This window comes from Cyclobacterium qasimii M12-11B (assembly GCF_000427295.1).
GTDB lineage: Bacteria > Bacteroidota > Bacteroidia > Cytophagales > Cyclobacteriaceae > Cyclobacterium > Cyclobacterium qasimii.
The window spans coordinates 57672-161621 of sequence record NZ_ATNM01000123.1 but is presented as its reverse complement, the minus strand read 5'-3'; the positions used below and the strand labels follow the sequence as shown (position 1 = coordinate 161621).

Here is a 103950-nt window from a genome sequence, read left to right as displayed (position 1 = left end):
GATTACGGATGTCAGGAAATTAATGGGGATAGTGACCCAAGAGTCAATTCTTTTTAATGATTCCGTATTCAATAATATAGCTTTTGGAATGGAAGGCGTATCCTTGGAGAAGGTTCAGGAGGCAGCTAAAATTGCCAATGCCCATGATTTCATCATGGACCTTGAGCAGGCTTACGAGACAAATATTGGCGAAAGAGGCGGTAAGTTATCTGGAGGGCAAAGACAACGTTTAAGTATCGCCAGAGCCGTATTGAAAAATCCTGAAATCTTAATTTTAGACGAAGCGACTTCTGCGCTTGATTCAGCTTCGGAGCGATTGGTTCAGGATGCATTGTCTAATTTAATGAAAAACAGAACTTCTTTGGTCATCGCTCATCGATTGAGCACCATCCAGCATGCGGATGAAATATTGGTGATAGAGAGTGGTAGTATAGTGGAAAGGGGTAGTCATGAAGAATTGATCCAAAAAGGTGGATTGTATAATAAACTTTCCCAAATGCAGTCTGTTTAGTATATTGTGTAAAGAAACCCTTTTAGAACGCGTTATGAAAAAAATCAACAGTGTATTTCAGCTTTTAACAGCTTTGTTTTTCGGTATAGGTTTGGTTTATTTCCTCACTTATGAGAAAATGTGGGGTGGTACCCCGATGACTGGAGAGGTAGTCTCCTGGTTATTGGCTGGTTTAGTGATCTATCTTATTACCTGGGGAACAAATTGGGGATATACCAGCAGTCTTAATAGTCGGATTAAGAAAATTGAATTGGAAAAGAAGGACCTAAAAGCTTTGGTATTTGACCTTGAAAGAGGAGAGAAAATCGGTCAAATAGAAAAGAAACCTGAGGGAATTAAAGATGATATAGAGCCTTCATCTATCAAACCAAGGGAGAATTTCAAATAGGCGATTTGCTTTATGGCTTGGAATGAATTTTTCATTTTCATTATAAATTTTCAAGAATGGTAGCCAAAACTTTTGGTAGTGCAGTCTCAGGAGTAGATGCCAAGTTGATCACCATTGAAGTAAATGTAGGTCAGGGGACAAGCTTTTTTATGGTGGGTCTTCCTGATAGTGCTGTTAAAGAAAGTCAACAAAGGGTAGAATCATCACTTAAATATTATGGCTACAGGATGCCTCGGCAAAAAGTAGTGATAAATTTGGCTCCAGCCGATATAAAAAAAGAAGGGTCGTCTTATGATCTTCCTATTGCCATTGGAATCATGCAAGCCTCGGAGCAAGTTGTCTTTCCAGAATTGGAGAAATACCTGATCATGGGGGAGCTGGCACTAGATGGTAAGTTAAGGAGAATCAAAGGAGTGCTACCTATCGCCATTGAGGCAAGGAAGAAAGGCTTCAAAGGTTTTATCCTACCTAAGGAAAATGCAAAGGAAGCTTCTATTGTAAATAATATTGATGTCATACCTGTGGAAACACTTCAGGAGGCCATTCACTTCCTTGAAGGAAAAGAAGTGATTGAGCCAATGGTGACGGATACAAGAACGCTCTTCTATGACTCCATAGAGGAGAGTGCCTTTGATTTTGCAGATGTACAAGGTCAGGAAAACATTAAAAGAGCCATGGAAATAGCTGCCGCTGGTGGCCATAATGTGATCATGATAGGTCCTCCAGGAGCAGGCAAAACCATGCTCGCCAAAAGATTACCTTCTATTTTGCCTCCAATGAGTCTTCAGGAAGCATTAGAAACGACCAAAATTCATTCAGTCGCAGGTAAATTGGGCGCCAGCTCTTCATTGATCGCACAACGTCCTTTTAGGTCTCCTCATCATACCATCAGCGATGTGGCCTTGGTAGGAGGGGGAGGGAATCCACAGCCAGGTGAGATTTCTCTATCACACAATGGGGTACTGTTTTTGGATGAGCTCCCTGAGTTTAAGCGAACAGTTCTCGAAGTAATGCGACAGCCACTTGAAGAAAGAAAAGTGACGATATCCAGGGCAAGGGTTACAGTAGATTTTCCGGCAAATTTCATGTTGATCGCCAGTATGAATCCCTGTCCCTGTGGTTATTATAATCATCCAGATAAAGAGTGCGTTTGCGGTCCTGGAGTAGTTCAAAAGTACCTCAATAGAGTGAGTGGGCCCTTATTGGACAGAATCGACCTTCATGTGGAGGTGACTCCCGTGAATTTTGACGAGATGACCTCAGACAGAAAATCGGAATCCAGTAAGTCCATCCGGCAAAGAGTGACGAGTGCCAGGGAGTTTCAGCAAGCAAGGTTTGCTGATAGTCCAGAGGTTCACTGCAATGCGATGATGCCGTCCCACATGGTGAAGGAGGTGGTTAAAATTAATCAAGCTGGCAAAACCTTACTTAAAACAGCGATGGATAGGCTGGGGCTTTCGGCAAGGGCCTATGACCGAATATTAAAAGTTTCTAGGACCATAGCAGACCTTTCTTTATCTGATGAAATAAAAGTGGAACACCTGGCAGAAGCCATTCAATACCGGAGTCTTGATAGAGATGGATGGGCAGGTTAATCCCAAAAGGTTTTGGTTACCCGAGCATTCATAAAGAAATCAAGTAGGTTTTGCTTATATTTGCCTGATCATCTGAGGAATAATCTAAAAGGTGGTGTTGAGAAGTGTCAAAATAATTGAGTTGATTTTATGTGGACTAAGGAAACGAAAATTCAAGCAGAGATGCAGATGGCAAATTCCACTTCGGTATTTGCTCCAGGATTAACGATTAAAGGAGATATTGAAGCTTTAAGTGATATCAGAATAGAAGGTGATGTTTGTGGTGATGTATCGACACCAAAAAAGATAATTATAGGCATTTCAGGTAAAGTGGAAGGAGATATAAAAGCTTCAGAAATTTGTGTGATGGGGGAAGTTTTAGGTGATCTATTTATTGAAGGTTTAGCAAGGTTTACTACTGAAGCCAAAATGCGTGGTAAAGTTTACTCCGAAAAAATAGAAATAGAGTCAGGTGCAGACATGGAAGTGCTCCTGTCTAAATATAAGAAGTATTTGAGTCAATTAAAGGAAAAGCAAGCTTCCATTCACGCTTCAAATCCCCTTATTTCTCAAAGACTATTTGATAAATCCTTAGCTAAAATGGAAGAATAGTATCACTTAAAAGGTAGCGTTAAACGCCTGATCAAGGTCTGCTATTAAGTCTTCACAGTTTTCAATCCCGACAGACATTCTTATCAGTTGATCCGGAATGCTTGCGTCGTTTCCTTGAACTTTAGACCTTCTTTCTATCAAGCTTTCTACGCCTCCCAGACTTGTAGCATCACTAAAATACTTTAATTTTCCAATCAGACGGTCAGCGTCGTCGGCGTTTCCCTCAATAAGGAAAGACAACATGGCTCCAAAATCTGACATTTGATTTTTGGCTGTCTCAAAGCCTTCGTGACTAGGAAGGCCCGGGTAAAATACTTTTTCTACTTCCTCTTTACCGTTCAAAAATTCAGCGATCTCCTTAGCATTAGAGCTGTGTGCCCTCATGCGATAGGGTAACGTCTTAATGCTTCTTGTCAATAAGTAGCAGTCCATTGGAGAAGGGACGGCCCCAGCCAATTTCTGGATATTTTTTATGCTTTCCCAAAAAGCATTTTTCTCTTTAGTTATCAATATCCCTCCTAGAATGTCACTGTGGCCACTGATATATTTGGTGCTGCTGTGCATGACTATATCTGCTCCAAGAGCAAGCCCTTGTTGGAAAATAGGAGTGGCAAAGGTGCTGTCACATGCTACAATAAGTTGATGTTTTTTGGCAATTGAGGCCAGAGACTTAATGTCCGAGATCTTCAGCAAAGGGTTTGAAGGAGTCTCGATCCATAGAAGTTTAGTGTTTGGTTTTATTACTTCTTTGACTTTTTCCGGCTGGGTTAGGTCAATGAAGTCTACCTCTATTTTTCCGGCGTATACAGTTTTAAGTAGCATTTTCATCCCATGATACATGTCATCAGGTGCGATGATGTGTGATCCGGCAGGAAGGGCTTGAAAAACAGCGTTTCCTGCTGCATTTCCTGAAGAAAATGCAGCAGCATCTGCTCCCCCTTCGAGTGATGATAAAACTGTTTCCAGAGATTTCCTGTTGGGGTTTTCCAGTCGTGTGTACAACATGGTGCCTTCCTGATGCTCAAAAGTGGTAGACAAAGTAATGGGTTGGATAACTGGTTTTAATAAGTCAGTAACTACATTCCCACCATGTACGGCAATAGTTTCAATTTTCATATTGGCTCTTGTATTGCGTTTTTTACCTTATTTACTACTTGATACAGCTGGCTTATTAACTCATCGGATTCTATCTACCGAGCGAATCAGCATCTCATCTTTTCTGATAAACCTATTGGCAACCAAATTCAATATTAGACCAAATACTATGCTGTAAAAACCTATTAAAAAGGTACCTCCTACAGCAGGGTTAAAGGTTTCATTGGCTTTATAGCTAGTATAGACCGCTGTACCTAATGTTAGCCCCATCAAAAGGGCATTGATCATATTAAGGAGCAATTGTTTTTTCCTGTTTTTATATTGTAACAGACTGAAAATGGCGATTGCGGCCGTCAATAGGGCCAATATTCCGATATAAATATTTCCGGTCTCAGAAATGATGTTTTCCTCTGGGATATCTTTGACAGTGGTATACCAGGCTGTCATTTCCATAGATTGGGTCTGCATTGGGTCTACTTGTAACCATATTGGTGACAAGGTGGAGGTAACCATTGCAATGGCTACCAATAGCAGAAATACACTTTGAACTCTTTGAATCATATTTTAATCTTTTGACAAAGAAAATGGGTTATTTGAATTTTCGCAAGGAATATTCAAAATCGAACCTGAAATTAGGGTATATTTTTATCTTTGCAGTTGAAATGAATGAATCCCTCCGCTATTTTGTAGAACTTTCTTATGATGGTAGTAACTATCATGGCTGGCAAAAACAAACAAATGCTATTTCTGTTCAAGAAGAATTGGAAAAAGCTTTGTCCACCCTTTTTCGTCAACCTATTGGTATAATGGGGAGTGGTCGTACGGATGCCGGTGTGCATGCTTTGCAACAATTTGCCCATTTTGATTTAGACATAGAATTCACAAGTGAATACTTTCTCAAAAGAATCAATGGGCTATTGCCCCCAGATATTGCTATTTTCGATGTTTTCCAGGTAAATGAAAAGGCCCATGCTAGATTCAATGCAACCTTTCGAAGATACGAGTACCACATTACTTTTAGAAAAGACCCCTTTATGACAGGAAAAGCCTGGCATTGTTATTATGACCTGGATCTTGAAGCCATGTCTAAGGCTGCTTCATTACTCCTTGGCAAACAGGATTTTGAGTGCTTTAGTAGGAGGAAAACGAATGTAAAAACATTCATTTGTGAAATTAATAATGCTTATTGGGAACAAACAAGTAACGGTTTGGTCTTTCATATACAGGCCAACCGATTCTTAAGGGGAATGGTGAGGGCGATAGTAGGGACTTTGGTTAAAGTAGGCAGAGGACACCTTGATAGTGCTGGGGTCACAGACATAATAGTCAATAAAGACCGGAATCTAGCAGGAACTTCTGCACCTCCTCAAGGATTGTTTCTGAGTAAGGTGAATTATACAGACCAAATTAATAAGTAAACTTTTAGCATATTGGGACTTGACAAAGAAAATGTAAAAAGTGGTGATATAATTGACACCAAAGTTTTAAGGAAGCTTTACAGTTTTGTGACGCCTTATAAACAAAGGTTCTATATCTTGGTGTCACTTACTTTTCTATTAGCAATATTGGCTCCCACACGGCCTTTGTTGATTCAGATGGCCATTGATGATTACGTTACACTCGGTGACGCTCCTGGGCTGTTAAAGATGATGTACTTGCTAATAGGATTATTGGTGATACATGCGGTGGTTCAATTTGGTCATACGTATCTCTCAGGGTGGATAGGTCAGGTTATCATCCGGGACATTAGGGTGAAGTTATACAAGCATTTGTTGAAAATGCGTCTAAAATATTTCGATAATACACCAATAGGTAGGTTGGTGACCAGGAATATTTCTGATGTGGAAACCCTTTCAGATGTTTTCAGTCAGGGACTGGCTGAGATTATTGGCGATCTGTTGCAATTGGTCGCTATTTTAGCTGTGATGTTCTGGGTAGATTGGAAACTTACATTGGTGAGTTTATGTACTTTGCCTCTGCTCATTATTTCCACGTATATTTTCAAAGAAAAAGTAAAAGTTTCCTTTAATGATGTAAGAAACGCTGTTTCGAACCTCAATTCTTTCTTGCAAGAGCACATTACAGGGATGAATATTATTCAAGTGTTCAATAGGGAACAAAGGGAATACGAAAAATTTCAGTCCATCAATAAGGAACATAGAAAGGCGCATCTAAAGTCCGTTATGTATTATTCCATTTATTACCCGGTTTCTGAAATAATTCAGGCAATGGGTATCGGTTTGGTAGTTTGGTATGGCGCCACTGGTGTTTTTGATATGGAAATCAAAGTTGGGGTACTTATATCATTTATAATGTACTTGCAGTTGTTCTTTAGGCCCATAAGGATGATCGCAGATAGATTTAACACCCTTCAAATGGGGGTGGTCAGCTCATCTAGGATTTTCAGTATTCTTGAGAATAATGATCAAATTTCCGATGAAGGAAATATTTCTCCTGAGAAAGTGAAAGGGGATATTGTATTTGATAAAGTTTGGTTTGCCTACAATGATGAAGAGTGGGTGTTGAAGGACATTTGTTTTGATGTCAAACATGGAACGACTGTAGCGCTGGTAGGTGCTACAGGAGCGGGTAAATCATCTGTCATTAACCTTATCAGTAGGTTTTATGATATCAATAAAGGATCAATTACCATTGATGGAAGTCCAGTAAAGGATTATGATTTGGCGACCTTGCGCAAGCATGTTGGCGTTGTATTGCAGGATGTGTTTTTGTTTTCAGATACTATTTTCCAAAACATAACACTGGGAAATCCAGACATTACAAAGGAACAAGTGCTGTATGCGGCAGAACTCGTAGGGGCAAGAAAATTTATAGAGCGACTCCCAGGTGGATTGGAGTATGATGTGAAGGAAAGAGGAGGGACATTGTCTGTAGGTCAACGGCAATTGATCTCTTTTGTCAGAGCCATGGTGTATAATCCAGAGATTATTATCCTGGATGAAGCAACTTCATCAGTGGATACAGAAACGGAAGAACTGATTCAGGGAGCAATAGAGAAAATGATGCATGGAAGAACTTCAATTATCATTGCCCATAGATTGTCGACCATTCAAAAAGCGGATAAAATCATCGTTTTGAATAGAGGAGAGATAGTTGAGCAGGGTACACATGAAGTTTTGCTAAAGAAAGAAGGCTACTATTCTCAGTTACATCAAATGCAATTGAAATCCGTTGTAGTGGACTGATTATGAAAGTGTAAAGGTTGTTTTTTACCTTAAATTCGTAAAAAAGAGCTTTGGTAATGAGTGGTCATCAGTGGTAAGGACGAGTGAAAAGATAAGGTTTTAATACTAGGTTTTTCACAAGCTTAACTTTGCCTTGTTACCTAGCTTAAATACTAACTGGTCTGATGCTCATAAGATTTGATCAATTGTTTCAAATCCTTTTGTATAATACAGGCTAAACTGTAACTTAATTCCTTAAATCAGCGTTTGTAAGACATCATTAAAACCAGATTACACAATAGCATTTGTACTTGCTTGTCCCGGTTTTTTTTTAGGAAATCAGGCCATGATAAATAGTTTGGCATTGCAAATTTAGGCTTAAAGTAATTCAAAATTAGTTACAGGACATGAAATACGCATTATCATTACTTTTAATATTGTTTTCATTTGCTTCCTATGCCCAGCAGCATCAATTAGGAATCAGAATTGGAGATCCTTACGGGATTACGTACAAAACACCTGTAAAAGACAAGTTTTCATTTGAGGCTATTTTGGGTAGAGGAAGTCAGAATAGCAGTCAATATTATAGGAGGACTTTTGAAAACAATCGACCTGTTAGCTCTGCCCGTTATTTTGGACATCAGGTATCTGGTGCATTTTCTCTTCATGCCCGCGGGATATATGAGGAGTCATTTAGCGATGATTTTAATATCTCTGAAGGGGATCTTACTGTGTATGCCGGTTTAGGCTTACAGTTTCGATCTGTTAATATAGATTACTTTTATACCACACCAAATGCAACACCCAATACACCTGAAGCAATAGAAAGTCGTACAAATATGGATTTCGGTCCTGAAGTTTTGCTGGGGACGGCATATTATTTTGAGGATTTACCAATTAGTGTTTTTTTAGAAGTGGGGTTTATGACTGAAATTGTAGATAGGCTTCATTTAAAAGCCCAAGGTGCCATAGGTGCCAGGTATTTATTTGGAAATTAATGATGAAGGCGAAAATTATTTTACCGTTTTTAGGTGCCTCAGTACTTGCTCTTATTTCTGTTTATTTTTATTTGGGAGGCTTCAAGCCCATTGAGTTAAAGCTGGACAATTGTTCGGATTTGAACTTAGTAGGAGTGGATTATAGGGGCATTCCTCAAGATGATACAATAGGAGAATATTTTCGAGAAGTGGAGGCTGCACGAAAAAACAAACCTTTGCATACTATTTACTATATAGAACCTGAAGGAAAAAGAGATTCCTTACATGTTTTTATTGGTTATGAGTCAGAGGTGATGGATCAAAATGGAACTACTCCGTGGACACGGCAATCGGTAGAATGTCAACAAGTGATTGTTGCCACTTTGAAAATGAATCGTTTTGTTATGCCTGGGCCGGATAAGACGAAGAAGGCTATTCAAGCGTTTGCTCAAGAAAATGATTTAACCCTTAATGGTATCTTCATTGATAAAATAATATCGAGTAATCATGTGGAGGTTTGGGCTCCTGTTGGTTCTTAAATCCTCCTTCCAGGATGGGTTTTCCTTACCATTATTGAGGCGTGATTTATAGGCTTATGCTTATGTTTATTGGTTTATAATGCATGTAATAAGCATGAAGTGAAAGGCTTGATCAGAATGACATGTTCATAGATCTTTAGTTAATGATAAACATGAAAAAGTAACAGTTGAATATATGCTAAATTGATTTTTCTATAGAATAAAAGATTTGGTATGGTTTTGGTTTCCATAAAAAAAATGGAGCAATTAAATTAGAAATTATGAATAGATACAATCGTTTATTAAGCATGAAGTCAGTTTTGGTTTTCGCTGCAGCCTTTGTTATGTTGGGCTGTGAAGGACCTGTAGGGCCTACGGGAGCAACAGGTGCAGATGGAACTTATATCGTGGGTGAAGTTTTTGAAATAGAGGGGAATTTTAACCAAGCTGGAAATTTTGGAATAAGTGGCGAATACGGATTTGACATACTGGAATCTGATAAAGTGCTGATTTATAGATTGGCAGATTATGATCAGGATGGAAATGATATATGGAGACTAATACCTCAGGTAGTATTTCACACCAATGGTATTTTTACTTATGACTATGATTTCACTTTTTACGATTATTCCATATTCTTGACTGGAGACTTTGATCTTAACTCTTTAGAATCAGGCTATACTGCCGATCAGATTTTCAGGGTTTTAATATTGCCAGCCGATCGGATAGACTTGAGAATGGATTATTCAGATCACGAAGCAGTTTTGGAAATGATGGGAGTAGATGAAAAAGATATCCAACGAAAGCGCTTGAATTAAAACCAGTTGAAACATACTGTTAACATACTTAAACAGTTTACTTCCCAGTAGGCTGTTTTTTTATGTTTTGTTGTAATTAGGGATTTTACACATTATCTTTCATAAAATGCATGGTGTAATTTATAAGAAAAATAAAATTTTATGAGAAAAATTGTATACCTATTTGCAATGGTAGCCATAATGGTGTTGCCAGCATGTGAAGGTCCTGCAGGACCAGAAGGACCTCCTGGAGTTGCAGGAGTTGATGGAGAGGACGGGGAAACTGGCCTTTCATTATTAAATTTAGTTGTAGAGGCGGAGGTCGACTTCACTGAAGAGAATAATTTTGCAGCTGGATTTGACTTTGAAATTGGAGACGCTGATAACTTACTTGTATTCATGCTATGGAATGTTATCGAAGACAAACCACTTTGGAGACCACTTCCAAACACTGTTTTTTTAGAAGATGGTATTACTTTAAGCTATAACTATCAATATACGGCCGATTTTTTCAGTGTATTTATGACTGGAAATACTGATTTAACTCAGATTTCAGAAGATTGGACTTTAAATCACTATTTAAGAATCGTGTATTTGCCTGGAGATTTTCTACAAAGCAATGCTAAAATAGACCTTAATGATTATGAAGCAGTTACAAATGCTTTAGGCGTAAGTGAAGCGGATGTTTTAAAATTGGATTAAGAATAACAAACAATTATTGTTTTATAGATTTTAAGGCCATTTCTGTGTTTTCAGAAATGGCCTTCATTGTTTAAGTCGTGTTTTTCTTTTTTGTGGTAAGTTGGATTATATTTGCGGTATGCAAATAAAGAATGATTTACTTTTACGAGTCATCAAGGGAGAGAAAGTAGAAAGAACTCCAGTATGGCTGATGCGTCAGGCAGGACGTATATTACCAGAATACAGAGCTGTTCGAGAGAGTGTAAGTGGTTTTATTGAGTTGGCTCAAACGCCTGAATTGGCTGCCGAGGTTACCATCCAGCCAGTGGACCTTTTGGGGGTGGATGCAGCGATTATTTTCTCAGATATTTTGGTTGTTCCTGAAGCCATGGGATTACCGTATGAAATGATCGAGAAGAAGGGGCCATGGTTTCCTGACACCATTGGATCGGCCAAAGATTTAAAACGTTTGCAAATAGCAGATCCAGCTGAATCTTTAAATTACGTATTGGAAGCCATTAGATTGGCCAAAAAAGGATTAAATGGCAGAGTGCCATTAATAGGTTTTGCAGGTGCTCCCTGGACTATTTTCGCCTATATGGTAGAAGGATCTGGAAGTAAGACCTTCTCCAAAGCAAGGGCAATGTTGTACCAAAATCCAGTTTTGGCACATCAACTTTTAGAAATGATTACTCAAACCACAATCAAATACCTGAAGGCTCAGGTGCAAGCAGGAGCGAACGTGATTCAGGTATTCGACAGTTGGGCAGGTGTTTTGCCTCCTTATCAATACCGTGAGTTTTCCATGAAATACATCAGGCGTATTTGTGAAGCCATTACAGAGGCTCCGGTTACCGTGTTTGCAAAAGGCGCTTATTTTGCCATGGAAGACATAAAGGACCTTCCATGTGAAGTGGTAGGCCTTGATTGGAATATGGACATCGCCACTGTTAGTAAGCAGTTGAATGGAGAGAAGGTTTTGCAGGGAAATCTTGATCCGGCGGCTTTATATGCAGCGGATGATGTCTTGGTTGCACAGACGAAGAAGATGCTTGATCAGTTCCAGGGGGATAGACATATAGCCAATTTGGGGCATGGTGTATATCCTGATATTTCTCCAGATAAAGTGAAGCTTTTTATACAAACAGTAAAAGACTATTCAAGGACAAAAAATAAGGCATAAAGTGTAAAAGCAGCATTTTTTTATAAAATTGAGGTTCGCCGGATTTAATTCCTTGGCGGACCTTTTTTTATATTTGATAACCTAACTGGCTGATTATAAATCCGTCAAAATGTTTGTTAATTTCATATATGCTGAATATATTTGCTTTATTGTATTTTAAATACAGTAAAACGATTTATAGTTTTTAGATAGGTGATTCACAGTTCATTATAATGGAGAGATTTTTACAAAAAAGCGATGAGCCTGAATTTTTATCAAATAGACTCAGCGGTTATATTACTCCTGAGGGAAAAATCTTCCTAAGTGATAATTTTAATTTGATGGTTAAGAGGGGTTTTGACATGATCTTTTCTTTACTGTTTATCGCTTTTATAATGCCCTGGTTGTTTCCATTAATAGCCATACTAATTAGGCTTGACTCGAAAGGTCCTATAATTTATAGGCAATTGAGGCATGGTAGAGGGAATAAGACCTTTAGGTGTTATAAATTCAGGACAATGATTAAAAATCTAGAATCCGACACCAAACAAGCTTCGAGAAATGACAAGCGGGTTACAAGGGTTGGGAAATTTTTAAGGAAATCTAGTTTAGATGAAATACCTCAGTTTTTCAATGTATTGTTAGGAAACATGTCGGTTATAGGGCCAAGGCCACACGCTGTACCAATGAATTATATGTTTTCTACCGACATTAATAATTACATGTTTAGGCATGCTGTAAAACCAGGTATTTCTGGATTGGCTCAAATAAGAGGTTTTAGAGGAGAAATTTTGAGCTTTTATGATATTTATGGCAGGATTAAGTTAGATCACTTTTATGTCAAAAATTGGTCTTTGGCTTTAGATTTCAAAATACTGTTCTGGACCGCAGGTGCAATTTTTAGTAAGAATGGAGCTGGCTACTAGTCTCCAGCTTTCTCAATTTTGATTTTATCCCAAAATAACTTTTAATAGGCATCAAAAATATTTTTTGATGGATGACGTATATATATTCTTCATTATGATCATATTAAATTCAATGGTTTTTTCAAACCAATTAATCGTTATGGGCGAGTTAAATACTTTTAGAGCTATAAAAATGAATTTTAAATACAAAAAAAGGACTTTTAATTAATTTTTTTCTCTCAAAACCTTGCATTGTGAAAAATGCTGTATATATTTGTAAAAATGTATTTCAGATATACATAAATGTTTTTTAGATAGGTAATAAGGTTTTGGAGAGGATTCGTAAAGATTGTTAGAGATGGAAAATGTTTTAGTAGACCAAAAATTTGGTCGAACCCTAGAAGAGAAAAATTTTGTTAATGAGCAGCAGGCGAGAGAAATCAATATTCTCTATGGTCAAAATGGTGATTCCAGTAAAAAATTACTGAAAAGGATTTTTGACTTAGCGTTTTCTTTTTTCACGCTAGTATTTGTAGTGTCCTGGTTGTTCCCAATCATTGCTATCCTTATTAAATTGGATTCCAAAGGCAGTGTGTTTTTTAAGCAATTAAGACACGGTAAAGACAATCAATTGTTCTATTGTTATAAATTTAGAACAATGGTCAAAAACGACGATGCAGATATCAAGCAGGCTACCGTTAATGATTCAAGGATTACTCGAGTAGGTAAATTCTTAAGAAAGTCTAGCTTAGATGAGTTGCCTCAGATTTTCAACGTGATTTTGGGTGATATGTCAATTGTAGGTCCAAGACCTCAGGCTGTACCTATGAATATAGAATTTGCAAAAGAAATTGATAACTTCATGGCTCGTCATCAGGTAAAACCTGGTATCACAGGTCTTGCTCAAAGCAAAGGTTTTAGAGGTGAGATCTCTAGTTATCATGAATTACACTCCAGGTTCAGATTGGACTACTTTTATGTGGGTAAATGGTGTCTTATATTTGATATAAAGATTATCATTGACACGGCAGTTTCATTGATGACCAAGAGTGATAAAGCCTATTAGGTTCTTTTTAAATTTAGTGATAGGATCCGACAGCTTCAGTCCTAAACTGTATTTTATCAATTGAGTTAGCCGTTTTAAATTTTAATTTTGAGTTTTTTTTACTAATAAAATTTCTCCGAAATCATTGAAGAAGAGGTTTTAACCTCAAACAGACAAAATGCATTTTAATGGGTTTTATCTGTTTATAAATTGATTGTATCTTAAAATACATCGATGTTGATGAACTGAAAAGGTAAGAAATTCAGTGTTTTTTTAAAGCGTCAGGTAGGTGTTTGGTTCAATGCAACCAAATTTTATTCAATTAAATTTATTCATCTCAGTTCTTATTGTTCTGATAATTAAGTAACTTGCGGGGTGTTTAAAGAAATATTGAACAATAATAATTTTTACTTTTTTCCCAAATTGATCATTCAGCAGGTTAAATCGATTAAACAGTTTTATTTAAAATGAAAAACAATAAATTATTCTATAGTTTGGCTATTATTTTGCTCTTTTCAGGATTGTTTGGATGTGCGAAAAGAAACCTGGTATATTTTAGTGATATAGAGTCAGGTAGCAGTTATACTACGGATATTAGTCAAGTAGAAGAACCAGTTATCCAATCAGGGGATTTAATCAAAATCGTTGTTAGTACACAAAGTCCAGAATCCAATTTACTTTTTAATTCGGGGGTGATTTCTAATGATTCTCAGAATAAAATGATGACCCAGCAATTACCTGTAAATGAAGGATACCTTGTGGATAAAAGTGGACAAATCAATTTTCCTGTTGTAGGTAAAATTGATATTGCAGGCTTCACCAGAGAAGAGGCCAATAATAAAATGACTGAGATACTTGAAGAGTATGTCAAGGATCCAATTATCAATATTCAATATTTGAATTTTAAAATCACCGTAATTGGGGAAGTTACTAATCCAAATACTTTTACGCTCTCAACTGACAGAATCAGTGTCCTGGAGGCTTTGGGGCTTGCAGGAGACATGACTCAATATGGCAAAAGAGAGAATGTATTATTGATTCGAGACCAAAATGGCACCAGGAAAGCTGTAAGATTGAACTTAAATGACAAGGCAATTTTGAATTCACCCTATTTCATGTTGCAACAAAACGATGTTTTGTATGTAGAGCCTGATAAAATCAAGTCTGTTCAGGCCAGTACTAATCAGCGATCGCTGACAGTTTTGAGTATTTTAGTATCATTCGGCGTTTCATTGATGTTCAATTTGCGTTATATTTTTAACGAGTAGAAAGAGTGAACAAAGCTTGAATGAGCTTTTTTAATAGAATAATTAAATTAGTTAACCTGGTTATAAACCATTGGTTCAAATAATGAACCTTATGAAAAAATCTGATATTTTATCTGACCTATTACTGGATGGATTTATAGACCAAGACGCAAGACCTATGGATTTTAAATTAATAATTTTAAGCTATGTGAAATTTTGGTGGTTATTTGTGCTATCCATTATTTTATTTCTGGGTTTGGCTTTCGCTTACATATTTTTTTCCACCCCATTGTACAGTGTTTCCAGCTCAATCCTTATTAAGGTAGATGGAGGCTCTGATTTTGCTCAAAACACTGTTTATAGCGAGTTGGAAGCATATGAATCCAATAAACTTGTGGAAAATGAGATGGAGATTCTTGGCTCTTACAGTTTGATGAGAGATGCAATAGAGGAATTGCCATTAGACTATTTCTATTATACAGAGGATAAGTATTCCCGGATGAAGGAATTGTATGGCGAAGATGTGCCTGTATCTGTAAAAACATTACTAAAGAAGCCAAATGTTGGCCAATATCCTGAGGAGGTTAGAGTTACCGTTAAATTATTTGACGATTACCTTATTTTGCTTCAGAAAAATGACAATGAAAAGGTATACAAGTACGGAGAACTTATTGACAACTGGTATGGCGAGATCAAAATTGATAAAGCTGAATCATATGTAGGCGAAATGCCGGAACTACTTCATATTTATTTTAAAAATAAAGACCAGGTAGCAGGAATGTATAGAGGGAGGATTCAAGTAAATCTTTCACAAAGGTTTGCCTCTGTGTTCAATATTTCATTGGTTGATGCAGTGCCGAAAAAAGGAGAAGAGATCCTTAATAAGTTAATAGAAGAGTATAACCTTGCGGCAGTAAAAGAAAAGAACGTTACTGCTAGTAATACGATTGATTTCATTAATTCCCAGTTAGACACCTTAATGAGGGATTTGAATAATACCGAGAGAAAGGTTGAGGAATATAGGAGATTGAATAATATCTCAGATATGGGAACAGAAAATTCCCTTATGGTTCAAACCAGTAAGGACATTGAAACCCAGATTTCTGAAATTAAGACGCAGACAGAGGTGTTGGATTATCTTGAAGATTACTTGCAAGATCCAGCAAGTACGGGTATTGAAGTAGCTTCTAACCTATCAATCATCGATGAAACGCTAACAGGTCTGGTAGATGAATTCAACCGTCTTCAGAACGAAAGACAGCGTTTATTAAGAACTGTTCAGCCTAACAACCCAGTGGTGGCAACGATCATCGGACAGCTAGAGTCTTTAAAAGACAATATAGGAACCAATATAGCCAATATTAAAAATGGGCTGAAAATTGAAAGTCAAAACCTGAAAAGTGATCTGGCACAAATAAATGCTAGAATTTCTAATGTTCCCGAAATTGAGAGAGGACTCCTCGAGCTAACGAGAGAACAAAACAGAAAGCAAGAACAATATAACTATTTGCAATCCAAAAAGGAAGAATCCAATCTATCTCTGGCCACTACAACGGTGTCTAACGCTAGAGTTATAGACAAAGCAGCTTCAAGTGGTTCCCCAGTGAAACCCAACAAAATGGTGATTATTGGAATGGCAATGATTGTAGGTTTTATCTGTCCATTCGGGTTTATTTATATAAAGAATACACTTAATAGTAAAATTATACATAAGTCTCAAGTACAGGATATCACGCAAATACCGATTTTGTCAGAAATAAGTAACTACCCAAATGGAGGTGAATTATTAGCTATTTCTGAAAAAAGAAGGACACCGATAGCGGAGCAATTTCGTCTTTTAAGAACCAATTTAAAGTTTGTTTCGGAAGGAAAAGATGATAGGGTTCTTATGGTTACTTCAAGTATTAGTGGAGAAGGTAAAACCTTCTTTAGCCTTAACCTTGGGGCTAGCCTAAGTATAGCCAAGAAGAAAGTGGTGGTTTTGGAGTTTGACCTCCGTAAGCCTGCCCTTCTTAAGAGTGTAAAGATGAAAACCAGTCTGGGGATAGCAGATTTCTTGTCTAGTGATGATGTGAAAATTGATGACATTATCCTTGACTTCAAAAAGGTAGACGGGCTGTATTTAATAGGCTGTGGTAATATTCCCGAAGATCCAGCAGAGTTGACCTTAGGAGATAAGGTTAAGGTGCTTATTGATGAGTTAAAAGAGCGATTTGATTACGTAATCATTGATACAGCCCCTGTAGGTACGGTTACAGATGCTTTTAATCTAGCACCGTATTGTGATCGGACATTGTTTTTGATTCGATACAATTATACCAAAAAGGAAAACCTATTGTTTATGGAGGATATTGATATCAAAAATAAGCTCAAAAATACGTCGTTGGTAATGAATGACGCAAAACAAACAAATGGGTATTACGGTTATTCTTATGGTTACTATGGCACAGACAAAAAGTCTTCTAAAAGCACTGCTTAATCATTTTTAGCCTGTTATTTATATTTTTCCAAAACAAATGAATAAATTGTTTTCGCCCATTTATCAGTATTTTAAGAAGCACCTTATTAAAGGTAACGCAAGAACAGTTCTTGCGAAAAAGAATATTGTTGGTTCAATTTTTATCAAAGGGGGTAGCATTGCGGTTAGTTTGGTAATGGTCCCTTTGACCATCGACTATATAAATCCGACACGCTATGGTATATGGTTGGCATTAAGCTCTATAGTAGGCTGGTTTAGCTTTTTCAATGTTGGAATGACGCATGGTTTGAGAAACAAATTTGCTGAAGCCAGAACCAGAGGTGACAATGAGGCTGCAAGAATGTACATCAGTACGACATATGCTGTCCTGACAATTGTCTTTTCAGCGGTGTGGCTTGTCTTTTTGTTTGTTAACCCATTTTTAGATTGGGTAAATATTTTAAATGCATCCTCCGAGATGAGAATGGAATTGTCCATTCTTGCGATCATCGTATTTACGTATTTTTGTCTTCAGTTTGTGTTGAAAATAATCCACACATTAGTTACTGCAGACCAACAGCCGGCTAAAGCATCACTTATTAATTTTGTAGGCCAAATTATTTCTCTATTGGTCATTGTGGTTTTGGTTAAAACCACTGATGGTTCGCTCATCAATCTTGGTTTGGCCCTATGTGTTGCGCCTGTAGCTGTATTGATAATAGCTAATATTTACTTTTTCGGAACAAGCTATAAAGATTTAAAACCCTCCATTTCACATGTTAACTTTTCCCAATCCAAAAACCTGTTTAGTTTGGGCTTGGTGTTCTTTGTTATTCAAATAGCAAGTTTGGTTCAATACCAAACCTCAAATATTATTATTGCACAAAGCTTTGGGCCCTATCAGGTAACTACTTATAACGTAGTTTATAAATACTTTAACGTATTGGGAATGGGGTTTGGAATATTTTTGACGCCCTTTTGGTCGGCTTCTACAGATGCCTTTTTTAAAAAATGATATAGGTTGGATAAAAAAGGCTACAAAAAAATACCTTCAGATAGGACTTTTATTTGTGCTAGCAGGTGTCGTAATGCTATTTATTTCGGATACCGTTTATAAGTATTGGCTTAAAGGACAAGTGGACATTGATTTCACTTTGTCAATCTGGGGCCTGGTGTTTTTCTCGTCCTTTATGTTTGCTAGTATTTTTGTGAACTTCCTAAATGGCATTAGTGCACTGAAAATTCAATTTTGGGCAAGTTTAATAAGTCCAGTCATTTTTGTTGCATCTGCGTATTTATTAATAGATTATTATGGCATGGGGGTACATGCACTCTTTATTTCTTCCTTAATTGCCAGCTTTAATGGAATAATTATTGCCCCACTTCAATATTATTTCATCATTTACAAGAAAAAGAAAGGGATATGGATCAGGTAGACGGTAATAAGGCTATTGAAAATTCGGATCAATTGTTTAACGGTGAGAAAAAGAAACGGGTAGTTCATTTGCAATATGGCTCTAGTCCTTCTGGGAATTATGTATTGCGGTACCATGAAGCTTTTTTGGAACGTGGCCTTGACTCTTGTGTACTTTCATTGACCTCTAATGTTAAAGGTGATCCGAAAATTCAGAAGATAGGTAAAAAAGGGGTCCTTATTAGAAAAGTGAATCAAAGAATCCAAGATTTTTATACCAGGAAAATGGATAAAAATGCCGGTGGTTTTGCGCTATCACTTTTTGGAAGTGATGTGACGACTCATGAATGGATTCAAAATGCAGACTTCATTTATGTACACTGGATTTTAGGTGGGTTTTTAAGCATAGACGGTTTAGAAAAAATCGCTAAACTAAACAAGCCAATGATATTGGTCATGCATGACATGTGGACCATTACCGGGGGCTGTTTTCATAGCTTTGATTGTCAAAAATTTTTAAGTCACTGTGGAAATTGTCCAATGTTTCCAGAGGATAAAGAAAAGGACCTCTCCTATAAACAGTTTGAAGAAAAGTTTAAATTTTATCATGGTTACAATAATTTATTTTTCGTAGCACCGAGTAAATGGTTATTTAACCTTGCCAATGAAGGAACATTGCTTAAGGATAAGCCTGTATTTCGAATTCCTAATCCATTAGACACCAGTTTATTTAAGCCATTTGATAAAAAAGTAGCCAAGAAAATTCTGAATATTGATAAATATCAACATGTTATTTCTTTTGGTGCCAATAAAATTACCAGCCCTTATAAAGGGTGGAAATACCTTATGGAAGCACTCAAAGATTTGAAAGAGAATTATCAGGACCTTGATGTTTGTCTTCTAATTTTCGGTAGTGGTCCAAATAAAGAGATTCAGGAATCTATTCCGTTCCCTTGTAAATTTATGGGTTTCATCACGGATGATTATACCACCAACTTGGTTTACAATGCATCGGATGTTTTTGTCGCCCCATCACTTGCCGACAACCTTCCGACCACCATTCTTGAAAGCCTTGCATGCGGGACGGCTGTTGTCGGTTTCGATGTAGGAGGGATCCCTGATATGATCGATCACCTTAAAAATGGGTATTTGGCGAAATACAAAGATGAAAAAGACCTTTCTAAAGGTTTGAATTATTGTCTATCAAATAAATTGGAAGGGTACTTGCTACCTGAATTTCAAAAAAGTGAAATTATAAACCAGCACCTGGCCTTAATGAAAGAAGCCACCAAGGATTGATTTGTGGGAAAAGTAGAGAAATATAATGCTTCATTAAAGCAGTTTTTACATTATGACAGGTATGAACTGATAGCTATAAATGTGTTTTGGCTAGGTTTTATTGCCTACATAGCTAGTTCTACGATCCTTTCTACGAAAGAGATGCCTTTTATGCTATTTCAGCCCCTGCAATTATTGGGACTTGTAGCCATATTTGCTTCATCGGCCTATTTGCTAAAGCCTAAATTTGAATCTGAATACCTTAAAATATTCTTCTTCCTATTTGCTTTATGGGCACTTGTGATTTTATTCAGAGGTTTCTCCTTCAATAAGGATGTGTTAAAGTTGATCTTTCTAAACCCTTGGTTTGGAGGGATGTTCTATTTGGTTCCGCTCGTATTATTGTTTAGAAAGAGCTTTTTGCTCTATAAAAAGCTCTTTTCAGCTATAATTTTGCTCAGTGTTATTTTTCTTCTGTTCAGTATAATGTTTCAAGGTATATTGACAGAAGTAATACCTGATGATCTTAATAGGAGTGTTGTAGAGTATTTTACAAAATCTTTGGGAATAACCGCGTTGTTTATTCTTTTTACCCATATGTATCACTCCAAAACAAAAAATCTATTTGCTTTTGTTGTGACGGTGGTTATTTTAATATTGGGTGTGATCCGAGCCAGAAGAGGCCTTTTACTAATGGCTGGGTTAGGCTTGGTAATTGCAGCTTATATTTACTTTATAAGTGCAAAATCAAAGTTATTGTCTGGAGCAATCCTTTTAGGCGTGATTTTTATCGCGGTAATTGGTGGTGTATATGTCTTTTTGAATGTGGAAATTGAAGCACTGTATTATCTTCAAGACCGTGGTGTTACCGATACTCGTTCAGGTATAGAGGCCTATTTTTACAAAGACATGCAAGGCCTTGACTGGATTGTAGGAAGAGGAATGAGGGGAGAGTATTATTGTCCAACGATGGAATCTGGTAACTATAGAGGGACAGTGGAAACGGATTACCTTAATATGATACTGAAAGGAGGGGTTGTAAACCTTGTACTGTTGTTAGTGATTTTGGTGCCTGCCGTATTCTTAGGATTTTTCAATTCTAAAAATTATTTAACTAAAGCATTTGCTTTATGGATATTATTTTGGCTTATAAATACACATCCATCTACTGTTCAGGTTTTTACTATGAATTATTTTTTGGTGTGGTTTGGAGTAGGGGTCTGTTATTCCCCTTTTATTCGAAGTATTCCTGAGGAAACAATGAAATCTTATTTTAAGCCTTCAGAATAATCCCAAGGTGTTAAGACAAAAAGTAACGTTTTTACGATGAAAAAGATAGCGATAGTTACCAAACCTAATTATTCAAGTCCTCGAATTTTGGCCAACTGCCTTCACAGTTTTTTTTCCCAAGCTGAAGGGGTTCAGTCAGAGGTTTTTCATGAATTATTCGTGTTTAAAAGATTATTGAGTTATGCTAAAGTAGCGAAGAATTACAATTATTTTTCTTGGAAAAGTTATCAATTGATTCATTATATTCAGGATCAGTTGTTTCTGAGGAAATTGAAAAAATACGATGCCGTAGTCGTTGTTGAATGTAGCCCAAAGGCCTTTTTGAATAATTCTTTTGACTTTGTGAAATTGAAAGGAATATTAAAGGATATACCGCTTATTTTTCATGAGGTATATTATTTGGGGAATGGCCCAACCATGGTCACCTATTTGGCTGAAGGTGGACACCACCAAGAGGATATATTTGATTGGCATTTGTCCGTATCTGAAGTTACAGAAATTAGGAGTAAACCTAAAGCGCCCTGGAGTCAAATAGGACTCTATTTGAAAAGTACTGGTTTGGTACCTGTACCCAAAAAAGAGCACCTTGCGGTGATTGATTTTTATAGGGAAGGATATGAGGAAGAGCGAAATGTTCAAATAAAGGCACTTGAAGCGGTAGGAATTCCTTATATTGAGTTATCAGGATCTTATACCTTCGATGAAATTAGGGATGTTTATAAAAAAGCGACTTTTTATTTTCTTCAATTTCCAGAGTCTTTTGGTCTACCTATTGCTGAGTGTATGAGTTGTGGGGCTTACGTTTTTACTCCTGACACCTCTTGGGCCATGGCTTGGAGGTTGGATGATGAAGTACAGATACATGGTCCTGGAAAGCTTGCAGATTGTTTTGTGGTTTATGATGGCCAAAAGGGTTTAGAGGAAAAGTTGATCCAATACAAATCTGAATATGACCTTCAAGAATCACCGAAAAAGGTTTTTCAGATTTTTATGGACAATTATTCCGACTATTACGAAGGCAATAAGCCCGAGTTGGATAACTTCCTAAACAAATTACAAAGCGGTGAGCTTTAAACATTGAAAACACATTTATTATTTTTAATCAGTTGATCATTTTATGCCTTTTCCTAAAGTATTAATTCTTAACCAACCATTTAATAATGTTTCCGGCGGTGGGATAACATTGTCAAATCTATTCAAAGGTTGGAAAAAGGATCACCTGGCTGTTGTTTGCTTAGGTAATCTTTTTAATGAAAAAACGCAATTGGATATTTGTGATAAATACTATCAATTGGGACATAAAGAGCATGTCTGGAAGTTTCCACTGAGTTTAATGAAAAGGAAATACCCTTCAGGCACTATAAAAATTGATAAGAAGAAGGAAAATATTGAAACCATTAAGAAATCGCCTCTTCGTGTTACCCTGCTTAATGAATACATTAATCCAGCATTAAACTGGATGGGTGTTTTGAACTGGGCTTCGACGATACAGCTCTCCCCTGAGCTTAAAGTTTGGCTTGATGAATACAATCCTGATGTCATCTATGCTCAGGCACAAAGAAGAGAAGCGGTAATCTTTTGTACACTCGTTCAACGTTACCTTAAGAAACCAATGGTGTTTCACATGATGGATGATTGGTTGGAAGTATTGCCAGGATCGGGTCTTATAGGAGGATACTGGCATAAAGTGGTAGATAGAGAATTTAGGGAAATGTTGGCTACTTGTGCCAGGCATTTTAGTATAAGTGAGCCGATGGCAGTGGCTTATAAAGAGCGGTATGGCTTTACTTTCTCCACCTATCATAATCCCATTGAACTTTCATTTTGGAGTAAAAGTCAACGCCGAACATATGATTTAGGAGATAAAATTCAAATCCTGTACGCAGGGCGAATGGGGCTAGGCATAGAAAGTTCTCTAGAAACGATGGCCAAATGTTTGGATGAATTGAACAAAGAGTTGACCACTCCTATAGAATTGGTGCTTCAGGTAGGTAAGAAGCCAGATTGGATTGAAAAATACAATTGCATTGTTCACAGAGGGTTTGTCCCCTATGAAGATTTGCCAAGTCGTTTTGCCGAGGCGGATATGTTATTTCTTCCTTATGACTTCACGCCATCTGCCAATGCATTCATAAAATATTCTATGCCTACAAAAGCATCTGAATACATGATTTGTGGTACGCCCATCCTGGTATTTGCACCTGAGGATACCGCTTTGGTAACTTATGCGCAGGATCACCATTGGGCACAGGTTGTGACAAAAAATGAAGTTAAGGCATTGAAAAATGGTTTAATGGAATTGATCAACAATAAAGACTTGCGGAAGAAAATATCGGAGTCAGCCATAAAATTGGCGGAAGAGAGACATGATGCCAGCAAAGTGAGAAAGCAATTTAAAGATGAGCTGTCTGAATTAGTAGCACTAGACAATAAAGTAAAAACATCCTAAAATGGCAGCAATTTTTTTATATCCAAAAATAGATAAGGTAATAGGATCTCCCAATCCCTATGTTTTCAATTTCCAGGAAGCATTGTCTAAGAAGCATTTGGTAGTTAATGCCAAGGCACCTAATCGTGGAATCCTTAGTTTCTTTACGCATTTTTTCAAAGCTGATTTGTTCATTCTTAATTGGCCAGAAACGATACCAGAGAAAAAGTTTGGAGGCATTCAGAAAGCACTTTTTAGTGTGTTTTTGGGGATGACGAAATTGTTTTCAAAAAAGATTTTATGGGTTTTGCACAACAAAGGTTCTCATCACAAGGGTGAAAATGCAGTCACTCGAGACATGTTCAATAAACTGATGAGCCATTCAGATTATATTATTACCCATTCTCATGCAGGGAAGGATTTTGTTGCAGTGGCTTATCCGAATTTTTTAGCGAAAGTTCATGTAATTCCCCATCCATTTACAGAGAAGTTGGGGGATTACCGTGAAGGAGAGAAGAAATATGATTTTCTTATTTGGGGAAGTATTTTCCCGTATAAGGGAATAGATAATTTTTTGTCTTACCTACAAAAAACACCTGAGCTCAAAGATGCAAAAGTACTAATAATCGGAAGATGTACGGATCAGGAATATAAAAGTAAAATTCTTTCTATATTGCCTGAAAGTGCTGATTATAAGGATGAATTGCTAAGTCTGGAGGAGATCGCTGTTTATTCTGATCAATCTCGATTCACTTTATTTACTTATAAGTCACAAACCGTAATAAGCTCGGGTTCTTTGGTGGATAGCATCCGAATGGGTGCCGTTGTTTTGGGTCCAGATCACGGCGCATTTAAAGACATGGAGGACCTGGCTTTTATGCATACGTACAAAGATTTTAATGAAATACCCAAGATAATATCCGAATTTGACCCAGCTGATGCACGAATAGAAGCGGATAGAAATACTTTTATGAAGCAAAACACCTGGCATAATTTTGTAGAGAAAATAGAAAAAATCACAGGTATCTAAACATTATTTAATTTATTCTTTAAAGCAATGAAACAAGTAATTCAAAATTTTAAGACTGGAGAGCTTTATGTGGACGAGGTTCCTGTACCAGCAATTTCTGAGGGTATGGTATTGGTTGAAAACGAATATTCACTGATTAGTGCTGGTACTGAAAGAAGTACAGTAAAAGTAGCCCAGGCAAGTCTAATAGGAAAAGCCAAACAAAGACCTGACTTGGTTGCTCAGGTGATTCAAAATATCAGGAAAGAAGGTTTTAAAGCCACAATGGAAAAGGTTAAGACCAAACTTGATTCATTAAAGGCTTTAGGGTATAGTACTTCTGGAAAGGTTATCGCATCTATGGATAATAATGGCACTTTTAAACCCGGTGATAGGGTTGCCTGTGCTGGTGCTGATTATGCTTCCCATTCAGAAGTGATTTCTGTGCCTCAAAATCTAGTTACAAAAATACCAGATAATGTTAGCTCTGATGAAGCTGCATTTACCACTTTGGGTGCAATCGCTCTTCAAGGGGTGAGGCAAGCAGATCCAAAATTGGGTGAAAAAGTTTGTGTTATAGGCTTAGGACTTCTTGGGCAAATAACTGTTCAACTTTTGAAAGCCAATGGCTGTGCTGTCTTTGGAATAGACATGTCTGAGAAGCTTATCGCCCTTGCAAAAGAGTCTGGTGCTGGGCAATCCATGCATAGAAATGACTCAAATTTGATTGCTGCTTGCCAGAACTTTACTAATGGTAGAGGATTTGATTCAATTATCATTACTGCTGCAACACCCACAAATGATCCTATCGTACTATCTACTGAAATTGCCCGTAAGAAAGGTACAATTATCGTAGTAGGTGCAGTGAAGATGGACATTCCTCGTGAGCCTTATTTCTACAAAAATGAGTTGGAACTAAAAATCTCATGTTCCTATGGACCAGGTAGGTATGATGTCGATTATGAGGAATTAGGGAAAGATTATCCTTTTGCCTATGTCCGCTGGACGGAGCAAAGGAATATGGAAGCCTTTTTAGACCTTATTGCTGCCAAGGCTATTAACATCAAACCTTTGATTACTCACTTGTTCGATATTGATGAAGCTGAAAAGGCTTACGATATCGTCATGGGTAAGGTTCAAGAGCCACACATCGGGATACTCCTTAAATACCAGGAATCAGCTACCAAATTCCAATCTATAACGAAGGTTAATAACGAGCCTTTAAATGAGATAAATGCAGGATTTATTGGTGCTGGGAGTTTCGCTCAAAGTTACCTGATACCAAATGTGAAATCGTGGGGTGGTTCTTTAGATGGAGTAGTTACCTCCAAAGGAATAACCGCTAAAAGTGTTTCAGATAAATTCAAATTCAATTTCTGCTCCTCAGACGCAAAGGATATTTTCAATAAAAAGGAAATTAATACCGTCTTTATAGCTACTCCCCATGTGTCTCATGCACCGTATGTGATAGACAGCCTTAAAGCGGGTAAAAATGTTTTTGTAGAAAAACCTTTGGCTATGAATATGGAACAGCTGAAGGAAGTCGTTCATGCCAAAAAGAATGCCGATAAGTCATTGATGGTAGGATTTAACAGACGCTTTGCTCCAATTTCTGAAGAGTTGAAGAAAGAATTTGCAAATACAGGAGAGCCTCTTGTCATTAATATAAGAGTGAACGCTGGATTTATCCCTAAGGATCATTGGTCCCAGATACCAGAAATTGGAGGAGGACGTATTGTAGGAGAAATTTGCCACTTTATTGACTTAATGCAATATTTCACTGATTCAGATCCTGTTAAAGTGTATGCAGAATCGATCAATACTTCGAATGAGCAAATAACTTCTGCCGATAATATGGCTGTAACCATCAAATTCAGTGATGGCTCTGTAGGTAATCTTACTTACGTAGGCAATGGTGATAAGTCTCTTCCAAAAGAGAATATTGAAGTGTTCTCTGGAGGAAAAGTAGGAATCATTCAGGATTTCAGAGCAGGAACCTTACACAAAGAGAACAAGCCAATCAAGCTGAAATCTAGTGGAAAAGGGCATTTAGAAGAGGTTCATCACTTTTTGAACAATGTGAAAGAAGGTAAAGAAAGTCCAATTTCTTTTGAATCGATTTGCTTGACTACCTTGACTACTTTTAAAATTCTAGACAGTCTTTCTACAGGTTTGCCTCAGGAAATTAAACTTGAAGAGGTGTATTCTTGAAGTAATAATATAATCGAAATAGAATAGCCATGCTTTTATAAAGCTTATGGTGGGTATTCATTTCAGACTTAAATTCATTTCAAAAAGTCAAAGGATGTGTCACCTATATGGGGGCACATCCATAGATTTTTGAGGTTTTAATTAAAAATAAAAGATATTCGCTCGAATTTTGAGTTGGGGTTTGTCGTCGTATTTACTGACTTTTCTCAGGAAGTGTTTTCATTACAGAATTGAGTGGGAATAGCTTATTTCGGGTTAAATTTTCTAAATTAGGTCAAACCGTGAGTTGCTAAGTGTGGGGGTGAGGTTACAAATGCCTTTAATTTAGTGCGCTTATAAGTAACATAATTGTAAAACGGTTGAATTTTTTTAGAAGAAAATAATAACTAGATCAATGGAATTTATTGTTTATACCAACACAGAATGGGACGGACCGCCTCGATCGAGACACCAATTGGCCCATGCACTTGCAAAAAGATTTAAGGTTACCTTTGTGTCATCAAATACCATAGGGATCCCTGGATTGAAAAGCACCCAGGTAAATGATAACTTCGAATTGCTTACGCCTTCTTTCCCAGCAAGTTTTAGGCTAAGGTATAGGATGCCTGTCTTGAATGAGGCCTATCAGGTGTGGTTATTCACAAAACTTAAAAACAATTTAAGGGCAGGGATGTGATTTTTATTTGCACCGAATTCGGTGGACACCTTGTTGGTAAATATTTTGAGAAATTTATTTACATGGCCAATGATGATTTTATAAACAACGTCAAAGTGCCAGGATGGATGAAAGCATACGCGACTTTTACCCAGACACGGTTGATTAAGACTTCTACCTTTTCATTGGCTACTGCAAAGAAATTAGTGGATAACTTTAGTAAGATTAATCCTAAATCTTATGAGTTGCCTCTTGGAGCTCCTGAATTCCCAAAAGTGGATGCATCCCATTTAACACTGAATAAGCGGGATGGCAAGATAAAAGTGGTTTTACTCGGCTTTATTGATAAGAAAAAGACACCTCTGGCACTGATTAATAAAATATTGGAGATCGAAAATGTGGAATTGCATTTGATTGGGCCAATTAAAGATGATTTCTTGGATCATTTGCCTTTGTCAAACAAAGTGGTTGCCCACGGGATAATGACTGGAGATCCTTTGAGTCTCAAATTATTAGAAATGGATGTGGCCATTGCTCCTTATTATATGGATGATCCAAATACTGGGAGAACACCAAATAAAATGTGGCAATACCTGGCAACAGGTAGACCTGCAGTAATAACAAATCTACCGAATGTGAGGCATTGGGAATTCCCTGAAGGAACGGTATATAAAGCCAATAATGACAATGAGTTTGTGTCTTTTGTGAAAAAGGCATTTGAAGACAACAATGAAGGGTTGATCAAAGAACGGATCGCAATTGCTGCAAATAATTCTTGGAGCAAAAGGGTGGATCAACTATTAGGGTATATAGAGAAGTATTATTAATAATTTGTATAAAGCAGCGCTTAAGGTGTTGTGGATGTCCCTGGATTATTACTAAGCTGAGTGTTTTGCCATTTTATGGAATCAATTGTTTGCCAACGGCAATTGGGATGGCCATATTTTACTCATTATACCTCTTTTATGCTTTTGATGTTGAGGGTTTTTCCAAACCTTTTTATTCATTTGTCTCCATTGACTTGATTGAGATGGATTCATTATTAAGGTTGATTTGTACTTCATACCATTACTCAGACAGTAGCACTGTTTTTAGGAAATTGCCAATTGAAATAAATATATAAATGCCATCAAACAAAGTAAAAATGAGTCAAGCAACCGATTTTTTTAGTTCCTTTGAGCAATTGGCCGCTTTTTGTTCGCAGGAGGAATACAAGGGATATGATCCCTATGACAGCTTAAATAGTAAACTGTTTCAGTCCATCCCCTTGCTATCAAAATCTCGTATTGCTAAACTGGCCTGGACCCAGTTTTTCAAGCGAGCACCTATGAACCTTAGGCCTCTTGTTGGGGTTCCTAAAGAATTTAATCCCAAGGCATTGGGCTTGTTTTTGACTAGCTATTGTAACCTATACGGAATTGATCCACAGTCTGAATATCTGGAGAAGATCAATTTCTTCGGTGATAAAATATTGGGACTCCAAACCAAAGGGTGGAGTGGAAGTTGTTGGGGATACAATTTTGACTGGCAAGCTAGGGCGTTTTTTCAACCCAAGTATACGCCTACAGTTGTTGCCACCACATTCATAGCTTGCGCCTTACTTGATGCTTATGCTATCACCAAGCGAGAGGAGTTTTACATTGCTGCAAGAAGTGCTTGTGACTTTGTCTTAAAGGACCTTTACCGTACTTATGATGACAAGGGTGATTTTTCTTTTTCTTATTCTCCCTTAGATAAAAGTGTTGTGTTTAATGCTTCACTTTTGGGAGCCCGCTTATTGGGCAGGGTTTATTCTATCTCAAAGGAGGAAGAGTTGTTTGACGAGGCCAAGAAAGCAGTCAATTTTGCCTGTGGATACCAGAAGGAGAATGGCGCCTGGAGTTATGGCACCTTACCTTTTCATCATTGGATTGATAATTTTCATACAGGCTATAACCTTGAGTGTTTATCAGACTATGCTCGCTATACGGGTGACCATTCCTTTGATGATTATATGAATAAGGGATTTGATTATTATATCAAGACTTTTTTCACTTCAGAAGGCATTTCAAAGTATTATAACAATAGTACTTTTCCAGTTGATATTCATGCTCCAACCCAGTTATTAATTACGCTCGATAAGTTGGGGAAATTTGATACTCACAAAGAAATGGCTGTGAAAGTGATGGAGTGGACCATAGAAAACATGCAGTCCCCAAAAGGGTATTTTTATTATCAAATCAATAAACATTTCACATCTAAAATACCTTATATGCGTTGGGCTCAAGCATGGATGTTTTTATCATTTACTGTCTTATTTAAAAAGGAGACTGGATTTTATAAAAACGCCAATCCTAAGAAGGGATCCTGACGTGCTTATCGATAGTTGGTTTTAGGGGGTGATATCGATGATAATAAATAAAAGAATAACTTGTTAAGTATACATAAAGAGCAACCTGATGAAAGAGGTAAAAAGAATTAGTATTTGTAATGTACCTGTAGACTCCTTGACTATGGAAGAAACAGTAGCATTAATAGATCAAAGCATAAAGAGAAATGAGAATTTACACCATGTGGTAGTAAATGCAGCAAAACTAGTAAATGCACAAAAAGACGCGGAGTTAAAGGCTTCTATAGTTGAGTGTGATATAATTAATGCCGATGGACAATCTATCGTCTGGGCAGCACGTTTCCTTGGAGAGGACTTACCTGAAAGAGTGGCAGGGATTGACCTTATGGATAATCTGGTTGGTTTAGCTGCCAGGGAAAAGTATAAAATATTTTTTCTTGGAGCAAAAGAAGATGTGGTAAACAAGGTTGTACAAATTTATTCAGAAAAATACAATCCTAATATTATAGCAGGGTATAGAAATGGTTATTTCGGAAAAGAGGAAGAGCTAGGGATCGCCGAACAAATAAAAGCATCAAAAGCTGATATTCTATTTGTTGCCATGAGTTCACCTAAAAAGGAGATCTTCCTGAATAAGTACAAAGGAGTAATGGATGTTCCCTTTATAATGGGAGTGGGAGGTAGCTTCGATGTGGTGTCCGGTAAAGTGAAGAGAGCACCTGTTTGGATGCAGAACATTTGTCTCGAGTGGTTTTATAGAACGATGCAGGAGCCTGGTAGAATGTGGAAGCGTTACCTTACGACAAATATTGCATTTGTGAAGTTGCTATTTACTGAAAGGTTTTTCCCTAGTAATAGAAGAAAAACCTAATTTAACCTAACATTTAAAATTTTGGAAAAGAAGGGAAAACCAAGGTTACTATTGGTTAACAATTATAGCATGGAGAATGCCTATACGCTTTGGGAACAGGGCAAAAGTGGTAGTCACCATGTGTGGGGTAAAGTGGAGCTGGAAGCTAGAGGTAAGGTAGAAGTTAAAATTTTTCAACACGAAAAATACCCTTTTGTTAACCGCATAGGTAATTTGTTTAAAGTTAAACACCTGGACCAACAGTTGAGATTATTGAATTATGGCAAGCATTTTGACATCTTGTATGCTCCTTATTCTTGGTCAAATACAAGGCTCTTAATAATGTTAAAAATGCTGGGTCTATATAGAAAACCCATTTTAGTGACCATTCATCAACCTTTTATGAAAATGAATTCTTCAAATTCATTTTTAAGGTGGATTAGTAAGCTGTTTTTATTTCAATACGACGGTATTGTTTTTCTAAGTGAGGAACTGAAAGAGCACACTATAAAGGCACTAAAGGTCACAAAAAAGAGAGACTTGGATAAAATTGATACGGCACAATGGGGGCCGGATACCAGGTTTTATGATAAAATAATAAGTAACAAAGAAGATTCTTTGTCTTATTTTATAAGTGCGGGACATACTGCCAGAGATTATGTAACATTAATTGAGGCATTTAGAAAAATGGACCACCAACTTAAAATATTTTGTACACCGAGGTCAAAACCAGATGTAAAGGACTTGCCAGCAAATGTTACCATTAATGCATCCTTTATACCCTATGAGGAATTACTTAAGTTTTACAAGGAATCTATTGCTATATTAATTCCTCTTAAGTATCCTGATAGCCAGGAGGGTTGCCAAGGTATGACAAGCTTACAAGATGTGGTAGCTTTAGGAAAGCCTACGGTAATTACAGAAAACCCAATGATTAATATTGATGCTGCTAAAGAGGGTTTTGGAATTACAGTTGGTAAAGGAGATGTAAATGGTTGGGTGGATGCCGTTGAGTTATTAGCCAAAGACAAACAATTGTTTCGCCAAATGAGTGACCAAGCAAGTCGAATATACCTGGAAAAGTTTAATTCAGAATTATTTGGGGAAAAATTAGAAAAGGCTGTGTTTAAAATCCGTTTAAGATAGCTATATTGAGTTAATCTTTTGATTTTTTAAATCTATTTATCATTTTATACTATTAAATATATATTTAAAATATGAAATTATTTGGTCTCACCAATGTATCAATGGAGGACAAATCAGATTATAGATTTGAGGAGTTGAATGAATCGAAGTTCATTAAGAAAGTAATTGATGAATTAAGAGGTGTTTTGCTTCAAAGGTTTGATGAATTCGAATTCTTCATTTATTCTAACCACCGGGTGAATAAGAAGGATCCTGATTCTGGTACCGATATTATGCCACCCAGTGGAGACTATAAGTCAAACAAGAAGAAAATTTTGCTATATTTTTCAGATGAAAGGGCCTTAGACCCTAGTGTTTTTTCTGATAAATACTTCGCTATTTTTAAATCTTATATTGGCATGAAAGCCGTAGCAAGCAATGTTTTCCCGATGGCTTTGGGTTATGTAAATGCAGTTCCTGAATTCCCAAACAAACCAATCAATAAAAGAAAATACAATGTTTTTTTAGGGGTAACCTTAACATGAACAGAATTAATTTTTACCGTGTATTTTCAAAATGGGGTTTTATTTTGCCCTCTGAAAACCTTTTAACACACGATTATTATCGCAAATTTTTGTTGAAACTTGGAAGTGATTTCAGCTCATTTTTCTCGAAATCCATTGTCATCTTTAACAACGGTTTTAAGGCAGGTTTCTCTCCCGAAAAATATGGGGAAGTACTTTCAGACTCTAAAATAGTATTGTGTCCAAAGGGCTATTTTATGACGGAATGTTTCAGGCATTTTGAAGCCATGAGAGCAGGATGTGTCATTATTTCGGAACCATTACCAGATACCCCTTTTTATGCTAATTCTCCCTTGATTCAGATTGAAGACTGGGAAGAAGGGTGTGAAGTTGCCCGGGAGCTATTAAAGGATGAAAAAAAGCTTGAAGAAATACATCAAAAAACACTTTTATGGTGGGAAGAAAAATGCTCCGAAAGGGCTACTGCCCAATATATTGTGACCAAGATTGAAGAATTGGAGCTTACTTAATTTGAATTATATTCATGGAGAAAAAGATCAAAATACTTTTAATCAACTCCTATTCCTTTGATAAAATCTACGACAACTGGAAAAAGGGGACCAATCCGAGCCATTATCTTATGGGGAAGATTGAATTGGAAAAATCAGGTGATTTTATTGTGGATATCCACACACACCAGAAGCACGAGTGGCTTGACAAAATTGGTAAATTCCTTAAAATTTCATTCCTGGATCAACAGGTAAGATCACTGGCCATTTTGAAAAATTATGACTTGGTGTACATGCCTTATCCTGTCTCTACCAATAGGTTATTGACACTATTGAGTATGATTGGGGTAGTTAAAATTCCTCTTGTTGGCTTGGCGCATCAAAATTTCATTTATTATAAAAATAAGGATTCTATTCTAAATAAATTAGGGATAAAGCAGCTCCGACAATTTGATGCTTTTGCATTTTTCTCAAAGAATTTGATGAAAAAAACCCAAAGGGATTTGAATTATAATCAGGAAGAAAAAGACAATAAGTGTTTTTCAGTTAGTTGGGGGGCAGATGTAGCCTTTTATGAAGGCTTGAAAGCGGATGAGAATAGTGAAGAGTTACCTTATGCTGTTTGCGCAGGTACTGCCGACCGAGATTATGATATACTTATAAAGGCTTTCGAAGGGTTGCCGTATAATTTAAAAATTTACTGCACCCCTAAAACGATTCCTGCATCGGTAAATTTACCCTCAAATGTGTCTGTGGATACTACATGGGTTCCCTATGATCAGCTTTTGAAGGCCTATGTGAATTCCGCATTTATAATCATCCCATTAAAGGAGGAGATTAGAGAGAAAGGCAACACTTATGGATTGACTGTTTTATTAGATGCAATGGCTGTCGGTAAACCGGTATTGATGACGCAACATTCCTTTTTAGATATCGATATTGAGGAAGAAAAAATAGGACTTTGGGTAAATGACAATACGGCTGATGGGTGGAATAAAAAACTGAAGCAAATGATAAGTGGGGATATAAACCTTGACGAAATGGGTAAAACATCCAAAAGACTCCATTTGGAAAAATACAATATTCAAAATTTCGCTAATCAAATGGCAGAGGTATTTAAGACAGTTCTGAAAAGAAAATAATTTTTACCTGGTGGTTTGACTTAATACAGAGTTGGTATTATTACATACCCTTAATCTCTATGTACAGCTTATTTCTTGCTACTTTATTTCCATTTAATTGAGTATTCACATCTTTTGCCTATAATTACGCGGTTTTTTTATCTTGCCTATAAATGAAAAAAGGTCTCTGAATTAATTTCAGAGACCTTTTTAATGGAAATCGCTTTATTAAGGATTGACGATTAGCCTTTGTTTATTGATGATGGTTTGCTCATTGGTAACACTTACTAGGTAGACACCTTGAGAAAGATTGTCAAGTGGGATGTTAAACTGGTTGTTTGAAGTTTGGATCCCGCCTAGATCGAAATGGCTAACCAACTGACCGTTCATGTTGTGGATAAGTACTCTTCCTTGTCCAATCTCCGCATTAAGCTCTAAAGTTGCTCTTCCTTTAGCAGGGTTAGGGAATATACGGATCTCATCAGAAGTAACTGTTTCTGTGTAGACATCCATTTCTTTGTAACCCCTTTTGTACATCTCTTTGTAGCCTCTGTTAAATGAAGCAGTTCTTAAATTTGCTGCGATATCTCCTCCTTTGGCATCACTTCCTACGATGGCGATTCCAGAGATGCTTGCATTATTTGCGATTGCATTTAATTCCAAGGTTAAAACACCATTAGTTACTTCGATATTTTCGAAGGATAGTAAAGTAGGTGCGTTGTTGTTTTCAACATAAAGGTCGAATTTACTTTTTAGTACATTCCCTTGAATAGCGATGTCGTAAACCCTTCTTCCAGCCCTGGCAGCAGCTCCATCATGTCCATACCAAAGTTCGTGGTGCATGGTGAAAACGGTGTAGGTTCCATTAGGCACTGGAATACTGTACTTCATGTTTTTCCCACTTCTTTCTGTTTGGAATAACTCATCGACAGCTATCTTATTGTTTTCATAGCTGTTGGTGCCATTGTTGTAATATTGATCAGTGCTGTTTTCCGCCAGGTAGTTGATTCCGTTCAATGTAGCACTTGAAGTACTGCCAGTATTCAAAAAGTAAAGATGTTCTGAACCAGGTGTTTGAGGCGCTTCATTTAATTCCTGAATAATTGAAAGTCCAGAGATAGAAGCATTGTTTGCACTGGCGATCAAGTCTAAGTCTATAACACCATCTTTCACTTCAACACCCTCGAAAGTAAGAACCGTCTGTTGGTTGTTGTTGTAAGTATAGATGTCAAAATTATCCATGACCACATTTTCTTCTAGTAGGATATCGAATACCCTTCTACCTGCTCTTGCTTCTGAGCCACCTTTTCCATAATACAACTCATTGTGGTAGGTTTTTACAGTATAAGTCCCATTCTCAACAGGTATAGAGAAATTTATAGTAGAAGAATACCTTTCTCCCTGAAATATTTTATCGTTACTAGCATTTGTATTGGTAGCAGTGTTGGCGTTTGAAGACGTGATGTAGTCGCTTCCTGATACGTGAACATTGTTCTGGAAGTTGATACTTTCCTTATAACCAGTGTTAAGGTACATAACAACACCTTCTGTTTGATTATTTGGCTCTACAGGATCTTTAACGACTACCGGTTCTTCAATAACTACTGGAGTTTCAGCTACCATTGGCACTATTGCAATTCCAGAGATGAGGCTGTTGTTTGAAGATGCATTGAGTTCAAGGCTAAGAACTCCATCTTTAATCTCAATGGTATTAAAAGTTAGCGTAGTCTCTTGGTTTTTGTTTTCAACATAGATGTCAAAATCTTTCTTAACAACATTTCCTTCAATCAAGATATCAAATACCCTTAGTCCAGCACGTTCGTATTTTCCATTGTTTCCAAAATACATTTCGTTATGGTAGGTTTTGATTGTATAGGTTCCATTTTCTAATGGAATTTCAAAGTTTAAGATTTTATTAAACATCTCAGTTTGAAATAAAACCTCATCACTACCAGACTCTTTTGTAGCGACATTTACTCCGGATGATTTGATGTATTCCTTGTTGATCGCTTCGAATTGTTGGCCTTCATGATCCACCGTGCCATTGTAGCCAATGTGGTAATAAGTTCCTTCTAATGCTTCACTAGGGGTGTTTTCAACAGGCGTTTTTTCGATAACTTCTATAGGTTTGCTACTAGCAGTAAATCCTATTTCTTCAGAAGTACTTACGTTTCCATTTTTATCTGTTACTGAAGCCCAAACATAAGTTTCTCCTGCTTCGATTTCATCGATGACAGCCAAATAAGGTTTTACTTCGCAAGAACCTACCAATTTTAAACCACAGTAGAAGTCTACTTTAGCTATGTTGTTGTCCAGGTTGGTGACTTCACTGGTCATTGTAATTTTGTCTCCTTCGATAATTCGGCTAAGATCTTCTTGAACTGACAATTCGATACTTGGTGTTTTGATGATTTCAGGTGCTTGCTCGCTTCCTTTTGCAACACGGATTAGCACTATAGATCCATAAGCAGGTATGGTAACTTGTCCTGAGAATTTCTCTAATTTGGCATTTACATACTCGCCAGACAAAGCAATTGTTTTGCTGCTTTTAGTAGGGTTATATTCAAATAGTATTTCTTCTTCAGGGTTAATAAATGAAGCTTCTACTTCTACAAATTCCAAATCATCCATCCAATAGGTGAAGTTGGACTCAGTCGTAGTGATCAAAAGTGATACTTCATTCACATCTGCATATGGAGTAACAAGTACTTCAAAGCCATTAAGGCTGGTGTTTACTTCAAATGTAGTCATAGCAGATAATTTCTCCCATGGGGTGCCAGTATATCTTAAATAAGTTGAAATGTTACCGACCTTATTTGATAAGGCATTGAATTTCAATAAATAAGTTTTGTCTTTCTTCATTTGACCTAAATTGATCTTCACTGCATTAGATCCTGAACCGCTAACTTTAAGCGAGCCACCATTTGTTTTGCTGTTGGTTTCCCATTCTTGTTTGCAATCGCTGCAGTATACACCACTTACATTTTTGTCGAAAGAAGAATTGGCGTAAAGGCTAGTTCCGATTGTCTTAGTAATGGTATAAGTAGAGATGTCTACTGAATTACTAACTGAGTTTTTATCTTTACCGAATTTATCACTCCACTGTTCAAGATTGTCTATGGCTGCTTCTTTTTTGCCATTGTTTACGTATTCGTTTTCAATACTGAACTCATCTCCAAGAGGTCTGAAAAAATGGTTTTTATCAAAATCACCAAATGAATTAATGTCATTTTTGTATGTTTTGATAGAGTATGAGTTTTGATCAGATGTTTGTGCGAAAAACTGGTTGCTGGAGATACTAATGTCTCTGGTGTCTTCTCCGATAACACTGTTTCCCATAGTAATAGAAGAATGTGAGTTGAAGAACGTATTGTTCGATACTGTAATATTGTTTGAGTTAGACATTTTCAAACCACTGTTTTCAGTATTACCAATTGTATTACCACTGATAATTATATTGTTCGAGTTGTCATCCAAAAAGATACCTTCAGCCAATGGTTTGTAGTTAACCCCCTTGTCAGGAATACCACCTTTACTTCCGATACTGTTTACAACGATGTTACCTTCAATTTTTCTACCTCTATAACTTTGGTATTGTACACCGCCAAAAGTATAAATTCCGCCGCCATCACCTTTGATCTGACAGAATGTATCTACAAAGTTATTTTTAACAACTGTATAATTACCATTAAATTGAATGCCGTTAAAGCCTGAATTGACAATTGCATTGTTTTGAACCAACACGTTTTCTCCATAAGCGAAGATTGCAATTCCTGACGCATCTTCATTTTGTGTTCTACCAGCTACCAGAGCCGTGTTTTTGATTTCGTTGTCTCTAATAATAGCGTTATCATTGCCATATCTAAGGTACAAACTGTTATTATAGATGTTGCTGATGTTTGTTCTTTCGATTATCAAGTCAATCACACTTAAAGCAAGAATGCCATTCTCGCCTGAAAAGGTGACTTCAGAATCACTTATTCTTATATTTCTGCCTCCTTCTATTTTGATGGCATCCTGATTAGCTCCTTTAAACTGAATGTTTTCTACTGTGATGTTTTCGTCTCTGTAGTCTTTGATCAATAAGTTCTCCAAGGTGCTGACCTCTACTTTCATGGAAGAAGGATTGCTATTGCCGAAATAGACGTTTATTTTTTAGTGGAAGGATTGAAATACCATTCTCCAAAAGTATCAAGTGTTTTAATGTGGTTTTGAATAAAAAATCCATACTCCTTTTCAGCAGTATAAGCACTTGTAGATCCATTGTAACGAATTTGATTTCCACTATGTGAAGAGATTTGGTGGGTGTCAATAATCCATTGATTCTTTTTAATGACAACCTCTCCGCCAGTCCAGCTAGAAGAGCCACTCAAGTCGCTACTGGAAATCAGGTAATTACCACTTGTCTCTTCGATGTTTAAGTAACCTTCATTTGCAATATCACTGTTAGGATATCTTCCCATCTCATGAATCTCTCCATTGATCAAAAGGACCTTAACAGTATTGGTGTTAAGGGAAGAAGTACTTTCATAAACACCGTTTCCTATAGACTTCCAACCATCCACGGTTTTCAAAGAAGTAATTACTGGTTTTGATCCAGAACCGTATGCTCCGATTTTAATAGGAGAGGTGGTAGACCCTGAAGCTTGAATGTGTAAGGTGCCATAAAAAATTTCACCTCTATTAAAAAATACAGCATCACCAGCCTTTAAGTAATGGAATAGTGAATTGATTTTATCAATTGATTTCCATGGTGTGGCAGGATTTTGTGCCTCTGCCAATGAACGTGAGTCATTTCCAGATTCTTGAGAAACATAGTAATTTGTAGCATAGCCTTGCGTAATAGATAATGCTAAGGAAATCAGAAAGGAAATGGAGAAAAATAACGCTTTCATTTTATTCTATTTTAAAGTTTATATTCTTTTCAATTTTCGAACCCACCTTATTCTTCAGGTGTTTGTTAATTTTGTCCTACTTTTTTTGATTTATGAAGTCTTAAAACGGCATTTCGATTAAAAGAATCTTGTTTTTTGATTTTCATATATATCAAAATGAAATTCTAAATATGAATCTCATTTCAATAATAAACGGTATAAAATTCTTAAATACAAACTTTACACCTTTTCGAAAAACTTCTGGAGCAAAGGATATATTGAATAATTTCAATAGGTGAAATGAATATTGCTTTTGGAATTCTAAATTTTGTCGATGATCTAAAAAATGGAAGCGGAAATTTTTTTTAGTTATTTTTCACTTCTTTAAATTATTTTCAATAATGGATGTGAATTAGAGAAAATCCTCCTAAATCCTAAAGTGAGAATGAAGGAATTAAAAAATGTAAGTGGAAAGTAATGAGCATTTAATAAAAGTTTCGACCTGTTGGAGTAAGCAATAGAGGCGTAAGTCCTTTAAAAAGAGGGTGTAAGTAATGGGTGGGAATTCAAGAAGGTAATTGAGTATCTGCCTTACAGTGCAATAGCCTTTCGGTATTTGGGTTGGCATGAAATGCGTAGATCGAAAGGATTATTCCGTTGATGGCCTTATACGGTACTTGTTGGTAAACGGAACAAATGTTTTTGCATTTTGTCCAGCCTGAAAAAAATAGTCAAAAAAAAAGGCCTTGAATTTTTCAAGGCCTTTTAAGTAATAAAGCGTTTTTTAAGGTGTTACCGCGAGTCTCATTCTCTCCAGCACTTTGCTTTCTGATGAAAGGGTTACAATATAAACACCTTGCTTAAGCTGGTGGACAGGTATTTCATATTTGCCTTCCGTATTTATAAGTATATCAGAATCAAAGTAATCAATTAATTGACCATTGAGGTTATGAATGCTAACATAGAACCTACCCAGATCTTGTCCGATTTCTAGTGTAGTAGAGGTGACAGCTGGATTAGGATACAGTTTGGTCTCGTAGGATTCAGTGGTAATGCCGCTTTCCCGCAGCTCACTTAGTGTGGAAATTTCTTCAGTTTCGCTTACGATCTGTCTCAAATTCAAGTTGCCTAGATTTTCCTTGGCACTTGGGAATATTGCAATCCCTGATAGCAAAGCATTGTTTTTGATGCCATTGACGTTAAGGTTTAAAACACCATCCGATACATTGATGTTTTCAAACCGAAGTGCAACTGGTCGGTTCGAATTTTCTATGTAGAGGTCAACATTACCTTTTACTTTAACGCTTTCTATATAGATGTCAAATACCCTATTGTTTGGACCTGTACTATTTGAAACCTCTCCGAAATAATTCTCATTGTGATAGGTGACCACCGTATAAGTTCCGTTTGAAACCGGGAATTTATAGTCTAACGCCTTCCCGTAGCGATTAGATTGGTAAAGTTGGTCTGAACTAGATGCAGGTACATTGTATGAGGAGGATTTTGAAGGTATCTGAGTAACACTGTTTTCGGAAATAAAATCAATCCCTTTGTATTGGGTGTCCGACTCACTACCTACATTAATGAAGTAAGAATCATCCTTAAGGTCATCATTAAATTCACTCATTGGGATGATCGCTAGCCCAGACAATAGCACGTTGTTTACAGAGGCTTTCATTTCAATCTTAAGTATTCCATTCGTTACTACGATTTCTTCAAAAACCAGAACCGTTTCCTGGTTGCCACTTCTTGCATAAAGGTCAAGATCATTTTTGACCAATTGGTTTTGCATGAAGATGTCAAATACCCTCAAGCCTGCTCTGCCATCAGGGTGAGTGACGCCAAAGTAATTTTCTATGTGGTAAGTCTTAACTCTATAAATGCCATTTTCTACTGGTATAGTATAGATTAGATCTTCCGAAAATCTATTGGACTGGAAAATAGGTTCTTTATTAGCAGCTTCGTTCTCGTATATTCCTGAAGAAGAGAAGAGTTTGTCAGTGTAGTCGGAGATGAATAAATCCCCGTTGTATTCCTCATCATTAAGACTACCTACATTAATGAATCTAGCGCCTTCAGTGGATTGGACTGGTGCTTGAATGCCTTTTTCTACAATTGAGATTCCTGAAATAATTGCATTGTTAGCGGAAGCAATTAGATTAAGGTTCAGAATTCCATCCTTTACCTCAATGTTATCGTGCGTTAAAACTACTTTTTGATTTTTATTTAAAGCATATAAATCCAAGTCTTTGTATTTGATTTCATTTTCTACTATGATATCAAAAACTCTTTTACCATTAGATCCAGTGACTCCGTTAAGACCAAAATGTACTTCTTGGTGAAAGGTTTGTATTGTGTAGATTCCGTTAGGTACGGGGATTCGATATTCAAGGTCTTCATTAAATGAGATTGATTCAAAGATGGTCCCAGCCGAACTATTGTCAATTTCTAATGAATTGGATCTGCCCGTTAATACCTTTGCTTCACTTAATGTTACATATGTATTTCCTTCATAAGTTTTGGCATCACTTGACCCAATATTAATGTGTAAAGAAAAAGCGTCTCCTGTAGGGTAATCAATTACAGGGTCAGGGGCTATACTGTTGATCTTAATACCAATTGCGGACGAAGTAGCAGTGGTATTGTTACTGTTGTCGAGGATAAGGGCTTTTACTTGATGGTCTCCCGCTTCTCCATTTCCCCAAGTTAGCTTAAATGGTTGCGTTGTAGCATTTCCAATAATTTGATCACCATTATAGAAAACCACCTTGCTAATATTATCTACATTAGGGGTGACTTCAGCTAGCAACTCTATTTTTTCACCTACTTGATAAGTATTATTGCCACTAGGAGATGTTATTTCTACCACTTGTTCAATAGTTGGTTCAGGTGGTGCTGCAGGTGGTGGTGTTGCTGTAGATGTTCTTACTAGAAGAGCTGAAGAATAGGGTGCGATATCAAAATTTCCAGAATAAGACTTGCCCGTTGCATCTTCATAAACGCCATTTAATGCAATCGATTTTTTAGATTTTGAAGCATTGTATTCAAAAAGGAATACGTCATCTGGATTGGTGATATTCACATTAGCCTCTCTAATTTCCAAATCGTCAATCCAGTATTCCCAGTTTCCAATATCAGAAATAAACATTATTACTGGGGATGCTACATTATCATAGGGTTGAAGAAGGATCGAATATTCTTTTACACCAGTACCTAATTCTATCGCTGTACTTGGAGATATGATTTCCCAAGGAGTTCCAGCATATCTAAGTGCCACTCTTAACGAACCTGTTTTATTACTTTTAGCCTTAAATTTGGCTATATAGCTTTTATTCTTGTCTACACTTCCTATTCGAGCCAAAGCGGATGAGGGGCCAGGACTCTTGACTTTTATGGACCCACTTAAAATACCATTGGAATCCCAGGATTGTGTACAATCATTACAATTGAAATCATCTATTCCTTTTAGGAAGGATAAATTATCGTAGAGTAAGCCGCCTAAAAATCCCAGGAGGGAGAATGGTTCAAACTCATCTTGTTGATAGGTGACAGAAGTTAAGTCTTTGTTAAAAGATGATTTCCAAGCATTCAGGTCTTTGGTTTCATCGTGCCTTTTACTGTTTTTGTAGTAAGAAAGGTAAATACTATGGTTGTCTCCTAGTGGCCTTGTAAAGTAGTTGCTTTCAAAAGTACCAAAACTTGATATATCATCTTTATAAGAGTCGATACGGTAAGCATATTGATCAGCGTGTTTTGAAAAGAATACATTGTTTGAAAAATTCAGATTTCTAGCATCTGTACCTCTCTCACTGTTGCCAATCAGGGCCTGGGTGTAAGAATTATAAAAAGTATTGCCCTTAACTGTAACATTAAAGTTATTTGAAGCCTTGATTCCTGAGTATTCTGTGTTGGCGATGGTATTGTTGATTACCGATACTCCATTTACATTGTCATCAAGAAAGATACCACTGCCCTGCGGGTGGTGGTTTTGAGAGGAATGATAAGGCGTACCATTATTTGTAGAGAGACCATCTATTATTATATTGTTTTCAATGACCCTGTTACTGAAATTGGTAACGTCTTGTCCGCCAAAAGTGTAGATTCCACCACAATCATTTTTCAAAAGGCAAAACTGCTGTATTAAATTGTTTTTGATAGTAATGTCGTTGCCAATAAAGTGAATACCATTAAAACCTACTTGTTTGACAGTATTATTCTCTATTCGGACATTGTTACCAGATACTAATATTCCATTGCCATTATTGTCCTCGTTATTGCCTCCTCCTTGAAAAGGGAAACTGTTTTCTACAATATTGTCAGTAATAACAGCATTGTCGTTCCCGTATCTTAGATTCAATCCCGTATTCATGGAATAGTTAATTCTACAGTTCTTTATTACTAAGTCTTTTATGTTTAAGGAAGTAATGCCATTTTCTCCTGAAAATTCTATTTCTGAGTTGTTAAGGACAATGTCCTTTCCTTCACCAATATAGATTGCATCCTTGTTTGCTCCTTTAAAATGAAGGCTTTGTATCAAAATATGATCTACATTGTATGATTTTACAAGTAAATTTTCTAATGTGCTTACTAAAACCTGATGGTTATTTGGATTTGAGTTTCCAAAATACACATTAATCTTCCTGCTATTGTTGTAGAACCACTCACCAAATTTATCTAGGGTAGAAAGGTGGTTTTGTATGAAAAAACCAAATTCTTTAGTAGGACTGTAAGCGCCAGTTCCATTATAATTTACCGTTCCTCCTGAATTTGATTTAATGAGGTGTCTGTCTATAATCCATTGGTTTTTTCTGATTACAACTTCACCATTACTGTAATCTGCGGCACCTGACATCTCATTGCTGCTAACAGAGGAGTTTCCGGAAAAAGAGGAAACTGATAAATACCCACCGTTTGAGGCATCACTGTTTGGGTACCTTCCCTTTTCATAGATTTGTTCGTCTACTGAAACTATGTTTGATTCGTAACTAGAAAAAGTGTTTGTACTCTCGTACCTACCATTACCTATAGATTTCCATCCTGTTACTTTTTCGAAGGAGGTAATTACAGGCTTAGCTCCTGACCCATAAGCGTCTAACTTAATGGGGCTACCGGCAGAACCTCCTGTATTTACTTTGATCGTACCATAGAAAACCTCACCTCTTTTAAAATAAATACCGTCACCAGGCTTTAAACTAGAGAAGATGGCATTTAATTTGTTAATAGTTTTCCATGGAGTGTCGGGGTTTTGCGCTTCTGTTGAACTTCTGGAGTCATTTCCGGTTTGATTTGAAAAATAATAGTTTGTAGCATTGGCCATTATGCTCAGGAGGAAAAGGCCGAAACACAGAATTAGCTTTGGTAAAGTGTTATTCATTAGTACTCGTATTTAGTTGGTGGTTGGTTAATATATAAGCAACTTAGGTTTGAAAACACATGTAAATATTCACCCTAAATCCTAAGATCCGGGCAGATTGTTCAAATGGAGTATAATAGTTGGCCTCCTCCACACATGAATCCTCTCTTCTAACTTGATTATTCTCGCACTTTCATTGCCTTCGCTTGGGTAATTAATTGTTTGCGATGGCATGATTGTGCAATGAAATTTCGTACCAAAAATTTACTTTTGGTTTAATGTCTAAATAAAATAATCGTAAATACTGTTTTTAGTGAAGTAATTCCGCTTAAAATTAATTTCACATCTATATTAAAGCATGTAATACTAATAAAAATGCATTTAGTATGCAATTAATAATGTTTGATTATTTTAGATATTTTTTTATTACTGATAAGTTGGGCAATTTTATTTTCAAGTATGTGGGGGTAGTTCCCACAAAGTGTTTATTTCCTCAACAAGTTTATGAAATTATTGGTTAAAGAATAAACATTTGATAGAAATTTATACTACAAATTTTTATTTTGTAGAAATAAGATGTTAGTTTAATAGATCTGGTGTTAAACAAATATATTCAGTGAATAAATTGAGAATTATTTACTGAGATGGTTAAATAAATATTATTAATAGTTGATATTTAATTAGAATAGAAATAAGCAATCGGTTCTGGTGATACATATGTACTCTATGAAAAGGAAAATGCTCCTTTTTTAGCTATTGACTCCTATGATTTTGTGAGAATTGAAATGATTGAACATTTATGTCCTAGACATTAAATAATTTCTTAATGTTAGGTCAATTAACTGTTAATCAGTATTTTGGGTGGGTTTCTCCTGTCTCCAGGACTGGGGTGTATTGTTTTAACTCTTTCAGGATTTTTTGAGATTCCAGACGCTAATATCGTGATAAGAAAATTCTTAATTTAAAAAGTCAAGATTAAATACTTAAGGTATTTAATCTTGACTTTTGGCTTCTGGTCCAATGAAAGGAACTACAAAGTAAGCTATATTATTTTTAAGTATCCTTAAACAACTCGGTTTGTCTTACATTTTGTTCTGTCTAAAGAGTCTTTAGGTAAATTGAAACCTAATTATCTAATTCTGAATTATTATTTTCTGTTGTAGTATTTGAAAGTGTTTCTATTTTAAGCTTTTGTTTATTTTCATTTCTAAGATACAAAGTACGTGTAGGGAACGCTATAGAAATACCCATGGACTGGAATTTGTCAAATATTTCAAAGTTGACCTGTTGTTGAATGTCCATGTAAACATTGTAGGCAGCGTCTTCTACATAATAAACCACTTCAAAATTAAGACTTGAATCGCCAAACTCTTTGAAATGAGCCCTGTCAAAGGTTACGGGTTTTTGTTGGCTAACAATTTCTTTAAGGATTTGTGGTATCCTTTTTAGATCTTCTGTTGATGTTTCATAACTAACCCCTACTGCAAAGAGAATTCTTCGTCTTTGCATTTTTTTGTAATTGTGTATTCGTGAACTTGTTAAGTCACTGTTGGCGACGACAAGTTGTTCACCTGAAAGTGTTTTGATTCGAGTAGTTTTAATACCTATTTTTTCAACTACTCCATTTTTATCGTCAATAACAATGAAATCACCAATCTCTATTGGTCGGTCGAAAAAGATTACAAAATAATTGAATAAATCACCTAGAATATTCTGTGCTGCCAGGGCTACAGCGATACCACCAATACCCATACCTGTTACAATGGCTGTAACGTCGTACCCTAAATTGTCGAATAAGAATAAAAAACCAATTCCCCAAATCAACATGTTGATAATGAGTATTATTCCTCCTATTTGTTTGACTTTTTCTTCCCCATTCTCTTGCTCTTTAACCCAGGTTTTTAATAACAATATCAATACTTGAGAAATAAGCCTTATAATAAAGTAGGCAAGAACAACGGTATGCGTATTAGAAATAATATTCCTAAAATTGTCCGAAATTGTGAGGGTTTTTATCCCGAAAAATACGATGGAAATATAGAGGGCAGGAATAACAAACTTTTCAATCGCTTCAACTAAGTAATCATCGAAATGGGTATCCGTTCTTTTAGTCAGCTTCTTGATTTTTGTTAATAGCGTTTTTTTAAATACCCTGACAATCAAAATACCAATAACAATAAAGCCTATTGCTATTAAATAATCCTTTGTCGTGTTGTTCCAGAATTCTTGTGTCAGGTATTTGTCTAACATGTGGATGGTGGTTTGGTTGTTTATGGAATTTTAAAGCATTATAACCGTATTTTCCGTAGGAATGGTTCAAAAAAAAGCGCTTTAAATATGGCTGACTAATCTATGAATAGTGATCTCAGCCCCATCAAAATAAAAGGAGTCACAATTATAGTGACTCCTTTTTCAATTTTACAATGATTTTCCTGAATTATACAGGACTTACGGCTTCTGTTTTTTTAGAGTTTTTCTGCCAAAAGAAGAAGATTGTAAAGAGAACGATTAGTATTATGGGGAAGAAAGCCATGTTTTGGAGCGTGGCTTGACCGGCCGCCAATTCTAGTGCATCTCCTGATAAACCTTCAGCGCTTTTTGTCGCTCTGGCTGAATCAATCCATCCACCGATTACTCCTTGGAAAATCGCAGAAGAAAACATTCCGATACCACCAATGATGGACAATCCCAATGCGCCACTTAGTGGGACCCTTTGGGCTACCGCACCTACCATAACAGGCCAGAAATAAGCCACTCCAAGGGCAAATATTACCGCTACGAAATAAGCAGCAGGGCCAGTTACTATACTGAACAAGTAAATGCCTATTGTTGCTAATATTGCTCCTAATAATAAAACACCAGTTTGACCAAGTTTAGCTACAACAGGTCCTGCAAAGAACCTTGCTACCGCCATTACTCCAGTCGTCAATGCCAATATGATCATGGCATTAGCACCACTGTTGGCCAAAATGATATTTACCCACTGTTGTGGTCCAAATTCTGAAATGGCGGTAAGTGCCATACAAACGAATAGGAACAAGAAAACTGGGCTAAATAAAGCCTTAAAGTTATTGAGTAGTGAAGTTGAACCTTCCACTTTCGCTTTTGGAAAAGCTTTTCCAAAGAATAAATAAGCATAAATAACTGTAGGTACCATGGTAATCCACATTTGGGCTTCCCATCCTAAGTTCAATCCCGTCATAAAGGTTGAAATTAGGGCACCTATCATAATACCACCTGGGAACCACATGTGGAACCTGTTCAGCATTTTATTCATTTTCACACCAGAATACATGTCGGCAATCATAGGATTACATGCAGCTTCCGTACAGCCGTTTCCAAAGCCTATGAATAGCGTGGAAATCAATAAGGTGGTATAACCACCAGCATAAATGGTTAATAGAATACCAAGAGTATGGGCTACAAATGCCACTCTCATTATGTTTTTTGGTCCAAAAGAGTGGTAAACAATACCACCAATAATCATTGAAATAGGAAAACCCAAAAACCACATTGAATTAATAAATCCTAATTGAGTTGCGGATAGTCCGAATTCTTCACCAAGCTCAGGCAGGATACCAGCTCGGATACTGAAAGTGAAAGCTGTGGTGATCAGCGCAAAGCAACTCCCGTTAAAGAGTGCGCTTTTGTTAATGTTTTCGTTCATTGAATTTGGGTTTAGAAGTTTATATACTTTGTTTTTGAAATGGTTGTTCAAATTAATTGGACAATATAAAAAAAATTGAATCTACCTTCTGTCCTTTTATATAAATTATCATTTAAATTTTGCTTAATAAGTATTTAATCGCTTGAACGTATGTGTTTTACGTGTTTCATAATCTTTTTTTCTATTGTAAAACCTATTCGGCGATAGATATTTCTGACACTATTGCAGAAGTGTTTCACCTTATTGTGGTGAGTTGAGGCATTTTTTGGTCTTTGGATGCTAAGCTTTATTTTTCATTATAGGTCATTCTTTATCCGTTTTTCATTCATGTTATACTTGTAAATCAGAGTACAAGGGAAATCCTTTACCGAATAGTTTTTGGATTATTAACTTATTTTTTTAAATTTGAAATGATATCAAATTAATATCTAAATAGTATGGAAAAGACAATTAAACCCCAATCTGGATACTTTATGGTATTCCTGGCCTTCTGCGTACTGGCCCTCCTTGTATTTGCATTCATTGGTAAAATCCCCTTTCTTTTTGTGCCGGGTGTAATCGTAATTGTTTTTGTTATACCAGGTTTTTTATTGTAGAGCCAAATAAGGCAATGGTACTTCTTCTTTTTGGATCCTATAAGGGGACGGTAAAAAGCGATGGGTTTTTCTGGGTAATTCCCTTCATGACAAAAAAGAAAATTTCATTAAGGGTTCGAAATTTTGAAAACAAACCATTAAAAGTGAATGATAAAATTGGTAATCCTGTAATGGTGGGAACCATCGTGGTGTGGCAAGTCGCTGACACCTTCAAGGCCTCTTTTGATGTTGATGATTATGAGAATTTCGTCCACTTGCAAGCAGACGCAGCTGTTCGAAAAATGGCAGGAACTTATCCCTACGATAATTTTGAAGATGAACATGCAGAAGTAACCCTTCGTTCAGGAGTTGAAGATGTTAACAAATCCCTTGAAGATGAGATAAGTGCCAGGCTACAGCATGCCGGTATAAAGGTTATTGAGGCAAGGATTTCTCATTTGGCCTACTCATCCGAAATTGCTTCAGCCATGTTGCAACGTCAGCAGGCAACAGCGATTGTGGCTGCAAGAAGGATGATTGTTGACGGAGCAGTGGGCATGGTGGAGATGGCACTGGAGGACCTTAAGATAAAAGGAATCATCGATTTTGAGGATGAAAAGAAGGCAGCAATGGTAAGTAACCTGATGGTCGTTTTGTGTTCGGATAAAAATGCAAGTCCCGTTGTAAATGTAGGTACATTAAATCAGTAGGTATGGTATACAATGAGTCGCAAGCATTGAAAGACACTTGGTTTGTCCCTTTATTCTTTGGTGTCCATCTGTTGGTAACCATCGTGGCTTTACTAAATGGCCAGATAGCGGCAGGAGATTCCTCAACTTATATGGTATTAGCGATTGTCTTGTTTGCTTCTTTTCTTATCGGTTGGTTGATAGTTAGTATGAAGCTTGTGATCAGGTTGGACGCTACTGGGCTTTCTTATAAAAGTCCTCCTTTCATTAATACTTGTAGAAAATACAAGTGGGAGGAGATAAAGGATATTCAACATATAAAGAAAGCATCAATATGGTCTGGTGGAGGATTGGGCTTTCATTATGATTTAAAAGGCGAGTGGAAATACTTATTCAGTACTGCACATGTAGTGAGGATTTCAGTGAAAGATAGTAGTTTTGTATGGAGTACCCGTAATCCGGATAAAATTCTGGAGGCTTGGGAAGAATGGAGACGTGAAAGGTAATATTTATGGCACAGAAAAAACCTTTTGCACTGCGTATAGATGAACGGCTGATGAAAGCCATGGAAAAATGGGCTACAGACGAATTCAGAAGCACTAATGGACAATTGGAATGGTTGATTCATGACGCTTTAAAAAAAGCAGGCAGGTTACCGAAATCAAAAGAAGAGGACGAGTAAAATCGAAAGGTTTTACATATAAAAAAGTAATTTGAAATAAGTATGATTTTTTATCCACTTGCAGTATTAGTGTTGGTTGTTTCATCGCATAATGAAATCACAGATTGCAGTGGAGGAGAAAGGTCGCTTGGGTTGCTTGAATAATGAACGAATTATTACACATATATGGAAAGTTTTGAAAAAAACAATATTGATAAATTAATAGACAACCTACTTGATAAAGCCAAGGAAGAGCCCATGAAATATGGCGATCAGCTGGTTAGAATTGGTGGGAGTGAAGTACATGAGAAGTTGCTTCATGTGTTAAAAACCGGCGATATGGATGACGCTTTCCTGGCCACAAGGGTGCTTGCCATGATGGACAATAAACCAGCTACATTGGATGCCCTTTTCGAAGTGATTCACCTTCCTGCAAATCAGCAAAACAATGGTGGTCTGGTTTCTTTGGTAGAAGAATTTGATATCATTGATAAGTTTGTAGACCTATTTCGCATTTACATTTTTGGAAATTTTAAATCCTCATCACTTGCAAAGGTGCACCTGGACTATGCGGAATTTGACATTACCCCAAGAACCTTGAAAAAAGCAGAGAAGCATTGGAATCATTTTCTTAATAATGCTTCAAAAAATGATGGATTTGAATTGATAAAAGCCGAAGCTGGAACTATCTTGGAAGAATTGAAGGAAATCCTGGAAGAAGAAGAGTAGTTACATCCCCATCCTTCTAAGTATTTAAGCTTTAACTGTCAGTGAAGCTTAAATACTTATTGTGAATTTTGACTTAATTTAGAGAATAATGAGCCCAAAGAAAACCAAGAATTATCTTTTTTTGATTTTATTTTTACTAGTATTTCAAGTATCCTTTGCACAGCAAAATTGGAAGGATATTACAACGGTAAAAGATTTATACCAATCTTACCCTGAGACCGTAAAAGGAATATTTGATCATTTGAATTTAGACCATAAAGGTTTAGAGAAAGTAAAAGAAGCAAGCGCTAAAGGAGATTGGGAGCAAGCCGCAAATGAATTATTGGCGTATTATAAAACATCTCAGAATGCGCTTGGCTTGCGCAGAGCCTTGCCTGAAGTTACCTCTAATAGTATAGCTGATGCTGATACTATTTTAAATGATGTATTTACAATTCAAAATGTAAAGGGAAAAGTACCCTTACTTGAAAATGGACATAGGGACTGGTATTATAAAGGACCGAACAATGACAAAGAATGGGCCTGGCTTTCAAATCGCCACAGCCAACTTTCCAATGTGATGGGGGCGTACTTTAAAACAGGGAACCCAAAGTATGCCGAATACATGGACCTGTTTTTAAGAGATTTTATTTTAGCCAGCATGCCCTATCCGGCAGAAAAAGGAGGGGAATCTATTTGGCGAGGACTCGAGGTCGCCGCACGAGTAAAGAACTGGTCAAGGGTTTTTTATGGAATGCTAGAGAGTGACTATATCTCGCCAGCTACCAGGTTGTTAATTTTAAGTAGCCTTCCTGACCACGCTCATTACAATAGAAATTTCCATGGAGGGAACAATTGGTTGACGATGGAAATATCATCTCTCGCTACCGTCGTTGCTTACTTCCCCGAGTACAAAGCTTCTTCTGAGTGGATGGACTATGCGGTAGAAACCATGACCGAAAGTATGAGGGGGCAGGTTTACCCAGACGGTGTTCAAACAGAACTTTCTTCTCATTATCACAATGTGTCAATGGTTAGTTTTGAATTATTTAAGACCCTGTGTGATGAAGCAGGAAGGGAACTACCGGAATACTTTAACCAAACCATTGAAGACATGTACTGGTACATTGCCAGAGCAATTAGGCCAGATGGACACAGGATTTTGAATAACGATGGTGACAGAGGTAGTGATCGGGCAACTATCTTGAGAGCTGCTAATAAGTACAATCACCCGGAATGGGCCTATCTGGCAAGTAATGGAAGTCAAGGAGAAAAACCTTTGGAGGGGCCCTCTTATGTTTTGCCATGGGCAGGTCAGCTAATTTCTAGGAGTGACTATGATTCAATGGCTCATTGGTCCTTTTTTGACATAGGCCCTTGGGGCAGTGGTCACCAGCACAATGATAAATTGCATTTGTCGGTAACAGCTTTTGGAAAAGATTTCCTTGTAGATGCAGGAAGGTTTGCCTATACAGGTGAAGTTGCGACTAAGTTCCGTCCTTATGCCAAAAGCAGTAAAGGTCATAATTTAGTTTTAATTGACGGAAAGGGTCAAGAGGATGGTCCTCGATTGGCGGAAAAGCCAATTGAAAGCAATACAGTAAAAATCACCAATGATTATGATTTCGCCTCTTCTTCCTTTGGTGAATTCATCGATTTGAAAGGGCAAGCAAACCATAATAGAAGTCTTTTTTATGTCAGAGGGGAATTTTGGGTAGTGGTAGATAAAATCGCTACAGACCAAGCAAGGTCGATCAGTACTTTGTGGCATTGGCATCCCGATGCGGAAGTCAATCAGTATGGAAATTCAGTAGTGGGAAGTTATGCTGAAGGTAGTCTTGAAGTGATGCCTGTTGGTAATTCCTCATTTGACATACAGATGGTCAAAGGTCAGGAAAAACCCGAAATTCAAGGCTGGTATAGCCCTGAATACAACCTGTACGAACCAAATATTGCTAGTATTTATACAAGTGATATAGCTGACAGTTCAACTTTCGTGTGGTTATTAATTCCTTCACCTGGAAATGCTGATAGAATTGTAACACGTGCAAAAATTGTAGGGGAAACCAAAAGTGGGGTGAAAATAGAAGTGAATTTTAAAGGAGATACCTGGGACCTCACTGTTCCTTTTGAGGAGAGTGAAAATATTAGGTTTAAGAAACGATAAGCATTGACTCGCTAGAAGAATTGCTTTTACCTCATAAAAGGGGAGACATCATTCGAAAAATAAAAGGCTTGTTTCCCTAAAAGAAACAAGCCTTTTTGCTTTTATAGCCATTGCTTGATTTATAAACGATTTAGGCTTTATAGCGCATAAAAAAGCTTGCTAGAAATCAAGAGATCAAAGTCATTTGAAACTTTAATCTAATATACGCTGGATTAAAGTCCTGTATAATTAAATGGAGTTATGTTCTTTAATTCCGCTTTTATTTCTTCCGAAACATCAAGTCCACCAATGAATTCGCTAATTGAATTTTGTGTGATCTTTTCGTGGGTTCGTGTAAGTGCTTTCAATGCCTCATAAGGTTTAGGAAACCCTTCTCTTCTGAGAACGGTTTGAATCGCTTCGGCCACTACCGCCCAGTTTTCATCCAGGTCTTTTTCTATGGCCGCCTGGTTCAGTTCCAACTTGCCTATCCCTTTATCCAAAGATAGGAAAGCAATTTGCATGTGTGCCAATGGAACACCTATTACCCGTAAAACAGTGCTGTCTGTTAAGTCTCTTTGCAGGCGACTGATAGGGAGTTTAGCAGATAAGTGTTCTAACAAAGCATTGGCTATACCTAAGTTGCCTTCTGCATTTTCAAAATCTATAGGATTTACCTTATGCGGCATTGCTGATGAGCCTACCTCTCCAGCTTTTATTTTTTGCTTGAAGTAATTCATGGCAACATATTGCCAAATATCTTTACTAAAATCAAGAAGTATGGTGTTGATCCTTTTCAGTCCATCAAAGTGCGCAGCAAAATGATCATAGTGTTCGATCTGAGTAGTTGGATAGCTTCTGCTCAGTCCCAAATTTTTTGAAACCAAGTCGTTTGCAAAGCTATTCCAGTCAATTTCAGGAAAAGCGACGTGGTGCGCATTCATATTACCGGTTGCTCCACCAAATTTCGCTGCGAAAGGAATGGCTTTTAGCAATTCCAATTGCGCAGAAAGGCGGCTAACAAATACTTCAAATTCCTTGCCCAGTCGGGTAGGGGATGCTGGTTGACCATGTGTTTTGGCCAACATCGGTACAGCTTTCCATTCTTCAGCTCGCGCTTGGATCTTTTCTTGAACTTGTAGCAATGCAGGCATTATGACATCCTTAACGCCATCCCTGTACATCATTGGCACTGCCGTATTGTTGATGTCTTGTGAAGTCAAACCAAAATGGATAAACTCTACTACACCCTCCAGACCCAAGGCTGTAAATTTATCCTTCAAAAAATACTCTACTGCCTTGACATCATGATTGGTTATTTTTTCAATGTCCTTGATAGCCTGCGCATCAGCTTCATTAAATTCCTTTTCAATAGATCTGATTAGCTCAAATTGTTCAGGTTTTACACTACTTAGCTGAGGAAGAGGTAATTCACAAAGTGCTATAAAATATTCAATCTCTACTTTTACCCTGTACCGAATCAATGCATATTCAGAAAAATAGGCCATTAATGGGCTGGTTTTAGAGGCATATCTGCCATCTATTGAAGAGATTGCGGTAAGTGGATTGAGTTTCATAATACGTGTATAATTCAATTGAGGCACAAAAATAATTGTTATTATTCAAAAGACGAGGCCAACATTGAAATAATATAAAATAAAAGGGACTTCTGTCTCCAGAAGCCCCTTAATTCGAGTTATGCAATAGAATAGCTATTTCATATTTCGAGTTGAAATAAGCATTATTGTATTTAATTAATAATTGGGATAGTTTCGTATCAATTGAATTCGAAGTGCCTCAGCTGAATTGCTGGCTGCCTGAACTTTCCCTCTAACAACAAGGGTGTAAATTCTTCCTTCCCTCAAGTTTACATCATTTAGACGTACGAGTTCATTCTGGTCATCCCCAGGAGATTTTAGGATAAGGTCTGTGTCTCCAGGATCAACATTGACAAAATCAGTGATTTCCATGTAGGGAAGACTTTCTATGATAGCATTTTCTTTGTCTCTTTGGTATAGCGCTACTTCCGGCCCATCTGAGGCCAAATGGACAAGCCTAATAAGTGCTTTTCCGCTAACAGGCAAATCCAGACTGTCTTCTACAAATAACGTAGTAAATTCATCTTCTTTTTCTGCAATGAAAAAGGAGTATACCTTTTCTACTTCAAGATTCACTGCAGTATCCAAAACTGATTGGCCTGATTCAGTGTCAATAAATGAAAAATTTCGGTCACCGGTAAAAAAATACCAATAGTCTATATAGTTACCGAAATCAAATGGTTTTCTGTCATAAACCGTACTGTCTACCTCGATTTGGATATCAGTATCTGCATTGGTTCCATTGTAGAAGGAAACGTATGCGGTTGGGGTATTCGGTGATTGATTGAGGTCATCATCGTTCACGTCCAGGCAAGAAAAAGTAAACGGAATCATCAACAACATTAAGAATTGTTTTCCCTTTAACCTTGGCCATTTCTTCAAATTATTAATTTGTGCATTCATACTGTTATAGTTGTTTAGTCTTATAATGCCAATACGAGAAGAAGCATTCAAGTGCTACACCTTGCTAATAAAAATGTTCAGGATAATAGGGGTAATAAATTACCTGCAATCATTGAGGAGTTAAACTTGACCAAGCAAAGGGGTTCTTTGGATTAGGTAGGTGAAGGCAATCATTGACTGATTTTGATTGTATTAAACATGATTAAGATCAGCTATTGCCTTTTTCAAGTTAAAGTTTGCTAACTATTTTTTCTCCTAATAGGTAATTGGAAAAGAGAATGTTAATTTTGCATGAATTGCTTTACAAACTATTCCGATTATTATAATGCTGTTTAAACTCTTCAAAAATAAAAAAAATGATCTCGAAAAAGACGATCATTACCTTACTCTAAGAATTAGAGAAACTGTTCAAGAAACATCTGATACGGTAACCATCTATTTTGATCAGCCGGATCCTATCATGGAATACCTTCCAGGTCAATTTCTTACCCTGATCGTTGAAATTAATGGGAAACAGGAGAGGAGATCATACAGTCTATCTACTTCACCTTTTATTGATCCGTTTCCTGGGATAACTGTTAAAAGGCTGGAGGGAGGTTTGGTCTCGAATTTTGTCAATGACACCTTTGTGCCAGGCAAAAGGGTCACGGTAATGAAGCCTTTAGGTCATTTTGTGTCAGATTACCATTCTCAAAACAACAGAAAATATGGGATGTTCGCTGGGGGAAGTGGAATTACGCCTGTTATGGGGATAATTAAATCGATTCTGGTCAATGAACCAAAATCTACAGTACACCTATTGTATTGCAGTCGGTCACAGGACATGATTATTTTTGATAAGGAATTAAAGGCACTTGCTGAAAAATATCCAGAGAAACTCTATGTGACTCACAATCTCACGCAGCCTCAACCAGGATGGGAAGGTGCTAAAGGAAGGCTAGATCAAGCCAAAGTGAATGAATTTTTCACTTCCCATTTTAATTCTTTTTCTGAGAATCAGCGCTTTTTTATCTGTGGACCAGAAGGGATGATGAAAACTGCTCAGGAAAGTTTGAGTGAACTTGAGGTGAAAAAGGAGTTTATACACAGTGAAAATTTCCACTTGGATAAAGTTGAAAACATAGAGGAGGAATCTCTTCAGGGTGTAATAGATAGACCTATCAAAATAGTATTGGAAGGTGAAGAATATACCTTTGATGTAGCTCCTGGAAAAACCATTTTAGAAGCGGGATTAGATGAAGGATTAAATATGCCTTATTCTTGTCAGAGTGGGCTTTGTACCGCCTGTCGTGGAAAATTGCTTTCCGGTGAAGTGAAAATGGATGAGGATGCGGGATTAAGTGAAAATGAAATCAAAGAAGGTTATATCCTTTGCTGTTCAGCCAAACCAACCAATTCTGAGGTAAAGATTCAAATCGACTAATGGATTCAGAAAATCAAGTTGAATTAATGAAAAAAGACTTTCGTGTTTTAGAGCGCAATGTCTTATTATTGATTGCTATTCCTTTGCCAATATTTGCTTTTGCCTATATGTATGTCACAAGTGGGAACCTGGAATTTAATTTACCGGAGCTTCCACAAGTGTTTAATTATGTAATTCTAGGGCTTGTTAGTGCGGTACTTGTGATGCAGCAAATTGCTTATACCAAAAGAATTAGGGTTATTAGGGGAAATACAGATGATCTCAATCAGAAAATAAAGGGCTATGCCAGGGCTATCTTTTTGAGGTATTGGCACTTGTTCTGGGTAGGTATTTTAAGTGCTTTTGGTTTATTTTTTATGAAAATCAAGGGTTCACAATTGCTTATGCGGTAACCTTAGTATTTGTTTCCTTGTCTAAACCCATGCCCAATAGGGTAGTAAGTGCTTTGCATTTAAAAGGAGACGAAAAAGAAATGGTGATGGAAATCCAAAAAAGGGATGAACTGGACTGAAAAATAAAATCGACAATCTTTCGTGATTGCTATCACGAAAGATTGTCGATTGCCTAATTATAGTTGTTGAATAGAAATATTACCTGATCCTACCTTTCCGCTAATCGTTGTGCTTTTTCCATTTTGAATATGGATAGCCTTATTGCCTGAGCGATTTCCTACCTTAATGTTCCCACTTCCGGCTCTCATCTCAAAGTTATAATCATTGATATCACTTGTGGTAGTGATTTGGATGTTGCCCGATGATCCATCCATACTTGTAGTCGTTCCAAGTCCGGCATGATCTGCCCTTATGTTGCCTGAAGTTATTTCCAGTCTACCGAGCTCTCCTATTTGATTCAATTTCATGTTGCCAGATGTGAGCTTTGCATTAAGCAATCCGGAAATTGCATTGGCCTTTAACTGCCCGCTAGTAGCTTTGAAATTCACGTTACCCTTAACATCTTCTATTGAAGCATTGCCAGAAGAAATCTTGCAATCCACATTACCCCTTAAATGGGCCAATTGAATATTCCCAGAAGAAGCTTTCAAAAGTAAATCGCCCTTAACATTAAAAATCTTTACTTGTCCTGAACTGGCTTCGATTTGATGGGAGGGTCCATCTACCCCGGATATTACTACTGAACCCGAGCTTGATTTAACAGACAGTTGCATGCTTGCTGGCCCATTTAATTTGATGTACCTTTTGTTACCTCGGTGTTCATTGGAGCCATTGTATGCAATTTTCAAAGTGTTACCAACTGTTATCATGACCAGATTTTTGTCTGCATTTTCTTCTTGACCTAGAAATGCTTCAAGATCAAGTTGTACAGCATCTTCCTTTCCTTCATATTGAATTTCAATGGATCCGGATTTTATTTCAAGTTTTTGAATTCCTGAAAAGGATTTATTAATGATCTCCTGACCTTTAGAAGATTCAATACCTACAAACAGTAAAGTAATGAGTAGGTAATAATATTTAGTGTATGACTTCATGGTGATTTGGGTTGTAGGTGATTAAAATACTAGTCCAAAGCTAAAAGGATGAAGATTTGGGTTTAAAGGTTGTTGAAATAAGGGGTTAAAGTCATAGGTGCTAAAGAAAGTAATGCTTCTAAAGCCAATCTCACCTCTGATCCCAAACCTGACATTATTTAAATAGCTTCCTGCTGAAGTTTTGTCTTTTTTTCTACCTGATCCACCAAGTTCTCTGTAGACGAATTTGCTTCTTCCACCCAGTCTGTATCCGGCATAAGGGCCAATGGCTACTCTTAGGCCGTCTCGACCACTATCGTTTAATTTCCCAAAGTCTAACCTGTACATGGTAAGTACGTTTAGATAAGAAGCCGACACCTTACTCTTGAAGCCATTGACATCTGTTCGATTGACAAAAGCTACACCGTCTTCTGTTCCTAATATTTGATAATTGGGATTGTCAAGTTTGAAATTGTACCAGCTTAGTCCCAAGCCAAAATCCCAGTACCTGCCTTTGGATAACTTTTGACTGGCCATCCAGTTCCAACCAATGTTCCAGCTGCCCCAGCCTTTTGGGCTATAAGCATTTCCATCTCCCGGGATATTTCCATTCTCAAATAAAGTATTGATACCTATATCAGTATTTATATAGGTTCGGAAGTCAGGATCTTTTCTTTTTTAGGACCAGTGATTAATTTTACTTTGGTGCGGTTACCCGTTTCATCTACTATTACCTTGTATCTTCCGACAGTTACTTCGGTCTCGTCAATGTCTTCATAGATGGTGACAATTTCTCTGTGCCCGTCTTTTTGCTTAATCTCTACAACTGTGAGCTCACCATCTTTCGTGGAAGTTGGCAAATCAAGCTCTTTTATTATTTGGTTGATGTCCATGTTTTTTAACCTTTCAAAATCGTCTGGGTTATCAATTACAAAAACCATTTTACCAGATTGACCAAATTCAACAATGATACTATCATTTAGGGGTTTGTCATCTGGCATTATCGGAGCAGCGAAAGCCACCTGAACCAATGCGATAAGTATTAAAGACATTAAATATTTTTTCATAGCTAGTTAGTTTTTCTTTTTATCACGTTTTGTTGTAAGAGAAGCGAATAGATTGTTCTTGGCATCCTGTAAACCTCCAAATCCTTCATCGACTTTTGTGAAAAAGCCACCTATTTTATTCTCAAGCCCTTCGACTAGTTTTTCTTTTTCTGGCTGTATAGCATAGCCATTAGATACTATTTTCACGCTATAATCGCCGTTGGTATCCTTTTTCTCTTCTTCCATCAAAGCAATGGTTGGATCAAAAGCATGTTGATTAATAGTAGGAGTTGTTAAGACATCCCTTTTTGGTGTGTCAATGTCTTCCAAAACCTGATGTCGTTGCTCCCGAGTACGTTCAGCTTTTGGTTCTGCCATTTTTTCTACAGCAAATGGTTCTGCTTTTTTGGTAGTGGGATTGTTCGGCGTTTCTATTTTTTTTGAACCTGTATGTGAATTTGCATCTGGTAATTTGTCCATTCCTTTTCCCATGATTTTGCGTGTCGGAGGAACACTGAAAGGTGTTTTTTCAATAAACTTAGTGTCACCTACTGATAAAGAAGCGATGTTTTTTAAGGTTTGATCTGTAGGTTGGTACATTAACCAACATGAAATTATAACCACAGCCGCAGCGGCTACCCATTTCCACCAAACGAGGATTACAGGCTTTTCTTTATTGTCCAGGCGATTAGACAATTTATCCCAAACGGCTGGTTCAGGTGTAACAGCATGATTGGCTAAGGTGCTTTTAAACAATTTGTCCAAATTATTTATTTTATCTGCCATTGCTTTTTATTTTAAATGAACTGGGTGCTATTTGCTTTTGTAGAAGTGACCTGGCTCTGCTGAGTTGAGACTTTGAGGTGTTTTCTGCGATCCCTAATAACTCGCTAATTTCTTTATGTGAATAGCCTTCTATGGCATAAAGGTTGAAAACTGTTCTATAGCCAACAGGAAGGGAAGCTACTAGTTTTAACAACTCCTGAGCTTCTATATTGCCAAAAAATTAGATTTGGAGAAACGATAGGGTCTTGACCCTCCCAATCTACTTCCATAAGCAACTTCTTGTTTTTTCTAAGGGTAAGCAAGGCTTGTGTTACCATAATTCTTTTCATCCACCCCTCAAAACTTCCCTCATGCCTATAGGTATTTAAACTTTGAAATATTTTCATAAAACCCTCAACCAGAACATCCTGAGCCAAATCAGGGTCTTTAATGTAGCGCAAACAAATGCTTAGAAATTTTCCAGAAAACTGATCATACAAACCTCGCTGACTTTTTCTGTCTCCTTTAAGGCAACCTTTGATCAGAGCGATCTCTTTATCTTTAAAGTTTTCTTTGGACGACATTTTTTATAGCTTTCAATAAGGTAGATACCTTTGAGCCAAAAAAGGTTGCATGCCAAAGGTGAAAAAATTAACAAAAATTAATGCATTTAAGTTTTATATATGTAAGAAATTGATATTCAGTAAATTGAATTTTAAAAGGAAGCTTTATAATCTATGATTATTTCAACATTACTCCATTCGTTTTCTTTCACAATTACTGGGTGAATGTAACTGTCAAGGTCAAAAATACTAGCGAAATATCCCTTCTCTTCTACGGTGAAAATGGAATATTTGCCTGGCGGAAGTTTTACTGAGAATTCACCCTCATTGTTCGTTTCTACCGAGGCTACTAGAGGAGTCTCAATGTTTCCAAAAAGATAATCACCTAAACTGGCCTCATTAATGTGCGTAAGTTGATGGATTTGGATTGTTCTTTTGACAGGCTTCTTAGCCGCTGGAGAAAAAGAGGTAGATGTGTCACCTGTAGCCTGAGGCATTTGATTTCCCTCTACCCAATATATTTGCCCTTTAATTCCCTGAGTACTTATTTTATTGGTTTTACATGAACTGAATAAAAAAGTAAAAGTATACAGCCGTATATTAAATTAGAATATTTATTCATCAGGAATTAGTTAAAATTAGTTTACCATTGTACCAATGGAAACCTTATCGCTAAATACCTGAAAATAAAACAAAGGACTCCAGGTATTCTGGACTTATGGTGTTCCAATCAAACTTTTCTTTCAAAATTCCGGCCAATTCTTCACGGGCCTTAGGCTCACCATGTATTAAGAAGGTAAATTTAGGTTTTGCAATGAAATTGTCACACCAATCTACCAACTCCTTTTGGTCAGCGTGTGCCGACAATCCATCTATGAAATAAGTTTTTGCTTTCACGGGAACGGCAATTCCATAGATCCAGCATGTTTCGTCTCCTTCCAGGATTTTACGGCCTCTTGTCCCTTCTGCTTGATAGCCTACAAAGATTACACTGTCTTCTTTGTTGGGTAAACGGTGATAAAGGTGGTGCAAAATCCTGCCTCCAGTAGCCATTCCACTGGCTGAAATGATTATAGCATGGCTTTTAATATTGTTTAAGCTTATTGAAGACTCCTGATCCCTGTAATAGTGGAGGTTTTTGTGATGAAAAGGATTGGATTCATAATTTTCTAATGAGGGTGCCAAATGATGGTATTCGGGAAATTTCTTGTATAACCCTGTGACGTCAATGGCCATAGGACTGTCAACATAGATAGGGATCTGAGGTATAAGTCCTTTTTGCTGCAAACGGTGGAGGTAAAACAGCACCATTTGAGTTCTACCAACAGCAAAAGAAGGGATAATTGAAACGCCACCATTGTTGCAAGTGTCGCGAATTACCTTTCCAAATTGCCTGTCTATTTCAATTGATTCATTGACCCTATCACCATAAGTGGACTCTAAAAAGAGCACATCAGCCAAGGGGATTTCTGCAGGAGGATTTAAAATTGGATCCTTGGATCTTCCGAGATCGCCCGAAAACACAATGCTCTTTTCTTGGTTGTCTCCTTTGATTTGTAATTTCAATATGGCAGCGCCAAGTATATGCCCGGCATTATAGGCTACCAAACTCAAGCGTTCATCGATTTTAACTTCCTGATTGAATGATATGGGACGCAAATTTGGAAAAACTTTTTCCGCATCTTCTCTTGTGAATAATGGCTCGGGATTTTCATGTTTGGAATAACCCTTTTTTCTCGCAAACCTGGCTTCTTCTTCCTGCAATTTTCCTGCATCCAATAACAGGATCTTTACCAATTCGAGGGAAGCTTCAGTAAGGTAGATTGGGCCATTAAAGCCTTCCTTAATAAGCTTGGGTAAATATCCTGAATGGTCAATATGTGCGTGAGTTAATAATACTACGTCTATTGAATCTGGAGTTATGGGGAATGTTTCCCAATTTCTTAATCTGTTCTCTTTTACGCCTTGAAACAAACCACAATCCACGAGAACTCTGAGAGCGCCTATTTCCAGGAAGAACCTGGAACCAGTTACTGTACCTGCAGCTCCTAGAAATTTTACTTTTACATCCATAGCTTTCACATTTTGAAACTTTTGTCAGCCTTTACCAATTTATGGATTTAGACTTTGTTCCATATGTAAAATATAGTTTTATTCCCTTCAAACCTAGGTTTTCAAGGAAAAGTTACTAGTGCTTTTCCTTTAATTGATAATTAAAGGAGTGTAGGTGTTAATGTCTATCAATATGACTAGATGTAACCCCAAATTGATTAATGAACATTTTGGTTTTAGCGGCTAATTTATCATGAGTAAGATCCTTGTCCCTTGGGTTGATATGAACATGTGGTGAGTTTCTTACCTCTTCATAAAATGATCCGGCTTACAAATTTTAAGGTTTACCTTTTCACGTCAATTTACCTTAACCATTAGCTGAATTTCTATTTTTCCATAAAATAACTATCCTTATAAATGGCACGAGAGAGACTGTCTGCTGACGATTGCTTATGGTCATTGATACAGTTTAAGCAAAGAAGTCCGTTTTCATTGAACACCCAATAGTTTCGGTTGTTAACGTCTCTGCTTTTGTACCCATCCTGTCCAAAGCTGTATTTTATTATTGACAGTAGTTTTCGATCAATAACAAAAGCTTTGTTTTGAGGAATGAACAAGGTTTGATCCAAACGCTGCATCCTGAATTTAGTTGAGTCAGGAAATGAAAGGCTTTTGTCAAAAACAAGGACACTGTCTGTAAGGGCTAATTCATAAGATACTTTGGAAGCATTCTCAATGGCATCCTTATTGTTAGCGCCTTTTGAAATAAATTTCTGACTGACAATCATTTCATTCTTTTCATTGCCTTTTAGCTGAAGTTTTACGAGGCCAAGTTCACCTTCATCGATTCCACTCCTATCCGCAGTCAATACCAGGATTCCCTCAGGCGTATCCATGGTTTGGTCTACAGTGAAACTTCCTTCCGATTTAAACTGGCCTATTATTTTGGGTGCTTGAAAAGCCCCTGCTAGAATACACATGATCCAAATACCAAAGATCACCAAGCCAAACCTACCATCTATCAGGTTCCTTTTAATCAATACACTTATCCCTAATAGCACCAACACGATACTGGGAATAAACACAATTATGGATAAGGCTATGGCCAACCATACAGGAAGTAGTTCGGCAATGGTATTAATCGGAAACCCTTCAAACATCCCCGACCAATCGTTGTTTGAAAGCATCTCTGTATAAAGGCCCAAAAAAGCCAGTGGGACAATAAGTATGACCATTCCAAATGTGAAAATGATAAGGCCGAAAATCACCCTAACAATGGCCAGTAGAAAAGAGCCAAATGGTCCAAGGGCTTTTCCCAATAGATTAATTGCGCTACCTAAAAACCGAAAAGGAGCGAGCAATAGTTTTTTTTGAAGTGGATTCTTCTTTTGTGTTTTCAGTGGATAGATTTTGCTGAATGGTGGTTTCGATATTACTCAAAGTTATCGCACCACCCTTCATTTCAATCCTTTCTGTGATGGACTTGGCCATGGGCGTGATAATCCAAAGTATAAAGTAAAGAACGAAACCAGATCCGCCTGCAAAGGTTAGCCCGACAAATGCCAAGCGAACCCAAATTACATCGATATCGAAATAGGCAGATAAACCGCTACCCACACCTCCTAAGACCCTGTCATCTGGGTTTCTGTACAGCTTTTTGATGTTTTTGTCTTCCGGTTTATCATAGGAAACAGGGAGTATGATCCATAATAAGATATAAGCTATTATTGTCCACCAACCAATTGCTGTGTCTATTTCAAATCCTTCCGAAAAAAATGGAAGATGAAGTCCATTAAAATGTAAGCCTCCGCTAAACAACAATAATATTGTGATGAGCCTTGCCCATAATGGGTCGATGGAGAAGTAGTGCGCAAATCCGGCGCAAACGCCACCCAGAATCTTGCCGTTGACAAGCCTAGTTAATTTTTTATAACCCTTGCCCGCATTTTGTTCAGGTGGAGTTACATACTTATAAAAATCATTGCCCGATTCCTCAGTTTGTGGCTCTTCTGTACCCATGTCTTGTTCAATAGCTTTGAAATCTGCTATTGTACCCATTTTCTGGATAAGATTGGAGACGTTATCTGCTGTGATTACTTGCTTGTTGTTTTTTAGGTTACTGAGAAAAATTTCTGCGATCCTATTTTCAATATCGGTAATGATTTCTTGATTACCCTCATAATGAGAAAAATGTTGGTTGATTGCATCTAAATAATTCTTTAATGCAGTATATCCATCTTCTTCAATATGGAAAAGAATGCCACTGATATTTATGCTTATTGTCTTTTTCATGATTTAAATGACTAAGGTCAAGAAAATAAATTATAATAGCTTGATAGAAGCTACTCCTTTTTAGCTTTCGTTGTAATTTGATTGACGGAGGTATCAAGATCTTTCCATGTTTTATGAAGATCATTTAAAAACTCCAACCCTTCGGGTGTAATAGAATAATATTTTCGAGGAGGACCTAAATCAGATTCCACCCATTTGTAGGATGCCAGGTTGCTGTTTTTGAGCCTATTTAATACGGGGTATAATGTTCCTTCTACAATCAACATTTGAGCAGTCTTTAGCTCTTCTATCAAATCAGTGGCATAGACTTCTCCTCGAGAGATGATATGTAAAATGCAGAATTCCAATATCCCTTTCCGCATCTGGGTTTGGGTGTTTGAAGCTTTCATGTTTTTTATTAAAAGAAATGTTTTTATTAAAGTCACTTTTTTGATAATTATTAATTCCAGTTAGAAAAATAATACCAACTTCTTATTGACTAGTGGGTAATACCAAATTCCATAGTAATCAGAGGTCATTCTAAAGCCTGTAATTGTGTCAAAATGCGTTATTTTTCGTTTTAAAAGCAGATTACAGTAGAATTAATTAAAGTGGTAATTATTTCCTTTTTTTTCAATTTCAAAAGGACCGTCATAAATTCCGCCGTGAATGTGATGGCATCGAACAGTTTATTGTTCACAATTGGACAATCCCGAACAAAACCTTCAATAATTTTTCAATTTCAAAATATTTACAATGGTTTTTTCTTTTTACTTTGCGAAAGAATTATTATTTAAACTCATGTTTAGTAGGGCAAATTTTTGTGTGTTGGTGGGGATTTTGCTGTCTGGAGCTGTAGGAGCCCAGGGAATTGCTCCCAAATATTCCAACGAATTCATGAACATTGGAATTGGGGCCAGGGCCCTAGGAATGGCAGGTGCCCAAGTGTCTGCCGTGAACGATGTCACAGCCGCGTATTGGAATCCTGCCGGCTTATTGGGCATCAAGCATGAACACGAATTTTCTTTAATGCATGCAGAATATTTTGCAGGAATTGCAAAATTTGATTTTGCAGGTTACTCTACAAATATTCAGGAAGACAATCAGATAGCTGTTTCTTTAATTAGGTTTGGTGTAGATGATATTCCCGACACGAGGTTTTTATACGATGCCAATGGTGCATTGAATTATGATAATATACAGTTTTTTAATGCTGCTGATTATGCTTTGGTACTTTCTTTTGCACGCGATATAAGTGATTATTTTAAAATGGGGGTTAATGCCAAGGTGATTCACCGGAATGTCGGCAAATTTGCCAAGGCTTGGGGCTTTGGTTTAGATTTTGGCGCCATTTATATAGAAAATGGTTGGCGAGTTGGTTTAATGGCCAGAGATATTACCACCACCTTTAATGCCTGGTCTCACAATGCTGAATTGGTGAGGGAAATATACGCTCAAACACAAAATGAAATACCTATAAATAGTATTGAGCTAACTCTGCCCAGGGCTACTTTAAGCCTATCTCGGAGTTTTGAGCTTACTAGCGAGGTTGATTTATTGGCCGTACTGGATTTGGATCTTACTTTTGATGGACAAAGAAATACCTTGTATGGTAGCGACCTCTTTAATTTGTCACCTAAGTTTGGAATGGAACTGGATTATCGACAATCTGCTTTTTTTAGAGTTGGGGTTGGGAATATGCAATCCCTGAGAGATTTTGATGGCTCTAAATATACTTCGGTCCAACCTGGATTTGGTCTAGGGTTCAGGGTTAGTGAGGCCGTTTTGGTGGACTATGCACTTACCGATATTGGAAGTATATCAGAAACCCCCTATTCTCATGTTTTCAGTGTAAAAGTTTCTCTTAATCCGTTAAAGTCTGGTTTTAGGTTATATGATGGCTTGTAGAAAAAACAAAACCAGGATATTCCGTACTGCCTTATTGGTGGCAGGTATGTTTGTGCATTTTTTTGTAAATGGTCAGTCTAGCCAATGGTTGAATTATGACCGTGACTATTATAAAATCCCCACTTATGCTGATGGTGTTTACAGGTTGAGTTATACGACACTTTCTGCATCAGGAGTTTCAATGGATGGTTTGGACCCTCGAGAAATTAAAGTTTTTCATAGGGGTGAGGAAGTAGCGGTCTATGTTAGTGGTCAGCAAGACGGCTCTTTTGATCAAAATGATTATTTGGAATTTGTTGGCAAAAGGAATGACGGAACCTTAGATAAATTATTGTATGAGGATGAATCCTGGATGACTAACCCTCATTATAATACCTATAATGACACTACGGCTTATTTTCTTACTATCGCCCCTGGGACAGTGGGGAAACGCATGGCTTCACCATCCGCTGGTGAAGGATTGGAGCAAGTAAGTACTTACAAATTAGTGGCATTGCAACAGTTTTCAGAGGATTATACGATGGGAAGAGAGTATTTTCCAGGTGTTCGATTGTCTAAATATGACCTAGGCCAAGGTTGGACTTCATCAAGTATTTCCAAAGGACGAAGTAGAACTTTAATATTCGATGGACTTGGGCAAGTCGTAAGTGGTGGTGTGGCCCCAGAGCTAACCCTTAGTTTGGTAGGGCGGTCAGAGACCTCTCATAAGGCTTCTGTTGCCATTGGCCCTACAGCGAATAGCTTGAGAGAGATAGGACAATTTACTTTTGAGGAATATGAAAATCTAGTAGTGAGTGAAGCGCTTCTATTAACTGATTTTTCAGAGGCCGGTGATTTTTTCATTAAAGTAACCGCCATGGGAGTAGACAATGGTCTGGATAACATTTCCATCAACTATGCTCAAATAGATTATAACTCAGCGAATGTTTCGGGAGACTTTGAATTGAAAACATTTGAGTTTAATGAAGCCAATAAGGCTTTGGTTATAAAAGAAGTGAATGAGGATTATAATGCATACAATATTGCAGACTTTAATAATCCTGTAAGGTTAGAAATTAAGAAGTCAGGCAATGAATTATATGTTCCTACCGGTGATGGGGCAAGCGAAGTTTTGGTTCAAAATCAAAGTAATGTAATCGAGTTAAATGTTTTAGAGAAGGTGAGGTTTAGAGATTTGCTCAATCAACAAGCCAACTTCATTATTATTTCACATGAGCTATTGAGGGAGCCGGCGGACAATTATGGCGATCCGGTAGGTGCCTATGCCGCTTATAGAGCTACTCCGTTGGGGGGAGGTTTTGACACGCTTACCGTTAATGTCCAGGATTTATATGATCAGTTTTCCTTTGGGGAAAAGTCTCCCCTAGGAATTCGCCGTTTTTTAGAGCTTTATCAACAGCAATTTGTTCCCGAAAACGTTTTGTTAATTGGGAGAGCTTATGGGATGATAAATACACGAAGGACTTCTGGAGTCACGTATTTTTATAGGAATAACCCCTCCGTTTTTACTTTTCAAGAGCTAGTTCCAACTTTTGGGTTCCCTTACTCTGACAATCGTTTTGTGATAGGCTTGGATCCCTCGAAACCTCTGGAGAGAAAAATAAGTGTTGGGCGTATACCTGCCCGAACACCCAATGATGTTGGGGCCTATTTGGATAAAATAAAAGAAAAAGACGCATTGGGAGTTTCTGAACCTTGGCAAAAAAATCTGATGCACCTCAGTGGCGGAAGGTCAGCTTTTGAACTCGAGAGGTTTTATAATTTTCTCAATGGTTTCAAAGTGACCGCTGAGGATGTTTATTTAGGAGGGAATGTGGAGACCATTAGAAAAAGGTCAAATGCTACCACAGAATTGATTAACGTTTCAGATGAGGTGAATGATGGGGTCAGTCTGGTGACTTTCTTCGGGCATGCAGCTCCTTCTACCACAGATATAGACATTGGCTTTGCAAGCGTAAATGAAATGGGGTATAGGAATAAGGGCAAATACCCTGTTTTGCTTCTAAATGGTTGCGATGCAGGAAATGCATTTGGAGACGCATATACTTTTGGAGAGGATTGGATCATTACGCCAGACCGCGGAGCTTCTAATTTTTTAGCACATGCAGATATCGGTATAGATGTTTATTTGAGGAGGTATAGCGAATCATTTTACAATACCGCATTTGCAGATTCAAGCATGATTTATCAGAATTTAGGTAAAGTTAAGCTCAAAGCAGAAGAATTATTTTACTCAAGGTATGGATCATCAGAAGTTAACCAATCCCACGCCAATCAGATTATAATGTTGGGGGATCCTGCTGCTAGAATTTTCCCAGCAAATAAAGCTGACTATGCCATTTATGCAGACGACATAGAATTGGGTGGAGTCAATGATCAAGTCCTGAATTCTCTTTCTGATACCTTGGAGTTGACCATTCCAATTAGAAATTTAGGAATCGTTGATTTGGGTGAAGTGGATATTGACGTCAGGCGTCAGTTGCCTGATGGTACGGTTATAACCCTGCCTATAAATTCTATAGAGCCTATATTTAGGCTCGATACCTTGATTCTTGCTATACCCAATTCTGGTATAAATTCATTCGGAGACAATGTGTTCACTATTACGGTGAATAAAAGTCGTGAGATTGAAGAAATGACTTATGCCAACAACGCTGTTTCGGTGACGTTTTTTGTACCGTTGAGCGGGACCTTAAACCTGTACCCTCATGATTTTGGCATTGTTAATGAGACTAATTTAGAATTAATTGCTCAAATACCAGGTCTGGCAACTGAGCAAAGAAACCTTATAATTCAACTTGATACTGCATCGGACTTTTCCAGCCCAAAGAGACAAGAGGTTAGAGTAACTACAAATAACCTGGCCAGATGGGATGTGAATTTATTTGAAGGTATTCCAAAAGTAGATTCACTTACTTATTATTGGCGTACAAAATTTTCAGCACCTAGAGAAGGCGAAGATGTTTCGTGGAAAGAAAGTAGCTTCTCCTATATTGAAGAGGGCCCGGAAGGGTGGACTCAAAGGAAGTTGCCACAGTTTTTGGACAATCAACTTTCGAATATAAATATTTCTCTTTCGGATCAAAATTGGCAGTTTCAAGATACAGCCTTAAATATTGATATTTTTACCTTTGGATCAGAGAATGAGGGCTACAGAGTGGAAAACACCCAAATAATGCTCGATGGGGTAGCCTATATTTTGGACACTTTTAATCGTTTTTGCCCTAATGGTACGCTTGGATTAATGGCTTTTGATCACAGGACATTAGAGCCCTACTTACCTGTTCCTTTGGTTACCGTAGATGTTTTGGATTCTCGATCTTGTGGAAGGGTGCCACAAGTTATTCAAAGTATTTCCAATATAAACATTACGGGAGAGGGGAGAACAATGCTTCTTGATTTTGTAGATGGTGTGAATGAAGATGATTATGTCGTTATCTTTTCTGTTGGACGGGTGACATTTTCAGATTGGCCAGATGAAGCCTATTTTAAACTTAAGGAGTTAGGCGCAAATGAAGCTACTTTGAGGAATTTAGAAACTGGTGATCCCTATATACTTTTTGGAAGAAAGGGGATGAAAGCTGGAGAGGCGATTGAGGTTGTTCCGACGGTTGATGATGATGTCTCACGAGATGCTCAGGTAATTTCATTTGAGACAGATATTCAAGGATATTTCCCTACAGGTAGTATTTTATCACCAAAAGTTGGCCCAGCATCAGATTGGGTAAGCTTTTTTAATGAAGTAAAAAGTAAGGACTTGTTTGATCCGTCACTAAGTGCTATGGATGTGGTAGGTGTGACTCCAGATGGTGGGGAAGTGTCTTTGCTGCAAGATGTTGATGTCGAAACAGTTGATCTTTCTAGCTTTGATGCCTTAAGCTATCCCTTCCTTAGGTTACGCTATTCTTTAGAAGACTTACCTGACAAGAGATTACCTCAATTGTCCAAATGGCAGGTTGCCTATACCGGAGTTGCCGAAGGAGTATTGATTCTAAAAGATCAACGCAAAGAAGTGATTTTAAATGAAGGGGAGCAGGATCAGTTAGCATTTGAATTTATCAATATTTCTAAACATGATTTTTTTGATTCTATACAGGTAGACTATTCTTTTTATAATATTGACCAGCGAAAGATAACCCGAGAGACAACAAAAATACCTGCAGTGAAAGCTGGAGAGTCATCGGTTTTCACGATTGATTTTGATTCGAAAGGTAAGTCAGGTGATAATTCATTGAACGTATTTGTCAACCCCAGAATATTAACAGAGCAAATTTATACGAATAATGTAATGGATTTGCCCAAGTATTTTAAGGTGAAAGGTGACGATTTAAATCCTGTTTTAGACGTGAACTTTGATGGGAAATATATAATGAATGGAGACATTGTATCCCCAACAGTGATTATTTCTACTAAGGTAAAGGATGAGAACAAAATTGCCTTGAAACAAGATACTTTGGGTATGGAATTAATGCTTCGGGAGCCTTGTGAAGCCTGCGATTTTGAGAGAGTAAGTTTCAGTAATGCCAGGGTTAAATGGTTTGAGGCAACAGAAAATGCAGATTTTACGATAGAATTTCAGCCTGGGCCATTAGAAGATGGTATTTATACGCTGAGAATTAATGCCAGTGATGGAGCAGGGAATAGTGCTGGCACAGTGCCATATGAAGTTAGTTTTGAGGTGATTAATGAAAGCCAAATCACTAATTTTTACCCCTATCCAAATCCCTTTAGTAGTAGTGTGAGGTTCGTATTTACCCTTACTGGAGCAGAAATCCCTGATGAAATTAAAATTCAAATCATGACCATAACTGGTAAAGTGGTGAAAGAAATCTTTCAGGATGAACTTGGTCCAATTACTATCGGGAACAATATTACAACCTATGCTTGGGATGGAAAAGATGAATTCGGGGATCAATTGGCAAATGGGGTCTATATATATAGGGTTTTGGTAAGGAAAAATGGCCAATTTATGGAGCATAGAAACACTTCAGCAGATAAAGCATTTAAGAAGGGCTATGGTAAAATGTACCTACTTCGCTGATTTATCCAGATAAAAAGTTACCATGTCATTCTCTGTAACCGAACTGACCTGAGGGGAATTGCTAAGCTCTTTTTTAAGACTGTCCGTATGAAAAAGAACTATAATTGCAGAACCATTTAACAGGGATGCAATGTTTTTTTGGAGTTCTGCTTTCGTCTCGGATTTATTGAGTGGGTAATTCTTCCCTTCAACAAAACGATTTTTGGGCGCTATTTGGAAAACGTCCATCGTTGAAAAAGAAAGCATGATTTTTTCAGGAGCGTCTGTGATAATCTGTCGCTGTAACCCCAATATCGCCTCAATCGATTTTTTTTCACTACTTCTATCAAATTTTTTCCGCTAAGAAAAGAGAGGATACATCGTTTCTCTGCCATATCATATAGTGGCCTACCGAAGTATGGGCAGTAATGAAAAAGGCAAAAATGACTATTGTATTTCTTTTATGATTTTGAATCAGATACATCCAAAAAGCAAATGAGAGAACAAGAAGATGCGGGAATAAGGTCCTAAAGTTAATTTCTTTGTAGCCAATGTATTGCTGAAAACTGATGAAAAACAGACTGTAAATAAGGCTGATTAATAGGAGCTTGAAAATAGGGTTTTCAAAACTTTTACGAAATTTTGTTAAGTAAAATGATTGTAAAAAATGCTTAAACAGCCAAATGAAAATGCGATTGGTAATGGTATATATTGGGTAACAAGATCAGAGAAAAGGATTCCAATACTCACCTGAAAAAAAGAAGATATATTTTCATAAAGTAGAACTGCTGGCGAAACTTGATCGGGTTGAAGAAGTACTTGGTTAGATAGGTGTAGGTCTAATATATTATCAGGGAGCATCCATCTGTAGCTGAGCCAAGAAATAATTATTGCCCCAATGACATAGGTCCACTTTTTTTCTTTGCTTATTAATACCCAGAGGGTCAGCAGTGGAATTAGAAACAATGTGTTCAATTTCACCCAAACCATTAATGCGGACAGGCAACTGATTAATATAAAGTATCTTTTGCTTCTCTCTTCTTTCCAAACAAAAAGATATACCCAAAGTAATAACATAATATAAAAATGGCTGTCAGCATGTGCCCTGCCCAAAACTCTAAAAGACCACCAAGAGAGTATCGTTATTCCGAATGCAAGCAAATAATTTGTTTTGTTTTGTTCGGATTTATTGGAGATTTTGAAGATTAAGTAAAATGCCAATAAAAACATTAGGATTCCAGATACCATTATTCGGTCAAAAGCAGACAGAAGTGAGAATGGAAACAAAGAAAGGATAAAACCATAAAATGGGGACAAGGTGGTCAAATCAGTGCCTTTCCCTTGGATCATGTTAAAGTATCCAATGGTATCTGGCGTTATATAAGACCCATATTTCCAAAAGTCAAGAACAGCACCGGTGAGAATAGCTGAAAAAAGTAGTAATAAAGGGTAAAGAGTACTTTTGGATAGTTTTTTTTCCACATTCGGTTCTATTTCACACATAATTAACTTTTTGATGAAATGAGGTTTTGTGAAATTTTGACGCAGATCAATTTTAGATGTCGCCTATTTTTATCATGATGAAGACAAATATTGTTATATCTCTCGATTTTTAGTCATTTCACCACAAAATTGAAAGTTCATTTATCAATTCACATTAAAGTTATCAATATTAATTAGGTGGATGAAAAAAATAAGTTTTTAAATTCAACTGCTACTTTGCTAAACTTAATTGCAGGGTTGGGTGGGGATTAAAAAGGGTATTGTAGCATCGGCTAGAAAGTGAAAAAATGTTATTTCATTCATTTTTTATAGCATTACGTTTTAGGCATGCGTTCTGCTCATCTTTTTCCTACTATTTGTGATATATTTTTGTAGTTTTAGGAGGCCTTTTCAGGTCGAAAGCACTTTTCTATATTGTAATTTGAAAAGCCCCATCAATTAAGAAACAAATAAATGGAAAATAATAGAAGAAATGTACTCAAAACATTGGGATTGGGATCTTTGGCTGCCATCCACCCTGTTTCAACTTTCGCAGCACCTAAAAAGAAGGGGAAATTTACATTTTGTTTAAACACCAGCACTATTAGAGGTCAGGATCCTGGATTGGCCAAGTACATAGAAATAGCCGCGGAAGCTGGGTATGATGGGATTGAAATTTGGATTCAGGATTTAAAAAAATACCTTGCTGAAGGGAATAGTACCGCTACTTTAGCTTCTATGATTAAGGACAGTGGTTTAAAAGTTGAAAATGCCATTGGATTTGCCACTTGGATGGCGGCAGATGAAGAGAAAAGCAGGCAGGGATTTCTGCAGATGGAGGAAGAGATGAATTTGTTGGCAGCCATTGGCTGTCATCGGGTTGCTGCACCTGGTTTTGGAGCTGAGGCACCTGTGGATTTGGTTTTAGCAGGAAATAGGTTTAAGGATTTGTTGGATTTAGGTCGTAAAACAGGAGTGATGCCTCAGTTGGAGTTTTGGGGTGCATTTAAGCCTTTCTATCATTTAGGGCAAATACTTATGGTGGCAGCTGTAGCCAATGATGCTGACGCCCGTTTGTTGCCGGATATTTATCATCTATTCAGAGGAGGTTCGGGATTTGATGGACTGAAATTAATTAATGGCAATGCCATAGAGATTTTTCATATGAATGACTTTCAAGGGGGTATTCCAAGGGAAGAACAAGAAGACAAAGACCGCGTTTATCCAGGTGACGGGATAGGTCCATTGGTTCAGGTGGTAAAAGACCTTAGAGATATGGGAGGAGATAAAGTGTTGTCGCTTGAGCTTTTCAACAGAGAATATTGGAAAGAAGATCCACTTCATGTAGCCAAAACTGGCCTGGCTAAAATGAAAGCCATTGTCAAAGCAGCATCCTAACTATTAGAGCGATTATAATTAAAAAAGGCAGCTTATTTCTTAAGCTGCCTTTTTTAATTTATTGTTTTGACCCTGATTATTTAATAGGGTTCTTATTCGCTTGTCCTGACGTTTCTCAGGAAGTGATTTCATCACAAAATAAACTTTCTATTGGGGATTGTCATTTTTATATGTGATTCAACGACAATTTTTACATGTTAATTGCCTCTAGAAGATCTACTGGATCTCGTAGTAGTGGTGCTCCCCGTACTTCTTGTGGTACTTTTTGGAGTAGTTCTTGTTTGAGAACGACTGCTATTACTACTATTTGATTTAACCCTTGCATTAGATCTCTGAGGCGTACTTTGAACCCTATTACTACTCCTTGTTGTAGGAGTCACTTTTTGAGTGTTAGAATTACTTCGGGTAGGTGTGCTTTTTATCACCTGCCTTTGAGTAGGCGTACTTTGTCTTGTCTCCCTTTTCTGAGTACTTACCCCGCTGTTTCTCTGAGAAGGTGTTGTAGTAGTCCTTCTGTTTTGTTGATAGTTTGGAGTAACGCTACGTGATTCATTTCTTGAAGGTGTGGTCGTTGGCCTTCTTTGAATAACGTTATTATTCGGGCTTGCACTACTATTTGACCTAGTGTTCGTTGAAGGTGAAACGCTTCTCTGTTGTGTGTTGCTTCTGCCTGTATTAGCATTTACAGCACTTCTCGCTGAACGTGTTGCAGGCGTATTGCTATTTCTAAGTGCTTCAGATCGTACGTTCGAACTTCTTGGAGAAGCAACGGTTGATGATCTACTATTAGATGGTCTAGCCACTGTAGATCGGGTCTTACTATAGTCTTTAGCACTCATGTATTTGTTGGGTCTAGAACTAACCTCATTTCTTGATGAGGACCTTGAAGAGACCTGAGGCCTGTAGACATTAATGCTATTTCTGCCTAAAGAGGTTCTTCCAGGTCTTCTTCCTTGTGTCACCTCAAAAACTGGAACATTACCCCTTGTTACCTGTTGTAATTCAGAACGACTAGGGCCAGAAATGTACCTATTGTTGTTTTGAACATAAGTATTATTAATTATTGTGGTCTGATTATAAATCACATTGGCATTTCTACCATGCATATAGTACCTGTTAATCCTTCTACTCAATAACCTTCTTCTAGGTACAAATACCCAATGGGAATGGTTATAATAGCCTGCGGTACTATAGAAATAAGTTTGAGGCCCAAGTGGCATCCAGCCATAATACCCTCTACCTGATCTCCAATTGACCCAAGCAGGTCCCCAGTCATAGCCTGGGATCCATGCCCATCCGTAAAAATCACTGAAAAACCATCTTCCGTAATGAAATGGTGCCCAACCCCAATCATATTGAGAGACCCATGTGTTTCCATAAGTAGACATTACCCAATGTCCGTTTGTCCTATATGGTTGAAAAGATTGGTCTACATATGGAGCCCAAATAAATCCATAATTTGGATCTTCTATCCAGTCCCCATATGGGCTTAACTCATCATAGAAAACCTGAAATGAAACAGAGATAGGTGCAGCATTAACATTTTGCTTACTGCCCACAATGAACATTAACAAACCTAAGGTTATAATTTTAAATGAAGCTGAAAATGGTGTCCGGTTACTTTTTGTATTTTTCATGGCACATCATTATTGGTGATAACAAGTATACATTGGCAATAAGTGTTCCAAGTTTTAATTAAGGAAATCTATATAAGTGTTATATGCCAGTGTAAAAAATAAATAATACCAATTAATAGTGTGTATTGTGTTGAAAATGAAGTATTATTTTGAGTATGGGTAATTAAGGGATTTTTAATGCGTCTATTTTTTTGCTATTTCTTCTGCTTCAGCCATTAAATTGTCCGAAAGCTTCCGATCGTGATGGGAGGCTTTATGTGCTTTTTCCAAGCAGGATTTATATTGTTCCTGAAGCTTTTCAAGTGGTGATTTCTTTTTAAATAGGCCAAACATAATTTTTTATTTACCTAACCTTATAAATACTGAATTGTTTTTTATTTAATTGAAATCTTGAAACAGGTCACTTACTTCAGGAGCATCATCAGCCAAAACCTCATCATTTTCAAATTTCAATATATCTTCTAGGTTGCCTGATCGGGTGTAATATTTCCAAGAACCTTCTTTTTTACCTTCTTTCATGTTTCCCTCAGAGGCCAGTCTACCATTGTCATGGTAATATTTCCATATACCATCAGGTTTGCCCGACTGGTAATTTCCCTCTGATTCCTTTGCCCCATTAACGTAATAGGTGATTCTGGTACCATTTCCATCCTTAAGGGTACCTGAATTTAATGTCTTGGTTCCATCGAAATTGCTGTACGCACTTACATTTATTAGTCTGCCAAAATCCCAGGTTTCTTCTTGAGTAAGTTGTTTGTTGTCATAAAAGAGCCCCCACATGCCGTCTTCCTGACCAAGTAAATAACTTCCCACTGATTTCAATTGACCACCATCATAGTAATAAAACCATTGACCTTGTTCATTGCCGAGTTGGTAGCTCCCTTCAGCTATCAATATTCCTATTTTGTTGAAATATTTCCACAAGCCTGATTTCAAATCATTCTTATATTCTCCTAGCGAATAAATATTGCCCTCTGGGTAATAACTTTTCCAAACTCCAGATCTAAAGCCATTGTCGTATTGCCCTCTCACAGAAGGTTTTCCGTTGATATGGTTTTCAATGTAATCTCCTACTGGGACACCCAAATCATAAATCACTTGTTTGGATACAGATTTATCAGTGAAAAACTCTTCCCATTTTCCAACAGGAATATCGTTCTCGTAGCGCTCAATTCTCGCCATTCTTCTGTTTTCGTAATAATAATTCCAAGTGCCAGATTTATGACCTGATTCATCGTAGAGCTTTTCCGATTCTGTAATATTAGAGTCGGGGAAATAACTTACCCATTTGCCTACTCTTCGGCCGGAACTGTATTCTCCTGTTTCTTGAATTCGTCCTGAAGAAGAATATCTATTAAACTCCCCGTCCGGCTGGTTATTAGAATAATTTGCATCTACGATTAACTGACCAAAAGGATCGTATTCTTTGTAGGAGCCTTCTTTTAAGCCTTCTTTGTAATTTATTTCTACAGCAGTTTTCCCATTATCAAAGTAAAAAATCCATTTTCCAGTTTTTTTACCATTCAAATAATCCCCTTCGGTCTTTACTTGTTTAGGATTGGCATAACCTGAATTGCCTTGATTGCCATAATATTCTTTATAGGGGCCTACTAAAACGCTGTCCTGGTAGACTGCATTTTTTATTAAAGCTCCGCCCAAATCATATTCTAAAAATGAGCCGTTTCTTTTGTTGTCTTTATAATCAGCGACAATGTGTTTTTGTTTGTTGGAGAAATAAATAATCCATTGCCCGTCTTTTAAGCCGTTTTTAAAATTTCCCTGCTGGATTAAACTATTGGTTTTAGGGTTGATGAACTTCCATAACCCATCCATTTTATTGTTGAGCATTACACCATTGCCCATCAGAGTGGAATCATTGTTGTAAAGGTTCACCACTTGGCCTTGTCCAAAAGAGGAAGACACATAAAAAATCATCAAAAGCCAGGAAAATGTATATTTCATGAGTATTTTATCAATTTTATAAAGACATACGGAATGCACACAATCTTGGTTCCAATTTACATTATATAGTTAAAAAATTATATTTAGTTAGGGGAAAGTTTAATAATATTTCTAATAGTGGCATTAAAGCATGAATTAACCTTAAAAGGAATTGTTTTTCAAATTCATCCAATTTAATACTTTTTCAACCTCTTTTCCTAAGTGTTTTTCGAGAGATAACTTGTCCTTTACAGGGATTTCTTTGATAATCTGGAAAGGTTTGCCGCTACTCAGGTGATCTATTAATTGCTTCAGTTCGAGTTTTTCGCTCGATACAATTTGACCTTCATCAATGATTTGCTTGTAGTCGAACAGTTTGGTGTTGGTTAGATCGTAGGAATTATTCTTAATCCATTGTAGCAAACGATATGGAACTTGAAGCATTGGGTGATCAGTCCCAAGGTAAACCAACAAATAGGCTCCTCGTCCCCACCAATGTAAGGCCCTAATATTTAATCCAAGATTAATGTCAAAATCACGAACAATATCAAGTACCTGATATGGGCAATTCTGTAATTCATTGCCTTGACTGATTTTTATACCTTTGTGGTTTTCGTGAATTCCATCAAGTTTATCATAAGTAACACCATTGCCTACTAAAGATAAAATCGCGACAAATTCTTTTTTGGCCTGGCTTATGTTTTGGAATATTTCCCGGTCTTTAGTAAGTTTTAAGAGTTGGTCAAAAGGAGCTTTATTTTTATCGTTTACTACCACTTCATAAGAGCAGAAGCCCATGAAAACCCGCTTCCAAAAGCTGCCAGACAAACAAGGTCACCTTTCTTAATTCTGTTTTGTTGAAGCGATTCGCTTATCGCAATTGGGATGGTTGCGGCAGTGGTATTCCCATAATACATTATATTGTTAAATACCTGGTCGTCCCTAAGCCCCATTTTATTTTGAATGTATTGACTTATCCTTAGGTTGGCTTGGTGAGGGATAAGCAAATCAATGTCTTTGCTCTCAACATTGTTGGCAACCAAAGCTTCTTCGATTACTTCTTTAAACCTTAAAACAGCATGTTTAAAAACAGTGTTGCCATTCATCGATAAATTGAAAGAACCACTTTCTATAAGTTCTTGAGAAAGCCTTACCTCTCTACTACTTCCAGGATCCTTTACGTAAAGTTCTTCAGCAAAATCTCCATCCGCATGCAAATGGGTAGACAAAATACCTCTATTTTCATCTTCAGAAGCGCTACAAACCACAGCACCTGCTCCATCGGCAAAAATAACAGCGCTTGATCTTCCCTCATCATTCTTGTTTAAGGCAGAAGATTGAATTTCAGCACCTACAACCAATATGTTTTTGTACATACCGGTTTTAATAAATTGATCGGCTATTGAGAGGGCATAGATGAAGCCCGAACAAGCATTTCTAACATCTAAAGCGCCTATTCCTTGAAGACCAAGTTCTCTTTGAAGCAATACGCCATTACCAGGAATGAAATAATCAGGAGTAACAGTGGCAAAAATGATAAAATCAATTGCCTTGGTTTCTATTCCTGCATTTTTAATCGCCATAATGGAGGCGTTCTTAGCCATACTTGTGACGGTATCAACTCCAGGAGTAAACCACCTTCTTTCGTGTATTCCAGTCCTTTCTACAATCCATTCGTCATTGGTATTCATCATCTCCGAAAGATCATCGTTGGTTACAATCCTTTCCGGTAAATAATGTCCAGCACCTGCTATAATTGATTTCAGCATTTTGTAAGTGATATTAATTGGTAAGCAAATATGTTGATTTTAATTGAAAAATCAATTTTGGATCTGATAACTGAGCCCAAAAAGCTTAAATCCTACCTTCGGATTTCAATTTCCAATACCTCATTAATCCACTTACTGACATCCAGCTAGGGTTAGCATATTCATAGAGGGATTGGAGGTCTTTGCTTGCACCCTGGCTTTTCATCTGTTGTGATGTGTAATGCATGAAGTCCGGAGTTATTTCTGCCGGATTTCGGTCATTGTCAAATTGCACTTTCATCCAGTTTGCCCAGTCGTCAAGCATTTTTACTAGTTGACTTAGATGTTCTTCAGGATTATCTATTTGGCCAAAATGAGTTAGGTATAATTTTTTGGGATGCTGGTCCAGTATTTTTTTAATAGATGATTTCCATGCCTCGATGTTGATGTCTGGTGGAGGGCAAGGTGGTACCACCGGCCCATTGTCGATTTTAACGCCTCCTACATCACCAGTAAATATAACCTCTCCTAATTTCCATGCAATGTGATGAATCGCATGTCCGGGACTATGAATGGCTGTAAAAGTCAGATCGCCAATTGTTATTGTTTTACCATCATCTAAAGGTACCAGCAAGCTTTCATCGATCGTTTCCATTGGCCCCCATAATTGGTCCATTTGGTCATCACCGTAAATTTTAGCGGCCGATTTCCAGAGCCTTTCTGGGTTTGCTAAATGGGGTAGCCCCATGGGGTGGAGGTAAACTTTTACTCCCTCTTTTGCAAATTCCCATGCTGCACCAGCATGATCAAAGTGGATGTGAGTAAGAAGCACTGCGCCTAGATCACTCGGTTTTATACCTAATCTACCTAGGCTGCCCTTTAGCTCATCCCAAGTACTGTGCGGGCCTGTTTCCACCAATACTGGTTTCCCTTTTCCCCTGATAAGGAAGCTTGCAATTGTTTTTTCAGCTTGCTGAAATTTTAAATCAATGATTTCAATAGAATACATTATCCAAAAAGAGTATAGTTGCCAAATTGATCCATAGGTAGCGTTTTTCTGATTACAAAAGGACTGTCATTTGCCACTTGATTGACCATCGGAGAAACAGTGTACTTGGTCATTTGCTCGTCAGGATATGGGGTTAGCATACTTAAAAGTTCGGCTTCACTGCTGTTTAGATTAAGCCATCTTTCCTCATTTTCTTTTGTAAGTATAACGGGCATTCTATCATGTATTTCAGAAGTCAAAAGATTAGGGCGAGTCGTAAGTATGGTAAATGTATGCGCTATCTCTCCTTTTTCTGTTTCAAATTCCTCCCATATCCCAGCAAATGAGAACAAAGATTCATTTAGAAAGACAAACCTGTAGGGAACTTTGGTTTTTTTACCCACCTTTTTCCATTCATAGAAACCATCTGCCGGCACAAGACACCGGTTCTTTTTAAAAGAATTTTTGAAGGATATTTTTTCTGTAATACTTTCTGACCGGGCATTAATAAGCTTATTGGCTACTGGCTTATTTTTTGCAAACGAGGGAGTGATTCCCCAATAGAAATGGGAAAAACCTTTCGGACTATCCGAAGTGATTACAGGGACTAATTGCGAAGGGGCAATATTGTACCTTGGCTTGAAATCTTCCAGCATTTCTGCCTGAAATCTGTCTTCAAGTTCAATTTTTGATTTTGCGAGCGAATATCTTCCACACATAATAATGATTTCAAAATCTTAGTTTATATTTTCTCTTTGGATAAACTCTAATGCTCTGGTTTCGGACCAAAATCTCTCTTGTCCTGATCTCGGGCTAAAGCCTACATGTCCGCCATGTTTTGGGTATTCCAAAAATAAATTTTCAGAATACGCATCTATCATTGATGGAAAACAAGAATTACTCAAAAATGGGTCATTCTGAGCGTTTAATATCAACGTAGGATGATTTATTTTTGACAAATAATGAAGCGCTGAGCATCGGTTATAATAGTCATCGGCATCAATAAAACCATGAAGCGGAGCCGTATATTCATTGTCAAAAGCCCTGATACTTCTAATATGGGAAAGTTTTTTGGTCGGAAATTTATCAGGAAAGACCAGTGCTTTTTGCCTTATTTTTTGCTTTAAGGAATGTAAGAAGTTAACAGCATACAATTTATTTCTAAGGCCATCTATCTTATCGCATGATCCCCCTAAGTCCATTGGTACAGAAATTGCGATTGCTTTTTTTATTTTTAGCTTACTTTTCCAAAATGGTTCACCTAAGTATTTCAGTGTAATGTTCGCGCCTAAACTAAATCCCACAAGATTGATAGAAGTATATTTTTTAGCGGCATGTGAAATTACAGAATCTAAATCATAGGTAGCTCCTGAGTGGTAAAAAATAGGTTTTTTGTTTATTGATTCACTACATCCCCTTAAATTCCAATTTAAAACATCATATCCTGAGTCAAAAAAGACTTTGGCCATACCTGTCATGTAGGGTCGTTGGCTATTGCCTTCAAGCCCATGACTTATAATGACCAAACTTTTACTGTCCCTTTTAAGCCAATCTAGATCTAGAAAATCATCATCTGGAGTTTTAATTCTTTCTCTTTTAAAGGGTAAAATAACTTTTTTTCTAAAAAGAGCAGGGTATATGGTTTGAAGGTGACCATTGAAAAGGAGCTGGTTACGGTTGTAATTGGATGTTTTAACTACTGGCATTCTATGGTTTTACTCAATCTAAAAATCTATCTTACGTGAAAATACTATTATTAAATTTGAATAAACATATTTTAAGAACTATTTTTGGATTGCTGAAAATATGAATTCGAATAATTTAACTTATGGCCGAAATAATACGAATGCCCAAAATGAGCGATACCATGGAAGAAGGGGTAATCGCACAATGGTTGAAAAAGGTAGGTGATAAAGTAAAACCCGGAGATATTCTGGCAGAAGTGGAGACTGATAAAGCGACCATGGAACTAGAATCTTACGATGAAGGTACCTTGCTCTTTATTGGGGTTAAGGAAAAAGATGCCGTACCTGTCAATGGAGTCATTGCTATATTGGGTGAAGAAGGCGAAAATATAGATGCTCTTTTAAAGGATATAGAATCCGGAGGAAGTGGAGAAAGTGCACCGAATGATAAAAGTGATGAGGGATCTAAAGGTGATACCAAGGATAAACCTGAAGAAAAACCTAAAGATGCTGCTGCTGATATAGACGTTTCAGGAATTGCTGCTACAGTAATTACTATGCCGAAAATGAGTGACACCATGCAGGAAGGAACTATCTCCAGCTGGTTGAAGAAAGAAGGTGACGTAGTTAAGTCTGGTGATGTTCTGGCAGAAGTGGAGACTGATAAAGCCACCATGGAATTAGAATCCTATGATGATGGTACTTTGCTTTATATAGGAGTAGCCGAAGGCGATGCTGTTGAAGTGAATGGTGTAATCGCTATCATTGGTGAGAAAGGTGCTGATTTTGAAACCTTGCTCAAAGCTCATCAACAAAAATCAACTTCTAGTGGAGAAGCTGAAGTGGCTGATGCTCCGAAAGAAGAGAAAGCTACCCCTAAAGTAGAAGAAGGTAAAAAGAAAGTGCATCCACTAACACGAATGCTCATTCTGCTGATAATGGACGAATAAAAGCTTCTCCTCTTGCTAAAAAGATGGCGAGTGAGAAAGGTATAGATATTTCACAGGTTCAAGGATCAGGCGATAGCGGTAGAATTATTAAAAAAGACATAGAGAACTTTGTTCCGTCTAAAGTTTCTACTGAAACAGCTCCAAGTAGTGGAGTGGCCATTGGTCAAGAGTCTTACACCGATGTGAAAGTCTCTCAAATGAGAAAGGTAATTGCGAAGAGACTTGCGGAAAGTAAATTTACGGCGCCGCATTTCTACCTGACCATGGAAATCAACATGGACAGTGCAATACAGGCTAGAAAAAGCATGAATGAAGTGGCTCCGGTCAAAATCTCATTCAATGATATGGTCATTAAAGCAGCTGCAGCATCACTTAAACAACATCCTGCTGTGAATTCTGCATGGATGGGAGACAAGATCAGGTACAATGATCATGTTCATATCGGTATGGCCGTTGCAATAGATGATGGGTTATTGGTTCCAGTAATTCGCTTCACAGACAGCAAATCACTTTCTCAGATTTCTACAGAGGCCAAATCTTTGGCTGGAAAAGCCAAGAATAAAGAATTGCAACCTAAGGACTGGGAAGGAAATACCTTTACCGTTTCTAATCTTGGTATGTTTGGGATAGAGGAGTTTACTGCTATTATTAATCCACCTGATGCCTGTATTTTGGCAATTGGAGGAATCAAACAAACTCCAATAGTTAAGGATGGTGAAATCAAGATAGGAAATATCATGAAAGTTACCCTTTCTTGCGATCATAGGGTTGTAGATGGCGTTGTTGGATCATCATTCCTCAAAACGTTAAAAAGTTTACTTGAAGAGCCAGTTAGATTGTTAATCTGACATTTCTGATTAATATAATATGTCAAAAAGTCCTAGAAATAGGACTTTTTGTTTTTAGTACGGTTATTGAGAAATACTTTAAAAACTAAAATGGGAAAAATAAAATCGACCACAGTGGTCGCAATAAAGCACAATGGCAAAGTGGCTATAGGGGCTGATGGTCAAGCTACGATGGGGAATACAATAGCAAAGAGCAGTGTCAATAAAATCAGAAAATTACAGGGCGGGAAAATTGTCACTGGATTTGCTGGATCTACTGCAGATGCATTTACCCTGTTAGAAAAATTTGAAGAAAAGTTGGGCGCCTACAGTAATAATATGAAAAGAGCCGCTGTGGAATTGGCTAAGGAATGGCGTACCGATAGAATGCTAAGCAAATTGGAGGCCATGATGATAGTGGCAGATGCTGAAGATATCCTTATCATTTCAGGTACTGGAGATGTTTTAGAGCCTGATCTGGGAATAGCCACTATTGGATCGGGAAGCATGTATGCACAGTCTTCGGCAAGAGCATTAAAGAAATTCGCCCCAAATTTAACAGCAGAGGAAATGGTCAAAGAAAGCTTGACGATTGCTGCGGATATTTGTATTTACACCAACCACAATTTGATAATTGAGAAAGTGACAAATTAAAAAAAAGAAGGGAGGACTTCTTAAAGTCAAGAGACCCTCCCTTCTTTTATACTTCGAAATCGTAGATTTTAACAGAGGCCCATTTGTCCTTGTGGTCTTCGATAAATTGAAGATGGATAGGATCCACTTGATAGTCGTCATGGTCTTCGATACTATCAAAATTAACCATTAATGCGATATCGTAACTGTCATCGATCACTTCACGCTTCTCAGTGGCGGCAGCTTTACCTATCGAATGGCTTTTTACACTTTTGGTTAGCGCTATTTTTTTGCAGCCGTCTAATACAGCGTTCAAATCTTTTTCTGGCTGGTGAAGCCAAAAATATACTTGGTGTACTATCATAATGTTTTTTTGTTTGAATAGGGTAATATTTCAAGTTGCTAACTAAAATAACCTCATAGAATTATGAGGTATTTGCAAGCAATTTGATATAGCATTGAATAATATTAATAAAGATAAATATATAAGTTTAAAAAATACAGCAACTGAGGAATTATGAAATACAGAAAACTTGGTAAAACTGAAATGGAAGTGTCTGAAGTTTCACTTGGAACCTGGCAAGTAGGAGGTGGATGGGGAGGTCGATTTGATCATAATCAGGCTTATAAAATTCTCAATGAGGCAATTGACCAAGGGGTTAATTTTATAGATACTGCGGATGTGTATGATGGCGGTCTAAGTGAGCAGGCAGTAGGGAAGGTGGTGAAAGAAAGAACTGAGAATGTTTTTGTGGCAACAAAATGTGGACGTCAAATTCAACCCCACACCAATGAAGGGTATACTCCAGAAGTTTTAAGAACGTTTGTAGAGACAAGTTTACGAAATTTAAGATTAGAGGCTCTTGATCTGATCCAATTGCACTGCCCGCCTACAATGGTTTTTGAAAGGCCAGAAATTTTCGGCCTATTTGAGGACTTGAAAACGGAGGGAAAAATAAAGCACCTTGGAGTAAGTGTAGAAAAGGTTGCTGAAGCCATAAGGGCAATGGAATATTCCAACGTAGCAACAATCCAGGTAATCTTTAATATGTTTAGGTTAAAACCTGCTGAAGAATTATTTGACCTGGCCCTTCAAAATAATTGTGGGGTCATTGCAAGGGTGCCTTTGGCAAGTGGTTTATTGTCAGGGAAGATCACATCCGAAACGGTGTTTCATCCGGAGGACCATAGGACTTTTAACAGAGCTGGAGAGGCTTTTGATAAAGGAGAGACCTTTTCCGGTGTTCCATTACACAAAGGTATTGAAGCCGTTGAGGAATTAAAGGCGCTATTGGGAGTCAATAGGGATTTAGCCTCACTGGGGATTAAATGGGTTTTGATGTTCGGTGCCATTTCTACTGTTATACCAGGAGCTTCAAAGGTAGATCAGGTCAGATCAAATGTTTCGGCCTCTGCATTACCGGAATTCACTGTGGAAGAAATGGAGGGAGTTAAAGCTATTTATGACAAATACCTTCGGTCTGAGGTTCATGGGCAATGGTAAAATTGAATGCTGGAAAAGGATTTTTGGGTGCACTTAAATAAGCCAATCAATTAGTATAACCCAAAATATACAATAGAATGTCTAATGTATATTTTGGGTTTTAAAACTTTTCAGGATTGGGGTTTGTCCCGCATAAGCAATACATCAGTGATCTGTACCTCTGTGATGTACTTTTTTTGACCGTCTTTGTCCTCATAAGAGCGGTTGACTAGTTTTCCTTGTATGCATATTTCGGATCCTTTGTCGGTGTATTTATGGATGATTTCAGCAGGTCTTCCGAAGGCCACTAAGTTGTGCCAATAAGTGTCTTCAATTTTTTCCCCTTTATTGTTTTTATACACTTCATTGGTTGCAAGATTTAATTTTACCATCGGGGTGTCACCTTTTACTGTTTTGTAATCTGCTTTGGCGCCTAGTCTACCGATCAATTGTACGTTGTTTCTGATACTGTTCATGATTTTATTGTTTAGCGTTATTGTTAAAACATATCCCGAATTGGAACAGTACAAAGTTGGTGAACACGCTTAAATTTAGTCCGACGGTATTCGTTTATTTCCGTTTGTAAACGTTTGTAAACGATTACAAACGCTTTTTTAATCCTTTTTATGCTTATATTAAGTTTGTTTAAGCATATTTAAAAAGGATGTCGAATCAAAATCAGAATTGTGTTGACTGTGGAGCACCATTGAGTGGGAGATCAGACAAGCGCTTTTGCGATGATTATTGCCGGAATCACTACAACAATAAAATGAAGTCAGGTAGTAATAACCTGATTCGAAACATTAATAATGCCTTAAAAAAGAATAGGAATATTCTTGCCGGAATCCTCAATGAGGAGGATGACACGGTTAAAGTTTCAAGAGAAAAGCTTCTGGAAAGCGGGTTTTTATTTAAATATGGAACACATTCATACACCAATAAAAAAGGCAATGTTTATATTTATTGCTATGATTATGGTTATTTGAAATTAGATCAAGATATAATTTTGGTTGTAAGACTGAAAAGTGACCCATTGGACAAGCCTAATTTTATCAAAGGATAAAATTAGGCTTGTCCAATTTTTTGTCTATTCTATAAGCCGCATTAAGTAAGCCTACATGGCTGTACGTTTGCGGGAAATTTCCCCATTGGCTACCAGTGTGCTGGTCTACATCTTCTGAAAAGAGTTGTAAATGATTGCAGTATTTGCTTAGCGTTTCAAAGCCTTCCATCGCTTCATCAAGACGATTGACACAAGCCAATGCTTCTATGTACCAGAATGCACAAATCAGGAAAGTTGTTTCTGGCTCACCAAAGTCATCCTGATGTTTGTACCTGTAGAATAAAAAGTTTTTGGCCAGCAAGTCCTCTTCCAAAGCCTTGAGGTGATCGTTGGCCTTTTCAATGTCATCTCCGAAATAACCCATAGTAATCAGTTGCAGAGTACTCGCGTCCATGTGTGTGGTACCAATGGCTTGTGCGTAGGCCTTTCTTTCGGGAATGTAGCAGGCTTCGATTTTCTGAATGGCTTTGTTTTTAAGCTCTAAGGCTTTGTCCCTCATTTCTGTATCCCCCATTCTTTCTGCAATTTTGATGGCCGCACATGAGCCAGCCCAGTGGAAAAGAAAGGTGTAACAATGCTCTTGTTTTAAATTTCTGAATTCCCATAGTCCAGCATCCTTTTCATCCATGGTTTCCTCTATTTTGCTAAGAAGGTTATGGATAAAAGGTTTAGAATGGCTTTTTTCAGACTCTACAAATCTTTTGTCTGCATAAAGCGGGAGCAGGCTCACCAATACTTGTCCGTATAAATCATTCTGGATATGCGTGTAGGCATCGTTGCCAAACCGAACAGGTTTTTCTCCTCTATAGCCATCTAGGTCAGATATAACCTCGACAAGTTTGGACGAACCCGAGATGGCATACAATGGCTGGTACCTTCCTCGTTTGTCCGTAGGGAGATTTTGCAAATATTCAAAATACCTTTCCAGTTCCTCAAAGTGACCAAGGTGGTTAAACACATTCAGCGTGTAATAGGCGTCTCTCATCCAACAATACCTGTAATCCCAATTTCTTGTTGATCCTGGAGATTCTGGTAAACTAGATGTGGAGGAAGCTATGATTCCTCCCGTATCCTCAAATTGATGAATTTTTAAAACTAAAGAAGAGCGGACGACCAATCGCTGATGGAAATTAGGTATGCTGGTGGATTTAACCCAGTTTCTCCAGTATTTGAGAGTAGCGATTAAAAAGTTTTCGACAGTGCTTTCTATTGGTGCTTCCAAAGGACTACCGTAGGTAAGTACCAGGTAAATTGTTTTTTGAAGGTGAAAAGCCTGCTCCTCCATAATATATGTTATGGAGCAATTTGAGGTAAGTCTTACTTCTTGATCCCTTCCTGAAAATTGTATGTGATTGCTCTCTGGAATGGCTTTTAACTTATTTTTACCATAATCGGATACGGGTTGGCAATTGATTTTGATTTTGGGTTCTCCCTTTAGCGGTTGAATTTTCCTGATTAACATTGAAGGTTTGAAATACCTGTCATAGTTAAAAAACCTGGGGGCAAAATCCGTGACTTTGTAAGCTTCGCCTTCCGCAGTCTCTATATACGTGTCCAGAACATTTGAATTTTCTTGGTATTCTTGCCTGGAGGTATAGTTATCGTGAGGAGGCAATACCGTAAATTCTCCTCCACGATTTTTATCGAGCATACTACCAAATAAAAAATCACTGTCAAACCTAGGCATACAAAGCCAGCTTATATTTGTGTTTTTCTCAATATGAGCGATGTAGCTGCAATTGCCAATAAGTCCGGTGCCATATGTATGCTTTTCCATAAAAATGCGGTATGTTTTAAAATGATCGGATTAACGAATTTTTTAACGAAATGAAATTAAAAACCCCATTAGATGAGACAAGTTATTAAAAATATTGTATTTTTTTTAGTGATGTGGTAATATATTGTTAGATGATTTCTAAATATTTCCTTGGGACGTTCACGAGAACACTTTGGTTAATACTCGGAATTCTGATGATAAAATAATCCTGATTAGACTTTTTTATACATTCTCCCTGAAAACCTTGCAAAGGCCCTCCGAGTATTTTTACCATTTCACCTTTCTCAATAGTATCGGTATCGACTTCCACCGAAACCCCAGTTTCAATAATCCTCTGAATGGTATCAATCTCCTCTTGGTGGATGAAAGAATGTTCTCCAGAAAAGTTGATGAACTTGACAGCACCAGTTACTTGTAAGGATTCCCATAGCCTTTCCTTACTTGTATGTACGAAAATATAGCCATTAAATAATGGTCTTTGGATTTTTTTCTTTCGGTCACTCCATTGCCTGATCTCCTCTATTAGGGGTAGGTATACTTCGGTACCCTTCTCTTGGAGCCTAAGAGCTACTTTTTTTTCTGCTCTTGGGGCGGTATACATAACATACCAATTAAGCTTTTCGGTCATACTTTGAGGGTTAAAATTCGAAAGTACCGAAATTATCGGGCATAGTTCAACTATACATTTATAAAAATATTGAATTTTTTAAATAAACACCAGTGATGTAAGTTTTGAACCCTTTTAAATGGTTTTTGATTGATAAAAAATGTGATTTATATTATATTTTACACTCTTGATTTTTTTATTTACTTTTGTGACATAATTTAAAAGAACATTGTTTTATTTGGTATTTTTATTGCTACCACCTATTTTTGAAAAAGATTAAAGAACCAATATTTAGTTTTAATAGATTATATTTTGTGGACAGACAGATGAATAGGTCATGTTCTGCCAATAACAGCCAAAATGCAAATAAATGAAAGTCGTTAATGTGGTATTATCGGGAGGTGTAGGCAGTCGATTGTGGCCCCTATCCCGAAAGAGTAGACCAAAACAATATTTACCAATTTTTGAAGGGCAGTCACTTTTTGAGAAGACTGTTGTTAGAAATTCAGAGGTCTGTAACCAGGTAATGGTTGTAGGGGGAGTAGATAATTATAAGCTTTCTCGAGAAATTTTGAAAAATACAGGCACTTCTGATTATATTGAGCTTGTGGAGGCTGCTCCAAGAAATACAGCTGCAGCTATAGCTTTTGCAGCTTTGTCTCTTCCTGAAGATGCGATAATGTTGGTGACACCTTCCGATCATTTGATTGGAGATCAAGAAATATACAATGATTCGCTCACCCAGGCGGTAAATATGGCTAAGAATGGGTTTTTGGTAACGTTTGGATTGATTCCAAGTAAGCCGGAAACAGGTTTTGGTTATATTGAGCATGATGGGAATAATGTACTTGGTTTCAGAGAAAAACCTGAACTAGAGCAGGCTCAAGCCTATTTGGACCAAGGTAACTTTTTATGGAACAGTGGGATGTTTTGTTTTGCAGCAGGTACCTACTTAAGTGAGTTGGGAAAATATGAGCCTGAGGTGCTAAAGGCTTCAAAGTTGGCAGTTGAAAATGCTGACAATGGGTTCTTGCCACTTGATTTAAGTATGAAAATACCCTCGATAAGTGTAGATTATGCTGTAATGGAGCGTTCTGACAAGATAAAAGTTGTACCTTCAAGTTTCTCATGGTCTGATATGGGGTCTTTCGAAGCACTATTTGATTATTATCCCGTTGGGAGCAAAGAAAGAATAGGTGAAAACCTTGTGTTGGGTTCTGACAAACACGTTGAATTTGTAGGCGTGGAGGATATCGTCTTGGTAGAGACCAAAGATGCTATTCTTGTACTGAACAGGAGCAATGCCCAAGACGTTAAGAAGGTTTACGAACGATTAGAAAAAGAAAATCCAAGCTTACTAAATTAAGGAAATGGTAGATAAGAATGCTAAAATTTATATTGCTGGGCACCGAGGTATGGTAGGCTCTGCAATTCAAAGGTCTCTTGAAAGCAAAGGCTATAAAAATTTGATTGGTTTCAGTAGCAAGGAATTGGATTTAACAGACCAGTTATCTGTAAAAGGCTTTTTTGAAAAGGAAAAACCTGAAATAGTTATTGATGCTGCTGCCAGGGTAGGAGGTATTTTAGCCAATAATAATTATCCATATACCTTTCTTATGGATAATATGTTGATTCAGAACAACCTTATTAATTATTCCCATCAATTTGGGGTTGATAAATTCATTTTTCTGGGAAGTTCTTGTATTTACCCTAAATTAGCACCGCAGCCATTAAAAGAGGAAAGTTTGCTTACCTCTTCACTGGAGCCTACGAATGAATGGTATGCCTTGGCTAAAATTACTGGTGTTAAAGCCTGTGATGCTATCAGGAAGCAATTTGGTAAGGATTTTATTAGTCTTATGCCTACTAATCTTTATGGCCCTTCTGATAACTTTGATTTAGAAACTTCTCATGTAATGCCTGCGATGATTAGGAAATTTCATGAAGCCAAAGAAAATGGGAATTCCCCAGTTACCCTTTGGGGCACTGGTTCTCCTATGCGTGAGTTTTTACATGTAAATGATATGGCTGAAGCTGTTGTTTTTGCAGTTGAAAATAGCTTTAAAGATAACCTGTACAATGTGGGTACCGGGAAAGATATGACCATCAAAGCCCTTGCTGAATTGATCCAAAAAATCACTGGTCATAAAGGTGAAATTAACTGGGATAGTGACAAGCCTGATGGAACTCCAAGAAAACTTATGGATGTAAGTAAAATGGCAGTTGCAGGCTGGGAAGCTAAAATTGGGCTTGAGGATGGTATCAAAGAAACCTATGAATGGTTTTTAAAGAATATTGATCAGTACAAACAGGTCAAACTATAACTATAAAATATATTTTTAACAGCTCATTAATTTAGATGTCTATGAAAACGGCGTTAATTACAGGTATTACCGGACAAGATGGTGCTTATCTTGCGGAATTATTATTGTCAAAAGGATATATTGTCCACGGTATAAAAAGAAGAGCTTCTTTATTTAATACCGCTCGGATTGATCACTTGTATCAAGATCCACATGAAGAAAACAAACGTTTATTTCTTCACTATGGTGACCTTACAGATTCAATGAATTTGACAAGGATTATACAGGAAACCAAACCTGACGAAATATATAATTTGGCTGCAATGAGCCACGTTAAAGTGAGTTTTGATACTCCTGAGTATACCGCAAATGCCGATGGGATTGGTACTTTGAGGATTTTGGAAGCTGTGAGACTTTTAGGGATGGAAAAAACCACCAAAATCTATCAGGCTTCTACTTCTGAGTTATATGGTTTGGTGCAGGCGGTACCTCAATCCGAAACTACTCCATTCTATCCAAGATCCCCTTACGCTGTAGCGAAAATATATGGTTATTGGATTACTGTAAACTACAGAGAAGCTTACGGAATGTATGCTTGTAATGGTATCCTTTTCAATCATGAGTCCCCTCTAAGAGGTGAAACTTTTGTTACTAGGAAAATCACTAGAGCTGTAGCCAAAATAGCCCTAGGTTTCCAGAAAGACCTATTTATGGGGAATTTGGATGCCAAAAGAGATTGGGGACATGCCAAAGATTATGTTGATGCCATGTGGAGAATTCTCCAACAAGACGAGCCAGAAGATTATGTGATTGCTACCGGTGTAACTACAAAGGTTAGGGATTTCATAAAAATGGCTTTTGAGCTAGTTGGTTTTACCTTGAAATTTCAAGGAGAAGGTTTAGAAGAAAAAGGTATTCTTGAGTCGATTGATAAAGACAAAGCTTTTGAAGTGCTAGGTACTTCAGACTTTAAAGTGAAAGTAGGTGACATTATAGTTAATGTTGATCCTGCTTACTTTAGACCAACTGAAGTAGATTTGCTAATTGGTGATCCAAACAAAGCAATGACAAAACTAAACTGGAAACCAAAGTATGACCTGAAGATGTTGGTAGAAGACATGGTGCTTTCAGATGTAGGGTTATTCAAGCGAGACGTTCACCTTATGAAAGGTGGCCACAAAATATTAAACCAGGCTGAATAGTCTTTTATTAGGCTAAGTATTCTGTGAATTTAATGAGCAAAGCATTTATTGTTTTGCTCATTTTTTTTGAAATTTCAGCTCCATTTTTCCTCTTCGTTTCATTTCCCACAAATAGGTAATAAGTATTCTATTTTCGTATTGCAATAAAAGATTCTCTAGAGAGTATTCGGAAAGGTTTTTTGATTTTTTTTATCCCTGAAAATCTTACCCGTAAAATGGTTATTAGGCACTCTTAACGCTTTTATTAACCTAGCACAGGTATTATTTTAGAAAACCATAGTTTAAATTCAGCATTGAGATTCAATTTACATGACTATGGATTTAAAAATTGCTTGTTATGTTAATTCCATAGGTATTGCTTACTTTTGTGGTATAAATTGAATAGGCCTAACTATTTGTTCAATTAGGCAGTTTCATTTAACGGATGCTCTATTACTTCATGTAACTGAGGTGGCGAAGCTGTATGTTTTTGGTGATAGATATCGCTTTTATAGTCAGCCATATTTCCCCTCGTTTTAAATAAAAGATTCTTCAAGATGATCAGAAAATTCATCCAAAATTTAAAATTTGCACCGATAGTATTTTGTCTTTTTATTGGCTCTATAGGTTTTAGTCAGTCTATCCAAAACATTCAAAATCTCAAAGTAGATGAACTGTCCGATGCTCAAATTGAGCAACTGATAACACGGGCAGAGTCATCTGGGATGAATGAACTTCAATTGGAAGCTATGGCCAGAGAGAAGGGGATGCCTGCTTCAGAAATCAATAAGTTGAGAATACGTATTGCGGCTTTAAAATCTGGGAACAGTGAAGAGGTTGGTAAGAATAGCACAAGTAGAATGAACCAGAGGGAAGTTGTAGGAGATAGGATGCAAAGTGATGTTTTTGACAGCTTAAGGAATTCAGACCCCTATTATAATCTCAGTCCACAGCAAAAGAAAATTTATGGGTATACCTTGTTTCACAACCGTGAATTAAACTTTAATCCAAATTTAAATCTCCCCACTCCTGAAAGTTATGTTTTGGGTACAGGTGATCAGGTCTTGGTAGACGTTTATGGCGCTTCTCAAGCCGCTTTTGACTTGACGGTCACTCCCGAAGGTAAGGTTATGGTGCCTAATGTAGGTCCTGTGAATATTGGCGGGGCTACGGTTGAAAGTGCTAGATCAAGGATTAAATCTTCTCTAGGGCAAATATATTCTGGATTAAATGGTCAAAATCCCAATACATTTTTGCAGTTGAGAGTAGGGAATATTCGAAGTATTCAGGTAACGATGGCAGGAGAATTGAACCAACCGGGAACCTATACTTTGCCGTCTTTTGCTAACGTATTTAATGCACTTTACTTAGCAGGAGGCCCAAATGAAACAGGTTCTTTTAGAAACATCCAAGTATATAGAAATAGTAAACTAATAGGACAAGCAGATATCTACGAATTTTTAGCTAGAGGAAATGAAAAGGGCAATATTATTTTGCAGGACAATGACGTCGTGATTGTTCCACCTGTTCAAATCAGAGTAGAGATTGAAGGTCCTGTTCGCCGGCCAGGTTTATTTGAAATAAAAAATAATGAGAGTATTCAGGAGCTTATAAGCTTTGCTGGAGGCTTTAAAAGCGACGCTTACAAGGAGCTTCTTGTTGTAAAGAGAGCTACAGATAAAGACTTGAGAGTAGATAATGTCTACAGCAAAGATTTCGAAACCTTCGCAGTCAAAGATGGAGATTTATTTACGGTAGGTGGGATTCTTGATCGCTATGACAATCGTGCTCAAGTTTCAGGTGCCGTCTTCAGGCCAGGTGAATTTGCTATTTCTGAGGGCATGACGGTTAAGGCGCTTATTGAAATTGCAGGAGGTTTAAGAGGTGATGCTTTTTCTAACAGAGGAACATTGTATAGAACCAATCCTGATTTCACAATGGAAGTGCTAACCCTGGACTTGGGGGATATTATTTCTGGAAAAGCTGAAGACGTAGTTCTGATGCGTGAAGATATTCTTAATGTGCCCAGTAAATACGACCTTAAAGAAGAATATTATGTACAGGTATCTGGTGAAGTAAATAGAACCGGAGTGTTTCAGTTCGGAGAGAATATGACCGTGGCTGATTTGATAACCAAAGCCCGAGGGTTTAAGGAATCGGCATCCAATGCCAATATTGAAATAGCTAGAAGAGTAAAGGATGAAATAGGAGGTCAAATTGCTGAAATTTTAACCATTTCTATCGATGAAAATTTGAGAATAAGTGAGGAGGAAAAAGAAATTATTTTAGCGCCGTTTGATCATGTGTTCGTTAGGAAAAGTCCTGGTTTCCAAGTGGAAAAAGTTGCCTATGTTGAAGGTGAGGTTTTTTATCCTGGTGGGTTTACACTTGAAAAAAGAGATGAAAGAATTTCAGATGTGCTCAAAAGGGCTGGAGGTTTAAATAATTATGCTTATCCGAAAGGAGCTACTTTGATTAGGCGAACTGAATTTTATAAAACCAAAACGGAAGAAAATATAAAACTTGACCAATTAGAGTCATTGTATAAAAACACGATCCGTGAGGGAGATATTGAAAATGCGGAAGCAGAAGGCAAGCTTTTAGAAAGACTTGAAGATAGGATGGAATTGCTTAGTCAAGAGGAAATGAAGAGGAATAAAAATGCCTCTAAAGCGGAAAGTTTTTCTGAAGATCGCTACCAGTTTCTTGAGGAGGCAGACAGCACTGTAATGGAAGTCGCAACAAGGGACAAAGAACTGATTGGTATTGAATTGGGGAAGATTCTTTCACAACCTGGTTCTAAATACGATTTAATATTACAGGATGGAGATATTATTAGTATACCTAAGGAGCTACAAACAGTAAGGATGAGAGGAGAGGTCTTGTATCCTACTACAGCAAGGTTTGATGCATCAAGAGGTTTTAGAAATTACATTTCAAGGTCTGGGGGCTTTACAGAGCAAGCTAGGAAGTCACGTTCTTATGTGGTGTATGCTAATGGAGACGTTCACAGAACAAATAAATTTTGTTTTTCAACTTTTTCCCAAAGATAGAACCGGGAGCAGAAATAATTGTCCCTCAGAAGCCTAAACGTGAACCTATGTCAGTTCAGGCTTGGATAGGTATTGCTTCCAGTCTTGCTACATTAGGAATTTTGATAGATAGACTATCTCGTTAGGTTTAGTTAAAAATGTCATAAGTAGCTGATTAATAAATGTTTATTAAGGTAAACGCCGCTTTTTTTCTTACACTGAGGATTTTTTATCATAAGGAATTTCTGGACAGTTTTGACAGGTGACAAACCAGGGTCAGGATATTTAGTGATCTATGATGGTTTTTCTTTTAGAATAATATATAATTCTTATCTAACAAGTAGTATGAAGAACTCTCAGGTTTAGTCAAATCTGAGAGTCTCTCTTTAATGTATATTAAGCTATTCAAAAATTCTAGGCTGCACAATATGTAAGATTGATATAGAAGGCTTACCTAGATTTAATTCGCACTTAATTATATTCTTATTCTGATAAAGATTGGTGGAGATCGCTTTTAAATCTTCACACTACTTAGTTTGTTTTTCTAAAAAGGATGTTGTTTTTATAAAGAGTAGACTAAGAAAATGATAAAGAAAGATTTAGGGAATAGTGAGGAGAATGAAATTATTGTTTCAGTAGTTATCCCCACTTACAGAGATTGGAATAGACTGAGCCTTTGTTTATTGGCATTGGAAAAACAAAGCTTCCCTTCTAGGAACTTCGAAGTTATAATAATAAATAATGACCCTAATGATCCTGTACCGAATGATTTACCCATCAATGGATGGGTGATGTTAGCAGAGGGGAAGCCAGGCTCCTATGCTGCTAGAAATGCAGGTATAGCGACAGCTAAAGGGAGTATTCTAGCGTTCACTGATTCGGATTGTATTCCAGATAAAGATTGGCTTCTCGAAGGTTTAAAGGAATTAGAAAGATCTGGAACTTCCAGGGTTGGGGGAAAGATAGATTTGTTTCAACCTATGAATGGTAGCCAATCGGCATTTATTTACGAAAAGTATTTTGCCTTTCAGCAGGAACGAAATGTCAAAGTGTTTAAGAAATCAGTAACAGGCAATTTCTTTGCGGAAAAGTTTCTTTTTGATAAATATGGAGCTTTTGATGAAGGGTTAATGTCCGGTGGAGATTTCTTCTGGAATTTGAAGGTCAGTGAGAAAGGGGAGAAAATTGGTTTTGCTGAATTGGCAATAATTAATCATCCGTCCAGAAACTCTATTAAAAAGATAACAAGCAAAAAGAAGCGAACAATTACTGGATATTACAAAGAAACCTATTCAAAATTGAAATATGGAAAGCAGTTTCTTGTGCTATTTAAACGTTTAATACCTCCAATGTTTAGGATAAGATATATTAAATTTGAATCTACTTCAGATTATTTTCAAGTGCTGATGATTCGTTGGTACGTTGAATTGGTTGGAGTCAAACATTTAGTTGAGTTGCAGTGGGCAGATAAAAACAATAAAACCAAGCAAAATTGCGTCTAATGAAAAAAAATATTTCCCACATGGACCGGTTTATCAAGAAGTCTCTCCATGAAGAAGAAATCCTAATAAAGGATTTGATCAATGAAATCATTGCTTTTAAAAAGTGGATTATTGTCGTGGCCTTGATTGTGTTCACTTTAGGTTTGACTTACATTCTGACCTCTTCGGATGAATATACAACCACTTCTAAACTATTAATGGAGCAATCAAATGGGATAAATTCCAAAGCGCTGGGAGGACTGGCATCAATAACTGGTTTGGGCAATCTAGGGATAGGAAATCAGAATACTGAAGCCTTGCCTCCGGAATTAATACCAGAGCTCGTTATGGAAAGTGATTTTTTAAAGCTGCTTTTGTATGAAAAAGTTTATTTGGAAGAGGTGAATGATAGTATTTCTTTAGTTCATTTCGTTAACGAATATGAAAAACATAATTTTTACTACCACTTGGTAAGGTTTCCAAACAAATTGAAATCGATTTTTTCTTCTAAAGTGAATACAGAAGTTGAAAATAATGGAGATCCAATTTCTCACGAAAATGAAGCTATTTTAGCATTCGATGTGAGGGAAAGAAAAACCATAGCGCAACTCAAAACGAGGATTGAGGTAGAAAAAGAAGAGCGACTGTTGGTTATAAAAACAAAGATGCCAGAGCCATTAGCCAGCGCCCAGCTTAATGAGATTTTAAGTAGATTTCTCAAAGAATATTTAACTAAGATAATACTGGATAAGGATGTTAAGAATTTTGAGTTTATAGAAGAAAGAACAAAAGAAGCAAAAAACAGAGTGGAACAAACCCAGAAGAAATTAGCAAACTTCAGGGATGGAAATAGAGGTATAAATTCACAATTATTGAAAACGGAAGAAGACAGACTTTTGGCAGATTTTAACTTGGAATTTAGTCTTTATAATTCCTTGGCTCAGCAAATGGAACAAACAAGGATTAAGGTACAAAATGCGACCCCTTTAATGACTGTTTTTCAAAAACCTCAATTACCTACCGTTCCTAGTGAACCAAAGTTTTTGTTATTGAGCATTGTCTTTCTTGTATTAGGAGGAATTATTGGGGTTTTGTTCTTTTTTGGGCTCTTGGTTGTAAGAATGCTAATAATTCATTTCTCGCATGTTTAGCGTAATAATCCCTATTTATAATAAAGCTCCTCATTTAGATCGAACCATAACTTCAGTTTTGAACCAAAAATTCGAAGAGTGGGAATTGATATTAGTAGACGATGGGTCTACTGATGGAAGTTATGAGAAAGCAAAATCATATTCAGATAGTCGGATACAGTTGTTCACAAGAAATGAACCTGGTCCTGGAGGGTATGCAGCTAGAAACTTGGGTATAAAAAAGGCTAAATACGAGTGGGTTGCATTCTTGGATGCGGATGATGAATGGATGGACAATCACTTGTCAACCTTTCTGGAATTGATTGAGATACAACCTGAAACTAACATCGTATCCACTTCATGGACAGATAATTTTGAAGAAAATAAGGAAGGGAGATTTTTTCCAAATACTTATAATTTAAAGCACAAAACAAAAGGGATTCACGAAATAACACTCCCTGTTTTTTTACAGAATAGCATAAATGGAGCGCCACCATTTTGGACTGGAGCAGTTGGCTTTCGAGCGGACCTTCTCCGTGAAATCGAAGGGTTTCCTGAAGGAAGATGTAAAAGAGGTGGGGATGTGGATACCTGGTTAAGAGCTATTTATTATGGTGAACCAGCGATTTGGTCTCCAAAATTAACGGTGGTTTATCACCGTGATTCTGTAAATATGGTTACCAAATTACAGGGATTTGAGTTAGGTTGTGAATTCACCACTGTAAAGAAGCTAGCTGAAATGTCTAATGACAAGGAAGTAATTAAGCTTTTGTTCCAGTTTTTAAATGCTAGGGTGGTAAGCAGGTGGTTGCAAACGTTAAGAGTTGGACAAAATCCCGAATCTTTATGGGGCAAGGTAAAATGGAAATACCTCACCAAAAAAGGGGCAATTATAACCTTCTTTTCAATCCTTCCGTCGAGTATGGCCAGGCAACTTTATCGATTGACAAATAAAGGTAAGTACGACTAATTGGCAACCTATTGAAGTTTTCTCTTCCTGATAAAATTCCACTAAAAGAAATCCAGAAATGGGATTTTTTTTCTGTGTTATTAATGGCTCTGGTTTTTATGAGGGTTTTTATGGATAGGTCTGGTCTAGGTGCCATCGTTGGCATTGCCTTGCTCGGTGGGTTTTTCTTCCTTCTTGTTTTTAAATTGAAAATACCCAAATACTTACTACTTTATTCTTCCTTATTTTTTCTACTCGTAGGTTATGCATTTTTTAATGCTGTGGCTTTGCATGGTGAACCATTTTTCACCTTCAGAGGGGTTATAAGGTATTTTTCGTACTTCGCTATTTTTATATTAGCCTATTATAGCAAGGTTTCTTTTAAGCAAATCTTCAATCTATATACGCTTATAGTATTGATTCAGAGTTTATTGGCAATATATCAATTTTTGATTTTGGGAATGGCCAGACCAAGTGGAACATTTATTAACTCAAATCATTTCAGTTATTTTCTTGTCCCATATTTTTCGATTTTATTGATCGTGTATAAAAGGTACTTACCGGCACTCTTCGTGTTTCTTTTATCTGCTTTCTTGGGAGGAATGGGGGGTGTAATAAGTTTAATATTGGTAGTTTTTCTTTTTTATCCCATTATGCTAAACGATGGCAAAAGATTGTAGCCATATTCATGTTCCCCATTTTTATGGTGGGAGCAGGCTTTTTAATGCAGAATAGAGTAAAAGAATTAACTGATGTTACTTCCATTTCAGAAAGATTGGCAGAGAATCAAGCTGGGGGTGGTAGTTCATTGGTGTGGAGGATTGTGACTTGGAAATTAATGTATGATGAGCTTCTAGAAAAGGATGGACTGTACACGGGTATGGGTTTAGAGTACGCCTCCTTGGTTAGTCCTTATTTTTTGGAAAGTAGTATAAGAGAGCCCCACAATGATTACGTACGAATATTATTAGAATTTGGCTTGTTTGGATTTGGTCTGTTTTTATTTGCCTTATTTTATGGCTTGAATAGGGTGAAAAAGAATGCTGATAAACAGCAATCGCCTTTTTATTATGCCATTTACGCTGCATTAGCAGCTATATTTTTAGGTATGATTGTTGGTAACATTGTCGTGTTGAGTACACTATGGTGGTTATTATTGACTATAATTGCCATTATGCACAAAGAAGATAAGCTGAAGGAATCAAAAGTGATAGATTAAAATGAAAAGTAAACTTGCAATAGTAACACCGGCAAAAAATGAAGCCAAAAATATCCCCAATTTGATGAAGGGGATGGCCGGACAAACCAGAAAACCTGATCTTTGGGTATTTATAAATGATGGAAGTACCGATGATACTGTCAGCGTTTTCAAAGAAGAACAGCAAAAGTTTGAAGCAGACTTTGTTGATACGGAGATTCTTTTGGTAGATTATGAAGATGAGGATAAGTCTTACGCACTTGGCCCCAAGTACAGTAGGATTATTAAATTCGGACTAAACAAGATTTATGATCATGAGAAAGAGGAGAGATTTGATTATGTAGGCATTCTGGATGCCGACGTTGTTCCGGAGGTTGCATACTATAAAACAATACTTGATAAATTTGAAGGGAATCCTAAATTAGGTATCGCCTCTGCTGCTAAGCAACAAGAGGATTATGGTACTGAAATCATCACAAGTTATGTGAATAAAAGCTTTGCCCCTAGTGGATTCAGGGTATGGCGAAGAGCATGTCTAGATCAAACAGACTACACTATCTCTGTTTCCCAAGATTCAGTATCTGCTGCAAAAGCAATAATGATGGGTTGGAAGGTGCAATCTTTTCCAGAGCTGGAGGTGAGTCTTAGGCAACGTGGAGCTAAGTTTGGCTATGAGTATTATGGAAAGTCGGCTTACATGAGGCATGTGCCTTTTTTTTATGTATTAGCTGGGGCGGCAAGGATGTACCTTTCAGGCAAAAAAGCTGATGCAAGGCAATACATTAATGGATACAACGATTCGGCCAAGCAAAAAATCAATAGAATAGAAGATCCTTTGGCAATTAAATATTTTAAAAACAGGTTCTATTATAAAATTATGGGAAAATAATGAAACCGAAAGTGATACTGTTGATTTACGGTTCTGGCGGACATAGGACTCAAATGGAGAGGTTTTTGCATAAAATCGCTAATGAAAACATGGATTTAGATGTCAAGTTTATTGGGATTACAGAAAGTGGTGCATCCATAAATAATACCAAAATCGTAGAATCATTTGAGCAACCTGCTTTTAGAAACAAATATTTTTCGGTAATGAACCTGGTGAAAACCCCTAAAAGTACTTTAATTTTATTTCTTGTTTCTTTAAGATTAAGAAGAAATACGATGTCCTTTCCGTTATCTCTACCGGACCTGGGTTGGCGATTCCATTTTCATTTTTATTTAAAAGGGGACATTCAAAAATTGTTTTTATTGAAACCTGGTCTCGGTTTGAAACACAATCTTACGCAGGGAAGGTGATGTATAGGCTTGCTGACAAATTCTATATTCAAAATAAATCTCAAGTAAAATTTTACCCTAAAGCAATTTACTCAGGATTGTTATGAAGATTTTGGTCACAGTTGGGACGACTAGATTTGATTCCCTAATTAAGTATATTGACGAAACATTTGCTGATTCCGCAATTGAATTCACCTTTCAGATAGCCGATGGGAAATATGAACCAATTAATTTCCCGTTTTTACTTTTAACTCTGAAATTGACACCTATTATAATGAAAGTGATATAGTGGTGTGTCATGCTGGAGCGGGGACCATATATAAGTTGTTGGGGATCAATAAGAAAACGATAATTGTTCCTAACACTGAAAGGACTGATAATCATCAATTGGATATCGCTGATTATATGGGGACTCGTGGATACGCTATTACTGTGAAAGATTTTTCTTTATTGGCTGAGGCAATTAGAAAAGTTACAGAAACGGAATTAATTTCTTTTGAAAAACATGATTTTGATAAAACGAGGGAAATTATGTTGTTTAGTCTAGGTGAACTTGACAACTAATTAATCCAGTATTAATAAATTACAATGAAAAACCAATACCACTGCTGGCTGATTTTCTTGTTTATGTTTTTGGGCATGGAGCATTCTTTTTCTCAGAATTTAGCACCTGGGAGTCCTGTACTGGAAGAATTTGGAAGAAGGAAACAATTGCTTTCTGATGACATTGACTCTTTGAAACAAGCAGGATTAAGGCCTGATCTCTCAGTTACAAGCCTATTTTCTACCCCTGAGAAAAGTTCAAAAAAGAGCTATGAAATTTCGCTTTTACCAGTGCAATTTAACATGGGATACAATAGCAAGAGACCTTATGGATACGGAGGGTATGGCATGCCTAATGGGAGAGGATTCGAACAATACATTAGCACGGGGGTCTATGGTCGCTTAGGTTTTCTACACGTACAACTTCAGCCAGAGTATGTTTTTGCTCAAAACAAAAGTTACCAAGGCTTTGGAAGTGACCATTCCGATAAGGTTTTAAGGGATCGGTTTCACTATTGGAATAGAAATGATAGACCCGAATTGCTGGGGAATGGAAATTCCAGTAGAGCTTGGTGGGGACAATCCAGTATAACTGCAAAGTTTGGTGGTTTTGAAACAGGAGTTTCTACGCGTACCATCTGGTGGGGACCAGGTCAATGGAACGCCTTGACTTTTTCAGGAAATGCAGAAAGCTTTCCTCATCTGACACTAAACTCTCATCGCCCTTTAAAAACCTTTCTAGGACATTTTGAAGGCCAATTGATTGTAGGTAGACTAGAGAGTTCAGGTATGAATGCCTCACAAAATGAGACTCTCAATGAAAAATATTTCCTCCCCTTGGATGAGGATTGGAGGTACCTAAATGCAATTACCATAAATTATCAACCCAAGTGGGTACCTGGTTTATATTTAGGTTTTATTAGAACTTTTCAGCAATACAGTGCTAAGAGGGGAACTCAGTTCAGGGATTATTTACCCATTTTCGATGCTTTCCAGAAAATAGAATATTTCGAAGATGGCAACTCTGTGGCATTTGACAGTGAGGCAAGAG

At 37.2% G+C, this 103950-nt stretch carries 86 protein-coding genes and 5 pseudogenes (1 of these 91 cut by a window edge); 58 read left to right on the top strand and 33 right to left on the bottom strand.

Features of this window, described 5'->3' with window-relative positions:
• From ADICYQ_RS15230 to ADICYQ_RS26135, 4 genes are all read left to right on the top strand, one after another.
• The coding region (locus ADICYQ_RS15230) for an ATP-binding cassette domain-containing protein (RefSeq protein WP_152520492.1) at nucleotides 1-511 on the top strand (511 nt) is incomplete at its 5' end.
• 34 nt (nucleotides 512-545) lie between these two features.
• Nucleotides 546-899 carry a DUF485 domain-containing protein gene (locus ADICYQ_RS15225; RefSeq protein WP_020889562.1) on the top strand — a complete coding sequence of 118 codons (354 nt, stop codon included), beginning with the start codon at nucleotides 546-548 and terminating at the stop codon, nucleotides 897-899.
• Nucleotides 900-955: 56 nt separating this feature from the next.
• Complete coding sequence (locus tag ADICYQ_RS15220) at nucleotides 956-2494, top strand: YifB family Mg chelatase-like AAA ATPase (protein WP_020889561.1); 1539 nt, start codon at nucleotides 956-958, stop codon at nucleotides 2492-2494.
• Between the two features lie 129 nt (nucleotides 2495-2623).
• A complete protein-coding gene (locus ADICYQ_RS26135; protein WP_051160237.1) occupies nucleotides 2624-3085 on the top strand; it encodes a bactofilin family protein in 462 nt (153 codons plus the stop codon).
• A gap of 6 nt (nucleotides 3086-3091) precedes the next feature.
• On the opposite strand, the gene ADICYQ_RS15210 is transcribed toward ADICYQ_RS26135, so the two are convergent.
• Both ADICYQ_RS15210 and ADICYQ_RS15205 read right to left on the bottom strand, forming a co-directional pair.
• Nucleotides 3092-4201, bottom strand: coding sequence for a trans-sulfuration enzyme family protein (locus ADICYQ_RS15210; RefSeq protein ID WP_020889559.1), 1110 nt, complete (start codon nucleotides 4199-4201; stop codon nucleotides 3092-3094).
• 60 nt (nucleotides 4202-4261) lie between these two features.
• On the bottom strand, nucleotides 4262-4741 hold the full coding sequence (locus ADICYQ_RS15205; RefSeq protein ID WP_020889558.1) for a DUF4293 domain-containing protein: 480 nt from the start codon (nucleotides 4739-4741) through the stop codon (nucleotides 4262-4264).
• A gap of 101 nt (nucleotides 4742-4842) precedes the next feature.
• Between ADICYQ_RS15205 and truA the strand changes: the two genes are divergently transcribed.
• From truA to ADICYQ_RS15075, 27 genes are all read left to right on the top strand, one after another.
• A complete protein-coding gene (truA, locus tag ADICYQ_RS15200) occupies nucleotides 4843-5598 on the top strand; it encodes a tRNA pseudouridine(38-40) synthase TruA (RefSeq protein ID WP_040416549.1) in 756 nt (251 codons plus the stop codon).
• A 12-nt stretch (nucleotides 5599-5610) separates the two neighbouring features.
• Nucleotides 5611-7386, top strand: coding sequence for an ABC transporter ATP-binding protein (locus ADICYQ_RS15195; protein WP_020889556.1), 1776 nt, complete (start codon nucleotides 5611-5613; stop codon nucleotides 7384-7386).
• Nucleotides 7387-7772: 386 nt separating this feature from the next.
• Complete coding sequence (locus tag ADICYQ_RS15190) at nucleotides 7773-8363, top strand: hypothetical protein (protein WP_040416525.1); 591 nt, start codon at nucleotides 7773-7775, stop codon at nucleotides 8361-8363.
• Nucleotides 8363-8881: a hypothetical protein gene (locus ADICYQ_RS15185; protein WP_020889554.1), complete on the top strand. Its 519-nt coding sequence runs from the start codon at nucleotides 8363-8365 to the stop codon at nucleotides 8879-8881. The genes ADICYQ_RS15190 and ADICYQ_RS15185 overlap by 1 nt, the downstream gene beginning before the upstream one ends.
• A 260-nt stretch (nucleotides 8882-9141) precedes the next feature.
• Entirely contained in the window at nucleotides 9142-9678 is a 537-nt protein-coding gene (locus tag ADICYQ_RS15180) for a hypothetical protein (RefSeq protein WP_020889553.1), read from the top strand.
• Between the two features lie 141 nt (nucleotides 9679-9819).
• The gene (locus tag ADICYQ_RS15175; protein ID WP_020889552.1) at nucleotides 9820-10359 is read left to right on the top strand and encodes a hypothetical protein; all 540 of its coding nucleotides are present in this window, start codon (nucleotides 9820-9822) and stop codon (nucleotides 10357-10359) included.
• Nucleotides 10360-10477: 118 nt separating this feature from the next.
• Nucleotides 10478-11521: a uroporphyrinogen decarboxylase gene (hemE, locus tag ADICYQ_RS15170; protein WP_020889551.1), complete on the top strand. Its 1044-nt coding sequence runs from the start codon at nucleotides 10478-10480 to the stop codon at nucleotides 11519-11521.
• 212 nt (nucleotides 11522-11733) lie between these two features.
• Nucleotides 11734-12426, top strand: a complete 693-nt coding sequence (locus tag ADICYQ_RS15165; protein ID WP_020889550.1) for a sugar transferase — start codon at nucleotides 11734-11736, stop codon at nucleotides 12424-12426.
• 337 nt (nucleotides 12427-12763) lie between these two features.
• Nucleotides 12764-13471, top strand: a complete 708-nt coding sequence (locus ADICYQ_RS15160) for a sugar transferase (RefSeq protein ID WP_020889549.1) — start codon at nucleotides 12764-12766, stop codon at nucleotides 13469-13471.
• A 446-nt stretch (nucleotides 13472-13917) separates the two neighbouring features.
• A complete protein-coding gene (locus tag ADICYQ_RS15155; protein ID WP_020889548.1) occupies nucleotides 13918-14718 on the top strand; it encodes a polysaccharide biosynthesis/export family protein in 801 nt (266 codons plus the stop codon).
• Between the two features lie 91 nt (nucleotides 14719-14809).
• On the top strand, nucleotides 14810-17176 hold the full coding sequence (locus tag ADICYQ_RS15150; RefSeq protein WP_040416546.1) for a GumC family protein: 2367 nt from the start codon (nucleotides 14810-14812) through the stop codon (nucleotides 17174-17176).
• 37 nt (nucleotides 17177-17213) lie between these two features.
• On the top strand, nucleotides 17214-18170 hold the full coding sequence (locus ADICYQ_RS15145) for an MATE family efflux transporter (RefSeq protein WP_020889546.1): 957 nt from the start codon (nucleotides 17214-17216) through the stop codon (nucleotides 18168-18170).
• On the top strand, nucleotides 18151-18591 hold the full coding sequence (locus tag ADICYQ_RS28795) for a hypothetical protein (protein WP_020889545.1): 441 nt from the start codon (nucleotides 18151-18153) through the stop codon (nucleotides 18589-18591). The genes ADICYQ_RS15145 and ADICYQ_RS28795 overlap by 20 nt, the downstream gene beginning before the upstream one ends.
• Entirely contained in the window at nucleotides 18579-19868 is a 1290-nt protein-coding gene (locus ADICYQ_RS15140; protein WP_020889544.1) for a glycosyltransferase, read from the top strand. Before ADICYQ_RS28795 ends, ADICYQ_RS15140 begins: the two co-directional genes overlap by 13 nt.
• Nucleotides 19869-19871: 3 nt before the next feature.
• Complete coding sequence (locus ADICYQ_RS15135) at nucleotides 19872-21137, top strand: hypothetical protein (protein WP_020889543.1); 1266 nt, start codon at nucleotides 19872-19874, stop codon at nucleotides 21135-21137.
• A gap of 36 nt (nucleotides 21138-21173) precedes the next feature.
• Nucleotides 21174-22211: a hypothetical protein gene (locus ADICYQ_RS15130; RefSeq protein ID WP_020889542.1), complete on the top strand. Its 1038-nt coding sequence runs from the start codon at nucleotides 21174-21176 to the stop codon at nucleotides 22209-22211.
• A 43-nt stretch (nucleotides 22212-22254) separates the two neighbouring features.
• Nucleotides 22255-23586 carry a glycosyltransferase gene (locus ADICYQ_RS15125; protein WP_040416522.1) on the top strand — a complete coding sequence of 444 codons (1332 nt, stop codon included), beginning with the start codon at nucleotides 22255-22257 and terminating at the stop codon, nucleotides 23584-23586.
• 1 nt (nucleotide 23587) lies between these two features.
• Nucleotides 23588-24595, top strand: coding sequence for a glycosyltransferase family protein (locus tag ADICYQ_RS15120; protein WP_020889540.1), 1008 nt, complete (start codon nucleotides 23588-23590; stop codon nucleotides 24593-24595).
• A 27-nt stretch (nucleotides 24596-24622) separates the two neighbouring features.
• Complete coding sequence (locus ADICYQ_RS15115) at nucleotides 24623-26785, top strand: bi-domain-containing oxidoreductase (RefSeq protein WP_020889539.1); 2163 nt, start codon at nucleotides 24623-24625, stop codon at nucleotides 26783-26785.
• A gap of 394 nt (nucleotides 26786-27179) precedes the next feature.
• Nucleotides 27180-27461: a hypothetical protein gene (locus ADICYQ_RS15110; RefSeq protein WP_020889538.1), complete on the top strand. Its 282-nt coding sequence runs from the start codon at nucleotides 27180-27182 to the stop codon at nucleotides 27459-27461.
• A complete protein-coding gene (locus tag ADICYQ_RS15105; RefSeq protein ID WP_040416519.1) occupies nucleotides 27458-28267 on the top strand; it encodes a glycosyltransferase in 810 nt (269 codons plus the stop codon). The genes ADICYQ_RS15110 and ADICYQ_RS15105 overlap by 4 nt, the downstream gene beginning before the upstream one ends.
• 317 nt (nucleotides 28268-28584) lie before the next feature.
• On the top strand, nucleotides 28585-29790 hold the full coding sequence (locus tag ADICYQ_RS15095; RefSeq protein WP_040416544.1) for a prenyltransferase/squalene oxidase repeat-containing protein: 1206 nt from the start codon (nucleotides 28585-28587) through the stop codon (nucleotides 29788-29790).
• Nucleotides 29791-29878: 88 nt separating this feature from the next.
• Nucleotides 29879-30640: a WecB/TagA/CpsF family glycosyltransferase gene (locus ADICYQ_RS15090; RefSeq protein WP_020889534.1), complete on the top strand. Its 762-nt coding sequence runs from the start codon at nucleotides 29879-29881 to the stop codon at nucleotides 30638-30640.
• Between the two features lie 21 nt (nucleotides 30641-30661).
• Nucleotides 30662-31765, top strand: coding sequence for a glycosyltransferase (locus ADICYQ_RS15085; RefSeq protein WP_040416510.1), 1104 nt, complete (start codon nucleotides 30662-30664; stop codon nucleotides 31763-31765).
• A gap of 71 nt (nucleotides 31766-31836) precedes the next feature.
• The gene (locus ADICYQ_RS28790; RefSeq protein ID WP_020889532.1) at nucleotides 31837-32289 is read left to right on the top strand and encodes a hypothetical protein; all 453 of its coding nucleotides are present in this window, start codon (nucleotides 31837-31839) and stop codon (nucleotides 32287-32289) included.
• Nucleotides 32286-32798: a glycosyltransferase family 47 protein gene (locus tag ADICYQ_RS28785; RefSeq protein WP_020889531.1), complete on the top strand. Its 513-nt coding sequence runs from the start codon at nucleotides 32286-32288 to the stop codon at nucleotides 32796-32798. The genes ADICYQ_RS28790 and ADICYQ_RS28785 overlap by 4 nt, the downstream gene beginning before the upstream one ends.
• Before the next feature lie 14 nt (nucleotides 32799-32812).
• Entirely contained in the window at nucleotides 32813-33919 is a 1107-nt protein-coding gene (locus ADICYQ_RS15075; protein WP_020889530.1) for a glycosyltransferase, read from the top strand.
• A 207-nt stretch (nucleotides 33920-34126) separates the two neighbouring features.
• On the opposite strand, the gene ADICYQ_RS15070 is transcribed toward ADICYQ_RS15075, so the two are convergent.
• From ADICYQ_RS15070 to ADICYQ_RS15050, 5 genes are all read right to left on the bottom strand, one after another.
• Nucleotides 34127-38014: a malectin domain-containing carbohydrate-binding protein gene (locus ADICYQ_RS15070; protein ID WP_020889529.1), complete on the bottom strand. Its 3888-nt coding sequence runs from the start codon at nucleotides 38012-38014 to the stop codon at nucleotides 34127-34129.
• A gap of 32 nt (nucleotides 38015-38046) precedes the next feature.
• On the bottom strand, nucleotides 38047-38793 hold the full coding sequence (locus ADICYQ_RS15065) for a hypothetical protein (RefSeq protein WP_020889528.1): 747 nt from the start codon (nucleotides 38791-38793) through the stop codon (nucleotides 38047-38049).
• A gap of 763 nt (nucleotides 38794-39556) precedes the next feature.
• Entirely contained in the window at nucleotides 39557-44146 is a 4590-nt protein-coding gene (locus tag ADICYQ_RS15060) for a malectin domain-containing carbohydrate-binding protein (protein ID WP_081652370.1), read from the bottom strand.
• Between the two features lie 1104 nt (nucleotides 44147-45250).
• Nucleotides 45251-46375, bottom strand: a complete 1125-nt coding sequence (locus tag ADICYQ_RS15055; protein ID WP_020889526.1) for a mechanosensitive ion channel family protein — start codon at nucleotides 46373-46375, stop codon at nucleotides 45251-45253.
• Between the two features lie 187 nt (nucleotides 46376-46562).
• Nucleotides 46563-47792: an MFS transporter gene (locus ADICYQ_RS15050; RefSeq protein ID WP_040416543.1), complete on the bottom strand. Its 1230-nt coding sequence runs from the start codon at nucleotides 47790-47792 to the stop codon at nucleotides 46563-46565.
• A gap of 437 nt (nucleotides 47793-48229) precedes the next feature.
• On the opposite strand from ADICYQ_RS15050, the pseudogene ADICYQ_RS15045 reads away from it, so the two are divergent.
• The 5 genes and pseudogenes from ADICYQ_RS15045 (at nucleotide 48230) to ADICYQ_RS15030 (ending at nucleotide 52592) form a co-directional block, all read left to right on the top strand.
• Nucleotides 48230-49077: pseudogene (locus ADICYQ_RS15045) on the top strand (SPFH domain-containing protein).
• A gap of 2 nt (nucleotides 49078-49079) precedes the next feature.
• Nucleotides 49080-49562 carry a hypothetical protein gene (locus tag ADICYQ_RS15040; RefSeq protein ID WP_020889522.1) on the top strand — a complete coding sequence of 161 codons (483 nt, stop codon included), beginning with the start codon at nucleotides 49080-49082 and terminating at the stop codon, nucleotides 49560-49562.
• 5 nt (nucleotides 49563-49567) lie between these two features.
• Complete coding sequence (locus ADICYQ_RS26835) at nucleotides 49568-49738, top strand: type II toxin-antitoxin system antitoxin (RefSeq protein ID WP_020889521.1); 171 nt, start codon at nucleotides 49568-49570, stop codon at nucleotides 49736-49738.
• A gap of 165 nt (nucleotides 49739-49903) precedes the next feature.
• Complete coding sequence (locus ADICYQ_RS15035) at nucleotides 49904-50446, top strand: hypothetical protein (protein ID WP_020889520.1); 543 nt, start codon at nucleotides 49904-49906, stop codon at nucleotides 50444-50446.
• Between the two features lie 88 nt (nucleotides 50447-50534).
• Complete coding sequence (locus ADICYQ_RS15030) at nucleotides 50535-52592, top strand: alginate lyase family protein (protein WP_020889519.1); 2058 nt, start codon at nucleotides 50535-50537, stop codon at nucleotides 52590-52592.
• 212 nt (nucleotides 52593-52804) lie between these two features.
• Here the strand turns inward: ADICYQ_RS15030 and purB are convergent, their stop codons facing one another.
• Nucleotides 52805-54148 (bottom strand): adenylosuccinate lyase, encoded by a 1344-nt coding sequence (gene purB, locus ADICYQ_RS15025; RefSeq protein ID WP_020889518.1) that lies wholly within the window; start codon nucleotides 54146-54148, stop codon nucleotides 52805-52807.
• Between the two features lie 177 nt (nucleotides 54149-54325).
• Nucleotides 54326-55072 carry a DUF4397 domain-containing protein gene (locus tag ADICYQ_RS15020; RefSeq protein ID WP_020889517.1) on the bottom strand — a complete coding sequence of 249 codons (747 nt, stop codon included), beginning with the start codon at nucleotides 55070-55072 and terminating at the stop codon, nucleotides 54326-54328.
• A gap of 325 nt (nucleotides 55073-55397) precedes the next feature.
• Here ADICYQ_RS15020 and ADICYQ_RS15015 point away from each other — a divergent pair, with 325 nt between their 5' ends.
• Both ADICYQ_RS15015 and ADICYQ_RS15010 read left to right on the top strand, forming a co-directional pair.
• A complete protein-coding gene (locus ADICYQ_RS15015) occupies nucleotides 55398-56495 on the top strand; it encodes a ferredoxin--NADP reductase (protein WP_020889516.1) in 1098 nt (365 codons plus the stop codon).
• A gap of 26 nt (nucleotides 56496-56521) precedes the next feature.
• Nucleotides 56522-56887: a hypothetical protein gene (locus tag ADICYQ_RS15010; protein WP_161625604.1), complete on the top strand. Its 366-nt coding sequence runs from the start codon at nucleotides 56522-56524 to the stop codon at nucleotides 56885-56887.
• Between the two features lie 176 nt (nucleotides 56888-57063).
• On the opposite strand, the gene ADICYQ_RS15005 is transcribed toward ADICYQ_RS15010, so the two are convergent.
• The 10 genes and pseudogenes from ADICYQ_RS15005 to ADICYQ_RS14970 all read right to left on the bottom strand — a co-directional run bounded on the left by ADICYQ_RS15005 (nucleotide 57064) and on the right by ADICYQ_RS14970 (nucleotide 65067).
• Nucleotides 57064-57981 (bottom strand): DUF4097 family beta strand repeat-containing protein, encoded by a 918-nt coding sequence (locus ADICYQ_RS15005; protein WP_020889514.1) that lies wholly within the window; start codon nucleotides 57979-57981, stop codon nucleotides 57064-57066.
• A gap of 21 nt (nucleotides 57982-58002) precedes the next feature.
• A complete protein-coding gene (locus ADICYQ_RS29800) occupies nucleotides 58003-58497 on the bottom strand; it encodes an outer membrane beta-barrel protein (RefSeq protein WP_020889513.1) in 495 nt (164 codons plus the stop codon).
• Nucleotides 58498-58604: 107 nt separating this feature from the next.
• Nucleotides 58605-59027 carry a hypothetical protein gene (locus tag ADICYQ_RS29795; protein ID WP_020889512.1) on the bottom strand — a complete coding sequence of 141 codons (423 nt, stop codon included), beginning with the start codon at nucleotides 59025-59027 and terminating at the stop codon, nucleotides 58605-58607.
• A gap of 6 nt (nucleotides 59028-59033) precedes the next feature.
• Entirely contained in the window at nucleotides 59034-59792 is a 759-nt protein-coding gene (locus ADICYQ_RS14995) for a hypothetical protein (protein ID WP_020889511.1), read from the bottom strand.
• A pseudogene (locus tag ADICYQ_RS14990) lies at nucleotides 59782-60355 on the bottom strand (RNA polymerase sigma factor). Before ADICYQ_RS14990 ends, ADICYQ_RS14995 begins: the two are co-directional and overlap by 11 nt.
• Before the next feature lie 131 nt (nucleotides 60356-60486).
• Nucleotides 60487-60831: a carboxypeptidase regulatory-like domain-containing protein gene (locus tag ADICYQ_RS14985; protein WP_020889508.1), complete on the bottom strand. Its 345-nt coding sequence runs from the start codon at nucleotides 60829-60831 to the stop codon at nucleotides 60487-60489.
• Nucleotides 60832-61006: 175 nt separating this feature from the next.
• Nucleotides 61007-62407 carry an MBL fold metallo-hydrolase RNA specificity domain-containing protein gene (locus ADICYQ_RS14980; protein ID WP_020889507.1) on the bottom strand — a complete coding sequence of 467 codons (1401 nt, stop codon included), beginning with the start codon at nucleotides 62405-62407 and terminating at the stop codon, nucleotides 61007-61009.
• Nucleotides 62408-62772: 365 nt separating this feature from the next.
• Nucleotides 62773-63705, bottom strand: coding sequence for a hypothetical protein (locus ADICYQ_RS29785; RefSeq protein WP_020889506.1), 933 nt, complete (start codon nucleotides 63703-63705; stop codon nucleotides 62773-62775).
• A 13-nt stretch (nucleotides 63706-63718) separates the two neighbouring features.
• On the bottom strand, nucleotides 63719-64678 hold the full coding sequence (locus ADICYQ_RS29780) for a PspC domain-containing protein (protein ID WP_020889505.1): 960 nt from the start codon (nucleotides 64676-64678) through the stop codon (nucleotides 63719-63721).
• Nucleotides 64679-64728: 50 nt separating this feature from the next.
• Nucleotides 64729-65067 (bottom strand): PadR family transcriptional regulator, encoded by a 339-nt coding sequence (locus ADICYQ_RS14970; protein WP_020889504.1) that lies wholly within the window; start codon nucleotides 65065-65067, stop codon nucleotides 64729-64731.
• Between the two features lie 391 nt (nucleotides 65068-65458).
• Here ADICYQ_RS14970 and ADICYQ_RS14965 point away from each other — a divergent pair, with 391 nt between their 5' ends.
• Together ADICYQ_RS14965 and porU2 are read left to right on the top strand one after the other, a co-directional pair.
• A complete protein-coding gene (locus ADICYQ_RS14965) occupies nucleotides 65459-66565 on the top strand; it encodes a putative type IX sorting system protein PorV2 (protein ID WP_040416541.1) in 1107 nt (368 codons plus the stop codon).
• Entirely contained in the window at nucleotides 66552-71606 is a 5055-nt protein-coding gene (porU2, locus tag ADICYQ_RS14960; protein WP_040416503.1) for a putative type IX secretion system sortase PorU2, read from the top strand. The genes ADICYQ_RS14965 and porU2 overlap by 14 nt, the downstream gene beginning before the upstream one ends.
• Here porU2 and ADICYQ_RS14955 read toward each other — a convergent pair.
• Nucleotides 71595-71897 carry a hypothetical protein gene (locus ADICYQ_RS14955; RefSeq protein WP_020889499.1) on the bottom strand — a complete coding sequence of 101 codons (303 nt, stop codon included), beginning with the start codon at nucleotides 71895-71897 and terminating at the stop codon, nucleotides 71595-71597. The two genes, porU2 and ADICYQ_RS14955, sit on opposite strands and share 12 nt — an antisense overlap.
• 333 nt (nucleotides 71898-72230) lie before the next feature.
• Complete coding sequence (locus ADICYQ_RS14950; RefSeq protein WP_040416500.1) at nucleotides 72231-73088, bottom strand: DUF8201 family protein; 858 nt, start codon at nucleotides 73086-73088, stop codon at nucleotides 72231-72233.
• Nucleotides 73089-73541: 453 nt separating this feature from the next.
• Between ADICYQ_RS14950 and ADICYQ_RS14945 the strand changes: the two genes are divergently transcribed.
• Nucleotides 73542-74465 carry a sugar phosphate isomerase/epimerase family protein gene (locus tag ADICYQ_RS14945; RefSeq protein WP_020889497.1) on the top strand — a complete coding sequence of 308 codons (924 nt, stop codon included), beginning with the start codon at nucleotides 73542-73544 and terminating at the stop codon, nucleotides 74463-74465.
• 197 nt (nucleotides 74466-74662) lie between these two features.
• On the opposite strand, the gene ADICYQ_RS14940 is transcribed toward ADICYQ_RS14945, so the two are convergent.
• The 8 genes from ADICYQ_RS14940 to ADICYQ_RS14905 form a co-directional block, all read right to left on the bottom strand.
• Nucleotides 74663-76102, bottom strand: a complete 1440-nt coding sequence (locus ADICYQ_RS14940) for a DUF6600 domain-containing protein (protein WP_146947798.1) — start codon at nucleotides 76100-76102, stop codon at nucleotides 74663-74665.
• Between the two features lie 183 nt (nucleotides 76103-76285).
• Nucleotides 76286-76435: a Lacal_2735 family protein gene (locus ADICYQ_RS27160; protein WP_020889495.1), complete on the bottom strand. Its 150-nt coding sequence runs from the start codon at nucleotides 76433-76435 to the stop codon at nucleotides 76286-76288.
• Nucleotides 76436-76480: 45 nt separating this feature from the next.
• On the bottom strand, nucleotides 76481-78064 hold the full coding sequence (locus ADICYQ_RS14930) for a toxin-antitoxin system YwqK family antitoxin (RefSeq protein WP_020889494.1): 1584 nt from the start codon (nucleotides 78062-78064) through the stop codon (nucleotides 76481-76483).
• Nucleotides 78065-78205: 141 nt separating this feature from the next.
• Nucleotides 78206-78841 carry a hypothetical protein gene (locus ADICYQ_RS14925; protein ID WP_020889493.1) on the bottom strand — a complete coding sequence of 212 codons (636 nt, stop codon included), beginning with the start codon at nucleotides 78839-78841 and terminating at the stop codon, nucleotides 78206-78208.
• Nucleotides 78814-79812: a 3-oxoacyl-ACP synthase III family protein gene (locus ADICYQ_RS14920; protein WP_020889492.1), complete on the bottom strand. Its 999-nt coding sequence runs from the start codon at nucleotides 79810-79812 to the stop codon at nucleotides 78814-78816. The genes ADICYQ_RS14925 and ADICYQ_RS14920 overlap by 28 nt, the downstream gene beginning before the upstream one ends.
• Before the next feature lie 85 nt (nucleotides 79813-79897).
• Complete coding sequence (locus tag ADICYQ_RS14915) at nucleotides 79898-80800, bottom strand: MBL fold metallo-hydrolase (protein ID WP_020889491.1); 903 nt, start codon at nucleotides 80798-80800, stop codon at nucleotides 79898-79900.
• Nucleotides 80800-81498, bottom strand: a complete 699-nt coding sequence (locus tag ADICYQ_RS14910) for an SOS response-associated peptidase (protein ID WP_020889490.1) — start codon at nucleotides 81496-81498, stop codon at nucleotides 80800-80802. Before ADICYQ_RS14910 ends, ADICYQ_RS14915 begins: the two co-directional genes overlap by 1 nt.
• An 18-nt stretch (nucleotides 81499-81516) precedes the next feature.
• A complete protein-coding gene (locus ADICYQ_RS14905; protein ID WP_020889489.1) occupies nucleotides 81517-82485 on the bottom strand; it encodes a YheT family hydrolase in 969 nt (322 codons plus the stop codon).
• A gap of 122 nt (nucleotides 82486-82607) precedes the next feature.
• Here ADICYQ_RS14905 and ADICYQ_RS14900 point away from each other — a divergent pair.
• Nucleotides 82608-84262: pseudogene (locus tag ADICYQ_RS14900) on the top strand (pyruvate dehydrogenase complex dihydrolipoamide acetyltransferase).
• 90 nt (nucleotides 84263-84352) lie between these two features.
• Entirely contained in the window at nucleotides 84353-84895 is a 543-nt protein-coding gene (gene hslV, locus ADICYQ_RS14895; RefSeq protein WP_020889486.1) for an ATP-dependent protease subunit HslV, read from the top strand.
• A 46-nt stretch (nucleotides 84896-84941) separates the two neighbouring features.
• Here hslV and ADICYQ_RS14890 read toward each other — a convergent pair whose 3' ends face one another.
• Nucleotides 84942-85238: a Dabb family protein gene (locus tag ADICYQ_RS14890; RefSeq protein ID WP_020889485.1), complete on the bottom strand. Its 297-nt coding sequence runs from the start codon at nucleotides 85236-85238 to the stop codon at nucleotides 84942-84944.
• Between the two features lie 153 nt (nucleotides 85239-85391).
• Between ADICYQ_RS14890 and ADICYQ_RS14885 the strand changes: the two genes are divergently transcribed.
• Nucleotides 85392-86378, top strand: coding sequence for an aldo/keto reductase (locus ADICYQ_RS14885; RefSeq protein WP_020889484.1), 987 nt, complete (start codon nucleotides 85392-85394; stop codon nucleotides 86376-86378).
• Nucleotides 86379-86488: 110 nt separating this feature from the next.
• On the opposite strand, the gene ADICYQ_RS14880 is transcribed toward ADICYQ_RS14885, so the two are convergent.
• A complete protein-coding gene (locus ADICYQ_RS14880; protein ID WP_020889483.1) occupies nucleotides 86489-86833 on the bottom strand; it encodes a single-stranded DNA-binding protein in 345 nt (114 codons plus the stop codon).
• Between the two features lie 188 nt (nucleotides 86834-87021).
• Here ADICYQ_RS14880 and ADICYQ_RS14875 point away from each other — a divergent pair, with 188 nt between their 5' ends.
• Nucleotides 87022-87420 (top strand): hypothetical protein, encoded by a 399-nt coding sequence (locus ADICYQ_RS14875; protein ID WP_040416498.1) that lies wholly within the window; start codon nucleotides 87022-87024, stop codon nucleotides 87418-87420.
• Here ADICYQ_RS14875 and ADICYQ_RS14870 read toward each other — a convergent pair.
• Nucleotides 87410-89197 (bottom strand): glycoside hydrolase family 15 protein, encoded by a 1788-nt coding sequence (locus tag ADICYQ_RS14870; RefSeq protein ID WP_020889481.1) that lies wholly within the window; start codon nucleotides 89195-89197, stop codon nucleotides 87410-87412. The two genes, ADICYQ_RS14875 and ADICYQ_RS14870, sit on opposite strands and share 11 nt — an antisense overlap.
• Before the next feature lie 127 nt (nucleotides 89198-89324).
• Complete coding sequence (locus ADICYQ_RS14865) at nucleotides 89325-89825, bottom strand: UpxY family transcription antiterminator (protein ID WP_020889480.1); 501 nt, start codon at nucleotides 89823-89825, stop codon at nucleotides 89325-89327.
• A gap of 349 nt (nucleotides 89826-90174) precedes the next feature.
• Here ADICYQ_RS14865 and ADICYQ_RS14860 point away from each other — a divergent pair, with 349 nt between their 5' ends.
• The 13 genes and pseudogenes from ADICYQ_RS14860 to ADICYQ_RS14800 form a co-directional block, all read left to right on the top strand.
• Complete coding sequence (locus ADICYQ_RS14860; protein ID WP_040416495.1) at nucleotides 90175-91170, top strand: mannose-1-phosphate guanylyltransferase; 996 nt, start codon at nucleotides 90175-90177, stop codon at nucleotides 91168-91170.
• A gap of 4 nt (nucleotides 91171-91174) precedes the next feature.
• On the top strand, nucleotides 91175-92128 hold the full coding sequence (locus ADICYQ_RS14855; protein ID WP_020889478.1) for a GDP-L-fucose synthase family protein: 954 nt from the start codon (nucleotides 91175-91177) through the stop codon (nucleotides 92126-92128).
• Between the two features lie 41 nt (nucleotides 92129-92169).
• On the top strand, nucleotides 92170-93309 hold the full coding sequence (gene gmd, locus ADICYQ_RS14850; RefSeq protein ID WP_020889477.1) for a GDP-mannose 4,6-dehydratase: 1140 nt from the start codon (nucleotides 92170-92172) through the stop codon (nucleotides 93307-93309).
• Between the two features lie 536 nt (nucleotides 93310-93845).
• Nucleotides 93846-96466 (top strand): annotated as a pseudogene (locus ADICYQ_RS14845) (SLBB domain-containing protein).
• Between the two features lie 438 nt (nucleotides 96467-96904).
• A complete protein-coding gene (locus tag ADICYQ_RS14840; protein ID WP_020889475.1) occupies nucleotides 96905-97822 on the top strand; it encodes a glycosyltransferase family 2 protein in 918 nt (305 codons plus the stop codon).
• The gene (locus tag ADICYQ_RS14835; protein WP_020889474.1) at nucleotides 97822-98952 is read left to right on the top strand and encodes a Wzz/FepE/Etk N-terminal domain-containing protein; all 1131 of its coding nucleotides are present in this window, start codon (nucleotides 97822-97824) and stop codon (nucleotides 98950-98952) included. Before ADICYQ_RS14840 ends, ADICYQ_RS14835 begins: the two co-directional genes overlap by 1 nt.
• Entirely contained in the window at nucleotides 98945-99901 is a 957-nt protein-coding gene (locus ADICYQ_RS26130) for a glycosyltransferase family 2 protein (RefSeq protein WP_020889473.1), read from the top strand. Before ADICYQ_RS14835 ends, ADICYQ_RS26130 begins: the two co-directional genes overlap by 8 nt.
• A gap of 11 nt (nucleotides 99902-99912) precedes the next feature.
• Nucleotides 99913-100560: a hypothetical protein gene (locus tag ADICYQ_RS14825; RefSeq protein WP_020889472.1), complete on the top strand. Its 648-nt coding sequence runs from the start codon at nucleotides 99913-99915 to the stop codon at nucleotides 100558-100560.
• A gap of 8 nt (nucleotides 100561-100568) precedes the next feature.
• Nucleotides 100569-101099, top strand: coding sequence for a hypothetical protein (locus ADICYQ_RS14820; RefSeq protein WP_020889471.1), 531 nt, complete (start codon nucleotides 100569-100571; stop codon nucleotides 101097-101099).
• A gap of 1 nt (nucleotide 101100) precedes the next feature.
• On the top strand, nucleotides 101101-101967 hold the full coding sequence (locus tag ADICYQ_RS14815; protein ID WP_020889470.1) for a glycosyltransferase family 2 protein: 867 nt from the start codon (nucleotides 101101-101103) through the stop codon (nucleotides 101965-101967).
• A gap of 241 nt (nucleotides 101968-102208) precedes the next feature.
• Entirely contained in the window at nucleotides 102209-102463 is a 255-nt protein-coding gene (gene pssD, locus ADICYQ_RS30340; RefSeq protein WP_081652368.1) for a PssD/Cps14F family polysaccharide biosynthesis glycosyltransferase, read from the top strand.
• A gap of 139 nt (nucleotides 102464-102602) precedes the next feature.
• Nucleotides 102603-102920 (top strand): annotated as a pseudogene (locus ADICYQ_RS26115) (glycosyltransferase); the annotation flags it as partial.
• Between the two features lie 24 nt (nucleotides 102921-102944).
• On the top strand, nucleotides 102945-103950 hold the 5' portion of the coding sequence (locus ADICYQ_RS14800) for a capsule assembly Wzi family protein (RefSeq protein WP_020889467.1). 668 nt of this gene lie beyond the right edge of the window; 1006 of the gene's 1674 nt are visible here — the first part of the coding sequence; its start codon is at nucleotides 102945-102947; its stop codon lies off the right edge, out of view.

Excerpts from the sequence above, each read along its gene's own strand:
- hemE (WP_020889551.1), top strand. The coding sequence starts at position 10,478 with ATGCAAATAAAGAATGATTTACTTTTACGAGTCATCAAGGGAGAGAAA.
- ADICYQ_RS15020 (WP_020889517.1), bottom strand. The coding sequence starts at position 55,072 with ATGAATGCACAAATTAATAATTTGAAGAAATGGCCAAGGTTAAAGGGA.
- ADICYQ_RS14860 (WP_040416495.1), top strand. The coding sequence starts at position 90,175 with ATGAAAGTCGTTAATGTGGTATTATCGGGAGGTGTAGGCAGTCGATTG.
- ADICYQ_RS14890 (WP_020889485.1), bottom strand. The coding sequence starts at position 85,238 with ATGATAGTACACCAAGTATATTTTTGGCTTCACCAGCCAGAAAAAGAT.
- ADICYQ_RS15070 (WP_020889529.1), bottom strand. The coding sequence starts at position 38,014 with ATGAAAGTAGAGGTCAGCACCTTGGAGAACTTATTGATCAAAGACTAC.
- ADICYQ_RS15040 (WP_020889522.1), top strand. The coding sequence starts at position 49,080 with ATGGTATACAATGAGTCGCAAGCATTGAAAGACACTTGGTTTGTCCCT.
- ADICYQ_RS15075 (WP_020889530.1), top strand. The coding sequence starts at position 32,813 with ATGGAGAAAAAGATCAAAATACTTTTAATCAACTCCTATTCCTTTGAT.
- ADICYQ_RS15065 (WP_020889528.1), bottom strand. The coding sequence starts at position 38,793 with ATGAAAGCGTTATTTTTCTCCATTTCCTTTCTGATTTCCTTAGCATTA.
- ADICYQ_RS15010 (WP_161625604.1), top strand. The coding sequence starts at position 56,522 with ATGAAAAAAGACTTTCGTGTTTTAGAGCGCAATGTCTTATTATTGATT.
- ADICYQ_RS29780 (WP_020889505.1), bottom strand. The coding sequence starts at position 64,678 with ATGAAAAAGACAATAAGCATAAATATCAGTGGCATTCTTTTCCATATT.
- ADICYQ_RS14915 (WP_020889491.1), bottom strand. The coding sequence starts at position 80,800 with ATGTATTCTATTGAAATCATTGATTTAAAATTTCAGCAAGCTGAAAAA.
- ADICYQ_RS14855 (WP_020889478.1), top strand. The coding sequence starts at position 91,175 with ATGGTAGATAAGAATGCTAAAATTTATATTGCTGGGCACCGAGGTATG.
- ADICYQ_RS26130 (WP_020889473.1), top strand. The coding sequence starts at position 98,945 with ATGTTTAGCGTAATAATCCCTATTTATAATAAAGCTCCTCATTTAGAT.
- ADICYQ_RS15015 (WP_020889516.1), top strand. The coding sequence starts at position 55,398 with ATGCTGTTTAAACTCTTCAAAAATAAAAAAAATGATCTCGAAAAAGAC.
- ADICYQ_RS14875 (WP_040416498.1), top strand. The coding sequence starts at position 87,022 with ATGTCGAATCAAAATCAGAATTGTGTTGACTGTGGAGCACCATTGAGT.
- ADICYQ_RS15110 (WP_020889538.1), top strand. The coding sequence starts at position 27,180 with ATGGAATTTATTGTTTATACCAACACAGAATGGGACGGACCGCCTCGA.
- ADICYQ_RS15140 (WP_020889544.1), top strand. The coding sequence starts at position 18,579 with ATGGATCAGGTAGACGGTAATAAGGCTATTGAAAATTCGGATCAATTG.
- ADICYQ_RS15120 (WP_020889540.1), top strand. The coding sequence starts at position 23,588 with ATGGCAGCAATTTTTTTATATCCAAAAATAGATAAGGTAATAGGATCT.
- ADICYQ_RS28795 (WP_020889545.1), top strand. The coding sequence starts at position 18,151 with ATGCCTTTTTTAAAAAATGATATAGGTTGGATAAAAAAGGCTACAAAA.
- ADICYQ_RS14870 (WP_020889481.1), bottom strand. The coding sequence starts at position 89,197 with ATGGAAAAGCATACATATGGCACCGGACTTATTGGCAATTGCAGCTAC.
- gmd (WP_020889477.1), top strand. The coding sequence starts at position 92,170 with ATGAAAACGGCGTTAATTACAGGTATTACCGGACAAGATGGTGCTTAT.
- ADICYQ_RS15035 (WP_020889520.1), top strand. The coding sequence starts at position 49,904 with ATGGAAAGTTTTGAAAAAAACAATATTGATAAATTAATAGACAACCTA.
- ADICYQ_RS14910 (WP_020889490.1), bottom strand. The coding sequence starts at position 81,498 with ATGTGTGGAAGATATTCGCTCGCAAAATCAAAAATTGAACTTGAAGAC.
- ADICYQ_RS14820 (WP_020889471.1), top strand. The coding sequence starts at position 100,569 with ATGTTCCCCATTTTTATGGTGGGAGCAGGCTTTTTAATGCAGAATAGA.
- ADICYQ_RS14965 (WP_040416541.1), top strand. The coding sequence starts at position 65,459 with ATGTTTAGTAGGGCAAATTTTTGTGTGTTGGTGGGGATTTTGCTGTCT.
- ADICYQ_RS14815 (WP_020889470.1), top strand. The coding sequence starts at position 101,101 with ATGAAAAGTAAACTTGCAATAGTAACACCGGCAAAAAATGAAGCCAAA.
- ADICYQ_RS14945 (WP_020889497.1), top strand. The coding sequence starts at position 73,542 with ATGGAAAATAATAGAAGAAATGTACTCAAAACATTGGGATTGGGATCT.
- ADICYQ_RS14930 (WP_020889494.1), bottom strand. The coding sequence starts at position 78,064 with ATGAAATATACATTTTCCTGGCTTTTGATGATTTTTTATGTGTCTTCC.
- ADICYQ_RS28785 (WP_020889531.1), top strand. The coding sequence starts at position 32,286 with ATGAACAGAATTAATTTTTACCGTGTATTTTCAAAATGGGGTTTTATT.
- ADICYQ_RS14880 (WP_020889483.1), bottom strand. The coding sequence starts at position 86,833 with ATGAACAGTATCAGAAACAACGTACAATTGATCGGTAGACTAGGCGCC.
- ADICYQ_RS14985 (WP_020889508.1), bottom strand. The coding sequence starts at position 60,831 with ATGCCTCAGGCTACAGGTGACACATCTACCTCTTTTTCTCCAGCGGCT.
- ADICYQ_RS15160 (WP_020889549.1), top strand. The coding sequence starts at position 12,764 with ATGGAAAATGTTTTAGTAGACCAAAAATTTGGTCGAACCCTAGAAGAG.
- ADICYQ_RS14835 (WP_020889474.1), top strand. The coding sequence starts at position 97,822 with ATGAAAAAAAATATTTCCCACATGGACCGGTTTATCAAGAAGTCTCTC.
- ADICYQ_RS15030 (WP_020889519.1), top strand. The coding sequence starts at position 50,535 with ATGAGCCCAAAGAAAACCAAGAATTATCTTTTTTTGATTTTATTTTTA.
- ADICYQ_RS15165 (WP_020889550.1), top strand. The coding sequence starts at position 11,734 with ATGGAGAGATTTTTACAAAAAAGCGATGAGCCTGAATTTTTATCAAAT.
- ADICYQ_RS15175 (WP_020889552.1), top strand. The coding sequence starts at position 9,820 with ATGAGAAAAATTGTATACCTATTTGCAATGGTAGCCATAATGGTGTTG.
- ADICYQ_RS14995 (WP_020889511.1), bottom strand. The coding sequence starts at position 59,792 with ATGGCAGATAAAATAAATAATTTGGACAAATTGTTTAAAAGCACCTTA.
- ADICYQ_RS14925 (WP_020889493.1), bottom strand. The coding sequence starts at position 78,841 with ATGGGCTTCTGCTCTTATGAAGTGGTAGTAAACGATAAAAATAAAGCT.
- ADICYQ_RS14865 (WP_020889480.1), bottom strand. The coding sequence starts at position 89,825 with ATGACCGAAAAGCTTAATTGGTATGTTATGTATACCGCCCCAAGAGCA.
- ADICYQ_RS14980 (WP_020889507.1), bottom strand. The coding sequence starts at position 62,407 with ATGGATGTAAAAGTAAAATTTCTAGGAGCTGCAGGTACAGTAACTGGT.
- ADICYQ_RS15050 (WP_040416543.1), bottom strand. The coding sequence starts at position 47,792 with ATGAACGAAAACATTAACAAAAGCGCACTCTTTAACGGGAGTTGCTTT.
- ADICYQ_RS14885 (WP_020889484.1), top strand. The coding sequence starts at position 85,392 with ATGAAATACAGAAAACTTGGTAAAACTGAAATGGAAGTGTCTGAAGTT.
- ADICYQ_RS15145 (WP_020889546.1), top strand. The coding sequence starts at position 17,214 with ATGAATAAATTGTTTTCGCCCATTTATCAGTATTTTAAGAAGCACCTT.
- ADICYQ_RS15190 (WP_040416525.1), top strand. The coding sequence starts at position 7,773 with ATGAAATACGCATTATCATTACTTTTAATATTGTTTTCATTTGCTTCC.
- purB (WP_020889518.1), bottom strand. The coding sequence starts at position 54,148 with ATGAAACTCAATCCACTTACCGCAATCTCTTCAATAGATGGCAGATAT.
- ADICYQ_RS15130 (WP_020889542.1), top strand. The coding sequence starts at position 21,174 with ATGAAAAAGATAGCGATAGTTACCAAACCTAATTATTCAAGTCCTCGA.
- ADICYQ_RS15150 (WP_040416546.1), top strand. The coding sequence starts at position 14,810 with ATGAAAAAATCTGATATTTTATCTGACCTATTACTGGATGGATTTATA.
- ADICYQ_RS15180 (WP_020889553.1), top strand. The coding sequence starts at position 9,142 with ATGAATAGATACAATCGTTTATTAAGCATGAAGTCAGTTTTGGTTTTC.
- ADICYQ_RS15095 (WP_040416544.1), top strand. The coding sequence starts at position 28,585 with ATGAGTCAAGCAACCGATTTTTTTAGTTCCTTTGAGCAATTGGCCGCT.
- ADICYQ_RS14940 (WP_146947798.1), bottom strand. The coding sequence starts at position 76,102 with ATGAAAAATACAAAAAGTAACCGGACACCATTTTCAGCTTCATTTAAA.
- hslV (WP_020889486.1), top strand. The coding sequence starts at position 84,353 with ATGGGAAAAATAAAATCGACCACAGTGGTCGCAATAAAGCACAATGGC.
- ADICYQ_RS15115 (WP_020889539.1), top strand. The coding sequence starts at position 24,623 with ATGAAACAAGTAATTCAAAATTTTAAGACTGGAGAGCTTTATGTGGAC.
- ADICYQ_RS14920 (WP_020889492.1), bottom strand. The coding sequence starts at position 79,812 with ATGCTGAAATCAATTATAGCAGGTGCTGGACATTATTTACCGGAAAGG.
- ADICYQ_RS15125 (WP_040416522.1), top strand. The coding sequence starts at position 22,255 with ATGCCTTTTCCTAAAGTATTAATTCTTAACCAACCATTTAATAATGTT.
- ADICYQ_RS15225 (WP_020889562.1), top strand. The coding sequence starts at position 546 with ATGAAAAAAATCAACAGTGTATTTCAGCTTTTAACAGCTTTGTTTTTC.
- ADICYQ_RS26835 (WP_020889521.1), top strand. The coding sequence starts at position 49,568 with ATGGCACAGAAAAAACCTTTTGCACTGCGTATAGATGAACGGCTGATG.
- ADICYQ_RS28790 (WP_020889532.1), top strand. The coding sequence starts at position 31,837 with ATGAAATTATTTGGTCTCACCAATGTATCAATGGAGGACAAATCAGAT.
- ADICYQ_RS27160 (WP_020889495.1), bottom strand. The coding sequence starts at position 76,435 with ATGTTTGGCCTATTTAAAAAGAAATCACCACTTGAAAAGCTTCAGGAA.
- ADICYQ_RS15205 (WP_020889558.1), bottom strand. The coding sequence starts at position 4,741 with ATGATTCAAAGAGTTCAAAGTGTATTTCTGCTATTGGTAGCCATTGCA.
- ADICYQ_RS15055 (WP_020889526.1), bottom strand. The coding sequence starts at position 46,375 with ATGTTAGACAAATACCTGACACAAGAATTCTGGAACAACACGACAAAG.
- ADICYQ_RS14950 (WP_040416500.1), bottom strand. The coding sequence starts at position 73,088 with ATGTGTGAAATAGAACCGAATGTGGAAAAAAAACTATCCAAAAGTACT.
- ADICYQ_RS15005 (WP_020889514.1), bottom strand. The coding sequence starts at position 57,981 with ATGAAGTCATACACTAAATATTATTACCTACTCATTACTTTACTGTTT.
- ADICYQ_RS15060 (WP_081652370.1), bottom strand. The coding sequence starts at position 44,146 with ATGAATAACACTTTACCAAAGCTAATTCTGTGTTTCGGCCTTTTCCTC.
- ADICYQ_RS29800 (WP_020889513.1), bottom strand. The coding sequence starts at position 58,497 with ATGGCCAGTCAAAAGTTATCCAAAGGCAGGTACTGGGATTTTGGCTTG.
- ADICYQ_RS15090 (WP_020889534.1), top strand. The coding sequence starts at position 29,879 with ATGAAAGAGGTAAAAAGAATTAGTATTTGTAATGTACCTGTAGACTCC.
- ADICYQ_RS15185 (WP_020889554.1), top strand. The coding sequence starts at position 8,363 with ATGATGAAGGCGAAAATTATTTTACCGTTTTTAGGTGCCTCAGTACTT.
- ADICYQ_RS29795 (WP_020889512.1), bottom strand. The coding sequence starts at position 59,027 with ATGAAAAAATATTTAATGTCTTTAATACTTATCGCATTGGTTCAGGTG.
- porU2 (WP_040416503.1), top strand. The coding sequence starts at position 66,552 with ATGATGGCTTGTAGAAAAAACAAAACCAGGATATTCCGTACTGCCTTA.
- ADICYQ_RS15155 (WP_020889548.1), top strand. The coding sequence starts at position 13,918 with ATGAAAAACAATAAATTATTCTATAGTTTGGCTATTATTTTGCTCTTT.
- ADICYQ_RS14905 (WP_020889489.1), bottom strand. The coding sequence starts at position 82,485 with ATGCCAGTAGTTAAAACATCCAATTACAACCGTAACCAGCTCCTTTTC.
- ADICYQ_RS14970 (WP_020889504.1), bottom strand. The coding sequence starts at position 65,067 with ATGAAAGCTTCAAACACCCAAACCCAGATGCGGAAAGGGATATTGGAA.
- truA (WP_040416549.1), top strand. The coding sequence starts at position 4,843 with ATGAATGAATCCCTCCGCTATTTTGTAGAACTTTCTTATGATGGTAGT.
- ADICYQ_RS26135 (WP_051160237.1), top strand. The coding sequence starts at position 2,624 with ATGTGGACTAAGGAAACGAAAATTCAAGCAGAGATGCAGATGGCAAAT.
- ADICYQ_RS14840 (WP_020889475.1), top strand. The coding sequence starts at position 96,905 with ATGATAAAGAAAGATTTAGGGAATAGTGAGGAGAATGAAATTATTGTT.
- ADICYQ_RS15220 (WP_020889561.1), top strand. The coding sequence starts at position 956 with ATGGTAGCCAAAACTTTTGGTAGTGCAGTCTCAGGAGTAGATGCCAAG.
- ADICYQ_RS15210 (WP_020889559.1), bottom strand. The coding sequence starts at position 4,201 with ATGAAAATTGAAACTATTGCCGTACATGGTGGGAATGTAGTTACTGAC.